Origin of the sequence: Caproiciproducens galactitolivorans (assembly GCF_026672255.1) — a bacterium.
Taxonomy (GTDB): domain Bacteria; phylum Bacillota; class Clostridia; order Oscillospirales; family Acutalibacteraceae; genus Caproiciproducens; species Caproiciproducens galactitolivorans_A.
This window is the reverse complement of sequence record NZ_JAPOHA010000003.1, coordinates 173,014-288,356: the sequence shown is the minus strand read 5'-3', so window position 1 is coordinate 288,356 and position 115,343 is coordinate 173,014. Positions and strand designations below refer to the sequence as shown.

106 protein-coding genes (2 of these 106 only partly in view) are annotated in these 115,343 nt (G+C 46.7%); 36 read left to right on the top strand and 70 right to left on the bottom strand.

Going from position 1 to position 115,343, the window contains the following annotated elements:
• The 8 genes from OUY18_RS04540 to OUY18_RS04505 all read left to right on the top strand — a co-directional run.
• On the top strand, nt 1–172 hold the end of the coding sequence (locus OUY18_RS04540; protein ID WP_268057537.1) for an ROK family protein. The gene continues 815 nt to the left of window position 1, outside the view; the window shows 172 of its 987 coding nt (coding positions 816–987); its start codon lies off the left edge, out of view; it ends in the stop codon at nt 170–172.
• Entirely contained in the window at nt 169–813 is a 645-nt protein-coding gene (locus OUY18_RS04535) for a D-sedoheptulose-7-phosphate isomerase (protein ID WP_268057536.1), read from the top strand. The genes OUY18_RS04540 and OUY18_RS04535 overlap by 4 nt, the downstream gene beginning before the upstream one ends.
• Before the next feature lie 39 nt (nt 814–852).
• Nucleotides 853–2,466, top strand: a complete 1,614-nt coding sequence (locus tag OUY18_RS04530; protein WP_268057535.1) for a response regulator transcription factor — start codon at nt 853–855, stop codon at nt 2,464–2,466.
• An 8-nt stretch (nt 2,467–2,474) separates the two neighbouring features.
• Complete coding sequence (locus tag OUY18_RS04525) at nt 2,475–3,503, top strand: sensor histidine kinase (RefSeq protein WP_268057534.1); 1,029 nt, start codon at nt 2,475–2,477, stop codon at nt 3,501–3,503.
• The gene (locus tag OUY18_RS04520; RefSeq protein ID WP_268057533.1) at nt 3,500–4,966 is read left to right on the top strand and encodes an ATP-binding cassette domain-containing protein; all 1,467 of its coding nucleotides are present in this window, start codon (nt 3,500–3,502) and stop codon (nt 4,964–4,966) included. Before OUY18_RS04525 ends, OUY18_RS04520 begins: the two co-directional genes overlap by 4 nt.
• A gap of 228 nt (nt 4,967–5,194) precedes the next feature.
• The gene (locus OUY18_RS04515; RefSeq protein ID WP_268057532.1) at nt 5,195–6,712 is read left to right on the top strand and encodes a sugar ABC transporter ATP-binding protein; all 1,518 of its coding nucleotides are present in this window, start codon (nt 5,195–5,197) and stop codon (nt 6,710–6,712) included.
• Nucleotides 6,713–6,742: 30 nt separating this feature from the next.
• On the top strand, nt 6,743–7,786 hold the full coding sequence (locus OUY18_RS04510; RefSeq protein ID WP_268057531.1) for an ABC transporter permease: 1,044 nt from the start codon (nt 6,743–6,745) through the stop codon (nt 7,784–7,786).
• A 41-nt stretch (nt 7,787–7,827) separates the two neighbouring features.
• Complete coding sequence (locus tag OUY18_RS04505; protein ID WP_268057530.1) at nt 7,828–8,805, top strand: substrate-binding domain-containing protein; 978 nt, start codon at nt 7,828–7,830, stop codon at nt 8,803–8,805.
• A 221-nt stretch (nt 8,806–9,026) separates the two neighbouring features.
• Here the strand turns inward: OUY18_RS04505 and OUY18_RS04500 are convergent, their stop codons facing one another.
• From OUY18_RS04500 to OUY18_RS04420, 17 genes are all read right to left on the bottom strand, one after another.
• The gene (locus tag OUY18_RS04500) at nt 9,027–9,713 is read right to left on the bottom strand and encodes an N-acetylmannosamine-6-phosphate 2-epimerase (RefSeq protein ID WP_268057529.1); all 687 of its coding nucleotides are present in this window, start codon (nt 9,711–9,713) and stop codon (nt 9,027–9,029) included.
• Between the two features lie 468 nt (nt 9,714–10,181).
• Entirely contained in the window at nt 10,182–10,967 is a 786-nt protein-coding gene (locus OUY18_RS04495; RefSeq protein WP_268057528.1) for a GntR family transcriptional regulator, read from the bottom strand.
• A 119-nt stretch (nt 10,968–11,086) separates the two neighbouring features.
• Nucleotides 11,087–12,016 carry an ABC transporter ATP-binding protein gene (locus OUY18_RS04490; RefSeq protein WP_268057527.1) on the bottom strand — a complete coding sequence of 310 codons (930 nt, stop codon included), beginning with the start codon at nt 12,014–12,016 and terminating at the stop codon, nt 11,087–11,089.
• Nucleotides 12,003–13,091 (bottom strand): ABC transporter ATP-binding protein, encoded by a 1,089-nt coding sequence (locus OUY18_RS04485; protein WP_268057526.1) that lies wholly within the window; start codon nt 13,089–13,091, stop codon nt 12,003–12,005. The genes OUY18_RS04490 and OUY18_RS04485 overlap by 14 nt, the downstream gene beginning before the upstream one ends.
• A gap of 12 nt (nt 13,092–13,103) precedes the next feature.
• Nucleotides 13,104–14,096, bottom strand: a complete 993-nt coding sequence (locus OUY18_RS04480; protein WP_268057525.1) for an ABC transporter permease — start codon at nt 14,094–14,096, stop codon at nt 13,104–13,106.
• A gap of 5 nt (nt 14,097–14,101) precedes the next feature.
• On the bottom strand, nt 14,102–15,034 hold the full coding sequence (locus OUY18_RS04475; protein ID WP_268057524.1) for an ABC transporter permease: 933 nt from the start codon (nt 15,032–15,034) through the stop codon (nt 14,102–14,104).
• Between the two features lie 111 nt (nt 15,035–15,145).
• Entirely contained in the window at nt 15,146–16,813 is a 1,668-nt protein-coding gene (locus tag OUY18_RS04470) for a peptide ABC transporter substrate-binding protein (RefSeq protein ID WP_268057523.1), read from the bottom strand.
• 19 nt (nt 16,814–16,832) lie between these two features.
• Nucleotides 16,833–17,651, bottom strand: a complete 819-nt coding sequence (locus OUY18_RS04465; RefSeq protein WP_268057522.1) for a PfkB family carbohydrate kinase — start codon at nt 17,649–17,651, stop codon at nt 16,833–16,835.
• Nucleotides 17,652–17,795: 144 nt separating this feature from the next.
• The gene (locus tag OUY18_RS04460) at nt 17,796–18,785 is read right to left on the bottom strand and encodes an SIS domain-containing protein (RefSeq protein ID WP_268057521.1); all 990 of its coding nucleotides are present in this window, start codon (nt 18,783–18,785) and stop codon (nt 17,796–17,798) included.
• Nucleotides 18,786–19,211: 426 nt separating this feature from the next.
• Complete coding sequence (gene rpiB, locus OUY18_RS04455; protein WP_326492976.1) at nt 19,212–19,664, bottom strand: ribose 5-phosphate isomerase B; 453 nt, start codon at nt 19,662–19,664, stop codon at nt 19,212–19,214.
• A gap of 104 nt (nt 19,665–19,768) precedes the next feature.
• Nucleotides 19,769–20,770 carry a D-allose transporter substrate-binding protein gene (alsB, locus tag OUY18_RS04450; RefSeq protein ID WP_268057520.1) on the bottom strand — a complete coding sequence of 334 codons (1,002 nt, stop codon included), beginning with the start codon at nt 20,768–20,770 and terminating at the stop codon, nt 19,769–19,771.
• Between the two features lie 56 nt (nt 20,771–20,826).
• Complete coding sequence (alsK, locus tag OUY18_RS04445) at nt 20,827–21,732, bottom strand: allose kinase (protein WP_268057518.1); 906 nt, start codon at nt 21,730–21,732, stop codon at nt 20,827–20,829.
• 37 nt (nt 21,733–21,769) lie between these two features.
• Entirely contained in the window at nt 21,770–22,453 is a 684-nt protein-coding gene (gene alsE, locus OUY18_RS04440; protein ID WP_268057517.1) for a D-allulose 6-phosphate 3-epimerase, read from the bottom strand.
• 26 nt (nt 22,454–22,479) lie between these two features.
• Entirely contained in the window at nt 22,480–23,445 is a 966-nt protein-coding gene (gene alsC, locus OUY18_RS04435; RefSeq protein WP_268057516.1) for a D-allose ABC transporter permease, read from the bottom strand.
• 15 nt (nt 23,446–23,460) lie between these two features.
• A complete protein-coding gene (locus OUY18_RS04430; RefSeq protein ID WP_268057515.1) occupies nt 23,461–24,981 on the bottom strand; it encodes a sugar ABC transporter ATP-binding protein in 1,521 nt (506 codons plus the stop codon).
• A gap of 276 nt (nt 24,982–25,257) precedes the next feature.
• Complete coding sequence (locus OUY18_RS04425; protein WP_268057514.1) at nt 25,258–26,253, bottom strand: LacI family DNA-binding transcriptional regulator; 996 nt, start codon at nt 26,251–26,253, stop codon at nt 25,258–25,260.
• 360 nt (nt 26,254–26,613) lie between these two features.
• Nucleotides 26,614–27,411, bottom strand: coding sequence for an AraC family transcriptional regulator (locus OUY18_RS04420; protein WP_268057513.1), 798 nt, complete (start codon nt 27,409–27,411; stop codon nt 26,614–26,616).
• 386 nt (nt 27,412–27,797) lie between these two features.
• Here OUY18_RS04420 and OUY18_RS04415 point away from each other — a divergent pair, with 386 nt between their 5' ends.
• Together OUY18_RS04415 and ebgA are read left to right on the top strand one after the other, a co-directional pair.
• A complete protein-coding gene (locus OUY18_RS04415; RefSeq protein WP_268057512.1) occupies nt 27,798–29,258 on the top strand; it encodes an amino acid permease in 1,461 nt (486 codons plus the stop codon).
• A gap of 73 nt (nt 29,259–29,331) precedes the next feature.
• Complete coding sequence (gene ebgA, locus OUY18_RS04410) at nt 29,332–32,397, top strand: beta-galactosidase subunit alpha (RefSeq protein WP_268057511.1); 3,066 nt, start codon at nt 29,332–29,334, stop codon at nt 32,395–32,397.
• Between the two features lie 652 nt (nt 32,398–33,049).
• On the opposite strand, the gene OUY18_RS13860 is transcribed toward ebgA, so the two are convergent.
• The 14 genes from OUY18_RS13860 to OUY18_RS13855 form a co-directional block, all read right to left on the bottom strand.
• Nucleotides 33,050–33,223 (bottom strand): DUF4143 domain-containing protein, encoded by a 174-nt coding sequence (locus OUY18_RS13860; protein ID WP_419196115.1) that lies wholly within the window; start codon nt 33,221–33,223, stop codon nt 33,050–33,052.
• Between the two features lie 785 nt (nt 33,224–34,008).
• Nucleotides 34,009–35,142: a DegT/DnrJ/EryC1/StrS family aminotransferase gene (locus tag OUY18_RS04405; RefSeq protein ID WP_268057510.1), complete on the bottom strand. Its 1,134-nt coding sequence runs from the start codon at nt 35,140–35,142 to the stop codon at nt 34,009–34,011.
• 24 nt (nt 35,143–35,166) lie between these two features.
• A complete protein-coding gene (locus tag OUY18_RS04400; protein WP_268057509.1) occupies nt 35,167–35,682 on the bottom strand; it encodes a GNAT family N-acetyltransferase in 516 nt (171 codons plus the stop codon).
• The gene (locus OUY18_RS04395) at nt 35,672–36,250 is read right to left on the bottom strand and encodes a hypothetical protein (RefSeq protein WP_268057508.1); all 579 of its coding nucleotides are present in this window, start codon (nt 36,248–36,250) and stop codon (nt 35,672–35,674) included. Before OUY18_RS04395 ends, OUY18_RS04400 begins: the two co-directional genes overlap by 11 nt.
• A 3-nt stretch (nt 36,251–36,253) precedes the next feature.
• Entirely contained in the window at nt 36,254–38,968 is a 2,715-nt protein-coding gene (locus OUY18_RS04390; protein WP_268057507.1) for a glycosyltransferase, read from the bottom strand.
• A 123-nt stretch (nt 38,969–39,091) separates the two neighbouring features.
• Nucleotides 39,092–39,826, bottom strand: coding sequence for an ABC transporter ATP-binding protein (locus OUY18_RS04385; RefSeq protein ID WP_268057506.1), 735 nt, complete (start codon nt 39,824–39,826; stop codon nt 39,092–39,094).
• 10 nt (nt 39,827–39,836) lie between these two features.
• On the bottom strand, nt 39,837–40,622 hold the full coding sequence (locus tag OUY18_RS04380; RefSeq protein WP_268057505.1) for an ABC transporter permease: 786 nt from the start codon (nt 40,620–40,622) through the stop codon (nt 39,837–39,839).
• A gap of 2 nt (nt 40,623–40,624) precedes the next feature.
• The gene (locus OUY18_RS04375; protein ID WP_268057504.1) at nt 40,625–41,812 is read right to left on the bottom strand and encodes a hypothetical protein; all 1,188 of its coding nucleotides are present in this window, start codon (nt 41,810–41,812) and stop codon (nt 40,625–40,627) included.
• A 9-nt stretch (nt 41,813–41,821) separates the two neighbouring features.
• On the bottom strand, nt 41,822–42,778 hold the full coding sequence (locus OUY18_RS04370; RefSeq protein ID WP_268057503.1) for a glycosyltransferase: 957 nt from the start codon (nt 42,776–42,778) through the stop codon (nt 41,822–41,824).
• Nucleotides 42,732–43,751 carry a dTDP-glucose 4,6-dehydratase gene (gene rfbB, locus OUY18_RS04365; protein ID WP_268057502.1) on the bottom strand — a complete coding sequence of 340 codons (1,020 nt, stop codon included), beginning with the start codon at nt 43,749–43,751 and terminating at the stop codon, nt 42,732–42,734. The genes OUY18_RS04370 and rfbB overlap by 47 nt, the downstream gene beginning before the upstream one ends.
• The gene (rfbC, locus tag OUY18_RS04360) at nt 43,748–44,311 is read right to left on the bottom strand and encodes a dTDP-4-dehydrorhamnose 3,5-epimerase (protein ID WP_268057501.1); all 564 of its coding nucleotides are present in this window, start codon (nt 44,309–44,311) and stop codon (nt 43,748–43,750) included. Before rfbC ends, rfbB begins: the two co-directional genes overlap by 4 nt.
• 14 nt (nt 44,312–44,325) lie before the next feature.
• Entirely contained in the window at nt 44,326–45,204 is an 879-nt protein-coding gene (gene rfbA / locus OUY18_RS04355; RefSeq protein WP_268057500.1) for a glucose-1-phosphate thymidylyltransferase RfbA, read from the bottom strand.
• A 55-nt stretch (nt 45,205–45,259) separates the two neighbouring features.
• Complete coding sequence (locus OUY18_RS04350; RefSeq protein ID WP_268057499.1) at nt 45,260–46,375, bottom strand: glycosyltransferase family 4 protein; 1,116 nt, start codon at nt 46,373–46,375, stop codon at nt 45,260–45,262.
• Nucleotides 46,376–46,444: 69 nt separating this feature from the next.
• Nucleotides 46,445–46,624: a sugar transferase gene (locus OUY18_RS13855; RefSeq protein ID WP_419196114.1), complete on the bottom strand. Its 180-nt coding sequence runs from the start codon at nt 46,622–46,624 to the stop codon at nt 46,445–46,447.
• Nucleotides 46,625–47,557: 933 nt separating this feature from the next.
• Here OUY18_RS13855 and spoIIID point away from each other — a divergent pair.
• From spoIIID to OUY18_RS04320, 4 genes are all read left to right on the top strand, one after another.
• Nucleotides 47,558–47,806: a sporulation transcriptional regulator SpoIIID gene (gene spoIIID, locus OUY18_RS04335; RefSeq protein WP_268057497.1), complete on the top strand. Its 249-nt coding sequence runs from the start codon at nt 47,558–47,560 to the stop codon at nt 47,804–47,806.
• Between the two features lie 233 nt (nt 47,807–48,039).
• Nucleotides 48,040–49,542, top strand: a complete 1,503-nt coding sequence (locus OUY18_RS04330; protein WP_268057495.1) for a spore germination protein — start codon at nt 48,040–48,042, stop codon at nt 49,540–49,542.
• Entirely contained in the window at nt 49,539–50,675 is a 1,137-nt protein-coding gene (locus OUY18_RS04325) for a Ger(x)C family spore germination protein (RefSeq protein ID WP_268057494.1), read from the top strand. Before OUY18_RS04330 ends, OUY18_RS04325 begins: the two co-directional genes overlap by 4 nt.
• A gap of 231 nt (nt 50,676–50,906) precedes the next feature.
• Nucleotides 50,907–53,093, top strand: a complete 2,187-nt coding sequence (locus OUY18_RS04320) for an endospore germination permease (RefSeq protein ID WP_268057493.1) — start codon at nt 50,907–50,909, stop codon at nt 53,091–53,093.
• Here OUY18_RS04320 and OUY18_RS04315 read toward each other — a convergent pair.
• Nucleotides 53,090–54,124 (bottom strand): LacI family DNA-binding transcriptional regulator, encoded by a 1,035-nt coding sequence (locus OUY18_RS04315; protein WP_268057492.1) that lies wholly within the window; start codon nt 54,122–54,124, stop codon nt 53,090–53,092. The two genes, OUY18_RS04320 and OUY18_RS04315, sit on opposite strands and share 4 nt — an antisense overlap.
• A 203-nt stretch (nt 54,125–54,327) precedes the next feature.
• On the opposite strand from OUY18_RS04315, the gene OUY18_RS04310 reads away from it, so the two are divergent.
• The 5 genes from OUY18_RS04310 (at nt 54,328) to OUY18_RS04290 (ending at nt 61,426) form a co-directional block, all read left to right on the top strand.
• Nucleotides 54,328–55,575 (top strand): extracellular solute-binding protein, encoded by a 1,248-nt coding sequence (locus tag OUY18_RS04310; RefSeq protein WP_268057491.1) that lies wholly within the window; start codon nt 54,328–54,330, stop codon nt 55,573–55,575.
• 67 nt (nt 55,576–55,642) lie between these two features.
• Nucleotides 55,643–56,530, top strand: a complete 888-nt coding sequence (locus OUY18_RS04305; protein ID WP_268057490.1) for a carbohydrate ABC transporter permease — start codon at nt 55,643–55,645, stop codon at nt 56,528–56,530.
• Nucleotides 56,527–57,363, top strand: coding sequence for a sugar ABC transporter permease (locus tag OUY18_RS04300; RefSeq protein WP_268057489.1), 837 nt, complete (start codon nt 56,527–56,529; stop codon nt 57,361–57,363). Before OUY18_RS04305 ends, OUY18_RS04300 begins: the two co-directional genes overlap by 4 nt.
• A 32-nt stretch (nt 57,364–57,395) precedes the next feature.
• Nucleotides 57,396–59,114, top strand: coding sequence for a glycoside hydrolase family 13 protein (locus OUY18_RS04295; protein WP_268057487.1), 1,719 nt, complete (start codon nt 57,396–57,398; stop codon nt 59,112–59,114).
• Between the two features lie 35 nt (nt 59,115–59,149).
• Entirely contained in the window at nt 59,150–61,426 is a 2,277-nt protein-coding gene (locus OUY18_RS04290) for an alpha-amylase family glycosyl hydrolase (RefSeq protein ID WP_268057486.1), read from the top strand.
• A 210-nt stretch (nt 61,427–61,636) separates the two neighbouring features.
• Here OUY18_RS04290 and OUY18_RS04285 read toward each other — a convergent pair whose 3' ends face one another.
• The 13 genes from OUY18_RS04285 to OUY18_RS04225 form a co-directional block, all read right to left on the bottom strand.
• The gene (locus OUY18_RS04285) at nt 61,637–62,227 is read right to left on the bottom strand and encodes a hypothetical protein (RefSeq protein WP_268057485.1); all 591 of its coding nucleotides are present in this window, start codon (nt 62,225–62,227) and stop codon (nt 61,637–61,639) included.
• 100 nt (nt 62,228–62,327) lie between these two features.
• Entirely contained in the window at nt 62,328–62,849 is a 522-nt protein-coding gene (locus OUY18_RS04280; protein WP_268057484.1) for a transcription repressor NadR, read from the bottom strand.
• Nucleotides 62,850–62,986: 137 nt separating this feature from the next.
• A complete protein-coding gene (locus OUY18_RS04275; RefSeq protein WP_268057483.1) occupies nt 62,987–63,892 on the bottom strand; it encodes a DUF2156 domain-containing protein in 906 nt (301 codons plus the stop codon).
• 147 nt (nt 63,893–64,039) lie between these two features.
• On the bottom strand, nt 64,040–65,887 hold the full coding sequence (locus tag OUY18_RS04270; protein ID WP_268057482.1) for a polymer-forming cytoskeletal protein: 1,848 nt from the start codon (nt 65,885–65,887) through the stop codon (nt 64,040–64,042).
• A gap of 320 nt (nt 65,888–66,207) precedes the next feature.
• Nucleotides 66,208–68,130, bottom strand: a complete 1,923-nt coding sequence (locus OUY18_RS04265; RefSeq protein WP_268057481.1) for a hypothetical protein — start codon at nt 68,128–68,130, stop codon at nt 66,208–66,210.
• A complete protein-coding gene (locus OUY18_RS04260) occupies nt 68,105–69,004 on the bottom strand; it encodes an ABC transporter ATP-binding protein (protein ID WP_268057480.1) in 900 nt (299 codons plus the stop codon). Before OUY18_RS04260 ends, OUY18_RS04265 begins: the two co-directional genes overlap by 26 nt.
• A gap of 3 nt (nt 69,005–69,007) precedes the next feature.
• Nucleotides 69,008–69,379 (bottom strand): GntR family transcriptional regulator, encoded by a 372-nt coding sequence (locus OUY18_RS04255; RefSeq protein ID WP_268057479.1) that lies wholly within the window; start codon nt 69,377–69,379, stop codon nt 69,008–69,010.
• A 310-nt stretch (nt 69,380–69,689) separates the two neighbouring features.
• On the bottom strand, nt 69,690–70,661 hold the full coding sequence (locus tag OUY18_RS04250) for an ABC transporter ATP-binding protein (protein WP_268057478.1): 972 nt from the start codon (nt 70,659–70,661) through the stop codon (nt 69,690–69,692).
• The gene (locus OUY18_RS04245; RefSeq protein WP_268057477.1) at nt 70,658–71,638 is read right to left on the bottom strand and encodes an ABC transporter ATP-binding protein; all 981 of its coding nucleotides are present in this window, start codon (nt 71,636–71,638) and stop codon (nt 70,658–70,660) included. Before OUY18_RS04245 ends, OUY18_RS04250 begins: the two co-directional genes overlap by 4 nt.
• Before the next feature lie 15 nt (nt 71,639–71,653).
• Nucleotides 71,654–72,568, bottom strand: a complete 915-nt coding sequence (gene nikC, locus OUY18_RS04240; RefSeq protein WP_268057476.1) for a nickel transporter permease — start codon at nt 72,566–72,568, stop codon at nt 71,654–71,656.
• Nucleotides 72,569–72,574: 6 nt separating this feature from the next.
• Nucleotides 72,575–73,591, bottom strand: coding sequence for an ABC transporter permease (locus OUY18_RS04235; protein WP_268057475.1), 1,017 nt, complete (start codon nt 73,589–73,591; stop codon nt 72,575–72,577).
• A 120-nt stretch (nt 73,592–73,711) separates the two neighbouring features.
• Entirely contained in the window at nt 73,712–75,292 is a 1,581-nt protein-coding gene (locus OUY18_RS04230) for an ABC transporter substrate-binding protein (protein ID WP_268057474.1), read from the bottom strand.
• A 339-nt stretch (nt 75,293–75,631) separates the two neighbouring features.
• Nucleotides 75,632–76,384, bottom strand: coding sequence for a tRNA threonylcarbamoyladenosine dehydratase (locus OUY18_RS04225; protein WP_268057473.1), 753 nt, complete (start codon nt 76,382–76,384; stop codon nt 75,632–75,634).
• 220 nt (nt 76,385–76,604) lie between these two features.
• Here OUY18_RS04225 and OUY18_RS04220 point away from each other — a divergent pair, with 220 nt between their 5' ends.
• Nucleotides 76,605–77,183 carry a hydrolase gene (locus OUY18_RS04220; RefSeq protein WP_268057472.1) on the top strand — a complete coding sequence of 193 codons (579 nt, stop codon included), beginning with the start codon at nt 76,605–76,607 and terminating at the stop codon, nt 77,181–77,183.
• On the opposite strand, the gene OUY18_RS04215 is transcribed toward OUY18_RS04220, so the two are convergent.
• The 5 genes from OUY18_RS04215 to OUY18_RS04195 form a co-directional block, all read right to left on the bottom strand.
• Nucleotides 77,175–79,205, bottom strand: a complete 2,031-nt coding sequence (locus tag OUY18_RS04215; RefSeq protein WP_268057471.1) for a thioredoxin domain-containing protein — start codon at nt 79,203–79,205, stop codon at nt 77,175–77,177. The genes OUY18_RS04220 and OUY18_RS04215 overlap by 9 nt on opposite strands.
• Before the next feature lie 182 nt (nt 79,206–79,387).
• Nucleotides 79,388–80,335, bottom strand: a complete 948-nt coding sequence (locus tag OUY18_RS04210) for an MFS transporter (protein WP_268057470.1) — start codon at nt 80,333–80,335, stop codon at nt 79,388–79,390.
• A gap of 47 nt (nt 80,336–80,382) precedes the next feature.
• Nucleotides 80,383–80,586 (bottom strand): hypothetical protein, encoded by a 204-nt coding sequence (locus OUY18_RS04205; protein ID WP_268057469.1) that lies wholly within the window; start codon nt 80,584–80,586, stop codon nt 80,383–80,385.
• Between the two features lie 199 nt (nt 80,587–80,785).
• Complete coding sequence (locus OUY18_RS04200) at nt 80,786–81,661, bottom strand: IS3 family transposase (protein ID WP_268057569.1); 876 nt, start codon at nt 81,659–81,661, stop codon at nt 80,786–80,788.
• Nucleotides 81,658–81,996, bottom strand: a complete 339-nt coding sequence (locus tag OUY18_RS04195) for a hypothetical protein (RefSeq protein ID WP_268057468.1) — start codon at nt 81,994–81,996, stop codon at nt 81,658–81,660. Before OUY18_RS04195 ends, OUY18_RS04200 begins: the two co-directional genes overlap by 4 nt.
• Nucleotides 81,997–82,274: 278 nt before the next feature.
• Between OUY18_RS04195 and tnpA the strand changes: the two genes are divergently transcribed.
• Nucleotides 82,275–82,745, top strand: a complete 471-nt coding sequence (gene tnpA / locus OUY18_RS04190; RefSeq protein WP_268057467.1) for an IS200/IS605 family transposase — start codon at nt 82,275–82,277, stop codon at nt 82,743–82,745.
• A gap of 212 nt (nt 82,746–82,957) precedes the next feature.
• On the opposite strand, the gene OUY18_RS04185 is transcribed toward tnpA, so the two are convergent.
• The 3 genes from OUY18_RS04185 to OUY18_RS04175 all read right to left on the bottom strand — a co-directional run bounded on the left by OUY18_RS04185 (nt 82,958) and on the right by OUY18_RS04175 (nt 86,159).
• Nucleotides 82,958–84,271, bottom strand: a complete 1,314-nt coding sequence (locus tag OUY18_RS04185; protein ID WP_268057466.1) for a HAMP domain-containing sensor histidine kinase — start codon at nt 84,269–84,271, stop codon at nt 82,958–82,960.
• Between the two features lie 28 nt (nt 84,272–84,299).
• Nucleotides 84,300–84,998, bottom strand: coding sequence for a response regulator transcription factor (locus OUY18_RS04180; protein WP_268057465.1), 699 nt, complete (start codon nt 84,996–84,998; stop codon nt 84,300–84,302).
• A gap of 339 nt (nt 84,999–85,337) precedes the next feature.
• Nucleotides 85,338–86,159, bottom strand: coding sequence for a tryptophan-rich sensory protein (locus OUY18_RS04175; protein WP_268057464.1), 822 nt, complete (start codon nt 86,157–86,159; stop codon nt 85,338–85,340).
• 183 nt (nt 86,160–86,342) lie between these two features.
• Between OUY18_RS04175 and OUY18_RS04170 the strand changes: the two genes are divergently transcribed.
• The 8 genes from OUY18_RS04170 to hydF all read left to right on the top strand — a co-directional run bounded on the left by OUY18_RS04170 (nt 86,343) and on the right by hydF (nt 94,689).
• Nucleotides 86,343–87,095, top strand: a complete 753-nt coding sequence (locus OUY18_RS04170; protein WP_268057463.1) for a DeoR/GlpR family DNA-binding transcription regulator — start codon at nt 86,343–86,345, stop codon at nt 87,093–87,095.
• Complete coding sequence (gene pfkB / locus OUY18_RS04165) at nt 87,092–87,994, top strand: 1-phosphofructokinase (protein ID WP_268057462.1); 903 nt, start codon at nt 87,092–87,094, stop codon at nt 87,992–87,994. Before OUY18_RS04170 ends, pfkB begins: the two co-directional genes overlap by 4 nt.
• A 21-nt stretch (nt 87,995–88,015) precedes the next feature.
• Nucleotides 88,016–89,896, top strand: a complete 1,881-nt coding sequence (locus tag OUY18_RS04160; RefSeq protein ID WP_268057461.1) for a PTS fructose transporter subunit IIABC — start codon at nt 88,016–88,018, stop codon at nt 89,894–89,896.
• A gap of 33 nt (nt 89,897–89,929) precedes the next feature.
• Nucleotides 89,930–90,187 carry an HPr family phosphocarrier protein gene (locus OUY18_RS04155; protein WP_268057460.1) on the top strand — a complete coding sequence of 86 codons (258 nt, stop codon included), beginning with the start codon at nt 89,930–89,932 and terminating at the stop codon, nt 90,185–90,187.
• Nucleotides 90,188–90,566: 379 nt separating this feature from the next.
• Nucleotides 90,567–90,833, top strand: a complete 267-nt coding sequence (locus tag OUY18_RS04150; protein WP_268057459.1) for a TM1266 family iron-only hydrogenase system putative regulator — start codon at nt 90,567–90,569, stop codon at nt 90,831–90,833.
• A 12-nt stretch (nt 90,834–90,845) separates the two neighbouring features.
• A complete protein-coding gene (gene hydE, locus OUY18_RS04145; protein WP_268057458.1) occupies nt 90,846–91,889 on the top strand; it encodes a [FeFe] hydrogenase H-cluster radical SAM maturase HydE in 1,044 nt (347 codons plus the stop codon).
• A gap of 21 nt (nt 91,890–91,910) precedes the next feature.
• Nucleotides 91,911–93,329: a [FeFe] hydrogenase H-cluster radical SAM maturase HydG gene (gene hydG, locus OUY18_RS04140; RefSeq protein ID WP_268057457.1), complete on the top strand. Its 1,419-nt coding sequence runs from the start codon at nt 91,911–91,913 to the stop codon at nt 93,327–93,329.
• 166 nt (nt 93,330–93,495) lie between these two features.
• Complete coding sequence (gene hydF / locus OUY18_RS04135; RefSeq protein ID WP_268057456.1) at nt 93,496–94,689, top strand: [FeFe] hydrogenase H-cluster maturation GTPase HydF; 1,194 nt, start codon at nt 93,496–93,498, stop codon at nt 94,687–94,689.
• A 47-nt stretch (nt 94,690–94,736) separates the two neighbouring features.
• Here hydF and OUY18_RS04130 read toward each other — a convergent pair whose 3' ends face one another.
• From OUY18_RS04130 to OUY18_RS04060, 15 genes are all read right to left on the bottom strand, one after another.
• Nucleotides 94,737–94,925 (bottom strand): ferredoxin, encoded by a 189-nt coding sequence (locus OUY18_RS04130; protein ID WP_268057455.1) that lies wholly within the window; start codon nt 94,923–94,925, stop codon nt 94,737–94,739.
• 145 nt (nt 94,926–95,070) lie between these two features.
• The gene (locus OUY18_RS04125; protein WP_268057454.1) at nt 95,071–95,214 is read right to left on the bottom strand and encodes a hypothetical protein; all 144 of its coding nucleotides are present in this window, start codon (nt 95,212–95,214) and stop codon (nt 95,071–95,073) included.
• An 8-nt stretch (nt 95,215–95,222) separates the two neighbouring features.
• Nucleotides 95,223–95,462: a heavy-metal-associated domain-containing protein gene (locus OUY18_RS04120; protein ID WP_268057453.1), complete on the bottom strand. Its 240-nt coding sequence runs from the start codon at nt 95,460–95,462 to the stop codon at nt 95,223–95,225.
• Nucleotides 95,463–95,505: 43 nt separating this feature from the next.
• A complete protein-coding gene (locus OUY18_RS04115; RefSeq protein ID WP_268057452.1) occupies nt 95,506–96,051 on the bottom strand; it encodes a flavodoxin domain-containing protein in 546 nt (181 codons plus the stop codon).
• An 18-nt stretch (nt 96,052–96,069) separates the two neighbouring features.
• On the bottom strand, nt 96,070–96,690 hold the full coding sequence (locus tag OUY18_RS04110) for an HDIG domain-containing metalloprotein (protein ID WP_268057450.1): 621 nt from the start codon (nt 96,688–96,690) through the stop codon (nt 96,070–96,072).
• A gap of 148 nt (nt 96,691–96,838) precedes the next feature.
• Nucleotides 96,839–97,309, bottom strand: coding sequence for a methylated-DNA--[protein]-cysteine S-methyltransferase (locus tag OUY18_RS04105; RefSeq protein ID WP_268057449.1), 471 nt, complete (start codon nt 97,307–97,309; stop codon nt 96,839–96,841).
• A complete protein-coding gene (locus OUY18_RS04100) occupies nt 97,306–97,524 on the bottom strand; it encodes a YwbE family protein (protein WP_268057448.1) in 219 nt (72 codons plus the stop codon). The genes OUY18_RS04105 and OUY18_RS04100 overlap by 4 nt, the downstream gene beginning before the upstream one ends.
• A 25-nt stretch (nt 97,525–97,549) precedes the next feature.
• Nucleotides 97,550–98,080, bottom strand: coding sequence for an RNA 2',3'-cyclic phosphodiesterase (gene thpR, locus OUY18_RS04095; protein WP_268057447.1), 531 nt, complete (start codon nt 98,078–98,080; stop codon nt 97,550–97,552).
• 5 nt (nt 98,081–98,085) lie between these two features.
• Nucleotides 98,086–98,367 carry a DUF503 domain-containing protein gene (locus OUY18_RS04090; RefSeq protein WP_268057446.1) on the bottom strand — a complete coding sequence of 94 codons (282 nt, stop codon included), beginning with the start codon at nt 98,365–98,367 and terminating at the stop codon, nt 98,086–98,088.
• Between the two features lie 283 nt (nt 98,368–98,650).
• On the bottom strand, nt 98,651–99,562 hold the full coding sequence (locus OUY18_RS04085) for an ABC transporter permease (RefSeq protein ID WP_268057445.1): 912 nt from the start codon (nt 99,560–99,562) through the stop codon (nt 98,651–98,653).
• Nucleotides 99,559–100,623, bottom strand: coding sequence for an ABC transporter permease (locus OUY18_RS04080; RefSeq protein ID WP_268057444.1), 1,065 nt, complete (start codon nt 100,621–100,623; stop codon nt 99,559–99,561). The genes OUY18_RS04085 and OUY18_RS04080 overlap by 4 nt, the downstream gene beginning before the upstream one ends.
• Nucleotides 100,613–102,145, bottom strand: a complete 1,533-nt coding sequence (locus OUY18_RS04075) for an ABC transporter ATP-binding protein (protein WP_268057442.1) — start codon at nt 102,143–102,145, stop codon at nt 100,613–100,615. Before OUY18_RS04075 ends, OUY18_RS04080 begins: the two co-directional genes overlap by 11 nt.
• 121 nt (nt 102,146–102,266) lie before the next feature.
• Nucleotides 102,267–103,283 (bottom strand): BMP family protein, encoded by a 1,017-nt coding sequence (locus OUY18_RS04070; protein WP_268057441.1) that lies wholly within the window; start codon nt 103,281–103,283, stop codon nt 102,267–102,269.
• A 383-nt stretch (nt 103,284–103,666) separates the two neighbouring features.
• The gene (locus OUY18_RS04065; protein ID WP_268057440.1) at nt 103,667–104,581 is read right to left on the bottom strand and encodes a ribokinase; all 915 of its coding nucleotides are present in this window, start codon (nt 104,579–104,581) and stop codon (nt 103,667–103,669) included.
• Nucleotides 104,582–104,594: 13 nt separating this feature from the next.
• Entirely contained in the window at nt 104,595–105,632 is a 1,038-nt protein-coding gene (locus tag OUY18_RS04060) for a LacI family DNA-binding transcriptional regulator (protein ID WP_268057439.1), read from the bottom strand.
• A 309-nt stretch (nt 105,633–105,941) separates the two neighbouring features.
• Here OUY18_RS04060 and OUY18_RS04055 point away from each other — a divergent pair, with 309 nt between their 5' ends.
• The 7 genes from OUY18_RS04055 to OUY18_RS04025 all read left to right on the top strand — a co-directional run bounded on the left by OUY18_RS04055 (nt 105,942) and on the right by OUY18_RS04025 (nt 114,151).
• Nucleotides 105,942–107,510 carry an ABC transporter ATP-binding protein gene (locus OUY18_RS04055; RefSeq protein ID WP_268057438.1) on the top strand — a complete coding sequence of 523 codons (1,569 nt, stop codon included), beginning with the start codon at nt 105,942–105,944 and terminating at the stop codon, nt 107,508–107,510.
• Nucleotides 107,500–108,588 (top strand): ABC transporter permease, encoded by a 1,089-nt coding sequence (locus tag OUY18_RS04050; RefSeq protein ID WP_268057437.1) that lies wholly within the window; start codon nt 107,500–107,502, stop codon nt 108,586–108,588. Before OUY18_RS04055 ends, OUY18_RS04050 begins: the two co-directional genes overlap by 11 nt.
• 1 nt (nt 108,589) lies before the next feature.
• A complete protein-coding gene (locus OUY18_RS04045; protein WP_268057436.1) occupies nt 108,590–109,519 on the top strand; it encodes an ABC transporter permease in 930 nt (309 codons plus the stop codon).
• A gap of 110 nt (nt 109,520–109,629) precedes the next feature.
• A complete protein-coding gene (locus OUY18_RS04040; RefSeq protein ID WP_268057435.1) occupies nt 109,630–110,757 on the top strand; it encodes a BMP family lipoprotein in 1,128 nt (375 codons plus the stop codon).
• An 83-nt stretch (nt 110,758–110,840) separates the two neighbouring features.
• Nucleotides 110,841–111,770 carry a nucleoside hydrolase gene (locus OUY18_RS04035; protein WP_268057434.1) on the top strand — a complete coding sequence of 310 codons (930 nt, stop codon included), beginning with the start codon at nt 110,841–110,843 and terminating at the stop codon, nt 111,768–111,770.
• 15 nt (nt 111,771–111,785) lie between these two features.
• Entirely contained in the window at nt 111,786–112,724 is a 939-nt protein-coding gene (locus tag OUY18_RS04030) for a nucleoside hydrolase (protein WP_268057433.1), read from the top strand.
• 26 nt (nt 112,725–112,750) lie between these two features.
• Entirely contained in the window at nt 112,751–114,151 is a 1,401-nt protein-coding gene (locus OUY18_RS04025) for an ADP-ribosylglycohydrolase family protein (RefSeq protein ID WP_268057432.1), read from the top strand.
• A 204-nt stretch (nt 114,152–114,355) separates the two neighbouring features.
• Here the strand turns inward: OUY18_RS04025 and OUY18_RS04020 are convergent, their stop codons facing one another.
• Both OUY18_RS04020 and OUY18_RS04015 read right to left on the bottom strand, forming a co-directional pair.
• Nucleotides 114,356–114,613, bottom strand: a complete 258-nt coding sequence (locus OUY18_RS04020; RefSeq protein ID WP_268057430.1) for a DUF4176 domain-containing protein — start codon at nt 114,611–114,613, stop codon at nt 114,356–114,358.
• Between the two features lie 16 nt (nt 114,614–114,629).
• Nucleotides 114,630–115,343, bottom strand: the 3' portion of a protein-coding gene (locus OUY18_RS04015) for a hypothetical protein (RefSeq protein WP_268057429.1). The gene runs 51 nt beyond the window's last position; 714 of the gene's 765 nt are visible here — the last part of the coding sequence; its start codon lies beyond the right edge, outside the window; it ends in the stop codon at nt 114,630–114,632.

The window sequence follows — 115,343 nt, the reverse complement described above, 5'->3', positions numbered from 1 at the left end:
CCGCAACTATGATGAAATCTGGCCGTACGCGGAACAGGTAATTCAAGAGGAAACGCTTCCCGCCGCCCGAAAAGCTTGCAGGGTTCTGCCAAGCCAGCTGTCGGAATCCCTGGGGGATATCGCCGGATTGATCGTTGCCGGCTATCATTTGCAAACGGAGGATGAAAAATGAAAGAACACACGATACAGTTATGCACGCATTTTTATGAAATACACCCGGATTTGCTCTTCATGAAAGAGCCCGTTTCGGAGGTCTGCGAAGCGCTGCTGAAAATCTTTCAAAACGGAGGAAAGGTGCTGATCTGCGGCAACGGCGGAAGCTGCGCGGACGGCGACCATATTGTGGGGGAATTGATGAAGGGATTCCTTCTGAAACGTCCTTTGGATGCAAATGTCAAAGCACGGTTTACACAGCTCTATAACGGGGAAGGCAATTTTATCGCGGAAAAGCTGCAATGCGGCCTGCCGGCTATCTCACTTAACGCGCACGCCTCGCTGATATCGGCTTTCAGCAACGACGTCGATCCGGACTTGATCTATGCGCAGCAGGTAATGGGTTATGCGCGCAAAGGGGACGCCGTGATCGGAATCAGCACTTCGGGCAATGCGAACAATGTGGCGTATGCGCTTATGACTGCAAAGGTCATGGGCGCAGCTTCCCTTGCTCTGACAGGGCGCGATGGAGGAAAAATCGCGAAAATCGCGGATTACAGCCTGATTGCCCCCGAGCAGGAAACTTACCGGATTCAAGAGGTTCATATCGCCCTTTATCACCTCCTCTGCGCGTATATCGAGTCGGAAATGTTTTCTTAACATTTAAGGAAACTTATGGAATTGAAAGGAGAGGAAGCTATGATTAAGGTTATTATTGCGGACGACGAAGAAAACGTATGCCGGCTGATTCGCGGGCTGATCAACTGGGACCTGCTCGGTATGGAAATCGCCGGAATCGCGCATAACGGCGTAGAAACGCTGGATTTGATAAAAGCTCTTTCACCTGACCTGATTATCACGGATATCCGCATGCCTGGCTACGACGGCTTGGAAATGATACGCCGCGCCACAAATATCAATCCGGAGCTGGATTTCATCATTATCAGCGGTTACGACCATTTTGAATATGCGCAGAACGCCATAAAATACGGTGTAAGCGATTACCTTTTAAAGCCTATTAAAAAGGATGATCTTCTTGCCGCGCTCAATAAGATGCGTGAAAAATATTTAAGGCGTACGGAACAATTGAATCATGAAGAACAGTTACAAAAACAGATGAAAAATGACGTTCGGAAAATCCGGGCGAATTTTATTAAGGAAAGACTGCTGAGTGACAGCAAAACAGCACAGGACCTGTTAATGGAATCCGTCAATCAAAATTACCACTTCTCCTTTTCACCCGGACTTTTTCAGGTATGCGCGGTAAAAATCGACTGCGGCTATGAAGACGATTATAACAACACCATTCCGATTCTGGAAGATAAGATCAAGTGGATTTTGGAAAGCATGCTAAAAGGCCGGTGCTTCGATCTGGAATTTTATTCGGACGACAGCATCACCTATTGCCTGATGAATTATGATACGGACAGCCGCAAAGCCATAAGGAAACAGCTGAAAGAAGTGTTCGACGAACTGATGGTTCAGAAAATTACATACAGGCAGCATGAATTTACAATTGTAACAGGGATTGCCGTGGACGATATCGGGCAATTGCAGGAAGCGTTCCAAACCGCCGGGTATGCGATCGGGCAAAGGCTGATTTTGGGCACCGGCAGGCTGATTGAAGATCAGACGGTGCAGATGCATCCGCAGACAGTCAGCGCGCTGCTGGCTGAACTGAACCGGACGATGGGCACGGTGGTCGAGGTGCTGAAAAAAGAAGCCGTGCTGAACTGTATCGCCGCTCTGCGAAACCAGATCGATTTGGAAAATCTCAGCGGAACAGAGGTTTTTTCCATCGCCAAACAAGCCTGCGAAATGTATTTGACCCATCTTCGGAACAATCAGATTTCGATAAAATACGGTCCGGAATTCTACGAAAAATTCTGCGTCCATGCGAGCCGGTGCGGTTCGATCGACCGGTTGTTCCAATATCTTTCCGTTATGATCGGGGAATCCATGGAAGTAATCATCGAAGATAAAAGGCAGGAGAACACCCGGCCTATCCGCCTTGCAAAAGAATATATTCAGAAAAGCTACATGAATCCGATCACTCTGGAGGAAGTCAGCAGCTACGTCGGATTTAATCCCACGTATTTCAGTACTCTGTTTAAAAAGGAAAGCGGAAACAATTTCGGGAATTACCTTTGCGAAATCCGTATGAACCGCGCTAAGGAACTTTTGAAGGAAACTAACCTGACCATAGCGGTTATCTGCGAACAGGTTGGATACAGCGACCTGAAGAATTTTACAAAAAGCTTCATAAAAACCGTAGGGATTAAACCCAACGAATACCGAAAACTTTATTCGTGAGGCAAAAAATGAGAAGAAAAAAATCGATGTATTTATCCTTTCGGGTCTTTATCCTGTTCGCCGTTTTGTTTGCGCTGTTATTCCTTTTTTTGATTATTATCACGATCGATTCCATTCAATGGAGCAGAAATCCGATTACCGTCCTGCTGGGCTATTTGGCTTTCAGCGCCGTTGTATATGCTTTTTACTGGTGGATCTACCGGCCGTATCAGGAGAACGCCAAATCCCTGAAGCTGTTTTTATCCGGCTACTCCGTCCGGTCCCTTTTCGACCAGGGTGTGCTTCTAAGCCCGGAAATTGAGGAAATTACCAAAAAGGTTGAAAAAATAATCAATACGGATGAGCTTGTCAACGCGTCGAAAAAGCAGGCGCAGTACCTTGCCTTGCAAAACCAGATCAATCCGCATTTTCTTTACAATACGCTCGAGGGCATCCGCGGCGAAACATTGAACGCGGGTTTGGAGAATGTATCCAATATGGCGGAAGCTCTCGCCACCTTTTTCCGCTATACCATATCCAATGTTGAAAATCTGGTACTTCTGGAGGACGAACTGGCGAATGTAAAGAATTATTATATCATTCAGCGTTACCGCTTCGGGGAACGGCTCAATCTCAGCGTAGAATACGACGACCCGGAAAATGAAATGAAAATCATGGCCTGCAAGCTTCCCAAGCTCACCCTTCAGCCGATCGTGGAAAACGCCATATACCATGGCATTGAGCGGAAGATCGGAAAGGGTACTGTGCGGATTCGAATCGAAACAACCGCTTCCAGGCTGATCATCACGATATCCGACAACGGGGTCGGCATGACGGAAGAGCGGCTCCGGGAAATCAACGACAAACTGAACCGGACGACGCTGGAATATATTAAGCCGAACGACGAAACGCACAACGGGATTGCCACCGTGAACGTCAACAACCGGATTAAGCTGCTGTTCGGAGAGGAATACGGAATCTGTATGTACAGCACCTTAAACGTTGGAACGGATGTTGAAATTACGCTCCCTCTGTTAGAAGGGGACCGGATAAAATGAAAAATGAAATACTCCGGCTGGAACAGGTTACGATTATGGAGGATGAAACCGCGCTGCTGGATAACTTTAACCTCCATATTTTCAAGGGCGAAATCATGGGGCTTGTCTGCATTAACGCCAACGGCAGGGAATCTCTTATCAATCTGATCAGTCAAAACCTTCCTATCCATTACGGCCGCGTTTATTTTGACGAGGTTCTGGTCAACAGTTACCAGCACAGTCCGCTTACCTTGAACAAGATCGCCGTCATTGAACAAAAAAGCCGTCTGGTTGAGGATTTGAGCGTTGCGGACAATGTGTTCGTACTGCGCAGGGGTTTTAAAAAATATATTATTAACCACAACGTACTGAATGACCAGCTGAACCGGTTTTTAAAAGAAATCGAGCCTGACATCGACGGAAACGACCTTGTAGCCAATTTAAGCCCTTACGAAAAATGCGTCGTGGAACTTTTACGCGCCGTCATCATGGGGGCCAAGCTAATCGTAATCATGGATATCAGCAACCGTGTCAGTGCGGCCGATTTAATAAAGCTGCATAATTTTTTAAGGTATTACAGTAAAAAGGGAATCTCCTTTTTATATATCTGTAACCATCATGAGGAAGCATTTAAGATATGCAACCGCATGTCCCTGATGAAGGACGGAAAAATTCTAAAGGTGTTCAATCAGGATGAATTCCTCAATGATAACATGGTACCGTTTTACATCGGGGAATTCAGCGATTTTAAGAGAAACGCCGAAATGCGGTACCATACGGTAAATATTCTTTCTTTTAAGGACGTCTGCACTGAAAAATTAAATCATTTGTCCTTTTCAGTGGCAAAAGGTGAGTGCGCGGTATTATTTGATACCGACAACACGGCGCTGTCGGATATTATGCAGCTTATGAACGGAACACGAAAACCGGACAGCGGAAATATATTCTGGGAAGATGCAGTCTACAGCCCGCAAAAGGCATCGGATCCGTTAAAAAGCGGTATGGCTTTTGTCGGGGAAGACCCCATCCATACCATGCTTTTTGAGGAAATGAGCTACATCGACAACCTGTGCTTTCTGCTTGACCAAAAACCAAACGGAATCCGGCTGAGCAAACGGATTATCAAAAGCATTATCCGCGAATATGAACCTGTAATTGGCGGGGATCTTTATGAGCAGAATATTATGAACCTGAATAAGCAGTCGCTTTATGACCTGATCTATTACAGATTGCAGCTTTTTCATCCCAAAATCGTATTTTTTGTCCAGCCCTTTGCCGGTGCGGATATGTATTTGAGGAAGCATTTAATCGAACTCTTAAGCCAAATCAAAAAAAATGGGACCACGGTTGTTATTCTTTCCGTGAATATTGCAGATTCCCTTGTTGTTGCGGACAAACTGATCTTATTAAAGAAGGGCCGCCTCAGCGGCGAGTATTACCGGCCGGAATTCAAAAAATTCAGCTCCGAGGGAATTGTTCTTTAAGGAACCGCTTGACCGTCCGGATGCACCGTCAGAAGAATGTATGCCGGATTTCAGCGGTTCCTTACTCTATTTCAGACAAAATCATTCAACAAATTTTTCAGTATATAGCGAATCAATATAAAAAAACAGAATTTTACCCCCCTAAATCGAAATCCACCCCCCTTAAAGGAATCGAAAATCAATGCTATACTTTAAACAGAAAAGAACGATAAGGACAGGTGAGTTTGAATGGGGGATTACATAGCCGAGCTGACCCATATCAGCAAAAGCTTCCCTGGCGTAAAAGCGCTGGATGACGTTTCTTTCAACGTTAAAGCAGGAGAAGTCATGGCTTTGCTGGGTGAAAACGGCGCGGGAAAATCGACCCTGGTAAAAGTCTTAAGCGGCGTTTACACAAAGGACGAAGGAGAAATAAAGCTATTCGGTAATCCTGTGGAGGATTTAACGCCGAAAAAAGCACAGGAACTGGGCGTGGCCATTATCCATCAGGAATTAAATATGTGCGCGCATCTTTCTGTCGCCGAAAATATTTTTCTGGGACGGGAGGAAACCCATTCCGGTGTTCTCTCCAACCGGGAAATGAATCAGAAAGCAAAGGTGATCTTAAACCGGCTGAACATGGAGATCGATCCGGCCACAATCGTAGGCGACCTTGCCATTTCCAAGCAGCAAATGGTTGAAATTGCGAAAGCGCTATCCACAAACGCAAAAATACTGATTATGGACGAACCGACTTCCGCACTAACCTCCAATGAAATTGAGGATTTATTCAAAATCATAAAAAAATTGAAAGCGGAAGGATGCGCGATTATATACATATCCCACCGTCTTGAAGAGTTACAATATATCGTTGACCGCGTCACGATTATGCGCGACGGAAAATTCATTACATCCATGAATTTTTCGGATACCGACATGGCGGAAATCATCTCCAACATGGTCGGCCACGAAATCAAGGAAAAATTCCCGCGCGTTCCGTGCAGCCGCGGTAAAAAGATTTTTGAAGTAAAGAATCTGAACGCCGGAAAAATGGTACGCGACGTTAATTTTAGCCTGTACGAAGGAGAAATCGTGGGAATTGCCGGCTTGATGGGCGCCGGGCGTACCGAAACAACAAGGGCCATTTTCGGAGTGGATCCGAAGGAATCGGGAGAAATCTTTCTGGACGGTAAACAAATTGATATCAAAAAGCCGATGGACGCCATTCGCGCGGGGATTGTACTCGCCCCGGAGGACCGCAAAAAAGACGGACTGTGCGTCAAGCTCAGCGTGACGGAGAACATCTCCCTCCCCAATCTGGATTTACTGAGCAATGGGATTGGCGTGATAGACCGGAAAAAAGAAAAAGCAATGACCGAAAAAGCGGTAAACGATTTGCAGATTAAGCTGCCGAATGCGGATGTTGACGCAGCAACGCTTTCCGGAGGGAATCAGCAGAAGTTGGTTGTTGCAAAATGGCTGGCACGCAATTCACGCGTGGTTATTTTTGACGAGCCGACCAGAGGAATCGACGTAGCCGCGAAAGTCGAAATCTACAACCTGATGAACGAATTAAAAATGCAGGGAATCGGCGTACTCTTTGTATCTTCTGAAATGCCGGAAATCATGGGAATCAGCGACCGGATTCTGGTTATGTGCGACGGAAAGATCACCGGCGAACTTGAAATTGAGGAAGCAACGCAGGATATCATCCTGCAATACGCAACAAAGTTTGATTCAAAATTCGCGCAAAAAGAAGCGGTATAGTAACTTAATAATGTCGGGAGAGCGTTTGAAATGGAAAACAGAGAAAAACAAAATGTTTGGAAGAAGGTCATGGCCATCCGCGGCATGGGCCAGGTCATTACCGTGACAATCGGGCTCATTGCCCTGTGGATTGTTTTTGGACTTTTAAGCCCGTCTTTTTATTCGGCAAGAAATGTCGGCAACCTGCTCCGCCAGGTTGCGCCGATCCTGATTATCGGCATCGGCCAGTCCTATGTTCTCATTACCGGAAATATCGACTTGTCCATTGGTTCCGTCGTCGGCATGAGCTGTATGATTTCCGCCACCTTGATGACAAAAGGCATGAATCCCTGGGCCGCCATGCTGCTTACGATCCTCATCTGCATCGGTGTGGGCGTGCTGAACGGCCTGTTGGTTGCACAGTGCAAACTTCCGCCTTTTATCGCAACGCTGGGCACGATGACGGTTGCCAGAGGGGTCGCCCAGATTGTAAATAACAATTACAATACGGACGCAATCGGGGAAGCCGCGCAGGGCTACCGGAACCTGTTTTACTATGGCAGCACGTTCGGTGTTTACAATACGATCTGGATTGCGGTTATCCTGTTCCTCGTATTTGATTTTCTTCTCAGCAAAACACGTACAGGACGTCATATTTATGCGGTGGGCAGCAACATCGAAGCGTCCAAATTATCGGGAATCGATACCGATTTGATTACCATCAAGGTATATGTCGTAAGCGGGTTCTGCGCCGGTATCGTCGGCCTTATCACGAGCGCGACCGCCGGTATGGGCACCATGGACGCCGGGAACATGTATGAAATGTATGCCGTTGCGGCTTCCGTTATCGGCGGCGTTTCCACCCTCGGCGGCCAAGGCATCCTGATCGGCACCGTTGTCGGCGCAGCAATTTGGGGCACCCTTCAAAACGGGCTTCAGTTTGCAGGCGCTCCGGTTGCAATGCGGAATATTGTAATCGGTATTATTGTAATCATCTCCGTATTGCTGGACGTCATTATCCGAACCGGGAAACCGAGAAAGTCAAAAAAATCGAATCATTCCAACTCCGTATCCGGTACATCACAGGGAAGTTAAAGCGGAAAGCTTTAATTTATAAAATTCGGGAGGTTTATGTAATGAAAAAAAGAATCTTCGCTATTCTACTATGCGCTGCCATGGCAGCAATGTCAGTGGCTGGCTGCAGTCAGCCGACAAACGCCCCCGCATCTGCTCCTGACGCAAAGGCGGAATCCGCAGCAGCCCCGGCTTCCGACAAAAAGGTGAAAGTTATTCTGATCACAATGGACAGTTTGGATCAGCACTGGGTATCCGTTGACAAAGGCGCTAAGAAAGCGGTTGAAGAACTTGGAAACGTAGATTATAAATGGATGGCTCCGGATAAGAAGGACGATGCGCAGCAGATCGAGCGTGTAAATAACGCAATTGCCGACCAGGCAGACGCAATCATGATCGCTGCGAACGGCCCGGACGCGATTTCAAAGACGCTGGAAGACGCAAAGTCGAAGGGAATCAAGATCATTTACGTTGACTCCCCCGCAAAGACGGAAGGCGTAGCGACATTTGCTACCGATAACGAACAGGCCGGTAAAATTGCAGGCCAGCAAATGCTTGATGCTCTGACAGCGGCAGGCAAAAAGGACGGCAAGATCGGTATTGTCAATGTCAATTCCGCTACCGCGTCCACTGTTGCCCGTGAAAAAGGCTTCCGTTCCGCATTTGAAGGCAAGGGTTATACCCTGCTCCAGACCCAGTACGGGGAAGGCGACGCGACAAAATCACAGGATATCGCAGATAACTACATAACCGAAGGCGTTGTCGGAATCTTCGGATGCAATGAAGGCAGCACCGTTGGCGCCGGCAATGCCATTAAAGGTTCCGGCAAAAAGGATATCGTCGGTATCGGTTTTGATAAGTCCGACTCCATTTTCTCTTTAATTAAAGATGGCTCTCTCCTTTGCACAATGGCTCAGAATCCGGATGTCATGGGCTATGAAGGCATGAAAGCAGCGGTTAAGGCAGTTAAGGGCGAAAGCATTGACAAAACGCAGGTTGATACCGGTGTTTCGATTCTGAAAAAAGATAATATAAAATAACAAGTCAGAAATTTCAGTTAGCGAAAGCGAGGTCACTGTTTCGAACAGTGACCTCGCTTTCCTGTGCAAACACCAGATTGGCATAGGTTTATCAAAAAGCAGCCCGGTAGATCGGAAGCAGTTTTGTCAGGGCGGTTTGGAATATCCGCCGCTTCTTCATACAACGGACAAACGTATCATACCCGCCTGCCTTGAGGCGCAGCGGACGGCAGAACAAAGCTTTAAGATAAGGCATTCACAAAACGCCGTGTAATCTCTCTCGGCCTTGTAATCGCGGTTCCGACGACGGCGGTCCACACACCGGCTGCAAACGCTTTGTGAAGCTGCTCCGGCGACCAGATTCCGCCCTCTGCAACAACCGGAATGTTCAGTGTATCCACATATCTTTTCATTAAATCATAATTCGGCAAGACCGTTCCTTTTGTATATTCGGTATACCCGGACATTGTGGTTCCAACCAAATCAAACCCCAGTTCCTGGGCGTGCAGTCCCTCCTCATAACAGGAAGTATCCGCCATAAACAACTGGTCCGGATATTTGCTTCGCGCCTGCCGGAACAGTTCGTCCAGCGTCTGGCCCTTGGGGCGGATGCGTTTTGTGGCATCGATTGCAATAATGTCACATCCGGCCTGAATCAGCCCGTCAATTTCCTTCATGGTCGGCGTGATGTAGATTTCGCTGTCCGGATAATCCACTTTGTGCAGACCGATTACCGGAAGGCCGACCGTCTTCTTGATTTCCCGGATATCCTCCGGGGTGTTGGCGCGAATTGCCACCGCACCGCCCTCATACGCGGCAAAGGCCATTCTGCCCATGATATACGAGCTGTGAAGCGGTTCGCCCTCCAGTGCCTGACAGGATACAACCAGCCCGCCCTTTATTCGCTGTAAAATTTCATCGTTTCGCATTCTGTTTACTCCTATATGTTGGTTTATAGCGTAAATGCAAGCTGATCCAGCTTTACGCCAAAGTGAATGTAAAATACGCCGTCCCAGTTGAAAAAAGATTATTTGAGGAAAATAGTAGTTGCAGGCCTTTCATCCAGCGGTACATAAATTACCTTTACGATATTAGCCATATAAGCCCTTCTTTCTCTACAGAATCTTTTTATAAATAAACAGCCTTTTCGTACATTTTTTATTTAGTATAGCATAATCGAAGCCCATTTCAATTGGATGGGAAAAGTTTTCTATTCTGCCGGCAAAATTGATTGAGGAAAAATTAAGAATAAGATAAATTGAGGGACCGTAGCAGAACGCGGAAATACCGCGATACGGTCTCTTGCTTTTTAAGTGGCGTTTTCCTCCCAACTCCCCTGTTAAGCAGAGCAAAAAAGGAATCCGGTTTAAATCGGATTCCTTTTGAAAATTGAGTATTCATTTCCGAACCAAATCTGAATTCGCCGGTTCGTTCGGCTGGCAGGTCATCGTCAAAACGTCGCTGTCCGCCTTTAACCGGTAAGTAACGCGGTCGCCGCGGACAATGGATTTGGAATAGTGGATGGGCACGCCATGCGTATCCATCATCTGCTTGCGCAGAATAAACAGCGGATTTCCGACAGTGCAGCAAAGCAGGTGTGCTTCCTCGATTTTTGCAGTGGAAACGTCCAGCATAACTTCCGAATTTCCAAAATCCACATGATAATGCTCGGACAGCAGATTATATAAGGAAACGTTGCTTTCGAAAAGACTCATCAGGTCGGGAAAACGTTCCGGGGAAACAATAAGCTCGTCAATTGCCAGCGGGAATTCATCCTCGAATATGAGGCGCTTAATATAAATGATCCTGTCGCCCTCGCTGACGTCCAGCATCGCCGCTTCATGTGCATCGGCAAACCGGTAAACCTTGTCTAAAATCTTCTGCTGCGAATGACGGCCTTCCTTTTCAAGGTAACTGGAAAAGCCGCCGTGGCTGCTGGCTAAAACGACATGTTTCGGCACCGCAACAAAAGTTCCTTTTCCGCGATGCTTTTCCAGAAGGCCCATATCCACAAGGCTTTGAATGGCACGCCTCACCGTAATACGGCTGACGCCATATTGGCTGCAAAGCTCTTCTTCGCTGGGCATCTGATCCCCTACTGCGTACTTTTTAAAGCGTATGTTCTGCTTAATGTCATCTTCCAACTGTAGATACAGCGGTTTCGGCTGGTTCGTCTGCAGCAATTACGTTCACCCAATCTTTTACTATTATTTATAGAATATATATTACAGCAAAAATACAGAAAACACAAACGAAAATTCCTTTCAAAATAGATTTTCGGGAACCGGGCACCGCAGGGCTTTCATTGTGTCCATTCGGCAAATTCCGTATCGGTTGCCAGCACACGGTGGGTCTCCGTCAGGCTGTGTGCAGTACCTTCCGTGTAGCGGATATGAAAAGCCTTTGGGTCGTATTCCATAGGACGGCGCCCCCGCTCAACATGCGGATTCATGCGCGGAATAGCGGAAAGAAGGGACTTCGTGTAAGGATGGACAGGGTTTTCGAATATTTCTTCGGTACAGCCGGTTTCAACCAGATGGCCGAGATGCATTACCCCGATATGGTCGGAAATATAGCGTACCATCGAAAGGTCATGCGCGATAAAAAGATAGGCTGTGCCGGTCTCCTGCTGGACATCCTTCATCAGGTTGACCACCTGCGCCTGAATGGAAACGTCCAGTGCGCTGATGGCTTCGTCGGCAATAATGAGCTTCGGGTTCATGATCAGGGCGCGGGCCAGCCCGACACGCTGCCGCTGCCCGCCGGAAAACTGCGTGGGGTAACGGTTCGCCTGCGATTTGGAAAGGCCTACCTTTTCCATGATTGTATAAACCCGCTCATTCCTTTCTTTGGTCTCCATGTGCGGAAACCGGGCATCCAAACCCATCGCAATGGTGTCTATAATCTTTTTATAGGGGTTCAGCGAAGCCATCGGATCCTGAAAAACCATCTGCATGTTGGTACGCAGCATGGCGGACTGCTGTTTGGACAGATTACCGCTGATGTCCTCCCCGTTGAAAACAATCCTGCCGGCCGTAGGTTCATACAGGCGTATAATCGCCTGACCGGTGGTGGACTTGCCGCTGCCGGACTCCCCTACCAAACCGTAGGTCTCGCCCGGAAAAATATCAAAGGAGATATCATCTACCGCTTTTACCGTGAAAGTCTTGCTGACGCGAAAATATTGTTTCAGTCCGCGCACCATCAGGAGCGGCTCCTTAGTTTCCGCCATTTGACGCATCCTCCCTTTTCATGATTTCGATGCGCCTGCGCAGCTGATCCGGCATTTCCACCTTGGGAGAGCGGGGATCCAGCAGCCACGTAGCCGCCTGATGATGACTGTTGATCTTAAACATCGGCGGTTCCTCCTCAAAGTCGATCTCGAGCGCGTAAGGATTACGCGGAGCAAACGCATCGCCTTTGATCTCATTGAGCAGATTGGGCGGGTTTCCCTGAATGGTGTAGAGCCGATCCTCCTTATTGCCGGAAAGATCCGGCATACTTGAAAGAAGTCCCCATGTATAAGGGTGGCGCGGATCGAAGAAAACGTCTTCGGTTCTTCCTGTTTCAATAATTTTTCCGGCATACATTACATTGACATAATCCGCCACCTTCGCTACGACGCCCAGATTATGGGTAATGAAAATAACAGAAATATTGAATTTCTTCTGCAAATCCATAATCAGCTGCAAAATGCGCGCCTGAATGGTGACATCCAGCGCAGTTGTAGGCTCATCGCAGATCAGGAGGTCCGGGTCGCAGGAGAGAGCAATGGCAATGACAACGCGCTGGCGCATACCGCCGGACAGTTGATGCGGATAGTTTTTCAGCCTTTTTTCGGGGTCGCTGATTCCAACCATTTGCAAAAGCTCCACAGCGCGCCCGGCAGCTTCTTTGCGGCTAAGGTGCAGATGCAGCATCATCCCTTCCATCAGCTGTTTGCCAATGGTCATCGTGGGGTCCAGCGAGGTCATAGGGTCCTGAAAGACCATGGCGATGTGTTTCCCCTTTAGCTGATTCTGCATGAAATGAGGAGAAATTGTAAGCAAATCCACCGTTTTTTCTCCGCTGCCGCTATCATAGGTAAAGGCAATGGAGCCTCCTTCAATCACCTCGTTCGGAGTGTGAATCCCCATAACCTCTTTTACAGTTACCGACTTTCCGCTTCCGGATTCGCCCACAATGGCAACCGTTTCCCCTTTGTAAACATCCATATTCAGCCCACGCACCGCTCTGACGAGACCGTTGGCCGTATGGAAAGATACCGAAAGATCCCTTATTTTAAGGATCTGTTTTCTTTCTGACATAAACGCGCCCCCTTATGTCTGTTTCATTTGTGGGTCTATCGCATCGCGCAGGCCGTCTGAGAACAGATTGAATCCCAGCATCAGCAATGCCAGCACGACGACCGGCGCCATTACCATATACGGATAAGTCATGGCTGATTTATAACCGTCATTGATCATTGAGCCCAGTGAAGCGATGGGCGCCGGAACACCAAGCCCCACGAAAGCGAGAAACGCTTCAAGGAAAATGGCGTTAGGAATGGAGAACATGAAGGTTATAATGATTTGTCCAAGGGTATTCGGCAGGATTTCCTTAAAAATGATTCCCCTGTTGCTCACTCCCAGTGTGCGGGCGGCCAGCACAAATTCCTGATTTTTATATTTCAGCACCTGTGCCCGTACAATCCGGCTCATATTGATCCATCCGGTGATCATCAGCGCAATGATGATGTTTGTAAGACCCGGTTTCATGACTACCAGCATCAGCGTAACAATAACCAACTGCGGCAAACTGCTGAGGACTTCCGTAATGCGCTGCATAATGATATCCGTTTTTCCGCCGAAATAGCCGGAAACAAGGCCGTAGATCACGCCGATGAACACATCAATTAAAACCGCCGCACCCGCGATGAGCAAAGAAATCCGGGTGCCGCACCAAACACGGGTCCAGATATCGCGGCCAAGGTTGTCCGTTCCGAAAAAGTGATACTGGTTCAGCGCGCTCTTCTGGGCGTATACATTAACGCCGTCCCGGCAGCCATTGAAAACGCCAAGCTGTTCCAGCCCGGGAATGCGCGGCGGCAGGTTGCTGAACTGGGACTGCACGTCTTTATAAGAATAGGGGCTGAGAATGGGTGCAATAATCGCCAGCAGGATAATGATGACGATGACGAACACGCTGATTACCGCCCCTTTATTCGCGACAAAATGATACAGTGCTTCTTTTGCATAGGAATTGTTGGCGTATTCCTTCTCCGCCTCTTCCGTATGTTCTTTGGTACAAAGGCAAAATTTGCTGTCGTCCATCTTCATTACTCCTTTGCCAACCGAATTCGGGGATCGATGATTCCGTATAAAATATCCACCAGCAGCATCGCGGCGATGAACATAACACTGTAAATAAAGCTGATGGCCAGTACGACGTTGTAATCATTGGACTGTATTGCCGTGATATACAGGCTGCCCAGTCCGGGAACGCTGAACGCCTTTTCCACCACCAGGCTTCCGGTCATCAGGTTTACCAGCAGCGGAACCAGTACGGTAATGACGCTGATCATTGTATTGCGCAGCACATGGCTTACGATCAGTTTCGTCCTCGGCAGGCCCTTTGATTCCGCCAGCATCATGTAATCCGACGCCATCACACTGATCATCTCGGTGCGGGTATAGCGTGCCACGCTGGCGATCGTAAACATGGACAATGCGATCGTCGGCAAAACGGTGGATACCAGCGGCATGGCCGAGTTGTACAGAAGAGGAAACAGCCGGTATTTGAATCCGAGAAAATAAGAGAGCAGCAGTGCAAATACAAAGGAAGGCAGGCTGACGCCCAGAACCGAAATGACGGTCGTAAGGCTGTCCCATACCGTTCTGCGGTGGAGAGCCGCCACAATTCCCAACATAAGGCCTATCAGCGTACCCAGAATGCCTGCCTGCAAGCCGATGGCGAGCGTGACGCCCAGACGGCTGAAAACCATATCGCTGATGGGCATATTTACCTGGATGTTATAGGAAACGCCGAAGTCGCCGTGAAGCATATTCCATAAATAAATGAAAAAGCGCTGCAGCACCGGTTTATCCAGCCCATAGAATTCCTTCATCTGCTGGATTTGCTCCGGGCTGAGTTTTTCCTGATTATTGAAGGGCGACCCGGGCATCAGATTCAGCAGCATAAACAAAAGAAACAAGATAACAAATACCGTAATCACCGAAATAGCCGCCCGTTTCAGAACATATTTCTTCATTGTGTAACTCCTTTTTGCAGCAGGTCTGCAAATACAAAGAAGGGTACCGGATTAAGGCACCCTCCTGTTTGGAAATGCACCTGCTTTTACAGCGTCAACACGAAAAGCGGATTACTTGATTTTTACAAACTTGTAGAAGCATTTTACACCCGTCAGATGATTGCTCAGGCCGCTGACGGTCTTGCGGGTCAGCTGTGCGAAACCGGTCTGGAAAATCGGGACACAAACCGCTTGTTCGGTGCAGATATTATTACACTGAATCAGATCCTGCCAGCGCGCGGCCTCATTGCCGGCATCGGCAGAATTTGCTTTGTCATACAGCGTATCGAACTCTTTGTTGTTCCATTGGCTGTAGTTCGAGGGATGGTTGGACTTATACATTGCCAGAATCGCGGTGGGGTCGGAGTAGTCGGGGCCCCATGCATGCAGACAAATCTGGTAATTGTGGTCGGCCTCTTTCTGAAGACGGTTCTTTTTCGGAGTAGCCTCAATATTTACAGTCAAGCCGTCCAGCGTACTTTCCAGCGCGGACTTAATAAAGGTACAGGTATTGGCCGCAAAATCCTTCTCCTGATCGTAAACAATGGTAACTTCGCGCAGCTTCGTTTCCGCCTTAGCCTTTGCCCACGATTCTTTTGCCTTTTGGGGATTATACTCGAAATACTGGCCGCTGGCCTCTGTAAAATCTTTGCCGCCGGAATTTGAACACAGACCCTTCATCGTCATGTTATAAGCAGGTACGGAACCATTGTTCAGCACATTGCTGCATAAAGATTTTCGGTCAATCGCATAGGCGATGGCCTGGCGGAAATCTTTGTTGTCAAGCCCTGCAATTTTGGTATTAAATAATAAGTAATAATTGTATGGGCCCAACACACTGGAAAATTCAGGATCCGAAGAGTTTTGGCTGACAAGATCCCCCGTCAGCTCAACATTATCCACCGTGTTGTTCTTATAGGACATAACCGCCTGCTGAGTATCCGAAATCACCTGAATGATAACCGTACCGACGTCTACCTTGTCAGCATCCCAATACTTTGGATTTTTGGTCAGTGTGATTGTGTTGCCGCCCACTTCATAGTTTGAAATATAGTAAGGTCCATTGTAAAGGATATTATCCTTTGTAACGCCGAATTTATCTCCCTGCGATTCGAGAAACGCCTGGTTAACCGGTACCCACGGAGTGAAAGCCAGCAGATTCAGCAGGAAGGGTACAGGATGCTCCAGTTCCAGCTGGATGGTCTTATTGTCCGGCGCTTTAACGCCCAGTTTATCGACCGGGAGCTTTTTGCTGATGACTTCAGCCTGATTCTTGATGGCAGCCATCTCAATCTGATACTGGAATGCAGACAGATCTCCGGTTGCGGTAGCGTTGCGCTGCCATGCGTAAACAAAGTCCTGCGCCGTGACCGGTTCCCCGTTGTTCCAGGTAATGCCGTCGCGGAGGTGGAAGGTATAGGTGAGCTGATCCTTGCTTACTTCGTAGTTTTTGCACAGACCGGGCTGAATGTTTCCGTCCGCGTCTACAACGAAAAGGCCTTCATCAATATTGGATATGATGTCCATGGAAACTGAGTCGCCCGCAATCAGCGGGTCAAGTGACATAACAGCGGTTGGGACGGCCAGATTCAAAGTTTTTGCTCCGCCGGCCGATGAAGTCTGCGTGTTTCCCGACGCGGAACCGGAACTGCCCGACGGGGACGGTGTGCCGCATCCGGACAGGCTGGAAAACGCCATAATTCCCGCAATTAAAATCGAAAGTACTTTTTTCGTTCCCATTTACTTTTCTTCCCTTCTCTTAAACATTTTTATGAGGGTATCCAAAACCTCCGTTTACTGTACAGGCATATGCCGCCCGATCCGCGGCAAAATCCAGCGAAGTCTCCATGTCGCCGTTGTCGGTATAACGGGTAAGAAATGCTGCAATAAATGCATCACCGGCGCCCATTGTGTCCGTGGCTTTGACTTTTTGGGCTTCATGACGGTAGGATTTCTTCCCGTCCGAAAAGACGGATCCCTGCTCCCCGCGGGTTACGCCCACTATGCGGGGCCCCAGCGCCAAAACTTTTTCAATTAAACCGGATACTTCTTCGTCCCGCAAACCGGAGCCTGAAAAGAAGGCGTAGGTCAAAAACGGACATACCGCCCGCAGATAGGCATCGTCGTTCCGCGTGGAAAAATCGAATGAGACCGGTATTTCCGCACTGAGCGCCGGCAGCTGGGTTTCAATATGGGCTTCGTTGGTGGTGTGGCAAACATCGTAGCTGCGGATGATTTCATAGTCCTCGCTTACCAGTGACAGCGCAAAAAGATGCTGACAGGAGTCCCTTGGGCCGCGCACAAAAATGCGTTCGCCGCCCGGCCCGATCCGCACCCCCGGCTGGGCTGTGGGCGCATATACCTTGCGGCAGCGCAGGGTGGTAACCCCTTCCCGCTCAAGGCAGGCACGTATGTACTCTGCACGGTCGTCATCACCGAAGATTCCAAGATAATTCACCTTTTCCGCACCATCGCGTTTGGCGTTTACCGCTACATTCACAGCTTGTCCGCCCGGATAGTAAAGTCCGTCGCTGAGGTAGCAGTCCGTCACATTATCGCCGATGGTAATCAGTTTCATTCGTTTTTTCACTCCTTTTTGATATGTTAAGCATGGACCCCGTTCTGCCGACTTATAAAATGCAATTCGGTTGAATCCTGCGTTTCTTTGATCCCTTTCCGCTCTGTTTTATGGCCGCACGGCAGTCATAAATTTCTTACCCAATTAATATTCCATCTGCCACATATAGCGGCGGACAGACAGATCATGGCCGCGTTCGTGTGCGATGCTGTCGACCATTTCACGAACGACACTGCCTGCCACCAATGGAGCATAGTATTCACGGACGGATTCGTCAATGCCGGTCATATCAAAGTCCGCCTCGTCGATAACATAGACGTTATCGGAGAATTTTTTGCAGAAAGCGCAGGCACGCTCATCCAGATGCCGGGTTGCGCCATTGCTGATCGTGATAATAAACGGCACATCGTAATCAGTAATCTCAAACGGACCGTGGAAATACTCGCCGGAATGAATGCAGCTCGAATGGATCCACTGCATTTCCATAAACAGGCAAATGGAAAGGGAATACATTTCACCGTAGTTAGCGCCGCTGCCCATAGTATAAATGACCGTATCGCGCTTGTTTTCTTTGCCCCAGCGCACGGCGGAATCCTTAAACTTCTTCATCGTGCGGTTTGTTGCCTCTTCCAGTGCATCCAATGCCTTGAGGCCGCTTTCCCATTTTGTGCTCTGCTCCGGTGCGACAGCTTTCAGAATTCCAAACGCCAGCGCATACAGAACCGCTTTATTCTTATCGGTTGTGGCGGCGCTTGGACCATGGTCATAATGAATCGGATATCCGGCTGCCTTCCACAGCGGAGAATCCACTTCGTTGGAAAACGCAATGGATACGGCCCCGACTTCGGTGGCCTTTTTTGCTGCTGCAACCGTCTCCGGTGTGGTGCCGGAATGGGAACAGGTAATCACAACCGAGTGCTCATCAAAATCCTTCGGTGTACCGTAATTAAACTCATTCGATGTGTAAATGCTGGCCGGAATGCCAATCTCGCGGTCAAACATATATTGCACCGGCATCATAAACGCATTGGAACCGCCGCAGGCCACAAAGTAAAAATGATGGATTCCGGTTTTTGCCTTCTGGGCAACCGCAGCAACCGCTTGTTCAATTTGTGCGCAATGTTCAGCTTTCATAATTTAGCCTCCAGTTTTTAATACATTATATAATGTTATAATCTATTATAATCTAGTTATTATAATTGTCAATAATTTTTTGCGTTTTCTCCCCGTATTTTAATATATTTCGCTAAATCCGGAATTGAAAGGGAAGTTTTCAAAGACTCCCGGCATCATTGAAATTTCCAACCTTCGATTCTCGAAAAGCTGAATGGTGAAAGCGCCGCGCCCCCAATCTCGTTTTGGCCACAAAAGATCGGGCGGCTATTTAATCTTTGCCGTAAACAGAAAGCAAGCCTGACGGTACAAAATTTCTATCTTGAAAGCCGGAGAAATTATTGTCGCTAAAGCATAAAAACACGGCAGGAAGATATCATCTCCTGCCGTGTGATTGATATTTTAATTCGATAAATTACCTACATAATCGGGCTTTACTTTTCCTTTTTACTTCCCGCTGTGTTTCTTTTCAATCTCTGCAATCAAATCAAGACGGTGCTGGTGACGGCCTCCCTCGTACTCTCCCTTCAGCCATGCATCCAGAATCATCAGCGCGAGGTCTCCCCCGACTACACGGGCGCCGAGCCCCAAAATATTGCTGTTATTATGCTGGCGGGAAAGCAAGGCCGAATAGGGCTCACTGCACACCACCGCACGAATACCGGGCACTTTGTTTGCTGCAATCGAAATACCTACTCCGGTACCGCAGATTACAATTCCGCGGTCATATGCCCCGGAAGCCACTGCGTCCGCCACTTTCTCGCCAAAGATAGGATAATCGGTCCGCTCTGTCGAATTTGTCCCGAAATCGTGGTATGCAATCCCCAGTTCTTCCAGATGCTGTAAAATCCTGCCTTTTAATTCATATCCCACGTGGTCACAGCCTACCGCAATTTTCATAATAAATCCCCCATCTGTCATGAAATGGAAAGAAGGAGACAAAGAATGTTTCAACCGAAACGGCTTTTGTCTCCCTTTCCCTTATCTACTTTTATTAAAAAAGTTTATTTCGCAGTTTCTTTTGTAATCAGGTTTGAATCAACCGGAATTGTTTTTGGTTCTACATTCGGATCGATTTTGGTTTGTCCTTTTACTGCATTGATCATTTCTTTCAGGGAAGTTGCGCCGATATTGGCGGGGTCTTGCGCAACGGTTGCAGAAAGCTGATTCTGTTTAATAGAATCAATTGCTTCCGTATCGCCGTCTGTACCCACTACAAAGATCTTTCCTGTTTTGTTCGCATTGATCACCGCCTGCATCGCGCCAAGCGCCATACCGTCGTTACAGCAGTAAATTCCCACTAAGTCCGGATTCTGCTGAATAAAGCTTGCCGCAACATCCAGCGCCTTCTGACGGTCCCAGTCGGCCGGGAGGCTGCCCACGATCTTGAATTTGCCGCTTTTTTCAAAGGCCTGCGTTGCACCCTTTTTACGGTCTTCACCGGAAGCATTCCCGGCCTTGCCTTCTATAATCGCGACTTTTCCTTCTTTTGCGTTATCAATGATATAACCGGCGCCCTTTTCGCCTACTTTTACGTTATCCGTCGTAGCAAAACCAATGACACTGCCGCCCTGCGCTTTCAATGTTGCAAGGTCAACCTTTTCATCAATATCCATAACGTAAATGCCCTTTTGGTTTGCTTTTACGATGCCGGGAATCAGGTTAACCGGAGAAAGCGGAGCAACACCGATTGCCTTATAGTTCTTTGTCAGGCAGCTTTCTAAAATTTTAAGCTGGCCTTCCGTGTCTTCTTCCGACTGTGCCGCATAAACATCCACCTTAATCCCAAGTTCCTTTGCCTGTTTCTCAACGCCTTCCTTCATCTTGACCCAAAAGTCCGACGACTGATTTTTCAGGATTACGGCATACTCCGCTTCACCGGCCGCCGCTGCGGAAGAAGTACCGCCGGACGCCGGTGTACCGGAAGCCGCAGGCGCTTTGCTGCAGCCCACCGCAGCCACCATCATCGCTGCTGCAAGAAATACAGATAGAATTCGCTTTTTCATAAACAATCCTCCTAAATTTTTTTTATCATTTAATACGAATAAACGTATTAAAGTTTTTATAAAGAGAGAAGCTGCCGCCATGCAAAATCCGCACTGCCCAGTACACCGCTTTGCTGTGTGTGTTTTGAAAAGCGGATGTCGAGATTCTGCGCGGGATACGGTTTGCGTAAACGCTCATACAGCGCCTTCAGCAAAAGTTCTTTTGGAAAGCCTGCCATGAAGATAACGCCGCCCGCCAGAATAATGGTATCCGGATCTAAAATGTTCACTTCTGTTGCAATGGGAATTGCTAAATCGGTTACATATTTCTGCAAACGGGGATCATCTATATGCTGCTTAAATACATTTCGCACGCTCGTTCCGGGAAAGCATTCCCGGGTAAGCTCTTCCAGATATTTTCCGGAGCAAAGGACTTCACTGCAGCCTATATTTCCGCAGGAGCATGTCCGGGTAATCCCATACATGGGAATGTGCCCCAGTTCCCCTGCCGAACCGTTTTTTCCGGTATAAAACTTGCCTTCGATATACACCGCATTGCCCAGGCCTGTCCCAACATAAAACCCTAAAATCGTACTCTTCGGGTTCAGCCCTAATTGTTTGATATCGTTTTGCAAAAGATAATTCACATCACGGTCAATAAAGACCGGTACCTGAAAATATTCTTTTAAAGGGTCGGCAAGATTTAAATTATCGAACCCTTTTAGATTTGGCGTGGAATAAATCGTTTTCTTATCTTTACTTACAAGGGATGGAATACCAATTGAAATTGCGGCGACCTGCCCTCGCAGCCGGTATGTATCCAGATACATGTCTATCTGCTTACTTAGTATTTCCACCGCATTCCCGGTAACCAATACTGAACTGGAATGTTTTTCAAAATTTTGAAGGCTTCCGTCCTGTGAAACCATTCCAATGCGAAAGTTGGTACCGCCAATATCGATTCCAATTACATATTGCTGCATGATGCCTCCTATTCCCCCGCGGCGGGATTTTTGCTTATTATTTTCCGGTTTGCTCATGGAAAATTTTCTTCATCTTATCCCACGCGGCAGCCAGATCCGGATCCAGGTTAAACAGTCCGGAAGAACCTAAAATAAATACTTCTGCGCCTGCTTCGTCTAAATCTTTAAAAGTACGCTCATTGCAGGAACCGTCCACCTCAATCAGATAGGAATAGCCGTTTTGCTCTTTCCATTCTTTGGCCTGCCGAATCTTGCCCAGCATTTCCCGAATAAACGGCTGCCCCGCAAAGCCGGGGTCCACACTCATAATGGTAATTTTGTCCAGAAGGTGGATGTACTGCCGAATATACTCGATGGGTGTAGCCGGATTCAGCACGACGCCTACTTTGCACCCCAGACTTTTAATTTTATAGATCATGCGGAACGCATCCGAATTGATCGTTTCTGCATGCGGACAGATATACCCCGCCCCCGCTTTCGCAAGCGGTTCAATAAAGTCATCCGGGGTGGTCACCATCAGATGACAGTCAAGCGGAAGCTTAGCCACACTGCTTACCGCCTTTACAAAGTCGGGAGAAAGGGTAATGTTTTTTACAAAATGCCCGTCCATGATATCCACGTGGTAAAAATCCGCGCGGCTGTTCAAAATCTCCATTTGATGTTTGATATCCATCAAATCCATGCACATCAAAGAGGGAGAAAACATTGGTTTTTTGCTCATAATCGAACCCCCATTGTATTTCGCAATTATTTCTTTGACGCAACAAACCGGTCCAGCGCTACGGAACCGATAATCAGCGCACCCATTACAATCTGCTGATAGCTGCTCGGTACAACCATTACGGTCATTCCATAGTTGATAACGCCAATAATCAGGCCGCCCATAACTACGCCGAAGATTTTCCCCTTACCGCCGAAAAAGCTGGTGCCGCCGATAATGGAAGCCGCGATTGCATACGTTTCAAATCCGGTTGCCGCGCCCGGTTCCGCCGCGCCCACACGGCCAAGCAGTACAATACCCGCCAGACCCGCGCATAAGCCGGAAATAATAAACACAATCAGCGTATGTAGCTTTACATTGATACCGGAAAACCACGCCGCTTCGCTATTGCCGCCCAACGCATAGATGTTGCGGCCTGCCCTTGTCTTAATTGTGAAAAAGCCGAGAATAACCGCCATAAGCAAAGCGATAAATACCGATACCGGAATGCCTAATACAGAGGAGCTTATCCCAACGGTAAAGGACGCCGGAAATCCAAATACGGAACGCGCATTGGAAAGAACCAGGGTAATGCCGCGGAAAATAGCCTGCGTGCCAAGAGTGATAATAAATGGATGAAGGCCTGTGGAATTCACCAAAGCGCCGTTTAAAAACCCGATAAACGCTCCGATTACAATTCCCATGAAGATCGCTGCCAAAGGGGATACGCCCGCTACCATCATTTTGGCAACGATAACGCCGACAAGGGCGGCTACAGAACCGACCGAAAGGTCGATACCCGCGATCAGGATTGCAAAAAATTCTCCTAAAGCCAGCAGAATGTTAACCGAGCTTTGATTTAAAATCTGAGGGACGCTGTCCGCAATAAAAAGGCTTTCCGGTTTTATAGCACCCAAAATCACAAGCAAGAGAACTAAAATCCCAAAAGTGCCGTATTTCTGCCAAAGTTCATTAAAGGATACTTTCTTTTTTTGATTTACCGTCTTTTCCATGCTTTTCACCTCATTTTAATTTGCGCCTGTGGATGCACGAATAATTTTTTCTTCCGTACACTCATCGCTTGTAAAGATCATTGCAATTTTCCCTTCGCGAAATACAGCAATCCGGTCGCATACCGCGAGAAGCTCCGGCAATTCGGAAGAAACCATCAGCACGCCCCTTCCTTCATCGGCCAGCTTGCGCATAAGCACATAAATTTCGCTTTTACTGCCTATATCAATCCCTTTTGTAGGCTCGTCAAAAATAATAACCTGTGAATCGGCCGCCAGCCATTTCCCCAAAATAACTTTCTGCTGATTACCGCCGGAAAGTTCCAAAATACTCTGGTCTACCCCGGCGCATTTGATACGCAGATTTTCATGCTGTTCTTCTGCCCATTTCCGATCCTGCTTTTCATTCACCAGACCGGAAAGCCCTCCCATGCCCGATGTTTTGACATACGGCAAAAGGGAAATATTCTTTTTGATATCCATCGTATTAATAAATCCGGTTTCACGCCGGTTTTCCGTTACCATGGCCAGCCCGTGCTGAATCGCCTGATAGGGATTGTTAATAAAGATTTCTTTCCCATTCATAAAAACCTGACCGGCGCTTTTGGGTTCCGCGCCAAAAATAGCATTCATCATTTCACTGCGCCCCGAGCCAACCAGTCCGGCAAATCCAAGAATCTCCCCGCGATGAAGCTGAAAAGAAACTCCTTTCACTCTTTGATCCTTACGGGCGATGTCCCGAACCTCAAAAATAACCGGTTCCTTTGAATAATCCGTCCGGTCTTCATGCCGATACGTTGCCTTGATTTCACGCCCGACCATCATCGTAACCAGTTCGTCAATCGATACGTCCGCAACGTTGCGTGTTCCCACATACGTCCCGTCTTTTAAAACGGTGACACGATCGCCGATCTGTTTGATTTCATCCATTTTATGAGAAATATAAACAATGCCTTTTCCTTCGCTCTTTAATTGAGCAATAATGTGGAATAGGTGGTCTATCTCTTCCTTGGTCAGCGAAGCCGTAGGCTCATCCATGATGATTACCTCCGCATTGGCGCACAACGCCTTGGCAATTTCCACCTGCTGCTTTTCCGATATACTGATTTCTTCTACAAAGGTTTTGGGGTCACGATGCAGCCCCACCTTTTTACACAGCTCCAGCGCGGTTTGGTGCATCAGCTTGCGGTTAACGATCGGAAAACCCGCCATTTTTGCCATCGGCAATTTTCCCACAAACAGGTTTTCTTCAATCGAAAGCTCATTAATTACGCTGAGTTCCTGATAAATGATACTGATTCCATTTTCATAAGAATCCTTTGGAGTCAGCCTGTCGTACTCTTTGCCATTCAGGATAATCGAGCCTTCTGTTGGCTGGTATACTCCGCTCAAAATTTTCATCAGAGTTGATTTACCCGCACCGTTTTCTCCCAACAGAACATGGACTTCTCCCGCTTTAATATCAAACGAAATATTCTGAAGTGCTGTAACACCGGGAAATTTCTTGGTGACGTTTTTCATCTCAACAAGTGTTTTCATAATGACCTCCTTGAAATCTCTATTTTTAGGCGTCCAAGCCCTACTGAGCCGGAACCTCTTATTGCCCGGCAATTCCTTCCCCATATCATTCCAAAAATTTATATAAAAGGTTGGGTAATCGTTTGCTCAACATTCTCACTTAATTCTTTCAAAAAGGACACCCCTTTCCTTTTAAAAAATAATTCCCTGTTATTGCCAAAACAAAATTAAAATTCTTGTACCATTTATTGGGTAATGGTTTACCCATTTAGGATAAATAAAAGACGGACCCAACTTTTAAGTAGTCCCTCTTTTATTTAGAAAAACCGGAAGCATGATATTGTTGGAAGGAACGCTTCCCCCCTGTATACGTTTTAACAGCAGTCTTGCGGCGCGCTGACCCATAGCTTCCGTATCCTGCGTAATCGTAGTGATCGGCGGGTTGCAAAATTCCGAAAGCGAAATGTCGTCAAACCCTACCAGTTTCATTTGTTCCGGTACGCGGACATGATGCTTTTGCAAAGCATGCAGTGCTCCCAGCGCCATCATATCATTGGTAGCGAAAACACCGTCAAAGAAAAGGGATTCCTCCTCCAAAATCATGCTGATTGTGTCTCTTGCCAAAGTATAGTCAACCGTACTATCTACTATCAGTGATTCATCCATGGGGATCCCATATTTTTCATGTGCCTTGCAATACCCCTCGTAACGCTGCCGGACCGGAAAAAGCATGCGGCGGTCACGCAGCAACAAAATGCGGCGGCATCCGGAACGAATGAGCTGTTCTGTTGCTAAAAATCCGCCATACTCATTATCGGACTGCACGACAAACTGTGCATGTTCCGCCTGCCGGTCGATATAGACCACCGGCATACTGAAATTCTGGTCTATATCCCCTACATCCGCACGCCCGGCAATATAAATCACACCGTCTACATTCTTACTCACAATATTCTGAATATGCAGGGTCTCAATTTTTTCATCTTCATGGGAATCACAGACAAAAACAGAGTAGCCAAACGGAAGAACCGTGTTTTCGATGGAGCGTACAATCTTTCCGAAAAATTCATTTGTTATATCCGGAACAATTACGCCTATACTCAAGCTTTTATTCGTACGCAATGTTTTCGCACTTAAATTCGGCAGATAGCCATATTTATGAACGATCTCCATAACGCGTTTTTCTGTTTCCGGCGAATAGCGGCCGTTTTTATTCAGCACACGGGAAATCGTTGCTGTTGAAACCTCCGCCATACGGGCAATATCGACCATTGAGATTTTTTTTTCGCTCAAATATATCCCTCTTCATTATTTGATAAATTTTAAAGACAATGGATAGTATTCTAAGCATACACAATAAGGGTTGGATATTTGAGTAATCGTTTACTCTTTGGTTTTTACTATACACTCTCTTTAAAATACCGTCAACTAAATTTTTATATTTTATAAATATTTGTGGATTTTCACAAATTTCGTGATTTAAAATTATTTAAAATATTCCTTGATTTTACGGTCTCTCGCAATTTCCGGCTGCCGACATCTCCGTTTTAAAATACGTCCGGACATGTTTGAGAAACACCAAGTTTCGCCTCAACATTCTTTCTGGAAATCTTGTCTTTCTCTCCGCTTTTTTGTCATTCAAGTTTTGCTAAATTATTTAATGAACTGTTTTCGGTATTTCATCGGAGATGTTCCTTTTTTTAAGCAAAATTGTTTGGAAAAACAGGAAAAAGAGTTAAAACCAACCGCATATCCGATTTCGGTAACGCTCATATGACTTTTGCACAATAAATCACAAGCCTTTTCAATACGGAAATTCAGAAGATACTGCTTTGGGCTGATTCCCATTTCCTTTTTAAACAATTTATAGATATATGTGCGATCGAAATTAAATTCATCCGCCATACTTTGAACCGAAATATCGTTTGTATACTGTGCATAAATATACTTAATCATTTTTTCTAAACGCTGCCTGTGGACTGTTTCTGATTCAAGCAATATGCTGTTTTCCTTTTCAGTAAGTGTGCCAAAGAACTGATATAAATATCCAAGTGCTGTATAGTAATCAGATTTGGTACAACGCTCATAAATCTGCTGGAAGCATCTTAGAACCGTATCATCTTTATCGTAGTGAAGTACAAAGTTGTCATAAGAAAACCCGCATTCCTCTAAAATAGATTTTACCATAGAACCCTTTACGCCAACCCAGCGATAACTCCACGGATTTTCTGGGAGTGGGTAATATTTGTTTGCTGTATTAGGCAGAATTAGAAAAATATCTCCGGCTGTTATGTGACGCTGGTCATTGTGCAATGTTAAAAAACCTTCACCGCTTACGCAATAATGCAATAAGAAATAGTCGATGGGAATAAATTCAAATGGCTTGTCAGGCTGGCATACTTCAAACCCGGACTCATAGAGGTGGAGGTCCTGTCCGTGGAAACGGTTCATAAAAATCACGCCAGCTTTATCACTATATTTATTGATAGATCATTACTCCCTTCTTGCAAATTTTGCTGTGCGTTATCCATTGAAAATACGAAACGGATGTATATTTATGCATAGTTTGAAATAATTTTAAACTTTTTAGCCGCCAAAATTACTATCATTGCTTTTCAAAAGGTATCATAAGTTATTTTACACTAAAAATCACACTTCGTAAAGCGCATTCTATAGCAATCAACGAACGGCGGTACTGTTTTTATAAATAATTAATCAACAAAATGATATATTTTATCAACAAATTTATATAGCCGATAATTAGGCAAAGAAACTATGATATATACATGTCAGTTGTACAACTTATCAAAAACATATAATAGGTGGAGATGTCTTTTATGGAAAATGCCAATCAAAGAGCGAATCTAGGTTCTCTAGCATTGCTAATGTTGACCTTCTCAGCCGTATTTAATTTTGCTAGTCTTATCGACAATACAGTAGCAATCGGTTTGTCGGCGCTGCCGGGATACCTATTCGGCACAATATTTTATTTTCTTCCGTTTGCTTTGATGGTTGCAGAGTTTACATCTGCGAATGCAGAGAGTGAATCCGGTATTCATCAATGGATTTCAAGTGCACTTGGTCCCAAATGGGGCTTCTTAGGTGCATGGTCATATTTCTTTGTTAATTTGTTTTTTTTCTGCTCACTGGTTCCAAAGACTTTAATCTATGCATCCTATTTCATTCTTGGCTACAATGTATTTGACGGCAATAACATGGTAATCGTATCCTCTATTGTGTCAATTATCGTTTTTTGGATTGCAACCTTTATCTGCATCAAAGGCATTGGCTGGATGTCAAAGGTAACCAACATTGCTGGTTTTGCTAAAATTGGTATTGGTGTTCTATTTATTGCTTTCGCGTTTATTATTGTATTTGGCCTTGGTGATAAATCAGCACAGCAATTTAACGCAAGCACTCTGACACCAAAGTTTGACTGGACATTCTTCATGGTAATGGCATGGATATTCCAGGCTGTCGGCGGCGCAGAAAGTATCGGCTGCTATGTTAAAGATATTAAGGGCGGTAACAAAGCGTTTGTGCGTACCATGATAACTGCAAGCCTTGTAATCGGCGGTGTGTATGTATTGGGTGTAGTTGCAATTGGCCTTATTGTTCCTTCAAATGTATTATCTAATAATTTCTCCAACGGTATTTTCGACGCATTCTATATCATTGGTCAACGCTTTGGCATGGGCGGTATTGTTAGAAGATTTGTTGGTTTTGTTATGCTGCTCTGCAACTTAGGTTCTTTGATGGTTTGGACTGCTGCTCCTGTAAAGGTTCTTTTCTCAGAAATTCCGGAAGGCATCTTTGGATCTTGGGTTGTTAAGACTGATGATAAGGGCAATCCTTACAATGCACTGATTCTTCAGGCTGCTGTTGTCAGCATTATGCTGATGATTCCGGCACTTGGTGTAAATTCTATGAACAGTTTCCTTCAGACTCTAACCAACATGACCGCATCTACTGCATTGGTCCCAATGCTGTTCTTCTTTGCAGCATACATTGTTCTAAGATGGAAAAAGGATAGTATGCCCCGCAATTTCAGATTGGGAGGCCGTAAGTTCGGTATCGCAGCTGGTATTACTTTGTTTTGCATATTCTTGTTTGTATTCTTTATGTCCACAGTTCCGGAACCGTCTACTATGATCGCACAGCTAAATGGCACACTTGAAAAAGGCGTAACGAAGCCGATTAATATACTGGTTTATAATATTATAGGCCTGGTTGTGTTCCTTGGATTTGCCGTTATTTGCTGGAATAGATATGAGAAGAGAAGCAAAAAGACTGCTTAGGCAAAGATTTCGGATAAGAACGAAAAAGAATAATCTGAAATAGGCTTAATTACAACGAAGAGGTAAAATACACATGAAAACATGGGAAAATATTTCGCAAGACTGTATAAATCGTTTACCGGCTCGCGCACATTTTCTGAGCTTTCCGAATAAAGATGCAGCCGATCGAAAGGATAATTGCTATACACACGCTTTTAAGAATTTGAACGGTCAATGGAAGTTTATGTTCCTTGATGCACCAGAATACAGCCCTGAAAATTTCTATAAAAGCGATTTCAATGTAGCTGATATGGATAACATTGTAGTGCCGGGAAACTGGCAGTTGCAAGGCTACGGAAAGATGCATTATTCCGATTTGTGGTACAACTTTCCAATTAATCCGCCGTATGTACCGACCGAAAATCCGACCGGTATTTATAAGAGGACTTTCACAATCGGACAGAATTTTGCGGACAAGAGAATCATTCTACGCTTTTGCGGAGTAGACTCTGCCTACCATGTATGGGTAAACGGCGAATTCGTTGGCTACAGTAAAGGTGCAAGAAACGAAGCTGAATTTGATATATCCGACATCGCGGTTATCGGTAAAAATGATATTACAGTTCGAGTATATCAGTGGTCGGATGGAACCTACCTTGAAGACCAGGATATGTGGTGGCTCAGCGGCATTTATCGTGATGTAGAGCTTATTGGCCTTCCTCGAAACGGCATTTATGACTATAAAGTAGTAACAGAGTTAGACGATGCCTGTAAAAATGCGGTTTTACATGTCAGTGGTAAGTTCTCTAAAGCGGATGGACAGGTCGCGAATGCTGCACTTTATGATTACAAAGGCAATCTTATCTTTAAAAAAAGCGTTACAGCTAGTGAAGATCATTTCGAACTGAGCGAAGCCGTGGAAAATCCTAAAAAATGGTCGGCGGAGTGCCCGAACCTGTACAGGTTGTATCTGACAACAGAAAAAGACGAAAAAATAATTGAAGTCATTTCACAAAACGTCGGTTTCCGTAATATCGTCATCCACGGTGACACATTCCTTGTTAACGGCGTTGCGATTAAGCTCAAAGGTGTAAACCGTCATGACTATAATCCAAAAAACGGACGTGTAGTTGCAAAAGAAGAAATTGAAAAAGATATTATTCAGATGAAGCAGCATAATATCAATGCAATCAGAACATCGCATTATCCAAATTCGTACTATCTGTATGACCTATGCGATGAATACGGTATGTACCTTATTGCGGAGACTGATTTGGAATGCCATGGCTTTGAACTGACCGGCAATTACAAGTGGATTACAGATGATCCGGCATGGGAACTCGCATATGTTAGCCGTATGGCGCGTATGATCGAGAGGGAGAAAAATCATCCATCGATTCTGATGTGGTCTCTCGGCAATGAATCAGATTTTGGTTGCAATTTCCGCGCTATGGCAAAAAAAGCGAAGGCAATGGATCCGACAAGATTAATTCATTATGAGGGTGATTTCGAGGCTGAGGTTGTTGATGTATACAGCACAATGTACACTTGGTTTGAAAACGATAAGAAGCCGTACCTCATGAAGGATATCATTGAAAAGAGTAAAAAGCCGCATGTGCATTGCGAATATTGCCATGCCATGGGAAATGGTCCGGGAAACCTGAAAGAATACCAAGATGTCACATATGCACACGATAAGATGCAGGGCGGCTTCATTTGGGAATGGTTCGATCAAGGTATCTACACTGAAACAGAAAATGGTGAAATCTATTATCGTTATGGTGGCGATTTCGGAGATGATCCGAGCAACAAGACTTTCTGCATTGACGGTCTGTTGATGCCAAATCGTCAGCCTTCTCCAGGATTACTGGAATATAAGAAAGTTATTGAACCAATTACGACTACTGCTGTTGATCTTAAAAAAGGAGTTTTCCATTTAATCAGCAGATACGATTTCGCCAATTTGAATTGCTTCGAGCTTGTTTATTCGATAATGGAGGACGATATTTGTCTGCAAAGTGGAGTTATGCAGTTGCCGTCTGTTCCCGCACGCAGTGAAACAGATATTGTCGTCCCATATCAGCTAGGATTTGAACCGGTAGCCGGCGCAAAATACTATATTAACTTCTCATATCGTCTCAATCGGGATACCATGTATGCAAAGACCGGCTATGAGCTGGCTACTGCGCAGTTTGAACTTCCGATTCATAAGGATAAGTGTCAAGTGACACCTATCGGAAAGCTCAGCGTAACCAAAGAACATACCATGCTTCATATTATCGGCAATGACTTTAGCGTTTCTTTTGACCTGGTGCGCGGCACGATGCTGAAGATTGTACGCGATGGTGTAACAATGCTTGAAAAAGGGCCAAAGCTTAATTTGTGGAGAGCCCCAATCGATAACGATATGGATGAACTGGTACCAAACTATAAAACAAAGTATTTTCTGCATTTGCAGCACGAAGTTGTTCAGAATATTCAATATAGTATGGAAAATAACCATGCTGAAGTACAGGTTAACACTTTAAACGGAACGACGAATGGTGCATGGCATTATCTGACTAAATACCTTTACAAGATTTATCCTACCGGTGATATTGCAATAACAGTATCCGGTGTTCCGGGCGGAAAGTTGGATTGTGCACCGAAAATGCTTCCGAAGATTGGCGTTACCCTGCATATTCCTAAGGAACTGAGCAATGTAAGATGGTCTGGACGCGGTCCTGCTGAAACCTATGTGGATTCCAAGGAAGCTGGACTATTTGGTCTTTACCAGCGTACAGTAGACGAAATGTTTACTAATTATGTTCATCCGCAGGAAAACGGAAACCATATTGACACCTCATGGGCATCATTTACCAATGACAGAGGGATGGGATTGATGGCAACTGCAGAGGATACATTCAATTTCAGCGCGCAATATTACGAAGATCAGGACATAGAACTGGCAAAGCACACTTGTGATCTGAAGAAACGTGATTATATTGTTTTGGATATTGATTACAAACAAAACGGCTTAGGCAGTAACTCCTGTGGACAGCGTCAGTTGGAAAAGTATCAGTGCAAATTTGAACCATTTACATTGTCGTTTAAACTTACCGCCTATAATAATAAGGAAAAAAGCGATAAAAATATTGCAAGAGAAATTATTTGTGATTAATTAGTATTTATAAAGCTTTCGTTTTGACAACGAAACGATGAGTTCGCGCCCTTAATATAAAAAGTGTCAGCTAAATCAAAGCGCCGCATAAAGTGGGCGGCAGCGAAATCGCAATATGGTTGATTTCAATACTAATTCAAACCTATCCGAGGAGAACAGCTTTTCTCGACGAACTGTCAAAGCAAAAAAGAAGTTCGTTTCATAAACATTGGAATTCAAGCTTGGTTCTAACTATAAAAATATTTTCTCGGCGCTACAATTGAAACAAAATGATATATTATGCCGAATTGTCTAATATATTATGGTTGTAATTTAAATGAACGTTTTTCTGTTATGGTGAAATAAATAAAAAGCCAAGGATTTCATGTTCTCTTCCATACGAAGAGGCTGAAATCCTTGGCTTTATTTGATATAATCCTTAAATTACTCATCCATGCAAAACACCGCATACAGCGGCACGGACTTGATATTATTTTCAAAGCCGAAGTTTTTCGCACCGATTCGAATGGCGTAGGCAGACTCGTATTTCTTCATGAAAACTCCCAGACTTCTAGTCCGTACGTTATCCGCGGCTTTTACTTTCAATCGGCACAACTTTGCCGTGTCTGTTTTGAATCACAAAGTCCACTTTCGCCTGACCGTTTGACTCCCACTAGTAAGGAACATATCCATCACACACCAATGCGGTTGCAACATAATTCTCTGTGAGCCCCTTTAATACTATTAGTGCGGCATCGCCATGCAAAATCTTTTCAGCAGGAATCCCACATGTGGAACATAACAGGCCAACATCGGTATGATAAACTTTAAAGGAATCATTATGCAAAAGCAATTAATGGTAATTTACCCTCCTTCACCTTATTAATCTTGGTAGTTGTATCTACGCTTGACCGCCCGTTGCATCACGCTCATGTGATATCAACATCCGGGATGAAACCTACCGGCTGAAGGACAGATTGAAAACCGGTGTTCGCACTGTCCCGGCGGTAAATATCCCGGCGCTGGACAAACCGGCGATAGAATAACCGGCGTTTGTGAGTCAAATTTCACCGGCGATTTCAGTCAAAAACATTCCGGCGTTGACATCGGTGAATTTGTTTGGTAACTTTGTTCTACCAAACGACTGAATCTATGTCTTCTTTTTTATCCTTTTTAATTTGCGAAACTGATTATACCTTATCTAGCAACCGCGGGAGTAACCACCCCCGATTTGCAACATTTTTCAACGATTTTACAATATAAAGAAATCCCGCACAAATCACTGAAAGATTCAGTGTCCATGCGGGTTTTCACAATTTAATTTTGGTGAACCATCGGGGGTTCGAACCCGGACACCTTGATAAAAGTCAAGATAATATTCAGGTTTTATGCGGGTTTTCATGGTTTTTACGACATTTGTACTTTTGTGAATAACCGAATGATCCCAAAAGCATAAGAAAGGGGCTGCACAAAATTCCGATAGAGTATATCCTATAGTTAGTAAATAGGGCTCTCTTGCGATTTAACAGAATACGAGAGACTCAAAAAGTTTTCTATCTCAGTCTTGCCCCGATAGTTTAGCAAGTGGGGCATACTTTGTTAAATATACTGTGTTAAAAGTATAAGTCATATTTATTTAGTAAATTTATTTACTAAATGTGCAATTTCCTCCACATCAGCTTTGGTTAGCCATAAATGAAGAGGCATAGTAATTATTTTTTGAGAAACACAGTGTGCATTTGGGCATGTACCATGATCATAAGCGTACATTTCATATTCTGTGTTATCACGATAATGAACACCGGCATAAATATCATTTGCGGCTAGAGCATCCATAAGACCATCCCTATCATCTACCTGAATTTCGTAGATATGATAGGAGCACTCATCTTTATAAGGCGCGTCAACTACCCTTATTTTCGGATTGTTCGCAAATAATTTGTCGTAACAACGTGCCAACTCACGGCGATAAGCATTGTCTTCGTCCAAATACTTCAACTGTACCAAAGCGATTGCTGCCATAATGGAATTACCATGATCCTTCTGTCCTACATACTCGACATCATACTTCCACTTGTACGTCCCCTTGTCACCGGTTCTAGCATAAGTATCCTTGTTAATGCCAAGCCAACCAAGTTCACGAGCAATTTTATCATACTTATCTTCTGCAAAGCAAATCATCCCGCTATCTGCAGTAGGCAAATTTTTAACAGCCTGATAAGAATATACTGTTACGTCTATTCCATCCCATGTTCCAGGGCATATTCCATTAACGCGTGTACCACTCATATGTGCTGCATCCAAAATTAACTTTAGGTTATGCTTCCTACATATTTCTATAATTTTATCTAGTTGGCCAACCCTACCACCGTAACCTACAAAAATGACAGCTCTTGTTTTATTGTTAATCTTTTTCTCAACGTCAACAGGATCAAGGCACAAATATTCATCCACATCCGCAAAACGGGCGACCATATTTTGTTTTTTAATAGCATGATTAGTAGAAATAAATGTAATCGGAGTTGAAATGATTTCATCTCCATCATTCCATCCATTCTGCATTTTTAAAATTTGAACAGCCATGTAGAGCCCAACTGTATTTGAATTTAAATAATAAGCATTTTTATGTCCCGTATATTTTTTCCATTGTTCCTCAAATTCGACTGTCTTGAATCCAAGGCCAGTCCATCCCTTTTCTAAACATTCACGAATTTCTTCTAAACATTCATCCACATGAAACTTGGGTTTTAATACTTGAATTGGCATATAATTCATCCTCTTTAATTATTTCTATTTTGATACATTATTTAACTCCATTGAAATCATTTTACGGCCTTCTTCAATCTTTTGAATTCCTATTACAGAAAACCCGGCCTTCTCATAGGTCTTTTTAGCAGCTATGTTATTACTATATACCTCAAGTTTTATTTTGGAAATACCTAATTGTTTAAACCCAATTTGACAGGCGCAGATGGTCGTGTCTAGTCCAAGACCTCTCTTGTGAACACTTTCACCGTCTACCACAATTCTTCCAAATTCCGCCTGATTATTTATAACATCAATATTATAAAGCGCAACTGCACCAATCCACTTACCGCTTCCTTTGTGGTATACCGAAAACATTATATCATCTGGCTTACACAAATAATTTTGATACCATTTTTTCTGTTCTTCCTGTGTAATCTCTTCTGAGTAGATAAACCACTGTTTGTTTTGATTACGAAGAATGCGCATCCACTCACTTTCTTCCAAGGTCAACGGTGTCAAAATGACTCTGCCATATTCCCCATTTATCTTATGATTCATCTTGTTTTTTCCCCTCTACACCATAATCGGGGCGTCTCTGCAATGCAAACAATCCATACCCAAATATATAAATCAATATTATTGCTATAACCCTTGCAAAAGAAAAATTAAAACTCATGGGATTGATAATAAGGGTAATATCCTTTAGTAAAATTCCTTTACGATTTGAAAGATCAAGACGTAAATCTTTTATATTTTTATTTACCTTCACCGTTTCACTTCCGCACAGAATACTAGCATCATTATTAAATTTCCCAACTTCATCACCTGTATAAAAAAGTAGAATGTAATCTGGCTTTTGCTCTACCTGCATATTTATTTGTATTATATTAATTCGGGTATTCAAATCTTTTATAATTAGGTGCTGGTCTCCTTCACTTACCCATCCCTGAGAAGTTTTTGTCCAATTTACTTTTTCCATCTGGTTCACATTATAAACAATATTTTTTCGCGTAGAGGTATCGACCTTTTCCATCCAATATTCAAAATTAAACACCCATATTTCCAAGAACACAGCCAAAGCAACTGTAATCCCTAACCTAATCAAAAATTTCTTCTTCATTTTCATCCCTTAACTTCTAAAGTCTATCATTAAAGTATCCATACCCTTTAATGGGAAACCCAATTTATTAAACACTTTGTACCAGAACGACCTTTTGCTTCTGTCCTCAAATACGCCTATCATCCCTTTGGTATACTCTGCAGAGATTTCCACAGTCAGAACCTTTCCCGCTGCACAGTAAATGCAGTCGACATCAAAATAATTCCAATAAGAGAAATCCAATTCTTTGATTGTTTTGGTAATACTTCTTAGCAAGTGTCTACCTGTGTAAACTTTTATTGTTACAGTGCCTTTGCTGGGTACTTCCTGCCCGAATAATATACCAATCATACGCACTGCAGGTGATTCACAAAAGACTTTGTATTTCCGTGGTTTTATAATAGCTTTGGAAAAACACAGCATCTCAGGATCATATGCTCGGGGAAAAGAAGTTTCACCGCTCAAGGCGCTCCGCATTCCCACTAAACTAGGATAAATAAAGTCTTGTATTTCTTTACTCCCTGTATGATACCTGCAGAATACATTCATCAGCGCTTTTGCAAATTTTTCGATAGAGTAATTTTTTTTGATATCACCCCATGCATTTTCTGCAATAGTCTCTCGTAGTGTTGTATTATCCAATAGCTTTTTGATTGCATAATACCACGCATCCTCGGTGTTTTTCACCAGAAGACCATTAATGCCATCCTGCACACAGTAATTGTAGGTAGCCATATTGCTAAAAATACCGGCAACATGAAAACTGGAATATTCACGGTACTTATTATTAGTTTTACTGCGATTAAATTCTGTATCCTTTAACGGCCCTAAACCGATGTCCCACTTCCGTGAAGCAAAAAATTTTCGGAACTCATTGTAGTCATCCATAAAATCAAAAGTTTTAACATGATTATATTCTTTTAACTCTTTGGGGCAATACCCGATAAATTCCACACATATTCTGCTGCCGTATTCCTTAATAATTCTTTGCAAAGCAGGCACAACGCAATCGAAATCACTGTCGCGCATTAGCGTTCCCATAAATCCAATTGTTAACGTTCCCTTTTCCCGTTCAAAATTTTTGATCAGAGTATCGTTATTCACCTGGTAGGTAGGAAGACGAAAAATATTATCAGTAAACTGCCTGCCAAAGTGATATAAACTCCCGCTATTTACCACGACCGCACTGCTTTCCTTATACATACGTTCATATAGCTCGTTGGTAAATTGTTTATGTATCACATTGTTATTTTCTATTTTTAACGCGCTGTAGTTGTCGTCAATAAACCAGACAAATGGCTTGTTTATTTTCTTTGCTGCCCGCAAAACTCCGTAGGCAAAATCATCATAATACCGCAAACAGTAAATAACATCCGCGTCTTCCATATCCTCTACTTTAAACTGCTGAGGAGTTACACTATTGTATTCTACTAAATCCCTTTCGACTAAATAATCCAGTGGGATTTTTGCCGCAATATAGTAGGTAGCCATAGCCTGAAGAGGATATAGCACCAAAACTTTTTTCTTGGGGTATTTTGACAGTGATTTCCCTACAATGGACTCATAAAAACCGCCAACAAAATCGGCAAAGTGACACCCCTTACTGCATGATGAGTCAACCCCATCAAAGACTTTCTCAAAATTTCTTACATACTGCTGATCTGAGAAACAACTCTCAGCCCGTTTTCTGCCCTGTTCTGACATATTTTCTACCATTTTAGGATGATCAATTAGGTAGATGATTCTGTTTGCCATGATTTCAGGAGAATTAGTAATATAGCCTGTTTTTCCTTCCTGAATTAATTGAAGTGTCCCATCGTTTGGTGTTCCCAGCACAGGCATACCACAAGACATTGCCTCAATAACGGACATTGGCAAGTTTTCCGTAATGGAACTGTTAATATATAAATTAAAATTGCCTAGATAATTGTAGATATCATCGCGGAATCCTTCGAACACCACTTGCTTTTCCAGTCTGTATTCTTTCACCATATTCTTCAGCATTTTCTGATAAACTGGCTCCCCCGGGCCTATCATGGTGAAGGTCACACGTCTTATCAATTCAGGCCGTATCTCTTTTAAGATCTTTAAAGCTCGAAGCACAAAGTCTTGCTGCTTATTGGCATTGTAATGTCCTACGCACACCATGTTTAGACTGTCTTGATCACCTAAAATGCGTTTTTTATACTTAAATTTCTCAACATCCACTCCGTTATATATATACATCGAATTATCTGTATATTGACACATAAAATCATGGAGCAGTTTGGAGCAACATATCACCTTATAAGAAAGCTTTCCCATTAGCATATATAGAAATTCTCTTGTTTCCTGCTGCATATCGGTGTAAATATTGCTTGTATACTGGGCATGGATAAAAAACAGATGCGGTACGTTGCATATAGCAGCCGCAATTGCACCATCATAACACACACTGGTATTGGAAAGAACAATATCAATGGTATTGTCCTTTATAATGTTAATAAGAGGATCCACTTTTTCTCTTAGGGTAGGGAGTACATGTAGCAGATCATTACCGGAAAAACCAACAGGAAACCACCAGTTAATAGGAAGTTCATAGCAGATAATTCCCATTTCCTCAAATTTTGGTTTTAGAATCGCGTCCTTCGGAAATACTACAATAGGAATATACTTAGTTTTGTCCATTTCACAGACCAGTGTTTCCAAACAAACATCTATTCCGGCATAACCGCCTGTGGGTGATATTATTAAAATTTTCTTCATTTTTCTACTCATGCCTTTCCGGTTTTATGCAAAAAAGGTGCAAAACATTATAATTATTTTTGATAAAAAAGCTAAGTGAAGGTTTAAATTTTAGGAATAAATTAAAAGACTTCATTCTTCATTTTATACCATACTCTTTATATATGCCTTTGTGACGTCTTTAGGATCACCATCCATAACAATACTTCCCCTTTCCATCCAGATACATCTATTACACATTTCTACCGCAGAATCCATTGCGTGAGTGACTAATACCATTATTTTAGAAATTTCGACCATCTCTTTCATTCTTTGGTTTGCTTTACTTAAAAATGCAGCATCTCCTGCAGCCACAACCTCATCTAATAAAAGTATATCCGGGTGAATTGCTGTTGAAATGGAAAAAGCAAGCCGAACAAACATACCCGATGAATAATACTTGACCGGCATATTTAAAAATTCTCCCAGTTCAGAAAACTCTGCAATCTCGCTCATTTTGGCCTTTATGCTGTCAGGAGTTTCACCCAGCATAAGTCCCCTCAAATAAATATTATCCCAACCATTGGACTCCATTTCAAAGCCTGTAGCAAGCTCAAACATACTGGAAATTCTTCCTTCAACTGTCAAACTTCCCGAAGTAGGCGGATAAATACCGGACACCATTTTTAAAAAAGTACTTTTCCCAGCACCGTTATGTCCAATAATTGCCAGCCGTTCTCCTTCATTAATGGTTAAATTCATATCACGAATGGCGTGTATCGTTCCATCTTTGTCAAAATCATTAAATTTTTTGCTTCCTGGAATTAAAATATTTTTAATCCTTTTTTCTCGCCATACTTTAAAAATCAGATTCACATCTTCTAATTTTATAATGCTCATTTCATACCTCTTATAGTTTAAACGCTATCCCTTTTTTTGTCTTCATAACCAGTTTTACACTTATAAAAAACAGAACCACCGTAATAGCAATTGCTATTACATAAACATCCCATGTAGGAAGTTCCCGTCCTAGCATAGGAGTCCTCACAACCTCTAAAATATAATAAATAGGATTTATCTGATATACAATGGCGAATCCTTTTGCCGCCAACATGGACGGCTCATAAATAATTGGGGTAACATAAAATAATCCTTGTAAAATTAAGCTTTGCAAGGGTTGATAATCTCTTGCATTTAAATTTAGTACTGCCGAAATATTAGCAAGAGAAACAGCAAATACAAACATAATAATAAGTCCAGGAAACATCATTAACATTTTAGGCCCAAATAATTGTGGCTGCAAAAACAGATAGACTGCAAAAAACGCTAAAATACTGTATAACAAATTTATGAAGCCCCCCATTACCACGCGTACAGGGAAAATCTGAGCATTGACTGTTGTCTGCTTTAAATAGCCCTCTGCTCCAATAAAGGACATCGTACCCCCATCTGCGGCTATGTTAATGAATAGCCACGGATTTAAGCCTGCAAAAAGAGCGGGAATAAATACCTTTGGATCGGCGCCAAAAATAATGGAATATACTGATCCTATAATTAAAACTAACCCTAGTGGGGTTAAAATCGCCCAAGCCACACCTAGCGCTGATCTTCTGTATTTCAACTGTAAATCTTTATTTACAAGGCTTAATAGAATATATCTATCCTGCCAAATGCCTTTAAAATAATCTTTTAGCAATATCAAAAACTCCCCATTCTATTGAAAAAATAATTTCTTAACCTTTTTATGGCTTTAAAAAACATTATTGGAATTGCGAAGATTCCATGTTTTTTCCACAAAAGAGAAGCTCTTTTTACATAAAAGAGGAAATACATATTTTTTAATTTAATTTTGGACTTGTTTATGAAAGGTGCATGAAAATACGTTAGTTCTGGAATATCTTCCAACAATTTTACTCCTACTTTGTCATAGGTGAATTTTTCTTGTAAGTCGTTATAGGCCGTCTCTGCGCACCGCTTTCTTAAGTCACAGTCAACTATCGTTTTCTTTAAAGTATTATACCAATCTTCAAATGTGTTTTCACACAAGAAGCCATTTTGGCCGTCTTGAATTACTAATGTATATGGCAAACTGTTTGTATACACACCAACGGCTCCAATTTTAGTGTATTCAATAAATTTATTATAGTATTTACACTGGTAAAATTCCGTTGTCCTCACAGGGGCCAATCCAATATCAAAGCGCTTTTGCAATAAAAATGAATAATAATCTTCATAATCTTCAAAGAACTTAATGTATTCTACATTTTCATATCCGGATAAGCCTGGATCGGCACCAATAAAGGTAAATGATACCAGTCCTTGAAACTCTTCACAAAGGCGTCTGACTACTGGAGTAATATATTCTCTTATTACAGGAGTATGATCTGAGGAGCCTGCATATAAAATACTAATCGTACCGTGTTCCTCGTATGAGAAATGTTCCAAGGGAACCGGAACCCTCTCCATAACCCACCTTTTATTCCCAAATCTGCTATATTTTTCGCCCAAATAGGGATTTACACACCAAAGCATATCACAAAAATTAATAATTTCACTCAAAGCCTGTTTTTGGCTTTCATCTGAAAAATAGTCTTTGCTGCCAACATCCTCAGGAACATTAAGTAAATCATCATCCAAAAAATAAATAACCAATCTTCCAGCCTGCTTTGCTGCTTTCGCAGCTTTCATTGAAACATATTCAAATCCACGTACGCAAATAAAAATGTCACACCAAGCAATATCTACCTTCTTAATATGCTTTGTCTGTAAAAAGTGCACATCACATTTCCCCTGCTCCTGCAAAGGCTTCAGGGGCTCCAGCACCCCTAATCTTACAGAAGCAATTAAGGCAGGACATTCTACTAAAATTCTTGTTTGTCTTTCCAATTGATCCACCTATAAATTATACTTTCCAAAAAGATATAGCACTTTAAAAGCAATTGTCTCCAAACCAGTTTGTCGATAAGTCCTACACTTTAACACATAAAAGAATCTACTGATAAAACTTTTTTGGTAAATAAAATAACGGTCTACTTCTTCCTTGTTCTCCTGCTTAATCTTTGACTGGTAGCAATTAAAAAAAGCTTGTAATTGTATGGAAATTGCATTGGCTTGGTCACTACGAATTCGTTTAATGCGATGAAGGAAGTTCTTTCGTTTATTGAGTTCATATCCTACAGCATTATCTCCGTGTTGACGGTGCAAAACCGTGAATTGATTAGTAAATACAACTTTTCCAATTCCGGATGCAACTAAATAAATCCACCAATCCATAACAAGAATATTTTTTGTATAATTCTCAATTAATTGTTGCATTAGCGCGAGATTAAATACCTGTGTATGTCCTGGGGTAACGTTTTGAACCATTGCATTAAAGAAGCCAACACCCTTTTTAGGTATTAACGTACTTCCTAAAGGCTTCAAATCTTTTGTAACCACCTGAGAACAAGAAGCAAACAATAGTGGCAAATTGGAATCATACTGTTCTAATTTATCGAGAGCAATTTTAAACTTGCAAGGTAACCATACATCATCCTGATCACTTAGCGCGAAATAGTCACAAGTTTTATCACTTAAGCGAAAGAGTTCAAACATACTTCTATTTACGCCCAAATTCTGGCCTTTAACTATCTCAAACCCACAATTTTGATGATATTCATCTAAAATATCGGGTGTGCTGTCTGTAGAACCATCATCCCTTATTAACACCTTAATGTTTTCAAAGCCCTCAAGCTTAAGGTAACTATCCAATTGTTCTCGCAAATACTTCTCTCCATTATATGTTGAAAGAAGTATCTGAATCTTCCTATCTGTTTCCATACATTTTTTCGTAATAATTCTGGTATTCTCCATTAATGATATGCTCCCACCACGATTTGTTATCGAGATACCATTTTACTGTCTTCTTAATGCCATCGTCAAATTTAGTTGTCGGTAGCCAGCCAAGCTCACTATGAATCTTTGTCGGATCAATCGCATAGCGGCGGTCGTGACCCGGGCGATCTGTAACATAATGAATTAAGCTTGCCGGCTTATCCAGTTCATGAAGAATTGTTTTTACAACCTCTAAATTGGTACGTTCGTTATGTCCGCCGATATTATAGATTTCACCTATTCGACCCTCATGAATAATCAGGTCAATAGCAGAACAGTGATCCTCAACATACAGCCAGTCGCGAACATTCTCTCCCTTTCCGTAAACCGGAAGAGGTTTGTCATTCAGCGCATTCGCTATCATAAGCGGAATGAGTTTTTCGGGAAAATGATAGGGTCCGTAATTGTTGGAACAACGGGAAATCGTTACTGGAAGCTGGAATGTGCGATAATAAGCCTGCACAAGCAAATCAGCCGAAGCCTTGGACGCAGAATATGGGCTGGAAGTATGAATCGGCGTTTCTTCCATGAAGAACAGGTCTGTTCTGTCCAATGGCAGATCACCATACACCTCATCGGTGGAAACTTGATGATATCGCTTAATTCCATATTTCCTGCAAGCATCCAGAAGTACACCTGTCCCCATAATATTAGTCTGCAGGAACAACCCCGGATTCACGATAGAGCGGTCAACATGACTTTCCGCAGCAAAGTTTACAATTATATCAGGTGTTTCTTTTTCAAATAGAGCATAAACCGCATTACGGTCTGAAATGTCGCCCTTCACAAAAGTAAAGTTGGAATTTTCCATCACATCTGCTAGCGTTTCCATGTTGCCCGCATAAGTGAGAGAATCCAAGCAAATGATTTGATCCTCTTTATATTTATTCAACATGTAGTGCACAAAATTTCCACCGATAAATCCGGCACCACCCGTTACGATTATTTTCATGTCTTCACCTCATATACAAAGTCAACATCGCTTTCGCACAGCCTGGGTGCTTTTGCATCCTTATCTGATACAATCGGGTTCTGAATTCCCCAATTCACACCGATTTCCGGGTCGTTCCATATGATATTCCGATCAGTTGCGGGTATGTAAAGATTATCTTCCTTATACAAAAATTCAACATCATCCGTCAGCGTTAGAAAGCCATGCGCAAAGCCACGAGGAATGAGCAGTTGGCGCTTATTTTCAGCGGAAAGTTCCACGGCAGCCCATTTTTTATAAGTAGGAGAGCCCTTTCTCAAATCCACAGCAACATCGAGGACAGAGCCTCTTCCGCAGCGTACAAGTTTCGCCTGCGCCGCATCTCCCTTTTGAAAGTGCAGCCCACGGAGCGTTCCCTTCGTCGCAGAATATGACTGGTTGTCCTGTACAAAATTGTAATACAGACCGGCTTTCTCCATGTTCTTAGTAGACCATGTTTCCATAAACCAGCCTCTTTTGTCACCAAAAACCTGTGGTTCCAATATGTAAACATCAAAAACATTCGTTTTAATAACATTCATTCTAAGTTTCTCCCTTAATATAAAATTTTCCCTTCTGCGACACGTCTCAAATGTGTACCATATGCTGATTTTCCATATTTTGTTGCGGATTCTAACAGTTTGTCTTTATTGATCCAGCCATTACGGTAGGCAATCTCTTCAACAGCGGAAATTATAATTCCCTGTCTTGTTTCAAGTACTTTTACAAACTCTCCTGCATCGGTTAAAGCATCGATGGTTCCAGTATCGAGCCATGCGAATCCGCGGCCTAGTGTGACCACATTAAGATTGTTATGTTCGAGATAGACTTTATTCAAATCAGTAATTTCAAGTTCTCCTCGTTCAGAGGGTTGTAAGCTTTTTGCATACTCACACACCTTATTATCATAAAAATAAAGACCTGTAACAGCATAGTTTGATTTTGGATGTGCAGGTTTTTCTTCTAAAGAAACCACTCTGCCTTTTTTGTCAAACTCTACTATTCCAAATCGTTCAGGATCCTCAACATAGTAGCCAAAAACAGTGGCGCCATCTTCATGCCGTACCGCTTCCTGCAAATGCTTGACAAACCCGCTACCATAGAAAATATTGTCCCCCAGCACCATGGCGCAACTATCTCCGTTAATAAACTCCTCGCCTAAAATGAACGCTTGGGCCAATCCATCGGGCGATGGCTGTACCTTATATGACAAATGTATCCCGAAATTTGAGCCGTCACCTAAAAGGCGCTCAAAATTCGGCAAATCATTTGGTGTGGAAATTATTAAAATATCTTGAATTCCGGCAAGCATTAATGTCGAAAGCGGATAGTAAATCATTGGTTTATCATAAACTGGCAGTAGTTGTTTCGAAGTTACCATTGTAAGCGGATAAAGTCTTGTTCCGCTTCCTCCAGCCAGAATAATTCCTTTCATCGTTCATACCTCTATCCTATAAATATTTTGAAGCAATGTATGGTTTGCTACACAATCAGCCTTTATCAAGTTCATAGCAATTCATAATTTTTGTAAAGATATTCTGAATATGGAATTGCTCTACCTGTTCTCTTCCTTTATTACCTAACATCTTTGCTTTTTCCGAATCATTCACCAAATCAATTATCCTATCTTCCAGTTCGTCATGACTTTTTAGGTCAAACAGCAATCCCGTCTTTCCTTCTTCCACCAATTCCCGATGTCCTTTAATATCACTGGCAATCACTGGCAGACCGCAGGCCATTGCTTCCATCACATTAAAAGGCAGGCCTTCAATTCGGCTTGTTGTAACACAGACGTTACAGGCAGAATATAATTTCCTCATATCTTCCACATATCCTAAAAATAGAATTTGCTTTTCTACATGTAAGCCCTTGGTAAGTAATTTACATTCTTCCAGTAAAGCCCCATCTCCTGCAAGCAACAGTTTTGCATTCGGTATTTGTTCCCGTACATTTGCAAAAGCATGAATCAACAGGCTTTGGTTTTTCCGTTTTGAAAACTCTGCCGCATAAACAAAAAGAAAATCTTCCTCAGCAAACCCCTTTTCTCTGCGGGCAGAGATACGCTCCTCTTGCAAAACAGGCTTGAATTTGGAAAGATCAATTCCCATACCATTAATATAATACAGCTTGTCCCGATACAACTTATGTTTTTCCGCAATATCGTAATCTTCATGGTTCATAACCATCAACACATTAGTCACATGTGCACAAATTTTCTCAGGCAAGAGATAAATCCATTTTTTAATGCCGTCATTTTCATTGAAAAGATAGCCATGAACGGTGCAAAACACCTTCGGCTTTCTATGTATGAGCATAATCGCCGCGCGAATGACAGCACTGGCGAGTGTGGTATGGGTGCTGATTATATCAAAGTTTTGATCTTTTAAAAGCTTTTTAGCTGCAAAGATTGCTTTCACATTTTGAAAGCTCATCAATTTTTTGCTCAGCGGCAATGCTACAACATGATCAGCGTATAGAATCGATTCGCTCTTATTCGCGGCAACCCAGACTTCATACCCTTGCTCATGGAACGCTTTTAGATACGGCAAATGAAAATTATTTATGTGGGATATCGTAGAAGCACAAAATAATATTTTCTTCCCCATTACATTTCCTCACTATAGTTCATAAATCCCTTGAAAACTGTCATAAATAAAGTCTCTATGTAGTAAATATCACTTAATCCGCTCCTCAATGGAAGTATCCCCACGCCAGCCATTCACCTGTGCCCAGCCGGTAATACCGGGGCGAACCAAATATTTAATCACATAGAGGGGTATTTCCTCTTTAAACTTGTCCACAAAGAACAGGCGCTCCGGAGGCGGGCCGACAAGGCTCATATCACCTTTCAGCACATTAAAAGCTGTGGCTCAATGCTGCATTTGCGGATGAATGTGCCAAGCTTCGTGCGCCGGTCATCATTTTTGTTCCCCAGGTTGTCATATCTGAGCCGTCATTATCCATTTTCACGGATCGTAACATGTTTCAGATTATAGCCCTTGGCTCTCAAATGCCTCAACAGCTTGTGAAGTGCAATACGGCATAAAGAAGTCAGCACGGAATTCAAAATTCCGAACAGTAGAAGGACCATTCTGGAAACGTGAACTTCTTTCAAAAAGAAAAGAAACACGAAAACAAAATAACACCTATGAAATTCGCTTGAATTACCTTGCCAATCTCTGAGAGCAATGTTTTGTGACGAAAAGAATCATGCAATTCGAAATATTTATATAATAAAAAGCAGACTGGAATGACAAAGATTATCAGCTTCAAATATGTAGTTGAAGCCAATATCCTTAAATTATAAAAATGAAGGATGAATGCCAATACCATTGATGCAAAGCAAATACAGGCATCTAAAACAGCAAGCACCACATTCGGTATTCTTGGTTTTCTTTTATCATTTTTATCCCCAAATTATGTTAACACATTTTTTATATTATACAATATTCGAGAATTATTAACAAGGCAAATCCGTAATTTCATGTAAAATATGAGAATATAATCCCACCTTGTAGCTGACCAACATTTTCGATCAAACGTATTTCCCTACTTCATACCTTCATATAGTTCGGAACGAAATTTTATCTGATATTTTCAGCACCTTGTGAAAATCCAAAAAGCGTCCTCCAACCTTTGCAATATTCCTTCGCTCTTTGGATATTCGGCGCACAACGCATGCTTTCCCAGATATTCCTCCCGGGATTGCCTTCGAAAACGCGGGATGAGTACTAATTTCCTCCTTCCCAGCATAACTATTATCAATTGGAAGTTGGGGAGGAAGAAACGTGAAAGGCATTGTTGAGGAGCGCGCCGTTGAGCTCGGCGAGTACATAATCAAAAATAAAACGACCGTGCGCGGCGCAGCGAAAAAATTTGGTGTCAGCAAAAGCACCGTACATAAGGATGTGGCGCAGCGTTTAAAATACGTCGACCCTCAGCTATACAAACAGGTAAAGCAGGTGCTTGATATTAATAAGGCGCAGCGCCATATAAGAGGCGGAATGGCCACAAGACTGAAATATAAAAAAACATAAGGAGTTCCGTGCAATACTGCACCCCCATTTGTTCGCAGCATGATTTGCTGAAACAAACGGGGGCTTTTTTATGATGAAAGGGAAAATTGATAGGAAATATACGGGCAAGTCTAAGCGGATGGTCGTGGAGGCAATCCGTTTTGCGTCCTTAATTTTCCTCATGTATACGCATAATTTTAGCATCGTGTCAAATATTAACAGATGTAAAAACTTATCGTTCAGAAGGTGAAATCATGGCAAACAACGAGAACACAAACGAAGCAAAGGAACAAATTAAGTTCACAAAAAAGATTCAGGAAAATATCGAGCAAATACAAAAGGAATTTGAAAACGATGAAACGCTGGTTTTACGAAAGCTGAAAAACCCCGCCGTCGGCGAGTGCTGTATTATTTATATAGACGGCATGGTAAATAACAAGTTAGTAAACGAAGACGTTATCCGGCCCTTATTGGAATTTCACCCGGAGAGTAAAGAATCCGTTACCCTTGACGTAATCCAGAATCAGGTAATGCTGTCCGACAGTGTGGAGCGGACTTCCGAGCACGAAGAACTCATTCAGGCAATTGTTTACGGCGATACCATTTTGCTGATGGACGGCTATGATGAGGCATTAATACTGAATACAAAGGGCTGGACAACCCGTTCTGTCTCCGAGCCGGAAAATGAAAAAGTCCTGCGCGGCCCGCGCGAAGGTTTTACGGAATCGATCATGACCAATCTTTCAATGGTCCGGCGCAGAATCCGTACATCCGACCTGAAAATAGAATTCGAAACATTCGGTACAAGAACCAATACCAAGGCCTGCATCTGCTATTTGGACTCCATTGTAAATAAAGGCGTGCTGGAAGAACTAAAAAAAAGGATCCATACGTTTTCGATCGACAGCACTTTGGACGCGAATTACGTCAGTGAATTCATAAAGGATTCGCCGTACTCCCCCTTTAAGACAATCGGTATTTCTGAAAAGCCGGACGCTGTTGCGGGAAAGCTGCTGGAAGGCAGGGTCGCCCTTTTTCTTGACGGTTCCCCCAACGTGATTACTGTTCCTTATCTGTTTACAGAAAACTTTCAAAGTGACGAGGATTATTATCTGAACTATTATTTTGCTTCGATAAACCGTATCCTGCGTTATATCGCCTTTCTATTTTCCACAAGTGTCCCTGCAATTTATGTCGCCCTCACAACGTTCCATCAGGAAATGCTTCCTCTTGCTTTAACAATAAGTATTTCGAAAGCCCGGCAGGGCGTGCCGTTTCCTACGGCGATCGAAATGATCATGATGCTGATCGTTTTTGAAATGCTGCGCGAATCCGGCGCGAGAATGCCGGGTTCAATGGGACAGGCGCTCAGCATTGTGGGCGCATTGGTAATGGGGCAGGCCGCCGTCTCCGCTAAAATCGTCAGCGCGCCTATGATTATTATCGTTGCAGTCACCGGAATCTGCGGCGTTATGCTCCCGCGCGTAAAAGGCGCAACCATTCTTCTTCGTTTTCTGTTCCTTGCGATGGCCTCTTTTTTCGGTTTGTACGGTTACATGTTTGGCGCGCTTGCATTAATGATCCATCTTTACGGCATGAGTTCCTTCGGCGTATCAATTATGAACAGTACCTATACAACCTCGCTTCAGGATAAAAAAGACATTATGATCAGAGCCCCCTGGTGGTTCATGAAAAAGCGGCCGAAGTATCTTTCCCAAAATGCTACAAGGCAGGAATCGACAAGGAGCACTAAATGAAAACAGCAAAACGTTTTTGTATCCTCATTCTGGTTATGAATATGATGTTTTTAAGCGGCTGCTGGAATTACCATGAGCTGGAAGATATGTCTCTTGTGACCGGAGTCGCCATTGATAAAGGAATAAAAGGGTGTCCTTACCATCTTACCTTCGAATTTATTGATTTAACCGGCGATAAAATAGGGTCCAAGCTTGTTGAGTCCGACGGAAATACCATTTATGACTGCGTCCGGAATATAGCCAACAAAGCAGAAAAAAAATTAAACTTCAGTGAGTGTAAAGTGATCATCATCAGCCAGGACTCGGCTTCTCAGGGGATCGCTCCCCTAATGGACTGGTTTATCCGTGACCATGAGCCCCGCATAAATGTAAATTTAATTGTTTCAAAAGAAAAAACAGCCAATGAAATTTTGCAGCAAAAACCGGTAACGGATGAGCTGATCTCCCTGGAGATCTGGAAAACGCTGCAGCGCAACGTTACAAGTTTGGGGAAGTCTCCCAATGTAGAATTATACCAGGCTATTAACATGCTTTCCGACAATGGAACCGCACTGGTTCTTCCCACTATTAAGATCGATAAGCTTCCTACTTCCACTACATTGGCTCTGGATGGCAGCGCTGTTTTTAAAGGAGATAAACTAATTGGTTATCTGGACGGTGAAGAAACCAAATATCTGCTGCTCATCAAAAATCAAAATCATGGAGGTCTTCTAATCGTTAATACCGATACCGGAAAAGTCACCCTTGAAATAATAGACAGCTCTACAAAATTAACCCCAAAAGTTGAGAGTAATCAACCTTCGATGGAAATTGAGATCAAAACGCGTGCCATACTGTCCGAAGATGAGGCTTTAACCGATCATGACTCTTCCAACGGAATTAAAGAAGTCCAAAAGAATGCGGAAGATACCCTGAAAAACAACGTCACCGATTTGATCAAAACCGTTCAAAGTCAAACAGACAGCGACATTTTTGGATTCGGAAGCCTATATTATCAAAACAATCCGGAGTTTTGGAAACAGGAAAAGCTGAAATGGAAAGATGATTTTCGCAAGCTGAAATGCATCGTAAATGTAAAGGTAAAAATTGAGAATACCGAAGTTATAAAACAAAAAGTCAAAGTTGGTGGTTAAATGAATTCATTTCTTATTTTTATCATTTTATATGCAATTATGATTTGCTTTGATTTGATTCCCGCCTTTAAAAAGAAAGAAAAGAAAGTTCTGTTTTTTTCAATTCCCGTCTATATTCTGACATTTACATTCGATGTAATGTACTCCTTCGGTTCAAATCAGATGAATCCGAACCAGGTTATTATAGACTTTATTGGCTCTATTTTTCATATAAAATCATGAGGTATCACTATGACAAAACAAAGCATTACAGAAAAGTATCTTCGGTGCCTTCTGATTGTATTTTGGTGCGGAAGTATGGTAATAACCAGTGGCAGTTCATCCGTCAAGCAGGATTACTGGATCTCCATGCTGATTGCAGGCGTAATGATTCTCCCTCTCTACTGGGTCTTAGCCCGGATTCTGAGCCTTTATCCCGATGAAATCTTTTTTGATGTGTTAATTAAGATATTCGGCAAAATAATCGGAAAGATTTTTTGTTTTCTGTATGTTTTTTTTGCGATTCATATCGCTGCGATTCTGATGTATATTTTTTCTTCGTTTATCCGTATGTTAAACATGCCGGAAACACCGGAAATTGCAACGGTCGCACTCATCTCACTTGTTTCGATTCTATCTGTTCAACACGGTGCGGAGAATATTTCCAGAGTATCGAGAGTCGCCTGGTTGGTGCTTCTTATAACCATTCTCTTTTCATTTATTATTGGACTCAAGGAAATGAATTTTAATAACTTAAAACCCATTCTGGGCACGGATTTAAAAACAGTGCTCGGAGGATCGGTTACCTTTTGTCTTCTGCCGCTCGGCGAAGTTGTGCTTTGCCTTCCATTTTTTGCATTTTTAAAACCAAATGCAAAGCCGAACAAAGTCCTGCTAGAAGGTTCTGTTCTTTTCCTCCTATTGATTATCATCGTAAATATCCGAAATCTCGCAATTCTGGGATTTCCTTGCGTTTCCATGTTTTCCTTTCCCTCTTATCAGGCTGCGAGCCTACTTTCCGTCGGAGAGTTTTTTACCCGGTTTGAAGTAATCATCGGCCTCAACCTGCTGCTGGCAGGGTTCGTTAAAATCTGCGTTTGTCTGTACACCGCTTCCGCCGGTTTGGCCAAAATTATGAATCTCACGGATTACAAACCGCTGGTGATTCCTTTAGAGCTGATTACAATCACCTTTTCCGTGATGACACAGTCGAATGTGCAGGAGCTGTTCCGATTTCTCAGCATTTTTCCGTATTATGTTTTTCCCTTGGAAGTAATCTTCCCCATTATCATTCTGATCGGGGCGGAAATCCAGACGAGGGCATCGAAAAAGCGCGGCGCTGATAAAGCACCCCAATTCGCTTGCCCAATCAATAGTCCCTCCAATAATAAAATGCCTCAGCAGACAAATCAAACGGAAAACTCGTCCAACAATACGGCCCAGCAGGCAAATCAGGAAGGAAGCTTGAACAATATGCCTGAACAAGCCGATCAATCGAAAAGCTCTTCCAGTAACGAAACACCTCAGCAGGAGAAGCAAACGGATAGTCCGTCCGTTAATCAATTGCTTGAGCAGGTGAATCAGATGGAAAACGCATCCGATAGCAAAATGCCTGAACAAGCCGATCAAGCGGGAAAACCTTCCGACAGTAAAACGTCCCAGCCGAAAAACCAAATGGAAAGCTCCTCCGGTGAGAAGATGCCCAAACCAGCGCACTTAAAGAAAGACTCCTCCGACGGTAATACGCCCCAACCGGCAAAGCAAATGGGAAACTCCTCCGGCAAGAATATGCCTGAACCAGAGCACTTAAAGAAAGACTCTTCCGACAACAAAACGCCCCAACCGGCAAAGCAAACGGGAAATTCCTCCGGTGAGAATATGCCCCAACCGGCGCATTTAAAGAAAGAATCCTCCAACGGCACAACGTCCCAATCGGCAAACCAGACGGGAAGTTCTTCCGGCGAGAATTTGCCCCAACCGGCGCACTTAAAGAAAGATTCTTCCGACGGCAAAACGCCTCAATCGGCAGAGCAAACGGAAAGTTCCTCCGGCGAGAATTTGCCCGAACCGGAGCACTTAAAAAAAGATTCTTCCGACGGCAAAACGTCCCGACCGGCAGAGCAAACTGAAAGCTCTTCCGGCGAGAATATAACCCAACCGACGCACTTAAAAAAAGATTCTTCCGACGGCAAAACGTCCCAATCTGCAGAGCAAACGGGAAACTCCTCCGGCAAGAATATGTCCGAACCGGCCCACTTAAAGAAAGATTCTTCCGACGGCAAAACACCCCAATCGCCAAAGCAGGCGGGAAGCTCTTCCGGCAAGAACATGACCCAACCGGTGCACTTAAAAAAGAGTCCTCCGACAGCAAAACGCCCTAGTCGGCAGAGCAAACGGAAGGCTCCTCCGGCGGGAATATCCCCGAACCGGCACACTTAACTTTCAAGCTCCGATTTTGTACTTTTCACCGTGGAACCGCGTACAATCAGTACGGGCAGAGTGGTATAAGACTGTACCTGTAAAGAAGGATTTTTCAATTTCCGCAGGAGCATGATGCCGGCCTGCATCCCCATATCGTAAACATCAATATTAACGACCGTCAATGCAGGTTCCATGATCCGCGAATACGGATAATCATCAAACGAAATTACGGCAATATCGTCCGGAATCGCCAGCGCCTGCTCGTGAATGGCCCGAACGGTCCCCAGCGCAACCGTGTTATTGGCGCAGATAATCGCCTCCGGGCGGTTTTCCCGGATAAGCTGCTTTGCAACGGTTTGAGCATCCTCGATCGTTAGCACCCCCTGCCGGATATTTTCCGGCAAAATCGCCGAGCCGAATTCTTCCGCGGCTTTTTGCGCGCCCTGAAGGCGATGCAGGGAAATCCGGTCATCTTCCCCGCCGCCGATATACGCGATGCGGCGGCAGCCCACATGAAACAGATGCTTTGCGGCGATTGACCCGGAGAGGTTGTTATTCGTATCAATCCAGCACAGCTCGCTTTCAAAGTCCGGTTTGCCGATAACGATGTGCGGAAAATTGCCGTCGGCAAGGAGCCGGGGAATTTTTTTAGAAACGGCGGAAACGTGAAGCACGATTCCGTCCGTATTTTTTTGTTCAATCAGCGACTCGACCAGACGGGCTTCGTCCTGTTCCTTTGCAAGGTTAATAAAGGTCAGGCTGTATCCCTTGTTGCTCAGCGCGTTTTCCACGCCGCACATAATTTCAAACAGATGCGGGTTGTTAAATGCGGCATTTCTTTCTGCTCTGGCAACAAAGGTAATGCTGCAAGTCTTCTGCCGGGCAAAATTTTTGGCGCGCATGTTCGGATGGTAGTGCAGGCGCTCCATAGCGTCCTGCACTTTCCGGGTCGTTGCCTCCGAAATAAGCGGGGAATTATTCAATACTTTGGAAACCGTGGAAACGGAAACACCCGCTTCCCGTGCGACGTCACGGATGCTGACAGCCATTGCATACACCTCAAATTTTCTAAATCATCTGCCTTATATTACACCGGTTTCATAAAAAAATCAATAGTTATCCACATAAAATCATTGACTATTTAATAATAACTACATATAATAGAGCTGAAATAGGAAATAAAGATTAAAATAATTTAATATTATATTATAACGGTTTCATTATTAAAATTTACATATGGGAGGTTTTTCTTTTGAAAAAAGTATTTGCATTTTTCATGTCCGTTCTCTTCATGCTCGGAGCCCTTACCGGCTGTCAGCAAAGCAGCGGGGCGAGCCCTTCCGCAAACCCATCCGGCGCGAGCACAAGCAACGCCGAAAAAAAGGAGCCGGTGAGCCTCACGATCTGGTATGAAAATGATCAGAAGATTGGCGACGCGCTGCAGCAGCAGCTTGACAAGCTGCCGGACGTAAAGGTCAAGGTACAGCGCAAGGACAAAATGACGGACGCGCTGAAACTCGTTGGAAACGACCCGCAGAGCGCGCCGGATCTGTTCTTTTTCGCTCATGACAAGACTGGATTGTATGCCGAAATGGGCATCCTTGCCCCTATAACCGATTTTATTTCCCAGGACGCATTCTCCGATTTCATCCCCATGACCTTGAAGGCCGGTACATATAAGGATACGCTGTATCAGCTTCCCATCTATTTTGAAACGCAGATGTTCATGTACAACAAAAAGCTGATGAGCACCCCGCCCAAGACGACGGACGACTTACTTAAATTTGCGCAGAAAAATACAAAAAACGGGGCATACGGCTTTGTTGAGCAGCACAGCACCGCATATTACGCGGTAAGCTGGATGCATGCTTTCGGCGGCTATATTATCGACAAGGACGCGCAGCCGGGGCTGAATTTGCAGGGTACTGTTGATTCTTTAAAATACCATAAACCATTTATCAAGTATCAGCCGGCGGACGGCGATTATAACACCATGACGGCCCTGTTCAAAGAGGGCAAAGCCGCTTCTACGATCAATCTGCCGAATCTGGCGGTCGATGCGAAGCAGTCCGGTATTGACGTCGGTTTCGCGCCGCTTCCGGTTGTGAATGCAACGGGCAAGCCGCTTTCTCCCTACGCGGGTGTTCAGGGCGTCTACGTGCTGAAATCATCCGAAAGCGGCAAAAAAGACGCGATCGCCGCCGTCCTTCAGGAACTGGCAAAGCCCGAAGCCGGAATCGCCCTGTCGAAAATCACGAATGACGCCCCGGCAAACAACAAGGCGTATGCGGATTCCTTCGTTTCCTCCAACGAAATCGTCATGAACCTGAAAGGCTCCGCCGACGCGGTCGTTCCCATGCCGAACGTCCCGGCCATGGACGTTATGTGGTCCGTTACGGAAAATATGCTTTCCGCTGTGAACAAAAAAGACGGCGACCCGAAAGCGGAAGCCGAAAAGGCACAAAAAACCGCGCTTACACAGATCGCAGACATGAAGTAATCCCGCTGTGGGGCGATGCGCTGGCAGCATCGCCCCTTTTCAAAAAATGCAAGAATCGAGGTACATTGTGAAACAGAATAAACTCCGTCCTTATTTGTACCTGACGCCATCGCTGATTGTGATTGGGCTTATCGTCGTGTTCCCCATTTTGTATACCGGCTATATTTCCTTCACAAATATGAATATCTATCACTGGTTTAATCCCAGGTTCATTGGATTCGACAACTACGCGAAAGCCTTTTTCGTGTTTGACTCGGGCTTTCTGTCCGCTTTGCTCCGAACCGTGCTGTGGACCTTTCTGAACATGGTCCTTCAGATGGCGGTCGCTTATCTGATTGCCGTCCTGCTCAACACGGAGGGGCTGCGCGCGCATAAGGTCTATAAAACGATTTTGATGTTCCCTTGGGCGATGCCCGGCTATGTGTCTATTTTACTTTGGAAAATGGGTATGTTCAACAACGAATACGGGCTGCTGAACCAGTGGCTCCGAAAGCTCGGCTTAAACGGGGTGCGATGGCTGGACGGGAACGTATCCGCCTTTCTCTCCTGCACGCTGGTCAACCTTTGGCTGGCGCTTCCGTTTATGATCATGATCATTGACGGCGCGCTGCAAAGCATCGACAAAGCCTATTACGAAAGCGCGACGCTCGACGGCGCGGGGTTCTTTGTAAAGCTGCGGAACATCACCGTTCCGCTGGTGCGCCCGATTATCGCGCCCGCGGTTGTAATAACCGTCTTTACTACCTTCAAACAATTCGACATTGTCTATCTGCTTACGCAGCAGCAAGGCTCGAAAACCGGCGCCGATATTCATACCGTTATTACCTATACCTATGAAAAAGCGTTTGTTACAAATAACTATGGGTACAGCTCCGCCATTTCGATGATCATCTTTTTGCTTCTTATTTTCTTTTCCCTGTATACGAATAAAGAGTTAAGGGAGGGCAACCGGTGAATTACAGAAAAAAAATCAGCCTCGTATTCCTCAACCTGTTTTTTATCCTGATCTGCCTGCTTTGCCTGATCCCCATCCTCTATGCGCTGGGCGTTTCCCTGAACAGCCGCAACGACCTGCTCAGTTCCAGCTTTTCGTTCATTCCGAAGGACTTCACCTTCCAGAACTACCGGGCTGTATTATTTGAGAAGCCGTTTTTGCTCTGGTTGAAAAACAGCCTGATTCTTTCGTTCTCCACCGTAGTTATCGCCATTGCTGTGGCGGTTCCGGGCGCGTACGCGCTTTCCCGGAAGCGTTTTCCGGGCAGGAAACCGATTTTGAATCTTTTGATTCTCCTGAACGCGTTTCCCTCCATCCTTTCCATGTTCGCCGTTTACCGGATTTTAAAACCGATGGGTCTGGTAAACAATTTCACCGGTTTGGTTCTTATTTATATTGGCACAATGGCGATTTTCGGCCTTTGGAATATGAAAGGCTACTTCGATACGATCCCGCTGGAAATCGAAGAGGCCGGAAAGATCGACGGCGCGGACGATTTCCGGCTGATCCGGGATATTGTTCTGCCGCTTGCCCGCCCTTCCATCATTGTAACGGCGGTCATGATCTTGATTTACGTATGGAATGAGTATATTTTCGCGGTTACCTTCATCACCGGTTCGGAAAAATACACGCTGGCGGCCGGGCTGTACGCCCTACAGGCGACGGATTACACCCGCAATTGGCCCATCTTCTCCGCGGCGTCGCTGCTTGTGTCGATTCCGGTGCTGATCATCTTCTTCTGTGTCCAGCGGTATATGACCTCCGGCCTTACCGCGGGCGGTGTGAAGGGATAAATTGTTTAATAAAATCATGGAGGTTTCCAAATATGAAATGCGAGGCAATTCTCCACATTCCTCTTTCCAATTACGCATACGGTGTGGACGAAACCCACGTTGTTTTTCGTCTTCGGACTGCCCGGGGAGACATAAAAACCTGTACTCTGCACTACGGCGACCGTTCCTGTAGAAGGACCCCGGTTATTTTTTCAGCGGCGCCTATGCGGATAATGGCAAGCGACGACCTGTTCGATTATTATGAAATCAAACTCAACAGTCCTTATACCCGGATTTGTTATTATTTTGAGATCAGCGACGGGAAAAACACCTGCCTGTATTATGCCGAAGCCTTTCATTCGGAGCTGACGGACGAACGCTCCGAATACTACCAGTTCCCTTTCAACCGCAGGGAGGATATTGCGCGTGTACCGGCCTGGGTAAACGACGCGGTTGTCTATAACATTTTTCCCGACAGCTTCGCAACCGGGCGGCGATTTATCTCCCGAAAGGGTACGCAATGCCTTTTTGACGGGCAAGTTACGGCCGGAAAGAACGGCGGGACCATCCGGGGCATCATCGAAAATCTGGATTACATAATGGATTTGGGCGCAAACTGCATTTACCTGAACCCCATTTTCGTGGCGGGAGAATACCACAAATACGACCTGCTGGACTATTTTCATATTGACCCCTGCTTCGGCACGGACGAAGATTTCCGGGAATTGGTGGAAACGTGTCACCGGAACCGCATAAAGGTGATTATCGACGGCGTTTTTAATCACTGCGGATGGAACTTCTTTGCATTCGACGACATCATAAAGAACGGCGAGAAGTCGAAATACAAAGACTGGTTTTACGGTCTGACTTTTCCGGTAATTCGTCCCGACAACATGGAGGACTATCCGAATTATGCGTGCTTTGGCTATGAGCGAAAAATGCCGAAAATGAACACGGCAAACCTGGAAGTCATCGACTTTTTCCGGAAGGTTTGCCGCTACTGGCTTGAAAAATTCGATATCGACGGCTGGCGGCTTGACGCGGCGAACGAAATCAATTTCGATTTTTGGCGGATCTTCCGCAAGACTGCAAAATCCATTAAACCGGACTGCCTGCTTATCGGCGAGGTTTGGGAATCCGCTTACCCGTGGCTTCGCGGCGATCAGTTTGACTCCTCTATGAACTACGATCTGCGCAAGAATTGCCGGGATTTTTTTGCGGCCGGAAAGATCGATGCCCAAGGCTTTGAAGGCAGAGTGACCCAAATGCTCATTCGGTATCCGGAGCAGATGCTCTGCGCGCAGTTGAACGTCCTTGATACGCACGACGTCCCGCGCTTTCTGACCCTTTGCAGGGGAGACTTCCTGAAATTCCGCCTGGCGGTCGTATTCCAAATGACGTTTATCGGCATTCCGTCCGTATTTTACGGCGACGAGCAGGGCCTTCAAGGAAGGATGGAGGACGAATATCGCCAGGTGATGCAATGGGAAAATAAAACCATTTTTGACTTTTATAAAAAATTAATCGGGCTGCGCCGTTCCAATATTGCTTTGGAACAGGGCGATTTTCGCACGATAAGCGCGGAAAAAGGAGCCCGTCTGTATGTCTTTGAGCGCAGATACAAAAAACAGTCTGTTCTCGTCGCTTTGAATGCCGGCAAACGAAAAGAGGTGATTTCTTTTTTAAGCGAAGATTATAAATGTGTTTTACAGGAGGGGGTGAACGGAAAGGAAATCCATCCTTGGGGATTCGGTATTTTTGAAAAGCGCTGATGTGAAAAAAGTTATTGAAAATTGGAGGGAATTTTATGTGTAAAAAATCCAAACAGCTGAAATCGGTTTTTACCTGCATGATACTTTCCCTTGCCATTGTTTTTTCAACATCGTTTACCGGCATCGGCACAACAGCCTGGGCTGCCACAGCAGCGGCTGCTTCCGATTCGCCGGTAACATCCAAAGACGTCGTTTATCAGATTATCACGGACCGGTTCTATGACGGTGATCCGTCAAACAATGTTCCAAGCGGATTTGACCGTTCGCTTTTCGACGGCACGGGACAGCAGTACAGGCTGTACCAAGGCGGCGACTGGCAGGGAATCATCGACAAAATTCCCTACCTGAAAGCGATGGGCATTACTGCGGTATGGATTTCCGCCCCGTACGAAAACAGGGATACGGAAATTGATGATTACAATGCAGACGGCAGCATGGACAAATGGACCAGCTATCACGGCTACCATGTAAGAAACTATTTTGCCACCAACAAGCATTTTGGAACCTTTAAGCAGTTTCAGTCCCTTCGGGACGCACTGCACGAAAACGGGATAAAGCTTGTCATCGACTTTGTTACAAACCATACCAGCCGTTCCCACAATCCCACGCGGAATTACGCCAACGAAGACGGCAAATTGTATGAACCGGACAAAAAGCCGGACGGTTCCTATGCGATAAATGCCGACGGGGAGCCCTACGATTACAATGGCGACGGCAAAGTTGAAAATCTTCTTGCGGACCCGAACAACGACGCAAACGGTTGGTTCCACCAGTTCGGGGACAGGGGCGGCGATAATTCCGTATGGGGCTACCGCAACAAAGACCTTGGCTCGCTCGCCGATTTTTCACATGAAAACGCAAATGTTGTCAGTTACCTCGAAAGCGCTGTGAAATACTGGAACGGTCAGGGAATCAACGGCCTTCGCTACGACGCGACGCTGCATGAAAACCCTGCCTTTGTAAAGGGGCTGATGGACTCCGTAAACAAACAATCCACAGTCACCCAGTTCGGAGAATTCTTCATTGGACGCCCCTCGGATAAATATTCCGAATTTTGCAGCTTCCCAAAGCGCACGGGCGTTAACAACCTCGACTTTGAGTATTATCGTGCCAACTCCACCTGCTTCGGGGATTTTTCAACGACCATGCGCGATTTTGCAAATATGCTCGCCTATACGCAAAAAGATTACCAATATCCCAATCAGACGGTAACGTTTATCGATAATCATGACGTTCCCCGTTTTGGATATCAGCAGCAAAATCAAAAGCCGTTCAACGCCTCGCTGGCGGTACTTCTCACCTCAAGGGGAATCCCCAATATTTATTACGGAACCGAACAATATGTAAACCCCGGAACAAACGATAACAGCATCGGCAGAATCTTTATGCAAAAGCAGTCCGGCTTCAACCAAAACACAACCGCTTATAAGCTGATTCGGAAGCTATCCGATTTAAGGCAAACGAACGATGCGCTTGCCTACGGCGAAACATCCGTGCTTTACAGTGATGATAATGTCATGGTCTTTGAGCGCAAATTTTACAACAATGTTGTTGTCGTGGCCGTGAACCGCCAGCCGGACAAATCGTATACCGTTCCCAGTGTCAGCGTCAGCCTGCCGAACGGGGCGTATTCCGACTATCTCGGTTCCATGCTTTTCGGCGACTCCGCAACCGTATCAAACGGTAAAATCAGCCCAATTGCCCTGTCGGGCGGTGAGGTCGATGTTTGGTCTTATACCTCTGCCGACTCCGCAGCCCCCGAGATTGGCGATATTCTGTCTGCACAGGGCAGCGCGGGAGCGACCGTTTATATCTATGGCAAAAACTTCGGCACCGCACCGACTGTTAAATTCGGAAACACGCAGGCCACGGTCCTCTCGTCCTCTTCTACCATGATCAAAACGACCGTCCCCCTCGGCGCCGCTTCCGGGGATAACGCCGTTACGGTTACGAACAACGGCGCAGCAAGCAACGGGATTCTCTACAATGTGCTGTCCGGCGACCAAAATCAGGTCATTTTCCATGTGAAAGCCTCCACGAATTACGGCGAAAACATTTATGTTGTCGGCAGCATTCCCGAACTGGGCTTCTGGGACACAAACAAATGCACGGAAGCCATGATGTGCCCGAACTATCCGGAATGGTATTTACCCGTAAGTGTTCCGGCAAATACTGCATTTACATTTAAATTCATTAAAAAGGATGCAAACGGCAATGTTACATGGGAGAGTTCGAATAACCGTACAGTAACATCTTCATCCAGTCCGACCGGAGTACTGGATACGCCGGTTTATACTTGGAATGTAAATTAATTTGCCAACCCCCTCTATATTCCTCATGCAGACAGGCTGCCCTGAAAATAGAGTTTCAGGGCAGCCTGTCTTTACAGCTTAACGCAACTCGGCTGGCGCCGCTCGAATGACGACGCCGGTCTCCTTAAAATTGAATTTCCTGCTTCGGGGCCTTCATACAATTGGAGGCTGTTCATCGGCGGACCGAAGCAGAAGGGAGCTAAAACACGCTTATTTAACGGCAACTTCCTTTTTCAGGACTTCTTTTGCGTTAACAGGAATCTGAATGACCCGGCTCAGCGGCTTCCAGACAAAAATGGAAATTCCGAAATCAATCATGCTATGTATAAGCGTTCCTAATCCAACAAGCAGAAGGACACTGGTAAAGTAACCGTGTGCATAATAGCTTGTCGGCATATGGTTTCCAAAATAGAAAAGGGTAACCACCGTAATTTCACTGACGGCATGGATAGCCGAAAGCAGCAAGCCGAAACCAGCGGATTTGGCAAAGGAAGAAAGTAGGCTGGTGTTCTTCTTTAAAAGCAGTGCGCCGATGAGTGCGAACAGCACATGGCTTAAAGCGCGAAGGACAACCACAATCGGAAAGCCGGCAAAGAAAAAGCCGAGCGTTGTTCCCACCGACACCGCCAGCGCAACGGGCGGCGAAATAAACAGAGCGATAAAAATCGGAACGTGGCTCGCCAGTGTAAAGGAAGCCGGTTCCAAAATAATCTTCGGCGCAAACATCGGAATGACAATCCCAATTGCGCAAAGCAGCGCTGCAATGACCATGCTGATTAATTTTGTTTCTTTTTCTCTCATGTACATCCCTCTTTACAATATTAAACAATAAGTACGTTTACATATGTCTTGACACCTGTTGTTTGTATTGTAAAGGAAAAAACACGATTTGTCAAGGTTTTTATTTCTCGAACAGGATTCCGTCTTTTCGTAATTCGTTAAGAACCCGTTCGTACGCTTCCTCGGACGGACAGGACAGGGTGTGCAGATGCACTCCGCCGGTCAGATCGCACAGAGGAAGCGCTTTTTCCTTTTCCAGCTTTTCCATAAAACAGTCCGCGTCATAACGGGAAAAGATATGAAGCTGACCCGATATTTGCCCGTATACCGCATGCTCCACGATCACGTCAATCAGTCCGCAGCCGTTGTCCACAATCACATAAAGCTCGCGCGCCAGATTATCCCGCCCGTGCCGGCACGCAATGGTTTTTACCAGCCGGCCTGTCTGGGCGGCGGCGTCCGTTAAAATATATCCCCGGGGCGTCGCGGCAATGGCATGATTCGCCGCCCGGAGCAGCGCGATATCCCCCACGATAATTTGACGGCTGACTTTAAACCGGCCCGCAATCGTACTCGCGCTGACCGGCTGCGTGCTGTCCTGTAAAATGCCGAGTATTTCCTCACGCCTTTGCGCGGCTTCCATGAATCATCCCGCCTTTTCTGTGTTATTTCGTATTCGCCGCCCGCTGCGGCTTGTCCGTTAGAATTCTATCGGAAAAAATCTGTTTTTCAACTTCGTATCGGCGAAAATCTCCGCCGGGAAACCATCCTGCCCGTTTCTTATTTCCATGCAGAATCCTCAACCGTTACAAAATATTTTTCCAGCAGACGAACCGGGTGATACGACAGTTTTGATTTCCGCAGACCGAGATCGCCGGAATCATCTTCGCGGTTAATATAACGGACTTCCTCCGTTACCTCGTGCAGGGCAAATTGCTGCACAATCATTTGATAAGAGCCTTCATATTCCCGCATCGCTTTTTCTATGTGAACAAAGAGCGTATCTCCAACGATTTCCCCAACCGAAAACGCAACGATCTGCTCGTCCACTTCCAAAAAACCGCCCAGCAGTTCGAAGCGTTGAAAATACGTCAAAATTTCTTTTGCGCGAAGGGTTTCTTCCTTTGCAATCGGGCTGTCCTTAACATGCTCCGGAGCGTAACGGTCGAAAAATTCGATTACCCGCCCGATATTTTCCGCATTCATCGGAACATAGCGGTAATTCGGATACAGCTTTCGAAATTTGTTTACATGGTTTCTTTGCCCGCTGAATCTTCTGCCGGCAAAGCTGCGCATATCCTCGGCAACATAAAGGTAGTCATACCAGTCGCGGCTTTCCGTATAGGTTACCGCATCCCGGTAGCGTTTTTGCAAAATCGCAAGGCCTTCTTCCGGCACGGTACAAAAGATCAGACGCAGATTGTTCCGGCGCGCGTAGTCTTCCAGACGGTCAAGCGCGTCTTCGGTGGAACCGCATCCAATCGGAAAGGTAAAAGCGGTAACCCCGTTTATATACTTGACTCTAAAAAACAGCATCTTTTCTTCCACGGCATATTCACTGTAAAAAAACTTCCTCCACATAAAGGTTCCGGCAAGCGTATAATCACATGTCCTGGATTTTTGGCATTGAAAATACTTGGAAAATCGGGCAACATTATCTTCTTCAATCGGTTTAAATGCCAGCATAAAAGCTCCTTAAAAAGTTATCGTTGATCTTTACGTTATTATATCACAAAATGCAACATCATACAGCAAATACGCAAAAGAGCACATGCGAAAGCCCCCTCATGCGGTTCTTCCGATATGCCCTTTTGTAAATATTCGGGTAAAAGGTTAAGCCGTTGCGATCATGCGCCCGCTCACGCCGTGAGGCACAACGCCGCTTGCCACCTCGATCTGCGTTTGCACCGACTGGCCGCTGCCGGTTTCAAAAATGACGAATCCGGTTCCTTCCGCGCCCGCCTTAACCTCGTACAGATCCAGCCCTTTCTGATCTTTTCCGGCATAATTCACCGTAGTGCAGTTGTTCGCGGAGTGTACATTCAGGCTTTTCCGGTCAAGCCCGTAGATTTTCACCCCGATCAAATATTTTCCGCCGGGATTCATAGTATAGGAAGAAGTATCGACCACAATGCATCCCGCCGCGACCGTTGCAATCATTTTCTGGCCGCCAATTTCAATCGTAACCTGCCCTTTGGATACGCCGGTAACCGGGTAGAGCCAGCCCTTTTTCCCGTCTTTATTATATACGGAGGCTTTCCCAACCGTGGCGACCGAGGAATTGTAGGACAGAGCAGCCGGAGCGCTGCCGGAATCCGTTAAAGCGAGAACGCAGTAAACATTCCCCATACCCACGGTCACCGCGCTGGTGTCAAGGGAAAGGCCGCCCGGACCCTGCGGGGCGGACGCGGAGCCGCTTGTAAGAATGCAGGAATCGGATTTATAGTCGAGCAGTCTGCTTCCTCTGCCGTCTACCAGATAAGCCACCAGCGTCGCCTTGCCGGAACCCGTTCCGGTCGCCGTTACCGCGCAGCTGTGTTTCTGATCATTTGCGCTGATGGTAAACGCGGAAGTATCGCCGTGCAGCTCCCATACCATCTTGGTTCCTTCCGCAAACTCGGAAAACGCGGGCTTTACCGTCGCCTGTATCGTAGCGGATTTCCCTTTTTCAAGGTACAGCGACGAATTGTTCAGGGTGACGCCCTCTTTTAAGGAGCTTGTCAGAACGAAATCTTCGCTGTCGCCGGAGGATTTCTTGTCGAGCTGGTAATCGTAGATCATGGGCTCGTCCCCCGTGAGCATTCCGCGGTCTGCCTTAAAGGCCGTTACGCCGCTGTGTACCGGATTGATAAAAGACAGAAGCGGCTTCCCCGTTATCGCGTTGTGAATGGTCAGCTTTCCGGCAAGATAGGAAAGCGTGCCCGGCCCGGTGAGCGTGTCCAGTTCCAAAGGATAATTGGTTGTAAATTCTCCTTTTTGCGCAATGACCAGTTTCCCCGCTTTTAGTTTTCCGCTTGCCGTTACCGCGCTGCTTGCGTCAACATTGATTGTGAGCATATTGGAAACCGTCGGCAGCAAGCCTTGATAGCCTTTTAAATTCAGCTCGGCCATATTCTCTCCGTCGATCTCTTTTACTTTTAAATTTTTGCTGTTCAAAACAACGGAATTCCCCGCCTTCATCGTGCCGGAAATCGATGCCCCGTCGCAGGAAGAAGCCTCGACATCCTGCGCGGTTAAGGAACCGTATATCGTAATCTTTCCGTTGATCGTCGCCTTTTGGCTGGTTTCCACGTTTCCCTTAATCGTACCTGTATTTAAAGTTACTCCGCCCGTGGAATCTACGGAGCTCATGGTTCCGCCTTTAATTTCAGCCGTGCCGTCACAGTCGATCTTCCCCATCGTACCGCCGGAAACGGTCAGCTTCGAGCCGCTTCCCATAACGTCAACGTCTTTTATATCGCCCGCTTTTATTGTCAGGTTCCCCGTAAAGGAAACGCTTTTATTGGTTACTTCTTTAAAACTGTCCTCGTTCCATTCGGCGCTCCAGGCCGAAGAAGGCCCCAGATACGTCTTCGCGCCATGCTTGTCCACAATGCCGTCGCCATCCGCCGCATTGGCCGCCACCGGCACCGAAACAGCGAGCAGGGCCATTGACAGAAACATGGAAAGAAATTTTTTCATGATAATCCTCCTTTATATATCCAATTCGAACAAAAAGGCCGGTTTAGCCTTATCTTTATTTTCATATTATATATCGTCCGTTTTCCGTATTATTTTAAGAGAAAAGGCAAGATTCCCCTGATAGGAATTTTCTTTTTCCTTTTTTACCGTCAAAATCGGAATGGAAAGGGCGGGACCGACAGACAGGCAAAGCTGAAACGAAATCCGTAATAAACAAAAAAGGTGCGATTTTCATTCGCACCTTTTTCGTTGGATGATGTTTGCAAACGGAAAGCATCAAAATTTTCTAACTCAAAGACATTCTTTTTCCATGATCGCTTTTATTTTGCAGTTGAACCTGATTTGCACCAGCCATATTTATCAATGACCGCTTTCGTATTTACCGCATTGGAGTACAGCGCAAAATTGTTGGTTCCCCGGATATTGATTTTGCCGCTGTACCCGCCGAGGAGGGTTTTCAGTTCTCCGTCCTTTAAAGTAACCGGATCCGCGTATCGGAAGACGATGTTCATAAAATTCTCTTCATTGCGGTAAGGGTTAAACGCACAGTTGACCGTTCCGTTAAGGCAGTCCTTCCGTAATGCTTCCAGCAGCTCCGTCTTTTCATTTCGGTTCAGTACGACGGGAATTTCCTTTGCCTCTTCATTCTTGGAAATCATAGAAATATTTAAACTGTCGATATATTCCGGTTCAAGATAAAACAGAATGCTTGCGGTTTTATGGTATTCGTCTATTTGGGTAATTTGTTCTATCATTTCATCCGATCGCCTTTGAGCCGCATCCTCCGCAGAGTTGTTATAAGTATAGGAATAGGATCTTTTTACTACTCCGCCGTTTTTCAAATGATAGGTAAGGACAAAATTCTCATATTCCCTGCCCTTTAAAGCGTAGGGGAAGAATGTTTTCCGGTTATCTTCTGTAAAAGTGCGATGAATGTTCAATACTTTGCCGATGTTCTCCTTATCCTTAATGGACGGGCTGAGTTCTCCGATTTTTCGGAAATGTTCGTTTTCATTTGCACTGTAAAATTGGTTTTCAGCTCTGGAATTGGGCGCGGTCACTTCAATTTTTTCAACCTCCGCGGCATTTGGCACGCGGGTATCGTACCCGAAAAATCCGGTTGCCAGTACCCCGTAGAACAAAAGGAAAGAGGCCGCGAATACGCCGTACCATGCAAAACTTTTCCGCATTTGCTGAAAACCACGCGAATAAACCGCTTCTACCACAATGTGCGCGGCCAGCGAGCCGGAAATCACACCGATAAAGAAGCTGACCGGCATGCCTGTTGCCATCAGGAGCAGCACGCCGAAGCCGATACCGGACACTGCCGTAACCATGAAGCGGATGATGATTTTCGGAATAGGAAAGGCAAAATTACTTTCCGCGCATTCGCTTTTCCGCCTGCGGCAGAGAAAGATGGACGCACCTAACAGAATCAGGGTGCACAAAATCCACCAGATGAGAAAACCGGCGGAAACGCCGCCTGTTAAATCCCCGTTCCTTCCAAATGGGTAAAACAGCGGAAGAAATCCCGCGGCAAACGGAGAAAACGCGGTAAGCACTGTGGTTTTCGGTGTTAAGGCAATTTTCAGTCCCGGAAGAAGATGGGACGCAAACACGCTGGAGACATAGATCAGAAGCGGGTACGCGGCGTTAACGCCAAGGATGGAGATTACCATATCAAAGGACGTTCCGGTGCAGACCGCCATAAATACGGAAAAAGTCAGCGCCGCGGCAATCATCAGCATACACCACAGCATTTTGCCCCCGACAAACGAAAAACTGTATTGCATATCAATGCGGTAGGATAATCCAATAATCGACACGATTATAAAATTCAGCAGAATCGGTGCAAAGAGCGCGGTCAGCCCGGCGAAGTACCGCCCCAGCAGCATGGGGGTGCGCCGGATTGGAAGGGAATGAAACAGATCCACACTTCGTTTCCGATGCAGGTAACAGAACAACATAACGGCGATAACCACTGTGAAAATCAGGAGAAGCATCATAACAAAGATCAGCATCAAAGAAACACCGTCTGTGTACGCGGAATTCAGCGTATCCACCGTGAAAACCTGCTGCGTATTATTCACAACGTTCGACATCATGATCATGATAATCATAGGAAAACCGATAAACATGAGCAGCATCAGCAGCGCTATCATGCCGCGGATTTTTTTCAATGCCATCCAAAAAGTTACTTTAAACTCCCGCCAACCGTCAGTTAAGAATATTGTCGATGTCATAGCCGGCCACCTCCATTTCACTGATAAATACTTCCTCGAGCGTAAGCGGCAAAATTTCGACGAAGATCGGATGAAGCGAATTGATTTTATTTAAGATCTCTTCTTTAGAACCGCGCACGACAAGGTTGACCAGAGAACCGCGGTTTTCCATTTTTACAATGTCGAGCGGAGCGAATTCGCGGATGTCCGGCGTTGGCTTCAATACCGCCTGAACCTTGTTGATTCCCAGCTTCAATTCGTCCAGATCGCGTTCGAAAACCACCCCGCCCTTGTGGAACAGGCCGATATGATCGCAGAAATCCTCCAGCTCGCGCAGGTTGTGCGAAGCCACGATCACCGTCATGTCGCGCTGGGCAACCTCGCCGGAAACAATCCGCTTCAAAAGCTGGCGCATAACCGGGTCCAGCCCGTCAAATATTTCGTCGAGCAGCAGATAGTCCGGCTGTGCCGCCAGCGCGCAGATCAGCGCGGCCTGCCGCTGCATTCCTTTCGACATATTGCTGATTTTATCCTTTGCGCTGATGGGAAACAGCCTGCAAAGTTCCTCATAACGTTTTTTGCTCCAGTTCGGATAAATCCGTATGTAAAAATCCGCCATATCGTTCAGGGTAGCCTGCGGCAGGAAATACGGATAATCCGAAATAAAAAACAGCTTGGATTTTACATCCGAATTTTCAAAAGGCGTTTTTCCATCAACCAGAATCTCGCCGCCGTCCGGTTCGTATATCCCCGCCAGGGTGCGCAGGAACGTCGATTTTCCCGCTCCGTTTGAGCCGACAAGGCCAAACAGCGAACCGGAGCCGATGGAAAAAGAAATCCCGTCCAGCGCGTTGACCGAATTGAATTTTTTCGTAAGATTCCTTACTTCTATCATTATCTAATGACCCCTCCCGTTAAAAATAGCATTAACCTTCGCAAGGATTTCCGACTTTTCCATGCCGCAGTCCGCGGCGGCCAAAACCGCTTCCTCCAGCTTCTTACCGGCAATTTCCCGCTGCTGGTCGATCGCCGCCCCGCCGCCGGAAACAAACGAGCCTTTCCCCGGAACCGAATAGATAATTCCATCCCGTTCCAGCATTTGGTAAGCTTTCTGCACTGTATTCGGGTTTACGCCCAGCTCCTGCGCCAGTGCCCGGACGCTTGGCAAAGGTTCGTCCTTGTCCATTGCGCCCAGTGCAGCCATCTTCGTAATGGATTTATAAAGCTGCTCATAAATGGGAAGTCTGCTTTTATAATCCAATGTAAACACGAATTTCACCCCTGCTGTACTGTATTATTTGTATTAATACAGTTATAGCATTGATCTGGGATATTGTCAAGATAGAATCTATAAAGAATAATAAAAAACATTTGCTCTCCATGCGCAGAAGCAGGCGCACCCCTCCCGCTCATGCATAGGACTTGAGCAGGGAACCGAAGCCATGTCTTTTCGCTTTGAAACAGTTTTTCCGATTTCCCCGGCACCGCTAATGGGATTGCATAAACAAAAAAGTGCTGTTCGGACAGAAAGTCCAAACAGCACTTTTTGTTTTATTCCGACCGGAAAAGAATCCGGTTCTTTATTCCTCGTACAGGCGGCAGGCGACAAAATGACCGGGGGAAATTTCGCGCAGTTTCGGCACATATTCCTTACAGCCGTCCGTTTTCTTAAAGCAGCGCGAGCAGAAGCGGCAGCCCTCGGGGGGATTGATCGGGCTGGGAACGTCGCCGGTCAGGATAATCCGTTTCTTCGGCTTTGTCGGGTCAATGGACGGAATCGCCGAAAGGAGCGCCTGTGTGTAAGGGTGCAGCGGATTCGCGTACAATTCCTTTTTCGGCGCGATTTCCACCAACTTTCCCAGATACATAACGCCCACACGGTCGCTGATATGCTTTACAACATTCAAGCCATGAGCGATAAACAAATAGGTAAGCCCGAATTCGTCTTTCAGCTCATCCAACAAATTCAGCACCTGCGCCTGTATCGAAACGTCCAGCGCCGAAACCGGCTCGTCGCAGACAATCAGCTTCGGCTGCACCGCGAGCGCGCGCGCAATGCCGACGCGCTGGCGCTGCCCGCCGGAAAATTCGTGCGGATAGCGGTTGCGCAGATGATTGGCGAGCCCAACGCAGTTCAGCAGGTACGTTACCCTTTTTTCAACCTCATTGCCGGGAAGCAGCTTGTTGATTTTAATCGGCTCGGCGATGATGTCGCCGACGGTCATACGGGGATTCAGCGACGCGTACGGGTCCTGAAAAATCAGTTGGATATCCTTGCAGAAGCCGCGGCGCTTTTCTTCGGACAGTTTCGTCAGATCGGTGCCTTCGAACCGAATTTCTCCGCTCGTCGGCGTGTACAGGTTCACCAGCATTTTGCCGATCGTGGTTTTTCCGCATCCGGATTCCCCGACAAGGCCGAAGGCTTCCCCTTTCTGTATCGAAAACGAAACGTCGTCGACCGCCTTCAGAACCGAAGTCGGTCGTCCAAAAAAATCATGCTCCAGATGAAAGTATTTTTTCAGGTTTTTAACCTCAACCAAAACTTCACTCATGCCCGCGCCTCCCCTTCTTCACAATCGTAAAGGAAGCAGCGCACTTTATGGCCGTCGGTTTCCTTTAATTCGGGCACTTCCCTGCGGCAGCGCTCCATGCACCGGTCGCAGCGGTCTGAAAACGGGCAGCCCGCCGGCATTTTCAGCGGGTTCGGAACCATCCCCTGAATCATATATAACGGCTCTTCGCTTTCATCTTCCAGCCGGGGGATGGATTTCAAAAGGCCCAGCGTATAGGGATGCATCGGATTTGCAAATAAGGAGCGCACATCCGCTTCCTCAACAATCTGGCCGCAGTACATCACAAGGACGCGGTCCGCCGCTTCGGAAACCACGCCGAGGTCGTGCGTAATCAGCAGCACCGCCATATTGAATTTTTCGCGCATATGGTACAGAAGATCCAGAATCTGCGCCTGAATCGTCACGTCCAGCGCGGTGGTGGGTTCGTCCGCAATCAAAAGCTCCGGACGGCAGGCAAGCGCCATGGCGATCATGACCCTCTGCCGCATCCCGCCGCTCATCTGGTGGGGATAATCCATTGCGCGCTCTTTCGGGGAAGGGATGCCGACGATTTCCAGCATATGCACCGCCCTTTCCCACGCTTCTTTTTTCGAAAGCTTCATATGCGTCATAATGCTTTCCATAATCTGATCCTTAATGCGGTAAACCGGATTCAGCGAAGTCATCGGCTCCTGAAAGATCATGGAAATCTGGTCACCGCGAATGGCCTGCATTTCCTTCGCGTTCTTTTTCAAAAGGTCCTCGCCCTTGAAGAGGATTTCGCCCCCCGCCACTTTGCCGGGCTCCCGTACCAGTCCCATTACGGAAAGAGAGGTGACGCTCTTTCCGGAACCGGATTCGCCGACGATTGCAAGAATCTCGCCTTTATTGATCGAAAAGCTGATGTCGTTCACCGCGTTGACCGTACCATGCTTCAATTGAAATTCCGTCTTTAAATGGTTTACTTCAAGTAACATGAAAATTCACCGCCCTCAATTCTTTCTCATTTTCGGGTCCAGCGCGTCGCGCAGGCCGTCGCCAAGCAGGTTGAACGCCAGAACCGTCAGAGTAATGGCGACGCCTGGGAAAATCAGCGTGTAGGGCGCGGTGAAAATAAAGCCCCTTGCCCGGCCCAGCATATCGCCCCATTCGGCTGCCGGCGGCTGTACGCCGAGGCCCAGAAAGCCGAGCGCCGCGGTGTCCAGAACGGCGGTGGAAATACCCAGCGTCGCCCGCACCACAATCGAGGAAAGAACGTTGGGAAGAATATGTTTAAAGATAATGCGGCTGTTTTTATTGCCGATGACGCGCGCCGCCTGGATATAGTCATTTTCCTTAACGGACAGGATACATCCGCGCACAATCCGCGCGTATTCCGGAATGGAAACAAGGCCGATGGCGATAACCGCCTTGTCGATGCCCTTGCCCAGCGCCGCCATGAAGGCGATCGCCAGAAGAATGGAGGGAATCGCAAGCATCATGTCCATAAAACGCATGATCACGGTATCCGTTTTGCCGCCGCGGTATCCGGCAATGGAGCCAAGCACCACGCCGATGGTCAGGGAAATGGCAACCGCGCTCAGGCCGACGGTCAGGGAGATGCGCGTACCGGAAATGACACGGCTGAAAATATCGCGGCCAAGCTGGTCGGTGCCGAACCAGTGCTCGGAATTCGGCCAGATAAAGCTTTTCGTCATATCGGAAAGATTCGGGTCGCAGGGCATGATAAACGGCCCGAAGATGGCGACCAGTACAAGAAACAGAATCACAAACAGGCCGGTAAGGGCGGCTTTGTCCTCGCAAAGCGCCTCCCACATCTCTTTTAACTGGGATTCCGGCTTTTCCGGAAGGTCGGCCGTCTGCTCCGGAAATTCGGGCTGCGGAAGTTCCGCTTGATGAATACGCATAACAGGCTAAGCCTCCTTCTTTGAAAATTTGATGCGGGGATCAATGAATGCATAGATGATATCCACCGCAAGGTTGATCAGCACAAAAATACAGGCAATCAGCAGGACGACCCCCTGAACGACCGGAAAGTCGGATTTCAGGATGCATTCTACGGTATAGTTGCCGATTCCCGGCCAGGAAAACACGGTTTCCGTTAAAACCGCGCCGCCCAAAAGGGAACCGAGCTGCAGGCCGATAACCGTCGTAACCGGAATCATCGCGTTGCGCAGGGCATGGTGCGAAACCACCCGGTTTTCGGAAATGCCCTTCGCGCGCGCCGTACGTATGTAATCCTGATTCATGGTTTCCAGCATGCTGGAACGCGTCATGCGGGTAATAATCGCCATGGAGTACATTCCGAGCGCCAGCGCCGGAAGGATTAAGTGCCGCAGGACGTCGGCGAACGCTTCGGTATCGCCGGAAGCAAGCGTGTCATAAATATAGAACCCGCTCGACACAACGGGCTGCAGCAGCGGATCGATTCTGCCGCCGGAAGGCAGGATGTGCCAGACACCGGCAAACAGGATGATCAGCAGAATGCCCAGCCAGAAGATCGGCATGGAAACGCCGATCAGCGCAAGCAGCATGCCGGCGTGGTCAAATACGGAATTCTTTTTCACGGCGGAAATGACGCCGATCAGGATTCCGAAAACGGACGCTAAAATGATTGCGGCAAGCGCAAGCTCGATGGTTGCCGGGAACCGGGCCAAAATCTCCTGTGTAACAGGCGTTTTGGTGTAGTAGGAAGTCCCCAGATTTCCGGTAACGGCGCCCTTCAGAAAATCAAAGAACTGAATGTAAAGCGGCTTGTCCAGGCCGTTTGCCGCCCGCCACGCGTTTGCGGCCTCCGCCGTTGCATGCTGCCCCAAAACAATCGGAGCCGGGTCCGGCGAAAAGACGCGCATAATTAAGAACACAATGACGGAAACGCCCAGCAGTACGGGAATCAGCATCAGAATGCGCTTGACAATATATTTGAACATTATTAACAACCTTTCGTTGCAGTCATCCGAAGAAAACAGGAGAATGCCGGAAGTCGTAACGTACAACCTCCGGCATTTATAGAAGATTCAGAAGTTTCTGCGTTGTCCGGCAAACGCCAGTTAACCTTTGGAAACACCGGAAAGGAACACAACGCCGGTCATGTGGTAGTAGAAGTCTTTCACATTGCTTCTGTACCCGCAAAGGGTCTTTCCGTGGGAAATCGGGAGCCATACAGCCTCTTTGGCAGCCATGTTTTCAAGGTCGGTATAAATCTTGTTCCGCGCGTCGCCCGCGGGCGCGGCAACGCCCTTGTCGATCAGCGCTTTAAATGCGGGGTTGTTGTAACGCGCGACGTTCATGGTCGGGTCCTTGTCGGTCATCAGCTCCATAAAGTTGTCCGGATCGCCGTTGTCGCCCGTCCAGCCGTAGAAGCAGATGTCGTAATCGCCCGCTTTCACTTTCTCTTTGTATGTGGTCCAGTCGTAGGAATCGATAACGGCTTTTACGCCGACCTTGCTCAGGTAGCCCTGAACCGCTTCGGCAAGCGCCTGGCCGTTCGCCGTGTTGTACGGCCGCGGGTTGGAATAGGTAATCATATGAACGGATTTTATGCCCGCCGCCGCCAAAGCGCTTTTCGCCGCAGCCGCGTCATAGGGGACCTGCTTGATGCCGGCGTCGTAGCCGGGCATAAAGGAAGGCATGACGGACGTTGCCGGATCGGAATACCCCTGATAAAGGCTCTTTACGAGTTCCGGAACATTCACCGCCTGCGAAACCGCGGTGCGGGCTTTCGCATCCGTAAACGGCGCTTTGGTCGTATTGTAAGCCATATAGTTGATATTCATGCCGGGCGCTTCGTAGATTTTGTTCCCCGCGCTCTGAATCTGGCTGACAACGGTGGCGTCGATTCCATCGATAACATCCGCTTCCCCGTTGTTCAGTGCGACAACACGCGCGGAATTATCCTTGATAAACTTGAAGATTACGTTTTTGGTAACCGCCTTGGTTCCCCAGTAATTGTCGTTGCGGGTCAAAACAATGTTCTGGCTCTTGGTCCAGCTCACAAATTTGTACGGGCCGGTGCCGCAGGGATGTTCGTTTACATTGTTCTGATTATCCTGGAGCGCTTTCGGGCTGATCATCGGCGCGCCGAGGGACATGGCAAGGTTATTGAGGAACGGCGTGCAGGCCGCTTTCATGTTAATCTTCACCGTGTACGGGTCGACCGCTTCCACGCTCTTAACCGAACCGAATACAAAGCCGGCGTAGCCCATGTCCTCCGTTACCTTCGGCGGAATCTGGCGGTCAATGTTGAATTTCACCGCGTCCGCGTTGAAGTCCGTGCCGTCGTGGAATTTCACGCCCTTTTTCAGGTGGAAGGTGTATGTAAGGCCGTCTTTGCTGACATCCCAGCTTTCCGCGAGGCAGGGCTCCACTTCTGTGGAATCTTTGTTGTACTTCAAAAGACCTTCGTAAATGTTGACAATGATTTTTGCCGATTCGCCGTCGTCAACCAGCGCCGGGTCCAGTCCCCTTGGATCCGCGCCCTGCGCGTAGATCAGCGTGTCCTGCGCGCGGCTTTTTGTCCCGGATGCTGGGGAACCGCTCGACGCCCCTTTGCCACCGGAGCAGGCCGCCAGGCCGGAACAGGCGATTACCGCCGCAAGTACGGCCGACAGCAGTCTTTTCCTCTTTTTCATTCATAAAACCTCTCTTCTTTTTCTATATTCTTTATTTATGCTCCACATTAACACTAAAATGCTTTATCACAGCAAAGCGTTCGGGGTAAAAAGACAGGCGCCCAACATATTTAAGTTAAGCGCCTTTGCTTGAATATGATTTTATCATTATATCTGCAAGTTTGCAATAGAAAATATGCAAAATTATTTTAATTGATTGCATTTTCGTACATATATTCATATTCCATGCAAATACCGCTACATAAAGTGTCATGAGGAGACGGATTCCCGCCGACATCCGGCGTGCCTTTCTCGATAAAAAAACAGGCTCCCAAAAGAACCTGTTTTCATTCGGATATGTTATTTTATAAGGTCTTTAATCACTTCACCGGCCAGAATCATTCCGGCAACGGGCGGCACAAACGAGTTGCTTCCGGGAATCTGGCGCCGGACGGAACATTTCCGTTTGGTTCCCGGCGGGCAGACGCAGTGATTTTTACAGCTGTTCGCCTCATCCGCAAGCGGGGTAAGCGCGGGCTCTTTCGAATACACTACTTTCAGCGAGTCTACCTTCCGCTTGCGAAGTTCGGTCCGCATTACGCGGGCAAGGGGGCAAACCGAGGTTTGATAGATATCCGCCACTTCAAATTTCGTCGGGTCCAGCTTGTTTCCCGCTCCCATGCAGCTGATAATCGGAACCCCCGCCGCTTTTGCCTTTTCGATCAGAACCAGCTTGGAAGAAATCGTATCAATCGCGTCCACAATATAGGAAAAGCCGGACAAATCCACTGTGTCGGCGTTTTCCGCCGTATAAAACATCGGGTAGATTTCGACCTGCGCATTCGGGTTAATATCCAGAATGCGGTCGCGCATTACCTCGACCTTCGGCTTTCCGATCGTTTTTCGCGTAGCGATCATCTGGCGGTTGATATTGGTAAGGCAGACCTTGTCGTCGTCAAACAGCGCGATGCGCCCGATTCCCCCGCGCGCCAGCGCCTCCACCGTATAAGAACCGACCCCGCCGACCCCAAAGACCGCAACGGCCGCTTCCTGAAGCTTTTGCATGGCAGCCGCTCCGAACAGGAGCTCCGACCTGGAAAATTCGTTCAACATAAAAATTCCCACCTGTATGCGCAGCATCGGCGTTTTCCCGCCAATGTCCCCGTTTATTTCGGTTTAAATTATAGCGTAACGGTTCGGCGTTTACAATGGCCGTATAGAAAAAATAACCTACTTTTCCTATCATGATAGTAATGTATTGACTTTTTATTCTCCGCACAGTATGATAAAAGGCAAATCCAACGAAAAAGGATACGGAAGGGAAGGATTTCACATGAATCTGAACATCACCCGCGAGCAGGCCTGGGCTTTGCTCACAAAATACAATCAGGACCCGTTTCATCTGAAGCATGCCCTGACCGTCGAAGGCACCATGCGGTATTTTGCGGATACGCTCGGTTTTAAAGAGGAACAGGATTTCTGGGGCATCGTCGGGCTGCTTCACGATCTGGACTTTGAACGTTACCCGGAGGAACACTGTATCCGCGGGCAGGAAATCATGCGGGAAAACGGGATCAGCGAGGATATCATTCATGCGACGGCAAGCCATGGGTATAACCTGACGGTGGATATCAAGCCGGAGCACACCATGGAAAAGGTGCTTTACGCAGTGGACGAGCTGACCGGGCTGATCGGCGCCGTGGCTCTGATGCGGCCTTCAAAAAGCGTGCAGGATCTGGAATTAAAATCCGTCAAGAAGAAATTCAAAACTGCGAGTTTTGCCGCTGGCTGCTCTCGCGACGTCATCCGAAACGGAGCGGAAATGCTCGGCTGGGATCTGGACAAGCTGATTGAACAGACGATTTTAGCCATGCGGACGTGCGAAGACGCGGCCAAAACCGTTTCAGAGTAATTTTTCGAGTTCCTCAAGGGTATAGACCGGGGGCGCGCATACATTGTTTTCACAAACAAAGTATGCGCTTTTTTCTTTGTCCGGCGCATAGGCTTTCGTAAACTCCGCAACCTTTTCCAGCCGCTCCGCATTTTCCGCGTTTTTGACGAGTACCGCAGTGTTAAACAGGAATTTTTTGCGGAACAGGGCTTTCAGCGGCTCCATCTCCGCTTTGTCTTTCACGACGCAGACAATTTCCTTGGAAGGGTACAGCGCGGACATCATCGCAAGCAGGGCAAAGCAGTATCCGGCCGGATAACCCTGCGCGGCTGCGGCTAAAAACGCAAGCTGTTCTTCCGCAGTCTCCCGCAGTTTTGTGTCTCCAGTCAGCGCGAACAGCTTCAGCATGCAGGACGCGGCAACGGAATTTCCGGAAGGAATGGCGCCGTCGTAGGTTTCTTTCGGGCGGCGGATCAGCGGCTCCGCTTCCTTGTCGGAGAGGAAAAAGCCGCCGTTTTCCTTATCGTAAAAGCGGTTTATCATTTCCTGATTCAGTGCCGCGGCCAGTTCCAGATAATGCACATCAAACGTGGCGTCGTACAGGTTCAGCAGCGCCCAAACGGAAAAGGCGTAATCGTCCAGCCCGCCGACCCCCGCGGCTTCGCCGTCGCGCCAGCGAACCCGAAGCCCGCCGTTTTCGTTCATCAGATGGTCTGTTAAGAAACGCATTGCTTTTTCCGCCGCATCAAGATACTGCGAATCGCCTAAAATGCGGTATGCTTTTGCCAGAGCGGCAATCATCAGCGCGTTCCATGAGGTGAGAATCTTGTCGTCCACGCGCAGCTCGGTACGTTCTTTCCGGTACTGATAAACGCGAGGAAGCAGCCGCCCGATTCTCTCCTCCATTATTTGATCATCTTCCTGACCGATCAAATTGGGAATGCTTTTCCCTTCGAAATTTCCGTCTTCCGTGATATGGAAGGTCCGGTTGAACGCTTCCCCGTCCTCCTTCCCCAGAAGCGACAAAATCTCTCCGGGGGTAAAGACATAATATTTTCCTTCTTCCCCTTCGCTGTCCGCGTCCTGCGCACAATAAAATCCTCCGCCGATGTCCGTCATTTCCCGTAAGACATAATCCATGACTTTCACCGCAACCATTTTATAAAAGCCGGTTCTGGTAATTTGATAGGCTTCAAGGTAAGCCATCGTCAGCAGGGCGTTGTCATACAGCATTTTTTCAAAATGCGGAACCAGCCACTCCGCGTCCGTTGAATAGCGGGAAAAGCCGTAGCCGATATGGTCAAAAATGCCGCCGCGGTACATTTGCCGCAGGGTTTTTTCAACCATCTCCAGCGCCCGCTCCTCGTTTTCCAGCATGGCAAAACGCAGCAAAAAGAAAAGGTTCTGCGGCGTAGGGAATTTCGGGCTCCGGCCAAAGCCGCCGTTGCGGCTGTCAAAATGATCGGAAAGCTGCTTTTCCGCGTCGTGAATGAACTGTTTGGACGGCTGGCCCGTTTTCTTTTCCGCACCGCCCCGAATTGCCTCCGTAATCTCTTTTCCCGACCGGACGATCTTCTCGCGGCGGTCACGCCACTGCTGCGCGACCGAGCCCAGCAGATCCATCAGTCCTATCGAGCCAAACCGTGAGTTTTTGGGGAAATAAGTGCCCGCGAAGAAAGGCTCCTGCTCCGGCGTCATGAAAATCGTCAGGGGCCAGCCGCCGCTGCCGGTCAATGCCTGACACACCTCCATGTAAACCGCGTCCACGTCGGGGCGTTCTTCCCTGTCCACCTTGATACAGACGAAATCGCGGTTCAGTCTTTCCGCAACTTCCGCGTCCTCAAAACTCTCCCGCTCCATCACATGGCACCAGTGGCAGGTCGAATAGCCGATGGAAAGGAAAACCGGCTTGTCTTCCTTTTTTGCCGTTTCAAACGCTTCGTTCCCCCATGGATACCAGTTCACGGGATTATAAGCATGCTGAAGAAGATAAGGAGATTTTTCATGGATAAGCCGATTCGCTTTTTCCTGCATATTTCGCATAATATCACGCCCTTTTCCATTTTTGCATTTCTTACTATACCCAAAAAAGCTATGGGATATCATCCCACAGCTTTTTTGGGCGAACTTTTTTTATGGCTTTTGGATTTCCGGTACTTCAATTATGATCGGCTTCACGAAGGTTCCGCTCCTAAATTGATCGATGGAAACTCCCGCCGGGACCTTTAACCCGGAGAATCATTCCCGGAAACCTTTTCCCGATAAAACGGATTTTGAAATAAAATCAGAACGAGCAGCGCATTGAGCAGCAAAATCGCCCCATTCAAATAAAACGGAACCGCGTGCCCTGCAAAATCATACAGCCAGCCGCCGAGCAGCGGGCCGATCGCCGCGCCCAAACTGGATATAAAAAGATAGAAGCCATAAGCGGAACCGCGGAAATTCTCCTGCGTCAAGTCCGCCACCATCGCTTCTTCCGCGGGCGACGCCATAACCGTTCCGACCGATTCCAGTACCCACAGAAGAACTAAAACGGCAAGACTGTTGCAGTATGTAAACCCAAAGGATACGATTCCGGACCCCAAAAGCCCGAAAATCATCGGAGGAATCCGGCCGATTTTGTCGCTGACCCCTCCCAGCTTCGAAGGCAGCAGGGCATAGACCAAGGCCGCCGGTATGTAGGCAAGCCCTATGACACTCGGTTCCGTCGTGAATTTGTCCTGAAGATAAATCATCAGCAGCGGACTTAGCATGGAGGCCGAAATCGAGCTGATAAAAACAATGGCCAGCAATTTCAGAAAATTTTTATCGAACTGCTTTTTTTCATTCGGAAGATGTTCTTCCTTCTGCATTTCTTTTTTTGTTTCCGGGATAAACCGGAAGGCAATCAGCGCCGCGGCGAGAGACAAAACAGCATACCCTTTAAACAAAGCGCTCCATCCGCGCAGAAAGGGCACGCTGCCCAAAATCGCAAAACCAATACAAGCGCCCAAAACCGCGCCTTTGGCGCTGGCTCCGTCGACCTGCCCAATGGAGGAACCCCGCTTTTCCGTGTCCGAAAGATCCATCGCGATGGAATAAGCCGTAACCCACATAAACGACGCGCCGACCGCCTGTATTAACCGGCTGATATACAAAAGCGTAATGCTGGTTGAAACAGAGAACAGAAACATGGAAGCCGCGTAAAACAAAAAGGAGCAGACAATAAACCGCTTTCTTCCTAGCGGTCGATTCCTTTTCCAATCCAAGGGCGAAGCAGGAACGTGACAATGCTGAAAACGGAAAACATTCCTCCGATGGTTACCGCGTTTCCTCCGATTTGTTTGCTGTAAATCGGCAGAAGAAAAGCCATCAGTCCAAAGGAAAACGAACCAAGCATTACGCAGGTTTTCAGTCTATTGCGAATTTTGAGCTTATCATCCATAAAGTTCCACCTCGAATGGTATTGACCGTATTGAGACTGATAAAGGAAGGGGAAAATCCGGGGAGCAAAACATTTAATTAGAAGTTTCTATTTTGGATTATTGTAACACCGGATACTTTTCTTTGCAAGAAATGATAAGATAGTCAAAACCTCCAGCTAAGTGAACTGGTCAATAGAAAGTAGACAGAAAAAACAATTTTTATGTACCCCTGTCCAAACGAAACTGGACAGGGGTTTTGTAATTCAGTTTAGATACAGGCCTTTGAAAATTAAAATAGGTCACAGCTTGTTTGATAACCAGGAAAATGTCATTTAATTGTTTGAAATGAAAATCAAGATTTAACTCCTCTTTAAACCAGCCAAAGAAACTTTCGATGACAGCATTGTCGTGAGGAGTCCCGGCTCGGGACATGCTTTGAATAATACCGTTACGTTTCAGCAGGGTGGTAAAAGCCGGAGAGCAATATTGCGATCCCTGGTCTGTGTGGATGATAGTCTTCTGTACAGAGGCTTTTCGACGGATTTGAAGAAATTCTTTTAAGGGCTTCAGAATAAAGGGCAAATCCTCTCGGAAGTCAAGATTCCAGGAAAGCATCTCGTTGTTGAATAGATCCAAATAACAAGTAAAGAAGCATTTCCTGCCATGCCAATAAAACTCTGTAATGTCTGTTACAACTTTTTGTAAGGGTATCTGTGAATAGAACTGACGGGCGAGGATATTTGGAAAGACAGGATGAGGCTTTCCCACTCCGCCCCAGTGCTTTTTCTTTCTTGCTTTCGACTGAATGCCGGCGGCCCGCATACAGGCTAAAACACGGGGCAGACAGACGTACCAGCCGGTATTGGCTAAAATGCGGTTACGGATTCTCCGATAACCAAAGCTTGGCTTTTCACTATGTATTTCTCGAATCATGGAAATGATTTCGTGCTTCTGAATTTCCGAATAATTCGGCTTATCCTTACGGCGTATCCACTTGTAATATCCCGACCGTGATACACCAAATTCCTGACATAGCCAGATGGTTGCATAATGACTGCTTAATTCTAATATGGAGTTGTAGTATAGCCGCTTCAGCTGCCTTTTCCGGCATTCCCCCTCTGATATTCTAACAGTTTTTTTAGCTTAGCCAGTTCAATATCCTTTTTTGCCAACTCATATCGCAATTGATCTTCCGTGGATAATCTTTTTCGTTTTTGATAAGTGAGTAAAGGGTTCCCAGGATGCCGTTTCGTCTCCAGCCCAATCTCACCTTTATCCCGGTATGCTCTTGCCCAATGGCAGATCCGTGATTTGTCTAATCCCAATTCTTTTGAAAGCTTTCCGCTGCTCTCACCATCGATATTCCTCTTTACAACTGAAAGTTTGTACCCTTTACTGAAATATCTTCTTGTTCCACCTTTTTTACCCATCCTTTTTCACTCCCCAATAAAAGTATAACCTGTAAGTAAACAGTGGTTTTTCTGTCTACTTACAGGTTATCACTTCACAGAACTGGTGGATTTTATACCATAGAAAGAAAAAGAGATGCCCTTTTAAAAAGCATCTCTTTTTTCTATTATAGCTTAAGCGCAAAGAACCACCAGCTTTGCTGGTGGGATAAAAAATCTTTAGATACAAGAAAACCTCCTTTTGTTAAAATAGATGCAGGTTTGCCAACCGCATTAAGAAAACAAAAGGAGGTTATGTCATGAAAGACATACAAAGTCTATCACATTCGAAGTGGAGATGCCAGTACCATGTTGTATTTGCTCCAAAATATCGTAGAAAAGAAATATATGGGAAGATAAAAGCGGATATAGGGAAGATACTGAGAAAATTGTGTGAGCAAAAAGGCGTAGAAATCATTGAAGCACAGGCATGCCCAGACCATATTCACATGTTGGTGAGTATACCGCCGCACATTAGCGTAGCACAATTCATGGGGTATCTTAAGGGAAAAAGTAGCTTGATGATATTTGATAGACATGCAAACTTAAAATACAGGTATGGAACTCGGCATTTTTGGTGCCGTGGATATTATGTTGACACGGTAGGCCGCAATAAAAAAGCAATTGAAGAATATATCAAAAATCAATTGCAAGAGGATATTGCCGCAGATCAGATAAGTTTTAAAGAATATATAGACCCGTTTACGGGTAGCAAGGAATCAAAGGCATAAAAGAAGGCCGCTTTAGCGGCGGCCTGTAAAAGTAATGCGGTTGGTAAACTATTTCAGTGCGTCTTAAGACGTATGCCAGTACTATGCCCTTCTAGGGCTTGTGCATACCACGCGTTCAACGCGTGGTTTTGATTTACGATCGCTGACGCAGCTTATTATCCTGCATCAGGGGGTATTTTATCATTGTCTGTTTTTACTGGTCTCGTTCCCATTCAGACCGGGCGTTCGTCCGCTTCCGTATTCTGTTCTTCCGGCAGGATAAACCGGATTTTTGTTCCTGTTCCGGGCTTGCTTTCCACGCGGATTTCTCCGCTGTGGCGTTCCACAATCCATTTTACGATGGACAGCCCCAGCCCGGACGATTCCTTTGCTTCGCGCGACCGCACGGTATCGGCTTTATAGAAGCGGTCGAAAATATAAGGAAGGTCTTTTTCCGCGATTCCTATGCCGGTATCGGCGACTTCAATTTCAACACAGCCGTCTCCCCGGCGGCAGGAAACACGGATGGTCCCGCCTGAAGGCGTATAATGCATGCTGTTTTCCAGTACCGCACGCACCGCCTGTTTGATTAAATCCGGGTCCGCGGTAAGGAAAACATCCGGCTCTATCTCCGACACAATGAAATGTTCCCCGCTGATCAGTTCGGTATCTTCGGCAATATCCTGCACCAGCCCGCTGACGTTAAACCGCTCAAAGCGGATGGGCTGGGTTTTCTGATCGGCCCGCGCCAGAAACAGAAGGCGTTCCACAAGCTGCCGCATATTTTCGGTCTCCTCCACGATTTTCGCAACGGACTCGTCCCTTATTTCCGCGTCCCCGCTGCCCCAGCGGCGCAGGAGATTCGCGTAGCCGGAAATGACCGAAAGCGGCGTGCGCAGCTCATGGGAGGCATCGGAAACAAACTGATTCTGCTGTTCATAGGACGCCTGTATGCGATCCAGCATTTCGTTGAACGTTTCCGCCAATTCTTTCAGTTCATCGTGGGAATGGACGGTATCGATGCGCTTGCTGAGGTCATTTGCGGAAATGGAACGCGCCGTACAGGTCATGTCGTAAATCGGACGCATCATTTTCCGCATAAGAAACGCGCCGTATACGGCAGCCAGTAAAAGCAAAGCGGACAGAATCACCAAAAAGCCCGGAACGGAAAGGTTGCCCACGACGGAAGTACTTTCACAGTCGACTACCCTCACAAAAGCCCCCTTTCCGGGGCGGTCGATACGCCTTACGGTGTCCGCATAATTTCCCCCGCCGGCCGGCATTTCCCCGAAACGGACAGCACGGTCCGTCTGCTCGAAACGGACTTCAATATAGACCCTGTTCGCCTTTGCAAAGGATTCGAAATCAATGCGCCTTTGCTCACGTTCCAGATGTTCCTCCACAAACGAAGCAATATTGTCCAGACGCTGCATATGTACAGCCCGAACCGTAACCGCCCACGAAAGGACTCCCACAGCAGCGGCAAGAAGCAGCCCGAAGATCGTCGTATAAATCGCGGTCGCTTTAAAGGCAATCGAGAATTTCATGTTTTTCCTGCCGGACCAGCTAAAATTTTTAAATCGGTTCATTTTTTTCATTTAAGTTAATGATGTATCCTACGCCGCGGATAGTCCGTATCAGTTCCAGATGATACGGATAGTCAATTTTATTGCGGAGATAACGTATGTAAACATCCACCAGATTTGTTTCGCCCTTAAAATGGTACCCCCACACCTGTTCCATCAAGCGGTCGCGGGAACATACCGTATCGTGATTTTTTAAAAGATAATATAGGAGATCAAATTCGCGCTTTGTTAAATAAACCGGTTCCCCTGCATAGGTCACCAGATGCTTCGAGTGATCAACAACCAGTTTCCCCGCCGTCAGAATTTTGGGCGGCTCCGGGGGCGCCGTTTTTTTCAGCGCCGAACGCATACGGGCAAGGAGTTCTTCAATTGCAAACGGTTTGGTCAGATAATCGTTCGCGCCGCCGTCCAGCCCCGAAACCTTGTCCGCAACCGCGTCCTTCGCCGTAAGCATAATGACCGGCGTTTTCGAAGCGTTCCGGAATCGTTTCAGGATTTCCATCCCGTCCATCGACGGCAGCATGACGTCCAGCAGGATGAGGTCGAACTCTTCCCTCAGGGCGCGCTCAAGGCCGCTGAAACCGTCATACTCCTTTTCCACGGAGTACCCTTCGTGAACTAATTCCAATTCCAGAAAGCGGACGCTGTTTTTATCATCATCTATAATCAGTATTCTTTGACCGGGCATTGCTTTGCATCCTCTCTAAGATGGGAATTATGAGATACGAATTTTATTTCTTATGGAAAATTGTTGCATAGAAATTTCATTTTGTCTCATTTTGTAAATTAATTCCATTATAAATTGGTACCGCCGAAAAGTCAACGAACATTGCCGAATTTAGGATGAATGCGGCATTCCCGCTGTCTGTTCGCCTTTTTAACCTTCTCAGCAATATACTTAAAAACAGGGAAAAAAGCGAAATTTGATCACTTGGTTCCAAAGACATACCGTTGTATCAATCCCGCTTCCAAACGGACGCACTCCTATGGAAAAGAGGCTTACAGCTACCAACTGCAAGCCTCTTTCTTATGTATGAATAATAAAGCTGAATTTACAGCTTGAGCGGGTGCTTTTGTTCGCCGCCAATAGAAAGAGAATGGAAAACACCAGGACAATAATTCCGAAAACCGCCAGAATGATCACCGCGTGATACTGGCCGTTGTATCCGTTTGACGAAATATGCTTCATTAGGATTCCGACAAACGTCCAAAGAATGGCCAGACCATAGCCGACATCTTTCAGATTCACAATTCCGGACACGCCCGCGAGGAGCACCAATACCATTGCAATTGCCGTCCATACCTGGTTTGAAAATCCGGTGAATCCTATGCTGACCAGCCAGACGATGATATTGACAAGGGCGGCGGCGGTAATCCATCCGAAAGAAATACTGAACGGAAGCTTGACGAAAAGCTTCTCTTTACCGGAAAATTCTTTTTTGCTCAGTCTTGACACAATGACTTCCAGACTGCCCAGCAGAACCAGCATAAACAGGGCGGAAAGGAGCGTCAGGCGGTAATGCCAAGCAAAAATCCACGCCGCGTTAGCCAAGGAGGCTACCGCAAATGCATATCCGATTTCCTTTATGTAATCTTCCCGGGCATCTTCACTTCCGTTAAAAGTACCGAACTGGTAAAGCACAAACAGCGCCAGCAGGAAATAGATGAACCCCCAAATGGAAAACGTGTAGGAGGATGGGGTAAAAAGATTGGGATAGGCATCCGACACCTGCCCCGTAGTAACTCCGTTAATCGGCAGAAGGTTCGCGAGGATATTAACAATGACCATAAAAACAAATGCGGCCGTATTCAGAATTTTCAGGCCGGCCGATCCTTTCATGTCTGCCATGAATATCACCCCCGCATAGTATATGAAATTTTATCAGATAAAATAATAGGAACGGAAAAAGATGTGGTGCATTTGTTACTTTTGTCAGAATTTTCTTGACTGATTTTGGTGGTTTATTTGACCGATTTTGATTGACTGTAATCGAAAATGAGTGTATTATAAGGGCAAAGAGAGGGAGTAGCCATGCTGACAGAAGAAAGATATGCCGCCATTTTGAAAATGGTGGAAAAGAAAAGGGTCGTTACCGTATCGGAGCTGACCGAAGCACTCAACAGTTCCGAATCCACCATCCGCAGGGATTTGACTGCGCTCGGCAATATCGGAAAGTTAAATAAAGTTCACGGCGGGGCAACCGCGATCGACGTTTTGTACAGCACGAAGGACGACGACGTATCCATCCGCCAAAACCGGAATACGGAACAGAAAAAGGCCATCGCAAAATATGCGGCGTCGCTTATTCAGGAAAACGATTTCGTCTATATCGATGCGGGGACGACAACCGATCTGCTGATCAACTATATTACGGAAAAAAACGCGGTCTATGTTACGAACGGCACGGTTCACGCAAAAAAGCTGGCGCAGAAGGGCTGCAAGGTTTTTATTCTCGGCGGCGAACTGAAAATGGCGACGGACGCCGTCGTCGGCAATGAAGCGATTTCCAGTTTGAAAAAATACAATTTTACCAAGGGCTTTTTCGGTACAAACGGCATCAGTGCAAAAATCGGCTATACCACGCCGGACGTAAGCGAAGCGCTGGTAAAAGCGGAAGCGCTTTCAAAATGCGGCGAGAAATACGTTCTGGCGGACCCGAGCAAATTCAACAGTATTTCCCCCATTACCTTTGCCGGTCTCGAATCCGCCTGCATCATTACGACGGCGCTGGAAGACGGGCAGTACCGAAAATATACGACCGTATTGGAGACTGAAAAGATATGATCTACACCGTAACCTTCAATCCGTCCCTTGACTACATCGTGAAAGTGGATTCTTTCCGTCTGGGGGAAGTAAACCGCACCCGTTCGGAAAAAATCCTTCCCGGGGGCAAGGGAATCAACGTATCCATCGTTTTAAAAAACCTTGGTATTGAAAGTGTTGCCATGGGATTTATCGCCGGTTTTACCGGGAATGAAATTCAAAAGCGATTAAAAATCTTCGGCTGTGAATCGGATTTTATCCGGATTCAGAACGGGATGTCCCGAATCAACGTAAAACTGAAATCGGACGAAGAAAGTGAAATCAACGGGCAGGGGCCCCGAATCGGCGGAGCGGACCTGCAAAAACTGTTTGACCGGATTGACCGGCTCCGGGAAGGGGATGTGCTGGTTCTCGCCGGAAGCATTCCCAATACGCTTCCGGAGGATATCTACGAAAAAATACTTGACCGTATCAAAGCGAAAAACATTCTTGTGGTTGTGGACGCAACCCGCGACCTGCTTTTGAACGTGCTGAAATACCATCCGTTCTTAATTAAGCCGAACAATCATGAACTGGGTGAGCTGTTCGGACGAAAGCTGCAAAGCGACGAGGAAATCATCCAATGTGCGAAGGAGCTTCAAACGAAGGGCGCGCGGAATATTCTGGTTTCCATGGCCGGGGAAGGCGCGATTCTGGTGGAAGAAAGCGGCCGGACGCACAAAAGCCCGGCGCCGAAAGGTGTTGTACGCAACTCCGTGGGCGCGGGCGATTCCATGGTAGCCGGATTCCTTGCGGGATACCTTGCGCACGGAGACTATCAGGAAGCCTTCCGCACCGGCATCGCCGCGGGGAGCGCCAGCGCTTTCAGCGAAGAACTCGCTTCAAAAGAGGATATTCTGGCATTAATGATGCAAATTTAAATAGCTACAGGAGGAGTAAACATGCGCATTACCGATTTGTTAAGTGAGGAAGGCATTCATCTGAATGCAAATCCGAAATCGAAAATGCAGGCAATCGACGAGCTTGTTGATCTTATGGACCGAAGCGGAAATCTGCTGAATAAGGCAGAGTACAAAAAATGCGTTCTGGAAAGGGAAAAAGAAGGGACGACGGGAATCGGCGAAGGCGTAGCCATCCCGCACGCGAAAACAAACGCGGTATCCCAGGCAGGATTGAGCGCAATCGTCGTAAAGGACGGGGTCGACTACGAATCGCTGGACGGCGAACCCGCCAAACTGCTGTTTTTAATCGCCGCCCCGCAGACAAAGGAAAACATTCATCTGGACGTACTCGGCCGCCTGTCCGTGCTTTTAATGGACGACGATTTCCGCCAGAAGCTGATTCATGCAAAAAGCAATGCGGAATTCCGGGATTTAATCAACAAAGCGGAAACGAAGAAACTCGCGGAGGAACAGAAGGAAGAAACCCCCGGAGGATATCGGCTGCTGGCGGTAACCGCCTGCCCGACCGGCATCGCCCACACCTACATGGCGGCGGAGAATCTTGAGAAAACAGCGAAGAAGCTGGGCGTCAGCCTGAAAGTGGAAACCGACGGCTCCGGCGGCGCGGAAAATATTCTGACCAGAGACGAAATCGACAAAGCGGAATGCATTATTGTTGCGGTGGACCGGCAGGTTGAAATGGACCGTTTCAACGGAAAAAAGGTTCTTCAGACAAAGGTATCCGACGGGATCAGCCGCGCGCCGGAGCTGATTCAGCAGGCCTTGAGCGGCAATGTTCCCGTATTCCACAGCGCCTCCGGCGGGCAGTCCGGAGAATTCGTTCCGGAAAACGAAAGCGTGGGCCGTCAGATTTACAAGCACCTGATGAACGGTGTTTCCCATATGCTTCCGTTCGTAATCGGCGGCGGCATTTTGATCGCGCTGTCCTTCCTGTTCGACAACTACGCGATTGACCCCTCTAAATTCGGCAACAACACCCCGCTTGCCGCTTTTCTGAATAAGGTCGGCGGCGCCGCGTTCGGCTTCATGCTTCCGATTCTTGCGGGCTATATTGCGCTCAGCATCGGCGACCGCCCCGCGCTCGTGGCCGGTTTCGTCGGCGGCGCGCTGGCTATTTCCGGCGGAGCGGGCTTTCTGGGCGCGCTGCTTGCGGGCTTTCTCGCCGGATATCTGGTTCTCGGCCTGAAAAAGCTCTTCCGCGGTCTGCCGAAAAACCTCGAGGGAATCAAGCCCGTCTTACTGTATCCGTTTTTCGGCGTTCTGCTGATGGGTCTGCTGATGGTGTTTCTCATCAACCCGCCTCTCTCCGCGTTTAACCAATGGCTGACCGCCAGCCTGAACAGCATGGGCAGCAGCAGCAAGGTTCTGCTGGGAATCCTTCTCGGCGCGATGATGTCCATCGACTTCGGCGGGCCGATTAACAAAGCGGCCTACGTATTCGGAACCGCGTCCCTTGCCTCCGGCAATTTCAATATTATGGCGGCGGTTATGGTCGGCGGAATGGTTCCGCCCCTTGCCATCGCCCTGTGCACCACTTTCTTTAAAAACCGCTTCACGGTTCAGGAGCGCCAGTCCGGCGTGGCAAACTATGTAATGGGTCTGTCGTTCATTACGGAGGGCGCTATCCCCTTCGCTGCCGCCGACCCCCTGCGTGTCATCCCTGCCTGCGCCATCGGCTCCGGCGTTGCCGGCGGGCTTTCCATGCTTTTCAACTGTACTTTACGTGCGCCGCACGGCGGCATCTTTGTCTTCCCCGTGGTCGGAAACCCGCTGCTGTATATCGTCGCCCTTTTAGCCGGCTCCGCTGTGGGAATGCTGCTACTGGCCATTCTGAAAAAGCCGATCGAAGAAAAGGCTTAAAGAAAATTCGATGATAAGAAAAGGAAATCTTCTATGAAAGAATTCAGCTATGTTATTACCGACCCGGATGGAATCCACGCAAGACCGGCGGGGTTACTCGTAAAAGAAGCCGGGAAATTCACCTGTTCGATCAAACTCAATAAAAACGGGAAAAGCGCAGACGCAAAACGCATTTTTGCCGTTATGGCTTTGGCTGCCAAAAAGGACGAAACCGTTCAGGTGGTCGCCGACGGCCCCGACGAAGAAGAAGCCATTGCGGTACTTCACGATTTTTTTCAGAACAACTTTTAAACAATCCTTCTTTTTCAGCCATAAAACCTTCCTATAACCTAAGCCTTCGCATGGAACATGCGGGGGCTTTTTTATTGCCCTAAATTGGTGACGGAATCTTCTCCCTGCATCTTGACTCTATTTGAAAATATGATATAATTTTAACAAAATACTTTGGTGAGCCGGAAAGAGGATTTTCTTACGGCAAACCGTGTGTGCTGATAAAAAAAATCGTACTGACTGCATGAGGGTTCGTCCCGAATGAAAAGGCGAGTGAATAGTAACGAAACCGGGGAGCGTGTGTGCTCCGGTCTTGCTTTGCTGTCCCTGTGCCTTTTTGGCACAGGGATTTTTTCTTTTCAGGCTGCAAATCATTTTATTTAGGAAGAAGGGATTGAAAATGGATTCACGAATCGCACTCATCGGCATTGTGGTTGAAAACATCGAATCCGCTGAAAAAATTAACGCCATTCTGCATGAATACGGGGAATACATTATCGGCAGAATGGGCGTACCGTACCATAAGCGCCAGATTTTCGTCATCAGCGTTGTTCTGGACGCGCCGAACGACGTCATCAGCGCGCTTTCCGGCAAGCTGGGAATGCTGCCGCACGTCAGCACAAAAACCGTTTACTCCAAACTGCCCGCTTCACAAGCACAGGAATAAGGATGGCTGCCAATGAAAAAATTAATTGACAAGCTTTATGAACAAAACACCCTGAGCAAAGACGAGCTTTGCACCCTGCTGGACGGCCTGACAGAAAGGGATGACGACTACCTTTTTGAAAAGGCACGAAGCGTTTCCAAACGGTATTTCGGCAACCGGATTTATGTCCGCGGTCTGATCGAATTCACAAATTACTGCAAAAACGATTGTTATTACTGCGGAATCCGGAAGAGCAACAAAAAAGCGGAGCGCTACCGGCTGACGAAAGAGGAGATTTTATCCTGCTGTGAAAACGGATATTCCCTTGGCTTTCGCACCTTCGTTTTGCAGGGCGGCGAGGATCCGTTTTTTACGGATGAAAAGATCATCGATCTTGTATCCTCCATTAAAAAAGGATACCCCGACTGCGCCGTAACCCTTTCGATCGGGGAAAGAAGCGGGGAAGCGTACCGTAAATTCCGCGAAGCAGGCGCCGACCGCTATCTCCTGCGGCATGAAACAGCAAACCCGCAGCATTACGGGAAGATTCACCCGCCGGAGCTTTCGCTTTCGAACCGCATACAGTGCCTGGAGCGGCTGAAAGAATCCGGCTATCAGGTCGGCTCGGGCTTTATGGTCGGCTCGCCTTACCAGACAACGGAAAACCTTGCGGAAGACCTGCTTTTTATCAGGCAGTTTGAGCCGCAGATGGTAGGAATCGGCCCCTTTGTCCCCCACCACGATACGCCCTTTGCCGGTTTTCCGGCGGGAGGGCTGGAAAAGACGCTGCGTTTGATCAGCATCCTGCGGCTGATGCTTCCAAGCGCCCTGATTCCCGCCACAACCGCCCTGGGAACCATCCACCCGGAAGGACGGGAAAAAGGGATTTTAGCCGGAGCGAACGTTGTCATGCCGAATCTTTCCCCGGTAGGCGTCCGGAAAAAATACGAGCTGTACGACAACAAAATCTGCACCGGAGAAGAAGCCGCCGAATGCCGTTTCTGCCTTCAAAACCGTATGCGAAAAATCGGATATGAAATTGTAGTAGACAGGGGCGATTACCGCCCGCCAAAATAAATCATTAAAGGAGCGTTCACCATGTACAACTGCAAATCGAAAATTGCAACCGAGTTCATTAACGACGAGGAGATACTGGATACCCTGGATTATGCTCAAAAAAACAAGAGCAACCGCGAGCTGATCGACAGCCTGCTTGAACGCGCGAAGGACTGCAAGGGCCTGACCCACCGGGAAGCCGCTGTGCTTCTGGAATGCGACCTGCCGGACGAGATTGAAAAAATGATTCATCTGGCAAAAGAAATCAAGCTGCGTTTTTACGGAAACCGGATTGTTCTGTTCGCGCCGCTGTATCTGTCGAACTACTGCGTGAACGGCTGCGTATACTGCCCCTACCACCACAAAAATAAAACCATCACCCGCAAAAAGCTGACGCAGGAGGAAATCGCCCGCGAAGTTATCGCATTACAGGATATGGGCCATAAACGGCTGGCGCTGGAAACCGGCGAAGACCCGGTGAACAACCCGATCGAATACATTCTGGACAGTATCCACACCATTTACAGCATCAAACATAAAAACGGGGCCATCCGCCGCGTAAACGTCAATATTGCCGCCACGACGGTGGAAAATTACCGCAAGCTGAAGGAAGCCGGCATCGGCACCTATATTCTGTTTCAGGAAACTTACAATAAAAAAAGCTACGAGGAGCTCCACCCCACCGGACCGAAACACGACTACGCCTATCACACCGAGGCGATGGACCGCGCCATGGAGGGCGGCATCGACGACGTGGGCATCGGCGTACTGTTCGGATTGAATATGTACCGCTATGATTTTGTCGGGCTCTTAATGCACGCGGAGCATCTGGAAGCCGCCATGGGCGTCGGCCCGCACACGATCAGCGTACCGCGCATCCGTCCTGCCGACGACATTGACCCCACCACCTTTTCCAACGCCATCTCGGACGAGATCTTCGCAAAAATCGTCGCCGTCCTGCGGATTGCGGTTCCCTACACCGGCATGATTATTTCCACCCGCGAATCGCAGAAAACCCGCGAGCGCGTCCTCGATCTGGGCGTTTCCCAAATCAGCGGCGGCTCCCGCACCAGCGTCGGCGGCTACTGCGAGCCCGAAGCGGAGGGCGAAAACTCCGCGCAGTTCGACGTAAACGACACCCGCACCTTGGACGAAATTGTCAACTGGCTGCTTGGGTTCGGCTATATCCCCAGCTTCTGCACGGCGTGCTACCGCTCCGGCCGCACGGGCGACCGCTTTATGCAGCTTGTAAAAGCCGGCCAGATCGCGAACTGCTGCCATCCGAACGCGCTGATGACGCTGAAAGAATACCTGGAAGACTACGCTTCGCCGGATACCAAGCAAAAGGGCGAAGCGCTGATTGCAAAAGAAATTTGGAATATTCCGAACGAAAAAGTCCGCGCCATTGCAATGGAGCATTTAACCGAACTGAACGAAGGAAAACGGGATTTCCGTTTCTAATCTTTAAACCTTGTGAACCGGCGGATTTCGAGATAAAATAATGACTGACAGGAAAAACAAAAATACTTACCATATTAAATATTTGACGCAGACAGAATTTGAGCGGAAACAAGATTCCTGATTTTGCAAACAAGTCCCGGGAAATAACAGAAAAGAGGGAAGAAAGATGAGTTTAACGGATACCCCAAGGGCAAACCGCCTGCACATCGGCATCTTCGGAAAGCGCAACAGTGGGAAATCTTCGCTGGTGAACGCGCTTACCCGGCAGGAAACCGCGCTGGTTTCGGATGTGGCCGGAACCACAGCCGACCCGGTCTATAAATCCATGGAAATCCACGGAATCGGGCCCTGCGTCTTCATCGACACCGCCGGGTTCGACGATGTCGGCGAGCTGGGACAAATGCGTGTGGATAAAACCAAAAAGGTGATTGAGAAAACGGATATCGCCCTTGTTGTTTTCGGCGGCGGGGATTTTTCGGAAGAGACCGCATGGGTACATGCCCTGCGCAAGCGGAACATTCCCGTCATTGCGGTTCTGAACAAATCGGACCTTCTTCCCGATTCGCGGCAGCTCAGCCGGGATATTGAAAACGCCTGCGGACTGAAACCGATCGTCGTGAGCGCCAAAGAAAAAACCGGCATCGATAAAATCCGGGAAGAGCTGATTCGCCTCCTCCCCGAGGACTACGACGTGAAAAGCATTACCGGCGGCCTTGCGGAAAACGGCGACCTTGTCCTGCTTGTTATGCCGCAGGACATACAGGCTCCGAAAGGGCGGCTGATCCTGCCGCAGGTGCAGACGCTTCGCGACCTTCTGGACAAAAAATGCATCGTATTAAGCGTAACGACCGACAAACTGGACGAGGCTCTGGCCTGCTTAAAGGAACCGCCGAAGCTGATCATCACCGACTCGCAGGTTTTCAAAACCGTTTATGAAAAGAAAACAAAGGAAAGCAAGCTCACGTCTTTTTCCGTACTGTTTGCGAATTATAAAGGCGACCTGAATTATTACGTGGAAAGCGTCCGGGCGATCGACCGCCTTACGGAAAATGCAAAGGTACTGATTGCCGAAGCCTGCACCCACGCCCCGTTGGCGGAGGACATCGGGCGCGAAAAGATTCCCCGCATGCTGCGGAAAAAGTTCGGGGAAAAGCTGACGGTGAACGTCGTAAGCGGTTCGGATTTTCCGGAGGACTTATCTTCCTATGATTTAATTATCCAGTGCGGCGCCTGCATGTTCAACCGGAAATACGTTCTGTCCCGGATTGAACGCGCCCGCGCGCAGGGGATTCCGATGACAAACTATGGCGTTACAATCGCTTACCTTTCCGGTATTCTTGATAAAATCGATTTGCATTAAAAAGAAGCGGAAGCCCGAACGGGCTTCCGCTTCTTTTTTAATCTGTGTTATTCCACCGTAATAACCGACACCGGGCAGCCTTCCTGCGCCTGAATCGCCTTGTCCTCCGCTTCGGGGGGAACTTCCTCGTTCCAGACTTCGGCTACGCCGTCATCGCCCATGCGAAAAACTTCGGGGCAGGTTTCCGGGCAAAGCCCGCAGGAAATGCATCCGCTTCTGTCAAGAGTTGCTGTCATAAAAATCCTTCTTTCCGGTCAGAACCGACCAATAAATTTATCGTAATCAGGAAAAGATTCCCTAATCGGATAGTTTCGCCTCACGGCGGATATTTATTCCACAAGCCTTTTAAAAAATGTTGAAAACTTATGCCGGGCCTTGTTTTTACCGCTTGGTATTGGGGCCCAGAGCAACCTTTTTCACGTTATGCTCCTGATTCTGATCTTCGGATTTTCCGGCAGTATTTGGAATATTGTCCTGATCGTCCGACCGAATCATTTTATGATTGTTCTTTTTCTTCTTGTCCATAGCCCCTCCTACATCTTATGCGCCTGATTTTCTTCGGAAAGAATCTGAAATCCCATTTCCTGTATCCTGCCCTCAATTTGGTTATATTCAACACCGGAATTGTCGTAATCCACGGCTACCGTGCCGTCCAGATCATTGGTGCTGACGGAAATAACCCCCGGAAGGGAATCCAGCTCCTGCTTTATTTCTTTTATGTCCCGCTTACCGGACAGATTATCCAGCCGAAAATAAACACTTGCTTTCGACATCGCTATCACCTCAGCGATAGTATTGACGAAACGGTGCCATTTATCAGGCTTCTTTCCCGTTTTCTTCCTTCCGGATGCAGGCAAGAAGCGGCTGAAGGGCTTCGCGGCTCGTGAAGTCCGCCGGATGGTCGTAGCAGGCGAGCATTCCTTTTGCGTCCTTATCGGTGTCCGGTGCTTTTTTCAGTTTTATTTTCAGCAGGTTCATCAGCATTTTATCTTTTGCATTGCATTTCTTGAAATCAAACCCGCCGCGCAGCAGAAAGAAGCGGATTTTTCCCCTTAATTCAGCGGGGATATTCCTTTTCTCAACCCCTTCGCAAACCTCGGGGCGGCAGGGGGACGCGCCGACGCCAAAAACGATCAGCCGCCGGTCTCCAAGTTCCCTGCTGTGTTTGGTAATCAGCTTAACGCCGTTAATTCCGCCGGCATAAAGCCCGCCGCCGTACACAATCGTGTCGTAGCGGAGCAAGTCTTCCACTTTTATATGATCCGCTTTCAAAAGGTCGGCGCCAACCTCCTCCGCCAGCCAGCGCGCATATTTTTCGGTAAATCCGGTTTTTGACCGATAAACGACAGCCGTTTTTTCCATAGCGTTCCCTCCGAAATTTTATTTTGCTCTGCATTTCTCCAGAAAAATCCGGACATTTTCCTCTTCTTTTTCCCTGTCCGGGTTTAAGCGCCCCAGCCGGTCGCAAAGACCGAGAAGCGCAACGTCGTCTATCGAGGTCTGGCTTTTCATTGCCCTGATATCCGCAAAGGGAAGGTCTTTGACGACGAATAAAATCTGCATATGCCAGCGTACCAGCGCGCATACCTTTTCAATCAATTCCCGGTCATCCAGAAACGGGGACAAAAATTCGAAAGCAAGTTTCGCGCCGAGCTTTTCGTGGTCATACGACGTAATCCTGCCTTTGCGCACTCTGGTTGTGCCCGGCTTTCCGAGATCGTGCAGCAGCGCCGCCCACATAAACATTCCTGCATCGCTGCTTTTCTCTTTCACCTTCGCCGCTTCATCGATCACGAGCATGGTATGATTCCAGACATTCCCCTCCGGGTGATGTTCCGGCGACTGGTTGGCGTCCTTCAAATGAAGAAGCATGGAAAACGGATGCTCCAAAAGCGCGCCGGTTTCTTCCAGACTTTTAAAATATTCGGAAGGGCGGTTGTCCCCCGTCAGGTGCCGTTCCATCTCTTCAAACTGCTTTTGCTTTGCTTCCATCGTATCCATACCGTATCCGCCGTTCTTTAAAATTCCTAACGGTTTTCCGACCGTTAAATTTCTTTTTCGTTTCCTTATTTTTCCCTTTTCAATCTTCTTTATTATATAAAATTACAGGATCAATTTTCATTAAGAATTATTAAAAATTTGATGAATATTATTCTTTTCTTCCCTGTTCCAGGCTTAACAGCTTCTTTTTCAAGTCCAGTCCGCCCCCGTAGCCCACAAGCGTTCCGTTTGCCCCGATGACCCGGTGGCAGGGTATGAAAATCGGAATGGGATTCCGGTTGTTCGCCATGCCCACCGCCCTGTATCCGCGGGGGCATCCCGCCATTTCCGCAACTTGCTTATAGCTGCGCGTCTCTCCGTATGGAATAGCCAAAAGGCTCTTCCAGACTCTTTTCTGAAATTCCGTTCCATTCGCTGAAAGCGGCAGGGTAAAATCCTTTCGAATCCCGCTGAAATACTCCTGTAACTGGCGGAACGCTTCTCTATGCAGCTCCGTTTCAAAAATGGTTTCTGTGCCGCCCGCCGCCTCTTCCGGAAGAAAAACATCAGTGATTTCATTCTGCTCACAGCAAATACCGATTCTTCCGATGTCCGTTTCATAGTAAAATAAATTTTTCATTCCATTGCCTTTCCGTCCTGTGTAAAAACTTCCTGAACACGGCCGACCTGATCGTCTTCCTCCAGCATCACCTTAATCCCGTGCGGATGGCTGGGGCTGTGGGTCAGAATACGCTTCACATGTCCGCGTGTCAGCTTGCCCGTCGGCTGGTCTTTTTTCAGCACGATATCCACAAGCGCGCCGATCTGTATATTCGCTCTCAATTTTCCGTCCATTATTCACCTGTTCTCTCTTCATTGTTTATAGGAAACGCGTTTCATAAATTTCCGTATAGGTCAGTTTCCCGTTGATCCGTTCCGATTTCATCAGGCTGATTTTCGAAACTTTCATGGTTACGGGCATAACCTGACCGGAAAAACCGAAAAAATCAAAATCCGAAGGGAACACTACTTCCCTGCCGACGGTAAGGTGCGGTTGAAACTCCCTGTTTTCAATGGAAAATCCCGCAAGCCGCAGGGCGGAGCAAAGCGCATTGTGCAGGGAAACCAGCGCCTCATTCTTTTCCACGCCGATCCAGCAGATATCGCCGCCGTTCCGGCGAAAGCGGCCGAACCCGCCGACCGTCAGCGCAAAAGGTTCTGCGGAAACCTTGTCCATTGCCTGCTTTACTTTGTCCACATCTGCCGTTTCCCCGAGAAAGGCGAGCGTAAGATGCAGATTCTCCCTGCGGGAAAAGTTCCCCCGGGCGCCGCAGTCTTTCAATTTCTGTATCCATCCGGTAAGGCTGTCTTTCACCGGTTCGCTGAAATTCACCGCGATAAAAAGGCGCATGCCGCTCACCTGATTTCCCTTGCAATATTTGTAATTTCCGCTTCGGTGTTCTTCTCGATAAAATCAAGGACGTGGTCGATGATGCTGTCCGCCTGGGAAACGGTACCGGCAGCGCAGGCAAACCCAAGGACAGCCGTCTGATGGACATCCTGCATGTCCGTTTCCGCGGCGGATACGTTGAACCGATTTTGCACCTTGTCCAGAATGCTTTTCACGACCATGCGTTTCTCCTTGAGGGAATGAACCCACGGCGCATACAGCGTAATTTCCGCCGTTCCGACGATCATATCCGCCGCCTCCTAATGAATCTGTTATGATTGTATTTCTTCCCCCGCCTGCGGCGGGGGAAGAAATACAGATTAAATAATATTAGCATTTCCAATATTATAGCAAAACGATTCTTTACTGTAAATCCGAAAAATGTTTTTTTCGATTTCGGGCGGAACGTATTTCTCCTGCACCGCAGGAAAAATGCCGGAAACGAAATCCGCCGGTGGTTTCATCCGACAAAAAAGCGGACCCGCCGCATGCTTTCGCATAAAGACGGATCCGTGAAACCAAGGAGATTGTTTAGTTCTCTTTTTTGTAAGGAACACCCAGCTGAGCCGGAACATTGAACGACTTTCTCGTAATCGTCAAAACAATGGTCAGAATATACGGCAGGGCAATGAACAATTCGTTCGGGAAAAATCCGCCGCCGCTGGACTGCATGCTGATGGCAAGCGCCTCGGTAAAGCCGAATACAACGGTTCCGGCCAGCGCGCCTTTCGGATTCCAGTTGCCCAGAAAGCAGATGGCAAATGCGATCCAGCCGCGTCCGCCGATCATATTGGTTGTAAACATGCCAAGATAACCGATGGAGTAAAACGCGCCCGCGATTCCGCCCATTACGCCGGCAACCAATACCAGAATAAAACGGACACGGTCTACATTGATACCGGCAACGTCAACCGCTTCCGGGTTTTCGCCCGCGGAACGGATGATCAGGCCGATCGAGGTTTTATACAGCAGGAAATAGGAGGCGGGGACAATCAGATACATGAGATAAGTCAGGATATTCTGATTAAAGAAAACCGGGCCAAGCACCGGGATTTTGGAAAGCAGCGGGATCGGAAGCATCGGAAGCGGCGTAACCGTCAGCGGAGAAACCGGAACGCCGAAAATCACCCTTTGTAGAAACGAGCACATGCCCACTGCAAGAATATTAATGGCCGTACCGGTTACAACCTGATGCTGTTTCAGGTAAACGGTAATCCAGCCGTACAGAGCCGCGGTAAGAACGCCCGCGCCAATTGCGCAGGCCACGCCGACCAGCAGGCTTTTGGTTAAGTAAGCACCGACAAAACCGGCCCATGCGCCCATAAGGAAAATCCCTTCGATCGCCGTAACCATCACGCCGGAACGCTCGGCGAACACTTCGGAAATGGAGCCGTAGAGCAGTGGAGTTCCCATCACAACGGTAACTATCAATAAATTAATCATTCTTCCACCTTCTTCTGCAGCTTGCGCTTCTCACGTCTGTTTTCCAATCTTGCTCTTACAAAGTAGGACAGAATTACAAATACCATTACGAAGCCTTCCATCAGTTCAATGATGCTGGAAGGAATCCCCGACATCTGCCCCATAATGGTGCCGCCTACATTGAGCGCACCGAACAGAATCGAGGCAAAAATAATCCCGATTGGATTGGCGTTCGCCAAAATGGCGATACCGAGTCCGGCCGAGCCGATATCCGGGTTAAAGCCCTGCAGCAGCATGTGCTGAACACCGTTTACTTCCGTATATCCGGCGCCCGCGGCAAGCGCGCCGCTGATGAAGAAGGCAATGACATACAGTTTCTTTGCATCGATACCCGACATCCGGGCCGCGTCGGCATTGTAGCCGACCGCGCGGATGCGGTAGCCGAGAGGCGTTTTATAAAGCAGCACCCAAATGCCCACGGCAACCAGAACCGCGAGAATAAAGCCGATATGCAGGCGGGTTCCGGGAACAAAAGTCGGCAGCCAAACGGATTCGTTCAGCGCGTCGGTCTGGGGATATTCGCCCTTCTTTTCCATCAGGACGGTTCTTAAAAGGTAGTTCATGATCGCCAGTGCAACGTATGTAGACATCATACTGGTTAAAAATTCATTCGCATTGAAACGCGCCTTGAAATAACCGATGAGCGCGCCCCAGATACCGCCGCCGACGGCGGTAAGAATCAATACAATGAGCAGAGCCAGCGGGCCGGGCACTTTGCCGCCCATTAACAGTGAACTCCATACCGCAATGACCGCGCCGATATAAAACTGCCCCTGCGCGCCGATATTGAACAGGTTTGCTTTAAAGGTAAACGCAAACGAGAGCGCGGTAAAAATCAGCGGCGTCGCTTTTACAAAAATATCGCCAAAGGTATACTGGTCGCGTATGATCGAGGTAAACAGCAGACCGAACGCATCCAGCGGGTTTTTCCCCAGAAAAAGAATCATTACTGCGCTCAGGCCAAGTCCCAGCACAATGGCGAGGAATGTGGTCAGGAGCAGATCGCGAAATTTAGCATTCATTTGAACACCCCTTGTCAACGGCATACCCGGCCATTAATAGACCTATTTTTTCGGTGTCGATTTCGGAACGGTCGAAAACGCCCTGAACAACACCCTTGTACAATACGGCGATCCGGTCGGACAGCGCAAAAATTTCCGAAAGCTCCGTGGAAATCAGCAGGATGCTCTTTCCCTTTGCGCGCTCGCCGAGAATCACTTTATGAATATGGTCAACGGCTCCAAGGTCCAGTCCGCGGGTCGGCTGGTCAAAAATGATCAGCTTTGTTCCGTTTTCCACCTCGCGGGCCAAAACCACCTTTTGCTGGTTTCCGCCCGAAAGTCCCCTGGCCATCGCGTCCGGGCCGGGTGCCTTCACCGCATAATCCTGAATTGCTTTCTCCGTACAGCCGTTGAGCTTAGCCTTATCAATAAAGCCCCGTTTCAGCCATTTTTTACCGAAGCTGGTTTTCAGCATCATATTTTCCGCAAGCGTCATATCCATAACCATGCCGTCGCGGTACCGGTCCGAGGGAACGTAACCGATTCCCTTGTCAATCCGCTGACGGATGTTTAAGTCCGTAATATCTTCTCCATCCAAAAGGAGTTTGCCGGAGGTCGGGTGAAGCGCGCCGCAGACAACCTCGCAGAGTTCCTCCTGCCCGTTGCCGCTTACGCCGGCGATGCCAAAGATTTCCCCCTGATGGATGTCAAACGTAATATCCTTTAATTTTGGAACCTGATCATGCTCCACGATGGATATATTTTGAAATTCCAGCCTTACTTCTCCATTTTTCGACTGCTCTTCGCTCCCCCTGTCCGCCGGCACCAAATCCTTGCCGATCATCAGGCGCGAGAGCTCTTTTTCATCCGTTTGAGAACACTTAAGATCGCCACATACCTCGCCGCCGCGCATAACGATAATGCGGTCGGCGACTTCCATAACTTCTTTCAGCTTATGGGTAATAAAAATAACTGAATTTCCTTCCGCCGTAAAATTGCGTACAAACTGCATCAGGTTTTCCGATTCCTGGGGCGTTAATACCGCGGTCGGCTCGTCCATTATCAGCAGGCGGGTCTTCAGGTAAAGCGCTTTCAAAATTTCTACTTTTTGCTGCACGCCAACCGACAGATCCCTGACGAATGCGTCGGGCGCCACATCAAAACCGTAGTTTTTTGCCAGCTCTCCAATTTCCTTTTCACAGGCCTTACGGTCAATTTTACCTTTTACATTGCCGAGAATAATATTTTCCGTTACCGTATGTGCCGGTACAAGCGAAAAATGCTGTTGAATCATCGAAATGCCCAACGCCATGGCGTCTTTGGGGGAATTGATCTTCTGTTCTTCCCCGTCCTTAAAAATCTGACCTGAATCGGCCTTATAGAGGCCATACAGGATTTTCATAATGGTGCTTTTTCCGGCGCCATTTTCACCCAGCAGCGCGAGGACCTCCCCTTTTCCCACCGAGAAGGAGACATCTTTATTCGCAACCACTTTTGAAAAGTATTTTGTAATGTTACGTAATTCAAAAAAAGGTGTATCCATAAATTGTACCGCCTATCTGATATGCAGCCGACAGCACCCCGCGTTGAGTGCCGCCGGCCGTCACATTAAGTTTCATGCCAATATTCCGTTTCATCCGGCGCAGCCTGTTGCCTATAGAGACTTATTTTTTAAACATGGATTTGAAATCAATTTCGCCCTTTGACGCTTTTTCCATTCCGGCGGAAACCTTGTCTTTAATATCCTGGCTTACATTTTTGGTATAGACCGGAACAAAAATGTTTTCCTTGATACCGGCTTCATGAACTTTGTTTCCATCGAGTTTGCCGTCCATAAACAGTTTCAGAGCCCATACATAGAATGTTTTAAAATCGAAATTGACGGAAGCAACCACGGTATCCGGGGCAATCGTTGTTTGGTCGCTGGAGAAGCCGACATACTTGATGCCCTTTTCTTTTGCAGCCTGAATCGCACCGAGACCGACCTGATTTGCATAAACGAACATGGTATCCGCACCGTTGCCGATCATGGTGCCGGCCATTTGTTTGCCAAGCGCTACGTCGTCCCAGCTGTTTGCATAGGCGCGAACCGCCTTCGCATTGGAAATACCGCGCTGTTTTGCAATATCAACGGAAACCTTCTCGTATACGTCGAGCAGATGCTCCATTGCCTGGTTCGGGAAACCGCCGATGGTGGCAAACTGGCCGTTCTTGGTAAGCTCACCGGCAATCAGCGCCGCAACATAGCTTGCTTCGTATTCCTTCGGGAAAATCGGAGCAACGTTGGCGCCCTTGCTGACCATACCGTTCACAACGCAGAATTTTGTTTTCGGGTAGCTTGCCGCAACCTTGTTGGCCGCCTCGTCAAACTGCGTACCTGCCGCCATGACTAAATCATATCCGCGTTCGCCGTAGTTGCGGAACGTGGACTCATAGTCCGCCGCCTGTACATTTTCAATATACTCCATTTTGGTTCCAAGGGATTCATTGCATTTTACCAAGCCCGCGTAGTTCGTCGCGTTCCAGCTTTGGTCGTTAATCGGGCCAGGGAGAATCAGCGCAATTTTGTAGTCCGCTGCGCTTTTTTTGCCGGTTTCCGTTTTCGTGCCGCATCCGCTCATTGCGAACACCATGGAAACAACCAGTACACATGCTAAAATTCTTACAAGTGACTTTTTCATAAGTGCCTCCCATATCAATTTCAATAAATTAAGGCTCCGCCTTTAACAAGATTGTAGCAAAGTAGCACATACAAGTCAATAGAAAATCTAAAAAAAATTTATACTTTATAAAAAAGTTTTTGATAGCGGCCATAAAATTTTTTTGATCTTCTTAAATATAATTTTGCTTCCTAACCTGTCCGGTTTGTCCACTTTGCCGATAAAGTTCTTTAAGATTTTATGCCTGTTCCTTATTATGGAACGAATCGCAGGAACCATTCCTGCCCTTGGAATATTGGAAGAATTCGATTAATTTGATACGGAAAAAACCTGCGGAGGATTGGTCAAAAAAAGAACCGGGGCGGCGTACAGCCAGCCCCGGTTCTTATCGCTTAGGAAACGGATTATTTTTGAAATTCCACATACTCTAATGTGGATTTCGCTTCTAATACTTCCTCCATGAGAGGAATGGAAGGAGACGCGCCCGGCTTTGAAACCGCAAGGGAGGATGCGACCGAAGCCTTGAGAAGGCAATCCGGAATCGGTTCCCCGGCCGCGTAGCAGGCCAAAAAGTATCCGGTAAACGTATCACCGGCCGCGGTCGTGTCAACGACCTTCACGTTATAGATTCCATGTGTAAAGGTGTCGTTTTTATCCTTATAGATAACGCCGTTATGGCCAAGAGTAAACACGAAAGCGGAGTTCGGATACATCTTGATCAGGGAATCAAGAATTTCGTCGGTGTTTTCCGTTTTGGACAGTTCCCTGCCCTCTATCTCATTGATAAAGAACAGGGATACCAGTTCAAACGGGAACGTATCCAGCAGTTCTTTGCTGATCGGCGAAGGATTCAAAGCGATTTTAATTTTCCTTTTTGCGCACTGGCGGGCAATATAATTGATGCAGCTGATTTCATTCTGCATCAGAACAAGATCATCTTCCCCGAAATTTTCCAGCACCTGATCCACGTATGTTTCCGTGATCTCGTGGTTGGAACCGCCGTAAATGATAATATTATTCTGACCGGACGGAACAACCTGAATCAGGGCATGGCCGTTCACTCCGTTTGTCATTTCAATATAATCGGTATGTACCCCGTCGTTTGCAAGAATTTCTTCCAGCTTTTTGCCGTCCGTCCCGATTTTTCCCGCATGATAAACATCCGCGCCGGCTTTTGCAAGCGCAATGGATTGATTCAGCCCCTTTCCGCCGCTGAAATATTCCAGACGCCCGGCGGAAATGGTTTCACCCGGCCTGACGAAATGGTCGACATGATAAACGTGATCTATATTTAAAGAACCAAAATTCAGTATACTCATGTTTACTCCTTTTTTACATTTGCTTCTTCTCCATAAATTTCGACGCGCTTCCCCGAACCTTCAGCGCCGGTTTAAAGACCATTGTATCCGCGCAGGAGGGGTCTTCTTCCCCTTCTAAAACCGTCATCATTTTCTTCACCGCGTATTCCCCTATTTCCACCACAGGCTGCGCAATCGTGGAAAGCGGCGGCTCTAAAAATTCGTCAATAAAAATATCGTCAAATCCGACGATCGAAAGATCCTGCGGAATCGACAGGTGATAACGGCGGCATTCCCGGTAGACTCCGATCGCCATCATATCATTCAAAGAAAAAACGGCCGTCGCGTTTTGCCCAAGGATATACGGCAGCGCCTGAACTCCGCTGTCAACGCGGAAATCCCCTTCGACAATGAGCGCCGGATCAAACGGAAGCCCCGCGTCCTGCAGGGCGGATTTATATCCTTCCAGCCGCTCAATGCTGATCCGAAGACTTTTCGGGCCGGTGATACAGGCGATCTTCCTGTGCCCAAGATGAATGAGATAATTGGTCGCAAGGTAACCGCCGAGCTTCTGGTCCAGCAGAACGGACATAAACCGCGGATCGTCCAGCGTGCGGTCCACCATCATGATGGGCACATTGTTCATTTCGGCGATTTCATGCAGGCTTTTAATCTCTTTTTCACTGTAATTGGAGGATACGGTCATGATGACCGCATCAACGCTGCGGTCAATGAATAAATTCAAATATTCAAAGTCATGCTCCAGCGTGCCGTTTGTATTCCCATATAATACATTATAACCGTATTTATGGAATTGCTCTTCAATGACTTTCGCCAGTTCCGAAAAATATAAGTTGCTGATGTCCGGTAAAATCAAACCGATCGTATGCGTCTTTTTGGTTACCATGCTTACGGCTATATGATTGGGCCTGTAATTTAGATCTTTCGCCGCTTTCAGTACAATTTCACGCGTTGCTTTCGGAATTCGGTTGGGTTTATTATTTAGTACCAAAGAGACGGTTGTTGTGGACAATCCTACTGCTTTTGCAACATCTTTTACCGTAGTACGCAAAGCAGGCCCTCCTTTAAGGATTTTTAAGCATTTTCGATTCATTGATAAAACATTTTACTAAAATTCAGTATAGCATAAATCTATTGAAAATCAAGCAGAATCTTAAAAGTTATCTAATAAAAACACGTTTTCTCGATGAAATTTGATAAATATATTGACATTTCGACGGACTTGGCCTAATATACTAGGTATTCAGATAGAAAGCTTTTTTAGCTTAGTAAAACATTTTACCAACTCGAAAACGGCACGTCCTGCATAAAAATTGCAGGGAATCATCGCTATTTCATTCAAGAATGGAGTGCTACTGAAATGGCAGACAATGTTGCAGACAATGTTTTAGTCATGGAGAATATCACAAAGGTTTATCCAAACGGATTTGTTGCGAATAAAAATGTTAACTTTTCTGTTCGCAAAGGGGAAATTCATGCACTGGTCGGCGAAAACGGAGCCGGGAAAAGTACGCTGATGAAAGTTCTTTTCGGGATTGAATCACCCGATACCGGCAGAATCCTTCTCAACGGAAAAGAAGTCCAGATCAGCAATCCGTCCAGCGCGATCAAGTATGGAATCGGAATGGTTCACCAGCATTTTATGCTGGCTCCTTCCCTCACGGTCGCCGAAAACATGGTAATGGGAATCGAACCGAAAAACATGTTCCTTTTCGATTTCGCGAAAGCGGTGCAGATGACACAGGATGTTGCAAAAAAATATAATTTTGACATTGATCCGAAATCGCATGTAAAGGATCTTTCCGTTGGGCAAAAACAGAAAGTCGAAATCCTCAAGGCACTGATGCGCGGAGCGCAAATCTTGATTTTGGACGAGCCTACCGCCGTGTTGACGCCGCAGGAAACAACGGAGCTATTCGTACAGCTGAAAGAGCTGAAAAAGCAGGGCCATACCATTATCTTTATTTCTCATAAATTAAGAGAAATCAAAGAAATCTGCGACCGGATTACGATTCTGCGGGACGGGCGCTCGGTTGGCGAAGCGGAAGTAAAAGAGCTGAGCGAACAGGATATCTCGAACAGCATGGTGGGGCGCAACGTCGTTCTCGACATTCAGAAAACCCCGGCCGAACCGAAAGAGACCATATTAAGCGTGCGTGATTTGTCCGCCGTTAATAAATTTGGAAAAACGACGCTTAATCATGTAAGCTTCGACGTACGCAGAGGCGAGATTTTCGGAATTGCCGGTGTGGAAGGAAACGGACAAAGCGAGCTGGCGGAAATTATCACCGGATTAAGGCCGTATTTGAAGGGCAGCGTAAAAATTAAGAATGTGGAAATTCAAAACCTTTCCATTCGCAAAATCCGCGAGCTGAAAACCTCCCATGTGCCGGAAGACCGGATGACCTTCGGCATCGCGGGCGACGTCAGCATAAAGGAAAATTTGATTTCCGACCGCTTCTATAAAAAGGAATACAACCATAACGGACTTCAGAAAGCAAAAATGATCAACGAGGAATCGGATGGAAACATTCAGGAATACCTCGTAAAATGCGACGGAAGGGAACAGCCGATCCGGATGCTTTCCGGCGGCAATATCCAGAAAGTCGTTGTTGCAAGGGAGTTTTCTTCCAATCCGGACTTCATCCTTGTTGACCAGCCGACCCGGGGCATCGACGTAGGCGCCACGGAATTCGTCCGCAAACAGATTGTGAAGCTTCGCGACGACGGCTCGGCCATCATCCTGATTTCCGCCGACCTGAACGAAGTCATGGAACTCTCCGACAGCCTGATCGTTCTGTATGAAGGAGAGATTGCGGCATATTTCCCCGATACAAAAAATATCACCGAGCAGGAAATGGGCGAATATATGCTGGGCATTAAAAAAATGTCGCCCGAAGAAACAGGAGATGTGATTCATGAAAAATAAGCAATCGTACTCCAGTAAAACGATCGAGAACAGGTTCGAAATTTTCAGGGTCATTGTCGCAATCGGAATCTCTTTGCTGGTCGCTTTGCTTTTGATTATGTTTGTAAGCAAGCAGCCCCTGAACGCGTTAAAATGGTTCCTGGCGGGTCCGATCCTGACAATGCGGAATTTCGGCAATGTCTTGGAACTTTGCATTCCGCTTACGTTCGGCGGCCTTTCGATGGCGGTCATGCTTCAATGCAGCCAATTTAATATGGCGGCGGAAGGTTCCTTCTTTCTGGGCGGTCTGGGCGCTGCCATAATTGCCGTCGGCGTAAAGATGCCTTCCGGAATCCACGCCATTGTGGCGATTCTGGCCGGCGCGCTTTTCGGCGTCGTACTTTGCATCATTCCCGCAATTTTAAAGGTAAAATGGAAGGCAAATGAAGTTGTTTCCTCCCTTATGCTGAACTATATCGCCCTGTTCTTCGGAAGCTATATCCTGCAATATATGCTCATGGACCCGGATGCGGGCTATATCGCCTCGCACACCTTCCCGAATTCCGCAAGACTGGCCGTCATCATCCCGCGGACCGGGGTTCACATGGGTATTTTTATCGCTATTATCATGGTTATTTTAACCTATCTGTTCTTATACAGGACAAAATGGGGCTACGCGATCCGCATAACCGGCCAAAACGAGAATTTCGCGAAATACTCCGGTATCGGCGTGGGCAGCACCATTATCCTCTCCCAGGTCGTGGGCGGCGCGCTTGCCGGAATGGGCGGCGCAACGCAGGTTCTGGGGATGTACACCCGTTTTTCATGGGTCAGCCTTCCCGGCTACGGATTTGACGGTATCATCATTTCCATCCTCGCAAAAAACAACCCGAAATTTGTTCCTCTCGCCGCTTTCTTCCTCGCTTACCTGCGCGTCGGCGCGGATATCATGTCCAGAAGATCCGACGTTGCGCCGGAAGTGGTTTCGATTATTCAGGCAATTATCGTCGTATTAATCGCGGGCAAGATGTTCCTGGATACCTACAAGCACAAGATGATTGTTAAGAATTCTCAGAGACAAGTAAAGGAGGAAGCTTAACATGAACACGGTAATGGCTACAATCTTCTCAGCAAGTTTTCTTTTTTCAGTGATCCGGCTTACAACGCCGATCCTGCTGGCGGCTCTGGCCGCCCTGATTACCGACCGGGCCGGTGTTATGAACATCGGCCTCGAGGGAATCATGCTCTGCTCCGCGCTGGCGGGCGTTGTCGGAAGCGCCGCTTTCCACAGCGCGTTTCTCGGCCTTGTTTTTGCAATGGTTACCGGTGTGGTTCTGGGCCTTGTCATGGCTTACAGCGCACTGAACCTGAAAGCGGACATTATTCTGGTCGGTATCGCCATTAACCTGATGGCTTCGGGCGGAACCATCTTTATTCTGTATTCGATCTGCGGAGATAAAGGAAACTCCACCTCTTTGAAAAGCCTGACCATGCCTTCCGTGAATATTCCCCTGATTCAGAATATTCCGGTTTTGGGCAATATCATTTCCGGCCATAATCTTTTAACCTACATTGCATTTCTTTCCGTTTTCCTGATCTGGCTTTTGCTTTATAAAACTCCCCTTGGCCTGCGCATCCGCGTTGTCGGTGAAAATCCGAACGCCGCAGAAAGCGTCGGCATCAATGTGCGGAAAATCCAGTACACCGTACTGGTCATCAGCGGTATCCTCGCTTCCATCGGCGGCGCTTACATGTCGATGGGCTATATGGATAAATTTTCACGCGACATGGTCGCCGGAAGAGGTTTTATCGCGCTGGCTGCGGAAGCGCTCGGCACGGGAACTCCGGTTGGCATCATGGGTTCCTCGCTGATCTTCGGCGCGGCCGATGCCCTTGCAACCAACCTGCAGGTATTGGATATCCCGGTACAGTTTGTCCAGATGATCCCTTATGCTTTAACCATCGTCGGTTTGATTGTCTATTCGATCTCGAGAAACAAAAAAGAGAAGAAAATCGGTATTTCCAAGTAATTTCGCCGACTGTTTCTTCCGAACGTGCCCAATTCTCCGCCGCGGATGACAGCGGCCGGGGCGGGGATTCCATAAACCATTTATTCGCTGATTGAAAAGGAGAGAATTATATGAAGTTTGGAAAAAGACTGTTATCCGCAATTTTAGTCCTTGCAATGTCCCTAACGTTCGTACTGACCGGCTGTTCCTCTGAGGAATCCCAGGGTTCGGCCGCCGCCTCCGGAAGCACCGCCCAGAGCGGTACCGAAAAAGCAGGGAAAAAATTAAATGTTGCCATTCTGTTAAACGGTACTTTAGGCGACAAAGCTTTCTTTGATTCCGCGGCAAACGGTGCAAAAATGATGGAGTCCGAGCTGGGCTGCACCACAAAAGTGATTGAAATGACCGCTGATGAAACAAAATGGTTACCGGCTCTGACCGACGCTTCCGAAAATCCGGATTATGATATCATCATCGTCGGTACATGGCAGATGGCCGAGAAACTCGCGCAGATCGCCGCGCAGTATCCGGACAAAAAGTACATCATCTTCGACTCCAGTGTCGACTACAAAGACGGCAAATGCAAAAATGTTTATTCCATTGAATACAAACAGAATGAATGCTCTTATCTGGCTGGCGTAGCCGGCGCGCTGAGCACAAAGACCGGTAAAATCGGCTTTGTCGGCGGCATGGAGAACACCGTTATCAACGACTTCCTGGTGGGCTACATCCAGGGTGCAAAAGCAGCGAACCCGAACATCAAGGTTTTGACCTCCTATGTCGGCAACTTTACCGATACCGCCCATGCAAAAGAACTGACCTTGGCACAGATCAACCAGGGCGCCGACGTTGTTTTCCAGGCTGCAAGCAACGCAGGCCTTGGCGTAATCGACGGCTGCACCGCAAAGGGCAAATTTGTGATCGGTGTTGACAGCGACCAGGCTTTGGCATTCCAGTCCAGCGACCCTGCAAAGGCAAATGCCGTCCTGACCTCTGCTCTGAAGAGAGTTGACATTTCCATTACAAAGGCTGTGAAAGAAGCGCAGGCCGGTACTTTGAAATTCGGCGAAGCGGAAACCCTTGGCCTTGCCGATAACTGCGTAGGACTGGGAACGTACAACAAGGGTGTTTCCAAGGACGTTCAGGACAAGGTTACCGAATTTGCTGAAAAGATTAAGAGCGGCAGCATTAAGGTTGACACCGCATTCGGTAAATCCACCAGCGAGATCGAAGCGGTAAAGAAATCTGTAAGACCGTAAGCGCAGCCCATTCGAATAGTTTAAAAGGCAAAGGCGAAAACCTTTGCCTTTTCATTAAAACGAAAAAAGACGAAGGTGTTTTCATGAATAAGAAAAGCATTATCATGGATTGCGATCCCGGACATGATGACGCGATTGCCCTGATTCTTGCCTGTTCCAGCGACAAGCTCGACGTCAAGGCCGTTACCACCGTGGGCGGCAACCAGACCGTTCAAAAGACAACGAACAACGCTCTGCGCGTCCTGAAATATATCGGGAAAGAGATTCCCCTTGCCATGGGCGCCGACCAGCCGATGAGCCGGGATCTGACCATCGCGCCGAGCGTACACGGCGATTCCGGCCTGGACGGCCCGGAGCTTCCCCAGCCCACCCAAAAACCGCTCGCCATTCCCGCCGCGCAGCTCATGGCCGAGGTCGTCGAGCAGAGCGAGGATAAAGTGACGCTGGTGGCTACCGCGCCGCTGACAAACGTGGCAACCTTCCTTCTCTCCTACCCGTACCTGAAAAGCAGAATCGACCGCATCAGCCTGATGGGCGGCGCGGCGATCGGCGGAAACTGGGCGCCTGCCGCGGAATTCAACATTCTGGTTGACCCGGAAGCGGCGGACATCGTTTTCAAGTCCGGCATTCCGATTACCATGGCGGGTCTGGACGTTACGCACAAAGCCCGTTTCTACCCGGAGGATATTGAGAAAATCAAGACCCAGGGCGGCAAGGTCGCCCGCATGGTCGGTGAACTGCTGGAATTCTTTATTCAGTTCCACAACAGCCTCGGCTGGGATTTCGCTCCCCTGCACGATCCCTGCGCGGTGGCATGGCTGCTCGCACCGGAAATTTTCGAGAGCAAACATCTGAACGTAACGATTGATACCTGCGGAGAATTCACAACCGGCTGCACCGTAACGGACTTTACCGGCGTCAGCGGACGGACACCCAACACCGATGTTTTACTGGGCGTTGACCGGGAAAAACTGGTGAATATGGTGATCGATGCAGTGAATAAATACGATTGAGAGAAGGTATGAAACGTGGAACGGATTCCGGTTATTATTGATACAGACCCGGGTATAGACGACTTTTTCGCACTGATGCTTGCAAACAGTTCCGGCAAACTGGATATCAAAGCGATTACCAGCGTCGCCGGCAATCAGAAGTGGGAACTTGTTACAAAAAACGCCCTTGACATTGCGTCCTATTTTCATATGGACTGTGAAGTTGCAAAAGGAGCGGAACAGCCACTCAATATTCCGCCGCGCACCGCCGGGTATATTCACGGCGAAAACGGGCTCGGAAACCTTGTTTTAAAGGCGGAGAAGAAATCCCTTTCTCCTGACTACGCATGGGATATCATCTATAAAAAGGCGGTCGAAGAAAAAGGAAGGCTCGAAATTATCGCCATCGGGCCGCTCACCAATATCGCGATTGCGCTTTTGAAATACCCCAATCTCCACAAGCTGATTCACAGGGTCGTTCTTATGGGAGGTTCCAGCGATATTGGGAATACTTCTCCCTACGGTGAATTCAACGCGGTAGCCGACCCGCTGGCCGCGAAAATCGTATTCCGCTCGGGAATGCCGCTTGTTATGGTCGGCTGGAACGCAGCGGTGAAATCCAAGCTGACCCCCGAAGACATTGATCAGCTCAAGGCAATCGATACGCCCTATACCGGGGACTGCTCGTTCTTATGGGACTTCGAGCGAAAAGCTTACAAAGGCTTTGGAAAAGAGTATATCATCCTCAGCGACGCGCTTGCAGCAGCTTACGCAATCGACCCGGCCGTTATGGAATGCAAAGACTATTACGTTGCCGTGGAAACCGCCAGCAGCCTGAACCTGGGCCGTACCGTTGTGGATTTTGGCCATGTCTGCAAGGATAAGCCGCTCAACTGTTCCGTCGGCATAGAAGTAAACAAGGACCTTTATTTAAAAATGTTGATTCAAATGATGAAGCATTACAGGAAAGAATAAAATTTACGGATTAGGGAGGATAAAGAATGAAACGTGCTTATGAATATAATCATGAATTAATTTCCAACGCTGTCCCGGTTGTTTTAAAGGAAGAAGAACAGACCTGGGAACAAGCGTTCGACGTTGACGCGGGAAACTGGCAGGGGATCAAGCTCCTTTGGGGAAGCCATGTTCCCGGTTCCTATGCGCCGGAAATCGTGCTCCTTTCCGGCATCCAGTCCATGTATAACATGGGTTATGATGTAACGGAAGCGGAGAAATTAATCCCGCAGGCTTTGGAAGCAAAGGAAAAAGAAGACAAAGCAACGCTGTACCGCCTCACTTCACGCGTATTCCGCCTTTTGAACGAGGCAAAGCCGATCAGCGGCCATCCCTTCTGGAAATACCGGATTTACGACAATTTTGATCAGTATGCATCCGCTGTGAACTTTTACTATTATCAGCCGTGTGACGTGAAATCGGACAAATTCGATCAGAGTATCTACGCGGGCTGGATTGCACAGATCGTCGGCGCCGCGGTCGGCACCGCGATTGAAGGTTATGATTCGGAGCACATTCAAAAAGCGTTCGGCGAAATCCACGACTATGTACGCAAGCCAAGCACCTACAATGACGACATCACCTATGAGGTAGCGTTTTTGGATGCCTTTTCGAAAAAAGGCTATCAGGTCTCCTCTGCCGATATCGCAGAGGAATGGGCGGCTTTGATCCCGTCCGGATGGTCGGCGGAAGACATCGCGCTGAAAAACATTATGCTCGGCGTTTATCCGCCGGAGAGCGGATACCGCTCCAACCCGTTCCGCGAGTGGATCGGTGCACAGATGCGCGGCGCAATCTGCGGCATGTGCGCGCCGGCGGACCCGTACCGCGCGGCGGAGCTGGCCTTCCGCGACGGCGTCGTGTCCCATCATAACAACGGCGTGCTGGGCGAAATCTTCAATGCCGTCATGTGTTCCATGGCCTTCTGCGAAACCAGCATGAAGGAAATTGTACGCAAAGCGATCGACATGATTCCGAGGGACAGCGAGTACTATGCGGTCGTTCATTCCGCATGGGTGCTGTGTGAGCAGTCGAAGGATTACATGTCCGCATGGAAGGTCTGCGAGGAGAAATACGCGGAATACAACTGGGTTCACGCATATCCCAATGCGGCGGCGGAAGTCATCGCCCTGTATTTCTGCAACGACGACTTCGACACCTGCCTGAACATGATCAGCATGATGGGCCAGGATGTTGACTGCAATGCGGCGCAGATTCTGACGCTCTTCGGTATTTCCAGAGGTCTTGACTGCATTGATAAGAAATGGCTCGACCCGATACAGGACGATTTGTATTCTTACATTCGCGGCTACGAAAAAACAAAGATAACCACCATTGCCCGCCAGACGGCGGACAGCGTCCGCAAAGCGCGCGGCATCGAAATTTAATTACGGGTATCAGATAACGGCAGAGCATGCGCGCTCTGCCGTTTTATTTCTTTAAATGATCTCTTTGATTTGAATTGCTTTTACTATACATAACTATAAAGTCCTAATAAAAAATCAATATAAACGCTCTACACAATTATTTATTCTATAAATTATTTTCACTTTCATGTGATGTTGGCCGATTATTTTTCCTCCTGAAAGCAGTTAATCATCCTGCAAGCAATCCTGAACAAATTCCTGTTCGTCGAAATCCACATAGCCTCGAAATAAAACTTCTCGGATATCTTCGTGATTAAATAAGTAACAATAATTTTCATCTATATTCCCCTCGGGGAACAAACAGGCTATATAATCATATTCTTTCCCGCTGGCCACCGCCTTTTGCTTTCTTCCGTAAATCATTATTTTTTTATCGCCTTCATGCAGGTACACAACACTGCCTAATGGTAAATATTCTTTCATTGCAATTTCTATCCTCCTAATACAAAGTTAACGCCGCTTTAAACATATAGGAAAAATCCTGATTAACCACACGAATTTTCAAATATTCGTCTCTCAAAATCAGCATTAAATGCCGTGAATTTTTATGAAATATTTTTACAGTATTTCTATCTCCTTTTTTTACAACATCCACGGAAAACAAAGTATAGTTTTTATTTTTCCAACTTGTTTCTACAAGCTCTTTTACAGATTCTACATTTAAAAATGCATATTTGGCGGTTTTTATAAATTCCTGCTCATTTTTATCAATCCAATATTCTCTAAGTAATTTGTCGTAATGCTTATATTTTATTTTAAAATCGCATTTGCTCTGTTTCGGGGGATCATAACCTAATTCTACACCGCACTTTAAAGAAATGAAATTCCCCTTTTCTAAGGGTTCATAGAATTCCAGAATGCAATTGTTTTCAATTGTCTTAAAAGACAGACAGCCCTCTTTATGAATTAAAATTTCCTCCAGAGACACATCACTGTCTTCATTTTCAAAGAAACGTAAAATATAATCCGGGTTCAGACAAATATGCTGAATCTGGCTCATATCAGAAGACAACTCAGGCGAGGTCCCATCTTTTACAAACCCTTTTTGAATTAAAGATTTTCTTAACTGGTCATTTTTGTTTTTTAATATTTGATTACATTCATCATCAGTACGCTCCGCCACTGCGTAACGAGTCACAAAACTTGACTTCAA

Bases quoted from the DNA above. Each gene is read 5' to 3' on its own strand.
- OUY18_RS04535 (WP_268057536.1), top strand. From the start codon at position 169: ATGAAAGAACACACGATACAGTTATGCACGCATTTTTATGAAATACAC.
- OUY18_RS04530 (WP_268057535.1), top strand. From the start codon at position 853: ATGATTAAGGTTATTATTGCGGACGACGAAGAAAACGTATGCCGGCTG.
- OUY18_RS04525 (WP_268057534.1), top strand. From the start codon at position 2,475: ATGAGAAGAAAAAAATCGATGTATTTATCCTTTCGGGTCTTTATCCTG.
- OUY18_RS04520 (WP_268057533.1), top strand. From the start codon at position 3,500: ATGAAAAATGAAATACTCCGGCTGGAACAGGTTACGATTATGGAGGAT.
- OUY18_RS04515 (WP_268057532.1), top strand. From the start codon at position 5,195: ATGGGGGATTACATAGCCGAGCTGACCCATATCAGCAAAAGCTTCCCT.
- OUY18_RS04510 (WP_268057531.1), top strand. From the start codon at position 6,743: ATGGAAAACAGAGAAAAACAAAATGTTTGGAAGAAGGTCATGGCCATC.
- OUY18_RS04505 (WP_268057530.1), top strand. From the start codon at position 7,828: ATGAAAAAAAGAATCTTCGCTATTCTACTATGCGCTGCCATGGCAGCA.
- OUY18_RS04500 (WP_268057529.1), bottom strand. From the start codon at position 9,713: ATGCGAAACGATGAAATTTTACAGCGAATAAAGGGCGGGCTGGTTGTA.
- OUY18_RS04490 (WP_268057527.1), bottom strand. From the start codon at position 12,016: ATGGCGGAAACTAAGGAGCCGCTCCTGATGGTGCGCGGACTGAAACAA.
- OUY18_RS04485 (WP_268057526.1), bottom strand. From the start codon at position 13,091: ATGTCAGAAAGAAAACAGATCCTTAAAATAAGGGATCTTTCGGTATCT.
- OUY18_RS04480 (WP_268057525.1), bottom strand. From the start codon at position 14,096: ATGGACGACAGCAAATTTTGCCTTTGTACCAAAGAACATACGGAAGAG.
- OUY18_RS04475 (WP_268057524.1), bottom strand. From the start codon at position 15,034: ATGAAGAAATATGTTCTGAAACGGGCGGCTATTTCGGTGATTACGGTA.
- OUY18_RS04470 (WP_268057523.1), bottom strand. From the start codon at position 16,813: ATGGGAACGAAAAAAGTACTTTCGATTTTAATTGCGGGAATTATGGCG.
- OUY18_RS04465 (WP_268057522.1), bottom strand. From the start codon at position 17,651: ATGAAACTGATTACCATCGGCGATAATGTGACGGACTGCTACCTCAGC.
- OUY18_RS04460 (WP_268057521.1), bottom strand. From the start codon at position 18,785: ATGAAAGCTGAACATTGCGCACAAATTGAACAAGCGGTTGCTGCGGTT.
- rpiB (WP_326492976.1), bottom strand. From the start codon at position 19,664: ATGAAAATTGCGGTAGGCTGTGACCACGTGGGATATGAATTAAAAGGC.
- alsB (WP_268057520.1), bottom strand. From the start codon at position 20,770: ATGAAAAAGCGAATTCTATCTGTATTTCTTGCAGCAGCGATGATGGTG.
- alsK (WP_268057518.1), bottom strand. From the start codon at position 21,732: ATGCAGCAATATGTAATTGGAATCGATATTGGCGGTACCAACTTTCGC.
- alsE (WP_268057517.1), bottom strand. From the start codon at position 22,453: ATGAGCAAAAAACCAATGTTTTCTCCCTCTTTGATGTGCATGGATTTG.
- alsC (WP_268057516.1), bottom strand. From the start codon at position 23,445: ATGGAAAAGACGGTAAATCAAAAAAAGAAAGTATCCTTTAATGAACTT.
- OUY18_RS04430 (WP_268057515.1), bottom strand. From the start codon at position 24,981: ATGAAAACACTTGTTGAGATGAAAAACGTCACCAAGAAATTTCCCGGT.
- OUY18_RS04420 (WP_268057513.1), bottom strand. From the start codon at position 27,411: ATGAACCGTTTCCACGGACAGGACCTCCACCTCTATGAGTCCGGGTTT.
- OUY18_RS04415 (WP_268057512.1), top strand. From the start codon at position 27,798: ATGGAAAATGCCAATCAAAGAGCGAATCTAGGTTCTCTAGCATTGCTA.
- ebgA (WP_268057511.1), top strand. From the start codon at position 29,332: ATGAAAACATGGGAAAATATTTCGCAAGACTGTATAAATCGTTTACCG.
- OUY18_RS04405 (WP_268057510.1), bottom strand. From the start codon at position 35,142: ATGCCAATTCAAGTATTAAAACCCAAGTTTCATGTGGATGAATGTTTA.
- OUY18_RS04400 (WP_268057509.1), bottom strand. From the start codon at position 35,682: ATGAATCATAAGATAAATGGGGAATATGGCAGAGTCATTTTGACACCG.
- OUY18_RS04395 (WP_268057508.1), bottom strand. From the start codon at position 36,250: ATGAAAATGAAGAAGAAATTTTTGATTAGGTTAGGGATTACAGTTGCT.
- OUY18_RS04390 (WP_268057507.1), bottom strand. From the start codon at position 38,968: ATGAAGAAAATTTTAATAATATCACCCACAGGCGGTTATGCCGGAATA.
- OUY18_RS04385 (WP_268057506.1), bottom strand. From the start codon at position 39,826: ATGAGCATTATAAAATTAGAAGATGTGAATCTGATTTTTAAAGTATGG.
- OUY18_RS04370 (WP_268057503.1), bottom strand. From the start codon at position 42,778: ATGGAGAATACCAGAATTATTACGAAAAAATGTATGGAAACAGATAGG.
- rfbB (WP_268057502.1), bottom strand. From the start codon at position 43,751: ATGAAAATAATCGTAACGGGTGGTGCCGGATTTATCGGTGGAAATTTT.
- rfbC (WP_268057501.1), bottom strand. From the start codon at position 44,311: ATGAATGTTATTAAAACGAATGTTTTTGATGTTTACATATTGGAACCA.
- rfbA (WP_268057500.1), bottom strand. From the start codon at position 45,204: ATGAAAGGAATTATTCTGGCTGGAGGAAGCGGAACAAGACTTTATCCG.
- OUY18_RS04350 (WP_268057499.1), bottom strand. From the start codon at position 46,375: ATGGGGAAGAAAATATTATTTTGTGCTTCTACGATATCCCACATAAAT.
- OUY18_RS04330 (WP_268057495.1), top strand. From the start codon at position 48,040: ATGGCAAACAACGAGAACACAAACGAAGCAAAGGAACAAATTAAGTTC.
- OUY18_RS04325 (WP_268057494.1), top strand. From the start codon at position 49,539: ATGAAAACAGCAAAACGTTTTTGTATCCTCATTCTGGTTATGAATATG.
- OUY18_RS04320 (WP_268057493.1), top strand. From the start codon at position 50,907: ATGACAAAACAAAGCATTACAGAAAAGTATCTTCGGTGCCTTCTGATT.
- OUY18_RS04315 (WP_268057492.1), bottom strand. From the start codon at position 54,124: ATGGCTGTCAGCATCCGTGACGTCGCACGGGAAGCGGGTGTTTCCGTT.
- OUY18_RS04295 (WP_268057487.1), top strand. From the start codon at position 57,396: ATGAAATGCGAGGCAATTCTCCACATTCCTCTTTCCAATTACGCATAC.
- OUY18_RS04290 (WP_268057486.1), top strand. From the start codon at position 59,150: ATGTGTAAAAAATCCAAACAGCTGAAATCGGTTTTTACCTGCATGATA.
- OUY18_RS04285 (WP_268057485.1), bottom strand. From the start codon at position 62,227: ATGAGAGAAAAAGAAACAAAATTAATCAGCATGGTCATTGCAGCGCTG.
- OUY18_RS04280 (WP_268057484.1), bottom strand. From the start codon at position 62,849: ATGGAAGCCGCGCAAAGGCGTGAGGAAATACTCGGCATTTTACAGGAC.
- OUY18_RS04275 (WP_268057483.1), bottom strand. From the start codon at position 63,892: ATGCTGGCATTTAAACCGATTGAAGAAGATAATGTTGCCCGATTTTCC.
- OUY18_RS04270 (WP_268057482.1), bottom strand. From the start codon at position 65,887: ATGAAAAAATTTCTTTCCATGTTTCTGTCAATGGCCCTGCTCGCTGTT.
- OUY18_RS04265 (WP_268057481.1), bottom strand. From the start codon at position 68,130: ATGACATCGACAATATTCTTAACTGACGGTTGGCGGGAGTTTAAAGTA.
- OUY18_RS04260 (WP_268057480.1), bottom strand. From the start codon at position 69,004: ATGATAGAAGTAAGGAATCTTACGAAAAAATTCAATTCGGTCAACGCG.
- OUY18_RS04250 (WP_268057478.1), bottom strand. From the start codon at position 70,661: ATGAGTGAAGTTTTGGTTGAGGTTAAAAACCTGAAAAAATACTTTCAT.
- OUY18_RS04245 (WP_268057477.1), bottom strand. From the start codon at position 71,638: ATGTTACTTGAAGTAAACCATTTAAAGACGGAATTTCAATTGAAGCAT.
- nikC (WP_268057476.1), bottom strand. From the start codon at position 72,568: ATGCGTATTCATCAAGCGGAACTTCCGCAGCCCGAATTTCCGGAGCAG.
- OUY18_RS04235 (WP_268057475.1), bottom strand. From the start codon at position 73,591: ATGTTCAAATATATTGTCAAGCGCATTCTGATGCTGATTCCCGTACTG.
- OUY18_RS04230 (WP_268057474.1), bottom strand. From the start codon at position 75,292: ATGAAAAAGAGGAAAAGACTGCTGTCGGCCGTACTTGCGGCGGTAATC.
- OUY18_RS04225 (WP_268057473.1), bottom strand. From the start codon at position 76,384: ATGTTGAACGAATTTTCCAGGTCGGAGCTCCTGTTCGGAGCGGCTGCC.
- OUY18_RS04220 (WP_268057472.1), top strand. From the start codon at position 76,605: ATGAATCTGAACATCACCCGCGAGCAGGCCTGGGCTTTGCTCACAAAA.
- OUY18_RS04215 (WP_268057471.1), bottom strand. From the start codon at position 79,205: ATGCGAAATATGCAGGAAAAAGCGAATCGGCTTATCCATGAAAAATCT.
- OUY18_RS04210 (WP_268057470.1), bottom strand. From the start codon at position 80,335: ATGTTTCTGTTCTCTGTTTCAACCAGCATTACGCTTTTGTATATCAGC.
- OUY18_RS04205 (WP_268057469.1), bottom strand. From the start codon at position 80,586: ATGGATGATAAGCTCAAAATTCGCAATAGACTGAAAACCTGCGTAATG.
- OUY18_RS04195 (WP_268057468.1), bottom strand. From the start codon at position 81,996: ATGGGTAAAAAAGGTGGAACAAGAAGATATTTCAGTAAAGGGTACAAA.
- tnpA (WP_268057467.1), top strand. From the start codon at position 82,275: ATGAAAGACATACAAAGTCTATCACATTCGAAGTGGAGATGCCAGTAC.
- OUY18_RS04185 (WP_268057466.1), bottom strand. From the start codon at position 84,271: ATGAAATTCTCGATTGCCTTTAAAGCGACCGCGATTTATACGACGATC.
- OUY18_RS04180 (WP_268057465.1), bottom strand. From the start codon at position 84,998: ATGCCCGGTCAAAGAATACTGATTATAGATGATGATAAAAACAGCGTC.
- OUY18_RS04175 (WP_268057464.1), bottom strand. From the start codon at position 86,159: ATGGCAGACATGAAAGGATCGGCCGGCCTGAAAATTCTGAATACGGCC.
- OUY18_RS04170 (WP_268057463.1), top strand. From the start codon at position 86,343: ATGCTGACAGAAGAAAGATATGCCGCCATTTTGAAAATGGTGGAAAAG.
- pfkB (WP_268057462.1), top strand. From the start codon at position 87,092: ATGATCTACACCGTAACCTTCAATCCGTCCCTTGACTACATCGTGAAA.
- OUY18_RS04160 (WP_268057461.1), top strand. From the start codon at position 88,016: ATGCGCATTACCGATTTGTTAAGTGAGGAAGGCATTCATCTGAATGCA.
- OUY18_RS04155 (WP_268057460.1), top strand. From the start codon at position 89,930: ATGAAAGAATTCAGCTATGTTATTACCGACCCGGATGGAATCCACGCA.
- OUY18_RS04150 (WP_268057459.1), top strand. From the start codon at position 90,567: ATGGATTCACGAATCGCACTCATCGGCATTGTGGTTGAAAACATCGAA.
- hydE (WP_268057458.1), top strand. From the start codon at position 90,846: ATGAAAAAATTAATTGACAAGCTTTATGAACAAAACACCCTGAGCAAA.
- hydG (WP_268057457.1), top strand. From the start codon at position 91,911: ATGTACAACTGCAAATCGAAAATTGCAACCGAGTTCATTAACGACGAG.
- hydF (WP_268057456.1), top strand. From the start codon at position 93,496: ATGAGTTTAACGGATACCCCAAGGGCAAACCGCCTGCACATCGGCATC.
- OUY18_RS04130 (WP_268057455.1), bottom strand. From the start codon at position 94,925: ATGACAGCAACTCTTGACAGAAGCGGATGCATTTCCTGCGGGCTTTGC.
- OUY18_RS04125 (WP_268057454.1), bottom strand. From the start codon at position 95,214: ATGGACAAGAAGAAAAAGAACAATCATAAAATGATTCGGTCGGACGAT.
- OUY18_RS04120 (WP_268057453.1), bottom strand. From the start codon at position 95,462: ATGTCGAAAGCAAGTGTTTATTTTCGGCTGGATAATCTGTCCGGTAAG.
- OUY18_RS04115 (WP_268057452.1), bottom strand. From the start codon at position 96,051: ATGGAAAAAACGGCTGTCGTTTATCGGTCAAAAACCGGATTTACCGAA.
- OUY18_RS04110 (WP_268057450.1), bottom strand. From the start codon at position 96,690: ATGGATACGATGGAAGCAAAGCAAAAGCAGTTTGAAGAGATGGAACGG.
- OUY18_RS04105 (WP_268057449.1), bottom strand. From the start codon at position 97,309: ATGAAAAATTTATTTTACTATGAAACGGACATCGGAAGAATCGGTATT.
- OUY18_RS04100 (WP_268057448.1), bottom strand. From the start codon at position 97,524: ATGGACGGAAAATTGAGAGCGAATATACAGATCGGCGCGCTTGTGGAT.
- thpR (WP_268057447.1), bottom strand. From the start codon at position 98,080: ATGCGCCTTTTTATCGCGGTGAATTTCAGCGAACCGGTGAAAGACAGC.
- OUY18_RS04090 (WP_268057446.1), bottom strand. From the start codon at position 98,367: ATGATCGTCGGAACGGCGGAAATTACGCTGTATGCGCCGTGGGTTCAT.
- OUY18_RS04085 (WP_268057445.1), bottom strand. From the start codon at position 99,562: ATGATTAATTTATTGATAGTTACCGTTGTGATGGGAACTCCACTGCTC.
- OUY18_RS04080 (WP_268057444.1), bottom strand. From the start codon at position 100,623: ATGAATGCTAAATTTCGCGATCTGCTCCTGACCACATTCCTCGCCATT.
- OUY18_RS04075 (WP_268057442.1), bottom strand. From the start codon at position 102,145: ATGGATACACCTTTTTTTGAATTACGTAACATTACAAAATACTTTTCA.
- OUY18_RS04070 (WP_268057441.1), bottom strand. From the start codon at position 103,283: ATGAAAAAGTCACTTGTAAGAATTTTAGCATGTGTACTGGTTGTTTCC.
- OUY18_RS04065 (WP_268057440.1), bottom strand. From the start codon at position 104,581: ATGAGTATACTGAATTTTGGTTCTTTAAATATAGATCACGTTTATCAT.
- OUY18_RS04055 (WP_268057438.1), top strand. From the start codon at position 105,942: ATGGCAGACAATGTTGCAGACAATGTTTTAGTCATGGAGAATATCACA.
- OUY18_RS04050 (WP_268057437.1), top strand. From the start codon at position 107,500: ATGAAAAATAAGCAATCGTACTCCAGTAAAACGATCGAGAACAGGTTC.
- OUY18_RS04045 (WP_268057436.1), top strand. From the start codon at position 108,590: ATGAACACGGTAATGGCTACAATCTTCTCAGCAAGTTTTCTTTTTTCA.
- OUY18_RS04040 (WP_268057435.1), top strand. From the start codon at position 109,630: ATGAAGTTTGGAAAAAGACTGTTATCCGCAATTTTAGTCCTTGCAATG.
- OUY18_RS04035 (WP_268057434.1), top strand. From the start codon at position 110,841: ATGAATAAGAAAAGCATTATCATGGATTGCGATCCCGGACATGATGAC.
- OUY18_RS04025 (WP_268057432.1), top strand. From the start codon at position 112,751: ATGAAACGTGCTTATGAATATAATCATGAATTAATTTCCAACGCTGTC.
- OUY18_RS04020 (WP_268057430.1), bottom strand. From the start codon at position 114,613: ATGAAAGAATATTTACCATTAGGCAGTGTTGTGTACCTGCATGAAGGC.